Genomic DNA, 111,944 nt, shown 5'->3' on the forward strand with positions numbered 1-111,944 from the left:
TTCTACACGCTCTACCTGTATCTGAAGGGCTTCAAGAGCTACGACATGGGCTACGCGGCAGCCATGGCCTGGGTGCTGCTGCTCATCATCGCCGGACTGACCGGCGTCAACTTCCTCGCGTCGAAGTATTGGGTCTTCTATGGCGACACCAAGTAAGGCCGTCCCGCTGCTGTTCCGCCCGCTTCCGCGGGGCAGCCGCCTGCTCAAGCACATCCTGCTGATCGGGTTCGGCCTGGTCATGCTGTATCCGCTGCTGTGGATGGTGTCCAGCTCGCTGAAGCCGGAGGAGCTGATCTTCCGCGAGCCCGGCCTGTGGCCGAGCACCTTCACGCTGGAGAACTACAGCGACGGCTGGACCTCGCTCAAGCACACCTTCGGGTTCTACCTGTGGAACTCCGCGGTCATCACCGGCCTGTCGGTGGCGGCCAACCTGATCGCCTGCTCCCTGGCCGCGTACGCCTTCGCCCGGCTGAACTTCCCGCTGAAGAAGCTCTGGTTCGCGGTCATGCTCGGCTCGATCATGCTGCCGCACCACGTGACGGTCGTGCCGCAGTACATCGTGTTCTCCGAGCTCGACTGGATCAACACGATCTGGCCGCTGATCGTGCCCAAGTTCCTGGCCACGGACGCGTTCTTCATCTTCCTCATGGTCCAGTTCATCCGGACCCTGCCGAGGGAGCTGGACGAGGCCGCCTCCATCGACGGTGCGGGTTACTGGCGGGTCTTCCTCCAGGTGATCCTCCCGCTCTGCACCCCGGCGCTCGCCACGACCGGCATCTTCACCTTCATCTGGACGTGGAACGACTTCTTCAGCCAGAACCTGTACCTGACGAACTCCGACAACCTCACGGTCGCCGTCGCGCTGCGCCAGTTCCTGGACTCCAGCGGTGAGTCCTCGTGGGGGCCGATGTTCGCGATGTCGATCGTGTCGCTGGGGCCGATCTTCGGATTCTTCCTGGCCGGCCAGAAATACCTGATCCGTGGCATGGCGACCACCGGACTCAAGTAACACCCCCCGCAACTCTTCACCAGGAGGTAGAGCTGTGAATTTCAGCTCGCGCAAGAAGATTTGGACGGTCGCCCTGCTCGCGGCCACCGTGATGACGTCGGCCGGCGCCTGCGGCGGCGGCGACAAGGCGGACAGCGGCAAGGTCGAACTTCGCTTCTCCTACTGGGGCAGCGACTCCCGGCAGAAGCTCACCGAGCAGGTGATCAAGAAGTTCGAGGAGAAGAACCCGACCATCAACGTCGAGGGCGACTTCTCCGACTTCAACAACTACTACGAGAAACTCGCCACCAAGGTGGCGGCCAACGACGCCCCCGACGTCATGAGCATCGAGATCCGCGGTCTGGGCGAGTACGCCGGGCGCGGCGCCCTGGCCGACCTGGCGGGCAAGGTGGTCACGACCGACCTCGACCAGCAGGCGCTCGCCGCCGGGAACATCGACAGCAAGCAGTACGCCATTCCCTCCGGCGTCAACACCTTCTCCATGCTCGTCAACAAGGCGACGATCGAGAAGGCCAAGCAGAAGGTGCCCGACGACAAGTCCTGGACCTGGGACGACTGGATCAACCTGGCCAAGCAGATCAGCGCGAGCGGTGGCGGCATCACGGGAGCCGAGTACAACTACAACCCCGCCTGGCTGCAGATCTTCGCGGCCCAGCGGGGCGAGAAGCTGTACGACGGTAAGAAGCTGGGCGTCTCGCCTGAGACGCTGAAGGCCTGGTGGGGCATCCACCAGCAGCTCATCCAGACGAAGGGCTCACCCGACGCGGCGAAGAGCTCCGAGCTGATCGCGGGCGGGGTCGAACAGTCGCCGCTGGGCACCAACGCCGGTGCGACGGGCATGTGGTGGAGCAACCAGCTCGGCGGCCTGACCAAGGCGTCCGGTCAGGAGCTGACCCTGCTGCGCATGCCCAAGGTGAAGGAGGCGACCACCAGCGGTATGTTCCTGCAGCCGTCGATGTTCTACACGATCGCCGCCAAGTCCGAGCATCCCGCGGAAGCGGCCAAGTTCATCGACTTCATGGTCAACGACCCGGACGCGGCCTCGATCCTGCTGAGCGACCGTGGCCTGCCGATCAACGCCAAGGTGCTCGCGACCGTCAAGGACAAGCTGCCGGCCGTCGACCAGAAGACGCTGGGCTTCATCGACGAGGTCAGGAGCGAGCTGAGCCCGATCGCCGCTCCGCCGAAGGGCGCCCTCCAGGTGGATGACATCCTCAAGCGCGTCACCGAGGAGGTCGTCTTCGCCAAGACGACACCGGACGCCGCCGCGCAGAAGTTCCTGACCGAGGCCAACGCCGCTCTCGCCGGCTGAGCTCGGTACAGCAGGGCCGGGGCCGTCAGTGGCTCCGGCCCATCATTTTCGCTACTCGGGGAGAGAAGTTGAGCACCAGGTACGCCTTCGTCGGCCTTGGTCACCGCGTCCGGATGTACGTCGACGCCCTGCTGGGCGACTGGCGCGACACCGGTACGATCGCCGGCCTCTGCGACACCAACCGGACCCGCATGGACTACTACGCCGAGCGCATCGGCGCCGACGTGCCCCGCTTCCATCCGGACGAGTTCGGCAAGCTGCTGGAGCTGGCCGACGCCGTCGTGGTCACCACGGTGGACGCGACGCACGCCCGCTATGTCGTCGCCGCCCTCGACGCGGGGCTCGACGTCATCGTGGAGAAGCCGCTCACCATCGACGCCGAAGGCTGCGAGGCCATCGCCGCCGCCGCCGAGCGCAACCCGGGCAAACTGGTGGTCACCTTCAACTACCGCTACTCCCCGCGCAACTCGGCGGTCAAAAAGCTCATCAGCGAAGGCGCGATCGGCGAGATCACCTCGGTCCACTTCGACTGGGCGCTCGACACCATCCACGGCGCCGACTACTTCCGCCGCTGGCACCGCGACAAGGCCAACTCCGGCGGCCTGCTGGTGCACAAGTCCACCCACCACTTCGACCTGGTCAACTGGTGGCTCGCGGCCGCGCCCGAGCTCGTCTTCGCCCAGACCGACCTGCGCTTCTACGGCCAGGCCCTGCCCAGAGGCCCGCGTCCCGCCCGCGGCCAGGGCGCGCCCGGCCTCGGCACCGACCCGTTCATCCTGGACATCTCCGCCGACGAACACCTCAAGCGCCTGTACCTGGACGCCGAGCACGAGGACGGCTACATCCGCGACCAGGACGTCTTCGGACCGGGCGTGACGATCGACGACAACATGTCGGTCCTGGTCCGCTACGCCAACCGGGCCATGCTCACCTACTCGCTCACCGCGCACGCCCCGTACGAGGGCTACCGCGTCGTCTTCAACGGTACGGAGGGGCGCGTCGAGCTGGAGGTGTGCGAGCGATCTTGGACGCCGCCGCACGCCGCGATCGACCCGAGCGCCGCCACCAAGCAGCACGCGGCCGGCGCCTGGGAGCGGCTCACCCTGCACCGGCACTGGCAGGAGCGCGAGGAGATCGTGATCGAGCAGGGGGAGGGCGGCCATGGCGGTGGCGACCGGCTGCTACTGAACGACGTCTTCCGCGGTCCGAGCGAGGACCCGCTGGGCCGCCCCGCCGGGTACCGCGACGGGATCCGCAGCGTGCTGGTAGGAGCCGCGGCCACCCGCTCGGCCGCCACCGGCCGCGCCATCCGCCTGACCGACGACGGCACCCGCCTAGCCGACGCCTGACCGACGGCTGGTTATTGGCGTTGCGGTCATGCCGCTCGTCCGGCGCGGGCGGGTTCATGCGGGGTAGGCGTGGGTCTCGGTGGCCTTGGCCGAGGCCCAGATCTGCTGGCCCGGCGTCAGGTCGAGGTCGGCGACGGCGGCGGTGGTGATGTCGGCGAAGGCAGTGACGGGGCCGTCGAGGTGTACGCGTACGTTGTCGCCGTGGCGTTCGATGCCCTCGATGCGAGCCTGCCACAGGTTGCGCGGACTGCCGTCCGGGCGGGTCCGGTAGAGGGCGACGGCGGAGGGCGGGAAGGCGACGAACGCGGGCCCGTCGAGATGTTCGTAGGTGTGCAGCAACAGCTCGCCGACCTTGACCCGGGATCCGTCGGCCACGCCGCGATACAGGTTGAGCCCGACCAGGCGGGCCACGTAGTCGGTACGGGGGCGGCGGGCGACCTCGGCCGGACTGCCCTGCTGGACGATGGCGCCGTTCTCGATCACGATCAGCCGGTCGGCCAGCACCATCGCGTCGAGGGGGTCGTGGGTGACCAGTACGGTCGCGCCGTCGAAGTCGGCCAGGTGACGGCGTAGCTGGGAGCGGACCTCCAGCCGGGTGTGGGCGTCGAGCGCGGCCAGCGGCTCATCCAGCAGCAGCAGATCGGGCCGTACGGCCAGCGCCCGCGCCAGTGCGACCCGCTGAGCCTGTCCGCCGGACAGCTGCCGTGGCTTGGCGGTGGCGCGCTCGGCCAGGCCGACGCGCTCCAGCAGGGCGGCGGCGGTACGGCGGGCCTCGGCCTTGGGCACGCCGTGGCAGCGCGGCCCGAACGCGACGTTGTCCAGCGCCGTCAGGTGCGGGAAGAGCAGGTAGTCCTGGAAGACCATGCCGATCGGGCGTTCCTCGGCGGGAAGGGTGTGCAGTGTCCTGCCGCGCAGGATGATCTGCCCGTCGGACAGGCGAGTGAGCCCGGCCAGGGCGCGCAGGGCGGTGGTCTTGCCCGCGCCGTTGGGACCGAGCAGCGCCACGACCTCGCCCGGAGCGACCTCCAGGGTGAGGTCGAGGGTGAAGGCGGGCCGGGTGACCACCAGCCGGGCGTACAGGGTCATGGCGCGCTCACCCACCGGTCACGCAGGCTGCTCAGAATGATCACCGAGACGGCCAGCAGAACGAGGCTGAGCACGATGGCCGCCTCCGGCTCGGTCTCCAGCGCCAGATAGACCGCCAGCGGCATGGTGCGGGTCGTGCCGGGGAAGTTGCCCGCGAACGTGATCGTCGCGCCGAACTCGCCCAGCGCCCGCGCCCAGCACAACACCGCCCCGGCCACGACACCCGGCATGACCATCGGCAGCGTCACCCGCCGGAACACGATCCACCGCGAGGCGCCGAGCGTGGCCGCGGCCTCCTCGAAACGCCGGTCGGCACCGCGCAACGCCCCCTCGACGCTGATCACCAGGAAGGGCATCGCCACGAACGCCTCGGCGATGATCACCCCGGCGGTGGTGAACGGCAGCGTGATGCCGAACGTGGCCTCCAGCCACTGCCCGACCAACCCGCGCCGCCCCAGTACCAGCAGCAGCGCGACACCGCCGACCACCGGCGGCAGCACCAGCGGGACGGTGACCAGGGCCCGCACCAGCCGCCGCCCGGGAAACGACACCCGGGCCAGCAGCCAGGCCAGCGGCACCCCGAGCAGCAGGCACACGGCGGTGGCGATGGTGGCGCACACCAGCGACAGCCGCAACGCCTCCAGCACCTGCGGCTCGGCCAGCCGCCGCAGCAGCGTGGGCCATGGGGCGCGGATCAGCAGCCCGGCCAGCGGCAGCACGAGGAAGACCAAACCCAGGACAGCGGGTACGACCAGCATCCACGGCAGGCGCCCGGAGACCTCGCGCCCCGCGGCCGGCCGGCCGTCGGGCCCGCGTGGCGAGCTCGACAGGTCGGCCTGCTCCGGCATGGAAGGGTTCATGAGCGATCAGGGCGCCTCGAAGCCGGCCTTGGTCAGCACGTCCTTGCCCTGCTGCGAGAGCACCAGATCCACGAACTGCTCGGCCAGGTCACCGGCCGGAGCCTCGGCCAGTGTGGCGATCGGATAGTCGTTGATCGCCTTGTCCGCCTCAGGGAACTCGAGCCCCCGTACCTTGCCCGCCGAGGCGATCACATCGGTCTTGTACACCAGGGCCGCGTCCACCTCGCCCAACTCGACCTTGGTCAGCGTGGCCTTGACGTCCTGCTCCAGCGTCACGGGCTTGACCTTCAGCCCGGCCGCGTCCAGCGCCTTGACCGCCGCCGCCCCGCACGGCACCTGCTCGGCGCACAAGGCAACCTTCACCCTGCTGTCGGCCAGATCCTTCAGCTCATCCACCTTGGCCGGATTGTCCTTCGGCACGGCGATCTCCAGCTTGTTACGCACGAACGTGGTCGGCGCACTCGCCGACGACGCGTCGGTCACCGTCTTCATCGTGGCCGGGCTCGCCGCGGCGAACACATCCGCCGGCGCCCCCTGGACGACCTGCTGGGCCAGCGTCGCGCTGGAGCCGAAGTTGAACCTCACCGTCGTACCCGGGTGCGCGGCCTCGAAGGCCTTGCCGAGCTCGGTGAACGTACCGGTCAGCGAGGCCGCCGCGAACACCGTCACCTCCTTGGCCCCGCCACCGGCGGAAGCTCTCGAAGCCGACGCCGTGGAGGTGGCCGGTTGGCCGGAGCCGCAACCGGACGGGCCCGCCAGCGCGAGCGCGACCGGCAGGGCGATCGCCCATCGGGGAAGACGCCTGAACACCAAGGAGGGCTCCTCACAAATAACTGGCCACGCGCTCGTGAGCGGGAATCTCCACGACGACGTTGGTGGACTTGATCACGGCGACCGCCACCACCCCCACCTCCAGGCCCAACTCATCCGCGGCCTGGCGGCTCATCAGCGACACCACCCGAAACGGCCCGGCGGCGATCTCCACCTGCGCCATCACCGCATCGCGGATCACCTCGGTCACGATCCCGCGAAAGCGGTTACGCGCCGAGGAGCGGCTACCGCCGTCGCTCTCCTCGATCTGCGAGCGGGCGAAGGCGGCCAGGTCGGCGCCGTTGACCCGCCGGTGGCCGTGCTCATCCCGCTCGGCTCCCAGCCGGCCCGCGTCCACCCACCGGCGAACGGTGTCGGAGCTGACCCCGAGCAGCGCCGCGGCCTCGCTGATCCGAAACGTGGTCACAAGCATCACGATACCTTCCGCACATTCAAGCCTGAACACCCGTCTGCCACCGCAGCAGCGGTATGACTTACGGCTCTGCCATCGCATCCACGAGATCGGAGAACACCCCCGCCTGGTCGCCCCGGTACCGCCCGCCCCGGCCCGGCCTGGTGCAATGGCACCTATGACGATCGCCCGTTCGCTGCTGTTGTTCGTTCTGGCCGCGCTGTTCGAGATCGGCGGCGCCTGGTTGGTCTGGCAAGGCGTGCGCGAGCAACGCGGCCTGATCTGGGTAGGCGCGGGCGTGATCGCGCTCGGGCTGTACGGGTTCGTCGCCACCTTTCAACCCGACGCCCACTTCGGGCGCATCCTGGCCGCCTATGGTGGCGTGTTCGTGGCCGGCTCGCTGATCTGGGGCATGATCGCCGACGGCTTCCGTCCCGACCGCTGGGACGTCATCGGCGCGCTGATCTGCTTGGCGGGCGTCCTGGTGATCATGTACGCGCCCCGCGGCTGACCACCCGCACGCACAACGGGCCTCGCACCACAACCACAAGGGGCCTCGCACGGCACAACGGGCCTGCGCTTCGCTCCGGACGTTCTTCCAGGGGCGCCTGCGGCGCACAACGGGCTTCGCAGTCGGCGCTTCGCGCTTCCGGGAGCTCAGGCGAAGTTCCCAGTCGGGCCAACGGCCCGACCCCTGCAGGGCCCTCGCTACGCTCGGACGCCCTCCTCAGGCGCAGGCTTCGCCTGCGCGTTCTCCGCTGGCCTCACAGGCAGGAGATATCGCTTGCCATTGATGTGCAGGGAAGCAAGGAGTGGCCTCAGGGGTCTCCCGGCCTCGTCCTAGGCGAGGTTCAGGGAAGCCGTCGCTCCACCGACTCGCACCACCATCTGAGCAAGGCGAAATCCCGCTGACGAGGCGTCCGCCCTGGCCTACGAACCGGGTGGTCAGGTGTCGTATAGGCCGTCCCAGGGCTCGTAAAAGCCGATGCCGTTCGGGTAGAACTCGGCATGTTCTTCGCCTTCGAAGGTCTCGATGACGAGGCCGTACAGGATGTCGTTGTACGTGTGCTGGAAAGGCCGGATGGCGATGTCGTCGAACCGGAGCCCGGACAGGGCGCTGAGCCAGGCTTGCAATTGCTCTTGTGCGGTGTCAGCGGCCGTTCGGTGGTCGACGTCGGTGCCGGTTTGTTCGACGCGGGTGTCGAGGTGGTGGCCGGCGGCATCGAAGGTGTGCAGGACGGCGAACCAGCGTTTGTGCGCCGGCCAGTCGGCAGTGTGGGTGTAGCCCCGGGGGAAGGCGGCGACGACGGAGCCGAAGAACTGCCCGCCGTCCCAGTGGCCGATTGTGTCGGTGTGGTAGTCGGGCTCGTAGACGATGGGAATGACCTCGGGGACTGACATGTGCCGGAGAGTAGCCGTCGGGTACGACAAACAACCTGCGAGCAGGCGACATTAACCTCTTCCGCTTCGCTTCCACCGCACACCAGCCGAACGCGCCGAGATTGCTCAGTAGATGTGCGGCGTTCCGCCCGTGTAGAGCACACCGAGTCAGCGCGCCTGGCCGCTGAGGATCCTCAACCAAAGATCGTCTGCTGCGCGGGCGGACGCCCAGGTGCTTTCCACGATGCTGGCCGGCGCCCGGTCTGAGATTCGCCGGACGAACCATAGCCCGCCTGTCGTGCACAACTCGAAGGTTGGAAGCTGGCAGCTGCACGTGTACTGGCGCACCCGAATCCGATGCGCGCGTGGTCGGCTGGGCTCCCAGTCCACCGGCGCGGCCTGAGCGTGCGGAGCTGCCACGTGCAACCCGTGGCAATCGGAGAGGGGCGTCGAGGTGGCCACGTTCTCACTACCGGGCGTGCTGGTCGTGAAGGAGCGCCACGAACGTCGCCACGTCGTCAGCGCTCACCGTCTGCTGAAGACCCGCGTCGATCTCGGCGGTGCGGAGCTGGACGCCGCGTCTGGTCGGCGTCGGGGCTTTCGGCGCGCGATCAAGAGAACGCGATGCGATACGCCGGCTTGTCCTGAGATGCGGCGGTCCTGCTTTGCGGCGCCGGCCGCCACGCAGGCCGAACCCGATGACCTCGCCGCTGTGGGGGCACCGTACCGTCAGCGTGCTGGTGGGGTGGCGTCCGAGAGTCAGCCGGTCTGATCACCGGGTCGGACCAATCGGCGTTCCCAGGCCAGTGCCGCGACCACACCGATGGCATAGGCGACCAGGTCCCATGGGTCGGGGAACGCGCCGACCAGGACACCGCCGATGCCCGGCGGGGTCATGCCGACTATTTGGTAGAACTCGACGGCGGCGGCGATCCCGACCGTCGCCAGGGCGCGGCGTGCGGCGGTGGTGCGCCACAGCAGCCCCAAGCACGCGTAGACCAGCATGGTGGCGCTGACGTCGCTCATGTAACCGCGGATGAACGGTTGTCCCGGGCCCCGGTAGAAGAGGGTGAACGCGCCGACGGCGAGGGCGACGCCACCCAGAAGGACCATGGCGCGGCGCATGAGATTGACATCTTCTCCGAATCTCAACGATCAGGACGAACTGATCATAAGGTTCGTCTCTTATGGCGGCACGCTGATCGCGCCAGGTCAGCGACCGCAGCGGAGTGCTATGGCAACGACATGCCAGCACGCTTGACCCCATCGCCGATGTCCTCATCCCACATCCTCGCCGCCTCAAGAGCGAGCTGAGTATGCCCAGGTGGAGCGGCTACGTTCGCTCTTGGTACCCCTAGCTATACCCCCATTGGGGCGTACACGGGAGCGACCGGGAGGGTCCCTGACTGGTGTGCTGATCACTGTCAGTCAAGCGCACCTCTCAGGAGAAAATGAAATGTCAGTCGACAGTCGGCGGGATATCGAGCGTTATCCGAGTCAGACCGGGCTACGGGGTTTCATCCGTCGTCGTCCGCTGCTCAGTTTCTTCGTACTGGCGAATCTGATGAGCTGGGCCGCCTGGACGCCCTACATTCTCTCGGCGACCGGCCTGGGCATTCTGGATTTCACCATGCCTTCGGTGCTCGGTACCACGCAGTTCGTCGGTGTTCTCCCCGGTGCCTATCTCGGGCCCATCTTCGCCGCGTTCGTCGTGACCGCGGTCGCGGACGGTAAGGCGGGCCTTCGTCGGTGGGTCGGGCGGATGATGAAGTGGCGGGTCAGCTGGGTCTGGTATCTCGGGACCGCCGTCGGCGTTCCCGCCGCCATCATCGTCGCCGGTCTCGCGATGTCCAACAACGACATCCACGTGCCGCCCGTCGCCGTGCTGGTGGCCTATCTGCCGAGTCTGCTGCTCCAGATGGTCACCACCGGGCTGGCGGAAGAGCCGGGCTGGCGTGACTTCGCCCTGCCCCGTCTGCAGCGCAAGTTCGGCCCGCTGGGTGCCACCCTCATCCTCGGTCCGCTGTGGGGCTTCTGGCACGTGCCGCTGTTCCTCAGCGAGTGGGGCGGGTGGCCGAACCTCACCTGGCTGACGGTCGGCGAGTTCATCGCCTTCGCCTCCATCTTCAGCGTGATCGTCACCTGGGTGTTCAACCGGACCGGCGAGAGTCTGCCGGTGGTCATGGTGCTGCATGTCAGCGTCAACAACTTCATGTCGCTCGCCTACGCGAACATGTTCCCGTCGATCGCCACCGCGCAGCAGGCGTCCCATGTCACCCTGCTCGCGAGCAGTACGGTAGCGATCATTATTCTCGTCGCGACCCGCGGCCGCCTCGGCTATCGCAAGGTCGAGGAGCCCGCGCCGGAGGCCACCCATCAGAGCTGAACGACACACCGCGAAAGCGAGGGCGAGGGCGTGGGACCGGAAAGCGGTCCCACGCCCGCTGTGCGTCTCCGCCCCGGTTACGGCACGTCCCCCGCGTCGTCCACGATGCCGACGGCCACCTGAGCCACCGAGAAGGCCGCCGGAATTCCCGCCGAATCCTCTGCCAGGTGCTCCCCGCAAATGGTCGGATCTTCGCGGCTGACCGGGGGCCGCCATGTGGAGCATCATGCCTGTCATGGCCGGATCCTCATGTGGAATGGATGTCACAGCCGTACTTATCCGGATGCAGGAGCAAGGTTCCCATCCATCTCCCGGACACCGCTGTACGCGGCGACCGCACGCCCGCCCTCCGGCAGTCATCCGGGGCGTCGCTCGGGATCCGCGTCAGGGCCGGGTACGACCAGGACGGCACGAAGGGGAACGCCTCGCCGCCAGGGGCGATACCTATCCCTCGTGCGGGGGATCGCAGAGATCGCTCCCCTCGGCGATTACTTTCGGCGGGCGAAAATCCAGGATTAAGGGCGTAAGCACCCTTCGCTTAGGAGTTCCCGGATGAACCCCCGCATCGCCTTCGTCGCCGCCCCGCTGCTCACCTTCGCCTACGGTGTGATCCGCATTCTTGACGGACTCGACGGCAGTCGTGGCCCCGGGCTCGCCTGGACCACCGGACATCTGGCCTTCATCGCGGCGATGGGGCTGTTCGTGTACATCTTCTGGCAGATGCGCCGGATGGCGGGAGGGGACGCGCTGTCCACCGTGATCGCAGTGGTCGCCACCGTCGGCGCTCTCGCTCTGACCACGCAGTTCACCATCGATGTGGTGGCTGGACTGCTGTCCGCCGACAACTTGAGCATGAGCCTTCTCAGCCGTGAGATCCGCGACACTCCGGGGATCACCTTCGCCGCCTACGACGTCGGCCCGTACCTGTTCTACGTCGGCCAGTTCGCTCTGGTCGTCCGGCTCGCCGTCATGCGCCGGATCAAGGTGTGGACGCCCTTCCTGGTCCTGTGCGACCTCATCATGCCGAACATCGACAAGGACCTGATCCCGCTCGGCGCCATCCTCCTGCTCATCTCCTTCGCCTCCATCTCCCACCGAGCCCCCTCGACCGCCAAGCCCGCCCCAACCCTGGTGTGAGGAAGATCGTCGATCGGCTGTCGAGCGGCTGCGCGAGATCATCGGGGTGCTGCGGGAGGACGGCGAGGACGCGCCCGTGCTGCCGCAGGTGAACGACGGCGGGCGGCCGAGGGGCGCGCCCGCGGATCCGCGGGGCGCTGACGAGTGCCGCTTCTACCGGATCAGGGCGAACTCGCCGTCGCCGGCGTATCGGCTGTGTTTCACCGGCGGCCGGTTGTCGCACAAGGGCGAGGTGCCGACCGTACGGCGCTGACGGCTGGAATCAGCTCCTGGCCAGCGCGAAGACCGACAGCTTGAGCGGTGGGTAGAAGTCGGTCGGCAGGTCTCCGGCTTCTTGCCAGCCGAGTTTGCGGTAGAGGGCGGCCGCAGGAGTCTGGGCGTTGGTGATGAGCCAGGCGGTGGGCCAGGGGCCGGTCGTCTCGGTGAGCAGGTGTCGGCCGATTCCTTGACCTTGGTGGTCGGGATCGATGAAGAGCTCGGCGACCTCGAAGGCGTCACGGGTGAGCTCGGTGGCGGCGTCCAGGCCGAAGGCTTTGATCAGAGTGTCGTAGATGTGGCTGCCGGTCAGGTCGGCGGGGGTGGGCCAGCCGTAGCAGACACCGATGAGCCGGCCGGTGTCGTCGCCGGCGATCTGGGCGGTGAAGCCGGGCCGTTCCAGGGATGCGGCGAGTTTGGCGGGGTAACCGTTGAGTTGTTCGGGGGTTTCCGACCATGGCGGGGCGGCGTAGCAGCGCCGGTACAGGTCGATGATCTGCCCATGCATGGTGGATGTGATGTCGGGTTGGTAGTACCTATAGGTCATTGGCTGCCCTTACTGCTGGTGGGGGTGGTGGGATGTTCGCTGGCTAAATCCACGCATCACCAGGTGACAGTAAGGCAATAAAGTCGCTATTGCTAATCATTCGCAATAGTGGCCAAGGTCGCTCCGGTCGCAGCTGACAGCTCCACAGGGCCCTAGCCTGGCCCCCTCTGGTCGAGCTGGACGAGGGGGGACATCCTCGCGTATCCCTCGGTATGAGGTTCGCGGATCCGTGCACCCCCAGGGCGGGGCGCACGTTCGCGGGCTGCTCGGCTGACAGGATGTTCGGTGTGATCGCCACGGCGCTGCGCGTGCCACGGGCCATCGTCTTCGCGACGTGGCGCACGGGGGTCTCCGCGGCCGGCCACGTCCTGGCCGGGGGTGGGTGGGTCCCGCCGCAGGTGGGCGAGCTCGGTGTGGTGGTCGTCTTCTGCGTGGCGTACGCGCTCGGCCGGCGTGAGCGCGGGATGGGTGTCGTGCTCGCCGCGACCGCAACGGCTTTCCAGGTCGGCGGATCGATAGAGTGCGGTATGCCAGAGTTGATCGCGCCCACCACACGTCTGCACATCGCCTGGCTCGAGGCGCATGCCGAGTGGGGGCCCGGCTTCCATGAGGACGGTTTCGGGCTGTTGCCGTCCGATGCGGTCGATTCGCCGACCGGGTTCGCGGCCTGGGTGGCGCGGCTGCTCGACGAGGCGGACCAGGCGAAGGCGGCGGACGCCGACGGGGTGCGGTGCGCGTACCGGTGGATCGTCGAGGGCGACCGGGTGCTCGGTGGGATCGCGCTGAGGTACGGGTTCAGCGAGTTCGTGGAGTGGGCCGGCCACATCGGCTACGGCATCCGGCCGTCCGAGCGCCGGCGCGGGCTGGCCGGCTGGGCGCTCGGCCGGATGCTCGACGAGGCGCGAGAGCTGGGCATGGACCAGGTGCTGGTCGTCTGCGCGGCCGACAACGTCGCCTCGGTGAAGACGATCGAGAGCCATGGCGGTGTTCTTGAGGGCATTCGCGGTACACGGTTCGGACCGGCGCGGCGTTACTGGATCAAGATCGGCGTACCGGGCGGGTGATTCTTCCGTACACCGCTACTGACCAGAGAGCAGCTCGTCCATGTTCGTCACCAGCGGCCCGCGTTCGATCGTGCGGCCTCGGGGGGTGTGGAAGGGGATGAAGCTGTCCTCCCAATAGTCGGGAGTGCGCCTGGCGCCGGAGTGCTGGTGGAACGCGATGTCCTCCACGGAGGCCGATGCCCGCGGCGCCAGCTCGTGGTCGGCGGCCACGGCGAGTACGCGGCGGTCCTTGAACAGGATGGGGCCCACACTGAGGTCGGGCTCTTCGACGGGCAGCCAGGTGACCAGGATGTCGATCTCGCCGGACCGTAAGCCGGCGAAGGGGTCGACGAAGGACGCGTGGCGGAGATGTCGCGAAGCTCCATGATCCCTCTGGATCGTTAAGTCGAGGTTGATGCTCCGTTGTCGGATCTGGCGTTGTTCCAGATGGAGAGCGTATTCGATGCTGGAGGTCTGTCCGAGTGGGAGTCCGGCGCCCCATCGGCCACGACGATCAACCCCACTTGACCGTGATGCTAGCGCCGCTAGCGCATCTGTCGCTGTTATGTTAGCGTCACTCCTGCAACTAGCGGCGCTAGAAATTGGAGTGGATCGTGCTCGCCTCCATCGCTTACGGATTCGCTGTCCTGCTCGACCTGTTCGTCCTCTTCATCGGTCTGCGGTTCCTGCTGGCGCCGCAGGCCGCCGCCGCCGGCTACGGCGTGCCCGCCAAGAAGGACGGGGACGTCGCCTACCTGACCATCAAGGGGCTGCGCGACTCCGTCTACGGCATCGTCGGCCTGGCCCTGCTCTTCTTCGTGGGAGTACGCGCCGAGGCCTGGTTCATGCTGGTCGTCGCCCTCCTTCCTCTCTTCGACACTGTCATCGTCCTGCGTAATGGCGGCACCAAGGCGGTGGCGTTCGGCATCCACTTCGCCACCGCCGTGGTCGTCCTCATCTGCGCCGTCCTGCTGTTCCTCGCCTGAGCCTGAAGGAGCCACCGAAATGTCGCTCATCCTGCCCAACTCCGGCAAGAACGAGAACAAGTCCGTCATCGTGCGCTCCGGGGACGCCGAGGTGATCGGCCAGGCCCCCACCACCATCCGGCTGCTGGCCGACAGCAGCTCAACCGGTGGTGCGCTGTCGACCCAGCGGGTCACGCTCGCGAACGGCGCGGACGGCGCCAAACCGCACCGCCACGACGCCTCCGCCGAGCTGTTCTACATGCTCGACGGCACCGCGCAGCTGTTGTCCGGCGAGCAGGTCGTCACCGCCGAGCGTGGGGACCTCGTGATCGTGCCGGCCGGTCTTGCCCATGCCTTCGCCGCGGCGCCGGGAGAGGACGCCGACATCCTCATCGTCATCACTCCGGGCGTCGAGCGGTTCGAGTATTTCCGCCACCTGGAGCGCATCGCGTACGGCAAGGTGCCGCCGGAAAGCCTCCTTGACGTGCAGGAGCTCTACGACACCTACTTCCTCACCAGCACGACCTGGAACGACGCCAGGCCCTGAAGCTGATCAACCTCTCGCAAATCGCCTATAAAGGTAGTAATCGTGAAAAAGCTCTATTATGCGGCGCACACCTACATGATCCTCGGCGTGATCAGTGGCCTGTACTATCGCGAGATCACCAAGTTGTCCGACTTCACGGGCGACACCCAGCTCGGCGTGGTGCACACACACCTGCTCGCGCTAGGCATGCTCTTCTACCTCGTCGTGCTGGCGTTGGAGAAGCTGTTCACCTTGTCGGCCAGCAGGCTCTTCAACTGGTCCTTCTGGGTCTACAACGCCGGTCTCGCGTTAACCGTCCTGATAATGATCATTCACGGCACCCAGACGGTCCTGGGCGCCCAGACCAGTGCGATGATCTCCGGCCTCGCCGGGCTGGGGCACATCGTACTGACCGTGGGCTTGGTCCTTTTCTTCATCAACCTGGGCAAGCGCATCCCCGCCAAGGGCTCATCCTGATCGTGGGGTCGCCGGGTCCTGGTCGGCGTGCGGCCCTACCCTCGGCAGGTGCGGAGCATGTTGAGCAGGGCCACCTTCTCCCTTCGGGTCACGATGAGCCGGTAGTGATGCTTCACGGTGATCCACGAGGTCGCGTAGCGGCACCAATAGGCGCGGCGCGGCGGACGCCAGCTCTGCGGTCCTTGGCCGCCCTTGGCGATGTTGGCGGAGTGGCTGGTCACCAGCAACTCGGGGCGGGTGAGGTCGTTGGCGAAGGCGCGGCGCCGCGCTTGGCTCCATTTGCCGGCACCAGAACGCCAGGCGTACGCCAACGGCACGACATGGTCGACGTCGACCAGTCTTTCGCTTTTCAGCCGCTTACCGTCGTACGGGCTGTACCAGACGCCCTTGACCGGATGGCAGGCGGCGTTTCTGCGTACGTGTCGCCCGTCGCGGGCCAGGACCACCTCTCGCGCGTCGCACCTGCCCTTGTGGTGCGCCCACCGGGGCATGAACCGCCGATGGCTGTAACCACGGAGGGATAATGGCCTGGCGACTTTCAGCTGGGCCAGCATGCGGCGGCCCGCCGTCCCGCCCTCGGCCTGTGACCGTTTGCGCACGTCGGCTGCCGCCGGGGGCGTGGCCGTGGCAGCGGTGATCGGGATGGCCAGAAGGGTGAGTACGGCGACTCCCACCGCCCGCCTCAAAAAGATCATGCTTCTACCCTTACCAGCTACTCCCGCTGACCGCGATATTCACGGCAGGGACGCTGTGGGTACGTGCGGCGGCATTTCCGTGCCGCCGTCGCCGATCACGACGGCGAGGTGGGGCCTCCCACAGGTCCGTGGTGCTGACGGACCGTGTGGGAGGAGCCGCCGGTGCGGTCGGGCCAGCGCTCGCTATGGCGCCCGGTCTAGTAGATGCGGTACTTGCGGCCGCAGTTGTCGAGCTTGCCCGCCCAGCAGGTGAACGTGTACACCTTCTTGATCCCTCGCCCGCTCCAGCGGCCGACGACCTTGCCGTCCCACGACTGGTTGAACTTGTGCCAGCTGCCGTTCTTGTAGTACTCGAACCACACCCAGCCCTTCTTGCCGCCGACCTTGTCCACCCCGTGCCACGTCGTGAAGACGGTGCCATCGCTCTTCCACGTCCTGCCGAACGTGTACGCCTTGTGGTCGCTGGAGAAGAACTTGCCCCAGTTCACCGTGAAGGTGCTCACGCTCGCGGTGGTGGTCGCGCTCGCGGTGGTGGCCGTGGTCTGGGTGGTCGCCTGGGCGGCCGGGCTGAGAGCGATACCGGTGAAGGCCATCGAGCCGGCCAGAGCCGCGATCGCAAAGGTTTTACGCATTGGGTTCCTCCCCCTGATTCGGTGCTGCCGGGTTCGTCCGGCAGGACAGACATTAGGGAGACCGCCAGCGATCAACTGTGGAGAAATCCACACATCTAAGGTGATCAGCACCACACGCGTGGGGGACATCCAACCAGGGCTTTCGCGCGAACGCCCGCCGCGAACGCCTGCGAACGCCCGCCGCGAACGCCCGCCGCGAGCGCCTGCGGACGCCCGCCGTGCAGGCCCGCGCGCGAAACGCCTGCGGCGGGCCTGCGCAATGCCTGTCAGGGGTCCGGCGTGCTGTTCTTTTCGGCTGACGTCGGCGCGGGCCGGCAACCCTGGGAGCACCCCTCGAATCGCGCGGTGTCGATGGGGGAGAACGAGGTCGGGGGCACACCCGCCAACGCCCCGATCATCGTGTCCTTCCAGATCGGCCCGGGAAGGGTGGCACCCGCCACCGCCCCGTAGTACCGCCCGCCGATGGTCACGCCGGTCAGCTTGTGTTCCTGGGAGCCGCGCGGGTCCCCGATGCTCACCGCCGCCGCCAGGTCCGGGGTGAACCCGGCGAACCACGCCGAAGCGTAGTCGTCGGTGGTGCCGGTCTTGCCGGCCGCGTCGCGCCCGATGCCCCCGACGTCGCGCATCGTGCCCTTGGTGAGCACGCCGGACAGCACGTCGGCCGTCGCGTCGGCGATCGCGGGGTCGAGCGCCTGACGGCACTTCGGCCGGTACCGGGTGGCCTTGCCATCGCGGTCGGTGACCCGGGTGATCGCCGCCGGTGCGCAGTACTTGCCGCGTGCCGCGATCGCCGCGTACGCGGTGGCCACGGTCACCGGGTCCATCTCGTTGATGCCGAGCGTGAACGTCTCGTACTCCTGCAGCTTCCGCCCGTCCGAGCGGCGGATGCCCAGTGACTTGGCCGTGGTGACCGTCTCGCAGAGCCCGGCCCGCCGCTCGAGTTCCATGAAGAAGGTGTTCACCGAGGCCCAGGTGCCGGTCCGCAGCGTCTTCCAGCCTGGAGAGCCTTCGTCGTTGGTGACCGTGTGCGTCGGGTCGCCGATGTTCTCGCCCTTACAGTTCTTGAACGTCGAATAGGCCGGCGCCCGGTATCCGGCGCCCGCGCTCAGGCCGTCGTCGAGCTTCATGCCGTTCTTCAGCGCGCTGATCAGGGTGAAGGTCTTGAACGTGGAACCGGCCTGGAACCCGGCGCCGCCGCCGTGCACGGCGTCCGCGACGAGGTTGTAGGAGATCTCGTTCCTGGCGCGGTCGCTGCCGTACGGCCTGCTCGCGGCCATGGCCCTGATCGCTCCGGTGCCCGGCTGGACCAGTGCCTCGGCGGCGACGGGATCGTCGGAGGCGGACACGTGCTTCCTGATCGCCCGATCCGCGGCCCGCTGCATGACGGGGTCGATCGTGGTCCTGATCGTCAGGCCGCCGCGGTTGAGCATCGCCAGGCGCGCCGCGGCGGTCTTGCCGAAGTCGGGGTTGTTGAGGATCTCCTGCCGGACGTACAGGCAGAAGTACGGATATTTGCTGGATTCGCAGCCGCCGGGGAGCTTGGTGCCCTTGTAGCCGAGTTTGGTGGCCTTCGCCGCGGCCGCCTCGGCTGGGGTGATCTTGCCCAGCTCGGCCATCCGGTTCAGCACGACGTTACGGCGGTTCAGCAGCCTGTCGCGGTGCTTCCTGTCGATGTTCGGGTCGGTGGCGTTCGGGTCCTGTACGGCTCCCGCCAGCGTCGCCGCCTGTGGCAGGGTGAGCCGGTCGGCCTTGACGCCGAAGAACCGCTTGGCCGCCGCCTCGACACCATAGGCGCCGGCCCCGAAGTAGGCGATGTTCAGATATTTCTCGAGGATCTGGTCTTTGGTGTACTTCTCCTCGACGCCCATGGCGTACCGCAGCTCGTTCAGCTTGCGCGCGTAGCTGGCCTCCAGGGCAGCGTTCCGCTCCGCGTCGGTGCCGGCGGAGTTGAGCAGCACCTGCTTGACGTACTGCTGGGTGATGCTGGACCCGCCCTGGCTCACCTTGCCCGCCCGCAGGTTTTTGGCCAGCGCTCGTACGGTGCCCTCGATGTCGATCGCGCCGTGCTCGTAGAAGCGGTAGTCCTCGATCGCGACGATCGCCGTCTTCATGACCTCGGCGATCTGGTCGAGGCCGACGACCTCCCGATACTCCTCGTAGAAGCGCGCGATCTCGCTCCCCTTGGCGTCCTGCACGATCGTGACCTCGGCCGGCGGCGGCTCGACGAGGGCGACCGGCTTGAGCTCCGCCTCGCCCACCGCCGACGCGAACCCGAGCGCCGCACCCCCCACGGCCGGCACCGCGATCCCCGCCACGAGCAACCCCGCGGCCACCCCGGCCGCAGTGAGCCGTACGATCTTCGTCCCCCGACGCGCCATCAGAGCCCCTCTTGTTCAGCAGAGGGCAGGAGCAAATCAGAACTGATCGGATGATGTCTAATAGCGCTATACGGCCGCGATCGATATCCAATTCTGTATGATCCCTGGTCAAGGGGCAGGCTGACGGGCTGAGAGGCCGTGACCGGATTCGAACCGGCGTCCACCGCTTTGCAGGCGGTTCCCTGAACCACTCGGGCACACGGCCAAGCAGACGAACGGTCAGGAGCCGGCGCGCCGGGCCAGACGCTCGTCGAGGTGCTCCAGGCTGGACAGGAACCAGACGTGGTCACCCTGGTTCGTCTCATGAACGAAGTCGCGCAACGCCGAGCTCGCCGCCGTGTGCCGGGAGATGTCACCCATGATCACCAGAAGCAGCCGGTACATCGTGAACTTCTGCATGATGTCACCCGCGATTCGGGTGCGGAGTTGGAAGAAGGCGTCGTCGAGCCGTTCCGCCGGAATGACGATCACCTCGGCGCGCTGCCCCCACGCCTCGCCCACCAGATCGGTGGCGGCGCGTTCGTCCTTGATCGGTTCGCCATCAGGGGCGCACGAGAGAACACGGAATCCCTGAATAAGGGAAAGCGTTTCAGGCATGAGGATATTCACTCTCTCGAAAAGGGGAGAAAACTAAAGATGCGCGCGCGACGTCATTTGACCGCGCGGCGGGAAACCGCCTGTAGAGCGGTGGGCAGAGAGGGGTTGCGCGTCAGGCGCGACAACAACGACAACAGGACGAAGCGGCCGGATCGCAGGCGGGGCAGGCCATCATGGCTGCTACCTTCCTGTCCATCGTCCGGCTCCTGACCTTCGTCTGCAGGCGGTCGGTGAATTCACGCCTGATCGTCATTTTCCAAAACAACAATAGCGACGGATATCGGCGACGTCAATCGCCGGGACTCGTGAGAAGGATCAGCGCCGGCTTTCGAGGACCGACTCCGCATTCGCCATGTCGTCGGTGGCGATGACGATCCGTACACCGCCGAAAGTCGTGTAGGCGAGGTCGATGTTGACGTTGGCGTCGGCCAGCTGCCGGGTCAGGTCGCCAAGGGCGCCCGGACGGTCGTCCATGTCCGCCACGAGTACGGAGCGCTCGTCGGCGATCCCCATCCCGGCGCCTTCGAACGCCTGCCGGCATCTGGTGGCGGCCTCGTCATCGACAAGCACGTGTACGACGCCCTTGCCCTCTCCGGTGAAAGCCGCGAGACCCTGGATGTTCACGCCCGCCTCACCGGTGATCCTGCCGAGTCGGGCCAGCTCACCCGGCTGATCATTGAGGATCACAACAATATCTGTTGGCATCGTCCGCCGATCCTCTCACTAGACCTCAAAAGCGACAAAGCGCATGTGAGGCGACATTAATGAGGAAATTTCCCACCAAACGGCAACGTATTGAGCCTTTGGGCAAAGCTTGTCCGGCGCATATCCCACCCGCGACCATAGGCACGTGAACCCACAGGCGTTCTACCGCGACCCGTACCCCGTCTACACCGAGGCTCGCCGGACGCAAGGGCTTACCTTCGTACCCGAGCTGGACGCCTGGCTGGTGAGCAGGCGCGAAGACGTACGCGAGGTGCTGGGCAATCCTGAGCAGTTCTCGTCGGCCGGCGCGCTGCGGCCCGACTACCTGCCGAGCAAGGCCGCGCTCTCGGTGCTGAGCCAGGGGTTGGGTGGCGTGCGGACGGTGCTCGGCGCCGATGGCGACGCGCACCGGCGCCTGCGCCGGCCCCTCGTCAGAGGGCTGTCGCACGCCAAGGTAGCCGCCGCGCTCCCGTTCGTCACCGAGCGGGCCGAGGTGCTCATCGGCTCCTTCGCCGGTGATGGTCAAATCGAGTGGATGGCCGCGTACGCCAGGCCGCTGCCCGCCGCCGTGATCGGCCACCTGGTCGGCCTGGACCCCGCCGACGCGCCTGGCGCGATTCGCGGGGCGCAGGGAGCGGAGAGGCTGGTGTTCACCGAGCTGACGGAGGCCGAGCAGGTCGAGGTCGCGGAAGAGATCGTGGACATGCAGCGGCTGCTCGACGGCTACGCTCGCGCGCGGAGGAGGGCTCCGTGTGACGACCTGTTCACAGAGATGGTCCGCGACCTGGCCCCCGGCTCTGAGGACCTCACGCTCGACCAGCGCAAGGAGATCGTGTCCAACGTCCAGAACCTGCTGCTGGCCGGCCACCTGACGACGACCGCGCTGCTCGGCACCGTGGTGCTGAACCTGCTGCGCGATCGCCGCCAGTGGGAACTGCTCTGCGAGCAGCCGCGGCTCATCGCCGCGGCCATCGAGGAGGCACTCCGGTTCGAGGCGCCGGTCCAGGGCTTCCGGCGTACGGTCACCACCACAGTGACGCTGAGCGGCACCGAGTTGCACGAGGGCGACGTGGTCTTCGTGTCCTTCGCCTCAGCCGGCCGAGACGCCGACGCCGATGCCGACGCGCGGGCGGACACCGCCGCGCGGGCGGACGGCGACGTGCGGGCGGGCGGCGACGTGCGGGCGGGCGGCGACGTGCGGGCGGACGAGTTCGACATCGGCCGGGACGCCTTCCGTCACCTGTCCTTCGGACATGGTCCGCACGGGTGCCCAGGCTCGCAACTCGCCAAGGAGCAGGTCCGGATATCCCTGGAAATCCTGATCCGCGAACTCCCCGGCCTACGCCTGGCCAGCCCCGACATCACGATGGCCCCCACCCTCATCCACCGCTCTCCCGAGACGCTCTTCCTCACCTGGTAGGCGTCTGGACAGCTCCACCCAGATCTGTCACCATTTCCACCATGATCGTAGGAAAGGACGACGCCACCTTCATCTGGTGAGCGCTCTCGTGCAGCGGGAAGCTGCCGAAATCCGCGAAGAATGGCTGGACTCGACGCTGTCGACCATGCCCGCCGACCGTCCGGCCAAAGAGGCCGCCATCTCCGAGCTGTACCACCTGATCGGGCTCGCCCCGCCGCGTTTCCACTGGGTCTCGTCACCGCTCGCGGCTCTGGAGACCGTCCCGCCGGGTCTACGGCCTTCGGAGGCCGGCCGGCACATGTCCCAATGGCCGCTGCCGCCTCGACTCTCCGCACTGATGAGAGAGCTGTGCCTCGCACTCGACACGCGGGTCAGAGCGGAGCCGATGGACCGGCTGGTTCGCCGGGAGGTGGTCGGCCCGCTCGCGCGATCCACCCAAGATTCGCTCCTCGTGCCGGTCCGGGCGGCGCATGACCCGCGGGAACGCCGGATGAACGGCTGGTACGGCGTGCAGTGCGTCTCCTGGATCGCCCACTTCGACGCCCTCCGTCGAACGGCCGGCGTGGTCTTCGCGACCGAGCGGGCCAGGCAGCTCGATCTGTGGGCGACAGCGGCCCGCTCGGGCGGCTGGTGGTGGCCTCGGGAAGGCGTGTGCGTCATCTCCGAACGGCCCGTCGCCCTGCGCACGGAGGTGTGGAGCGACGACGGCGAGGTCCGGCTGCACTGTGCCGACGGCCCCGCGGTGCGTTACGCGGACGGGTGGGACGTGTACGCCTGGCACGGCACACAGGTGCCCCCCTGGGTGATCACGGGTCCGGACGTCCACCGGATCGCCCAGGAGGCCAACGTCGAGGTCAGGCGGTGCGCGATCGAGCGCATCGGCTGGGCCTCGTACATCGAACAGGCCGGCCTGCGGCTCATCGCCGCCGCGCCGGACCCCGGCAACCCCGGGTCGGAACTGCGGCTGTACGACATGCGCAAGGAGACCAAGGTGCTCCTCGCGGTCAATGGGTCCGTCGAACGCGACGGGCACCGCCGCCGGTACGGGCTGACCGTGCCGGGGTTCCTCGCCGACCCGCTCGAAGCCGCCGGCTGGACCTACGGGTTGTCCGCCGAGTAGTACTCCCTTCTCGTACGCCGAACCTGAGGTGATCTCCATGACTGTGACTCTTGCTTCCCTCTCCCTGCAGACCGGACTCGCCGTGCTCGACCACCTCGAGCAGTCGGTGAGTATCCCCGTCGTCGACGGGCTCCAAGCCCAGGGCGACCTCATCGTCATCCCGCTCTCCGTCGTCGCGTCGTCCGTACGGCCATGGAGCCCGGCCACCTGGACGGACGTACCGCCTGAAGGGGTCGAACTCCTGCGTGGTGCGGCCGGCGGCAACCCGCACACGCTCGTCGCCGACCCGGGCACCTGCCGCTGGACGGTTGACGTGTCGGACTCCGACTGGCTGGCGATCGGCATCTTCGAGACCTCCGCCGTCGCCTACCTGCTGCATCCGGAACACGGGGCCACGGGGTGTACGCCGGGCACGTACGTCATCCGGCGGCAGCGCGAGCACGAGGGCCGGAGGAGCCGCCTCGTGGCGGACTGATCTCCCAGACTCCCCTTGACCGGTCGGAGCGCGCCCGCGTGATCTCGCGAAACCAACCCACCGCGGGCGGTTCCGACCATGATGGATCTATGGGTTCAGCCGACGAGGAGACATTGCGTGCACGAGCCGAAGCCGGCGACCCGGAGGCGATGGTCGCCCTGTGGCTGGCGTTGCGGCATGGGCCGCGGGCCGGTGAGGGTGACGCCTGGGTGCGGCGGGCGGTGGAGGCGGGTTCCACCGAGGCCATGCGCAGGCTCGGCGCGTGGTGTGGCCGCCACGATCCCGCCGAGCAGGAGCGACTGTACCTCCGTGCCGCCGAGGCGGGGGATCGTACGGCCTTCTCGCTGCTCGCGCACTTCTACGACAAGCAGGGGCGGCGGCCTGAGGAGGAGATCTGGCTGCGTCGCGCCACCGAACGCGGGTTTGACTGGTCGCTGAGTTCGAAGCTCGCCCTGCTCCTGGCGATACGCGGTGCCGACGACGAAGCGTGGGAGGTCTGCCTGCGGTCCGACGACCCGGGCGGCGAGGTCCACCAGCTCGCCGTGTCGCTCTCGGAGGAGGGGCTGCAGGAGGCGGCCGACCGGTGGATGCGGGACGCGTACGATCTCGGCTCTGGATCGGCGGCGGTGTATTACGCCGAGCGGCAGGAACGCGACGGCGACCTGGCGGGCGCGGAGCGGCTCTACCGTGAAGCCGGATCCGCCTGGTCGCTGGTCGAGTTCCTTGAGCGGCGGGGTCGCGTGGCTGAAGCCCGGTCGCTGCAGGAGCGGCGGGGCGACAGCGAGTGGTTCGCGGCGTTCCTTGATCGCCATGGTGATTCCGGCGAGGCCACCGCGATGCGGGACAGGATCCGGCGGGACAGCTCTGACGCCCTCGAAGCGGCGGATTGGGTGACGGTCGTCGCCACTGTCGTGACGGCGTCCGCGCTGGTGCCGTTCGTTGAGGCGCTGATCGGCCGCGTGGCCGAGGACAGCTATGACGGAGTACGCAACAAGCTACGCAAGCTCGCGCGCAAGCTCGCCAAGGGCAACGAACCCGCCGAGAGCACGTTGATCGTGGTCAGCGATCCCGACTCCCGCCTGCGGCTGCACATGCGTACCGACGCGACGGACGAGGCGCTGGCCGCGCTTCGCGACGTCGATCTCAGCGGCCCGCGCGGTGCGCTTCGATGGAATCCGGAGACACGCAAGTGGGAGCACCGACATGGCCAAGACATAGGAAAGGCCAAATAGGACCTCCTGAGAGGCGCCGGATGTCGCGCCGGGAGAAGGATCCATGGTGCCCCGATGATGGAGGGGCATGTGTGGACAGCGCGGGAGGTTTCGTGGAACTCGGGTTGAGGGACAAGGTCGCCGTCATCACCGGTGGCAGCTCCGGGATCGGTTTGGCCGTGGCGCAGGGGCTCGCCGCCGAGGGCGCGCATCTCGTGCTCGCCGCCCGCGTCGGCGACCGCCTGGAGGAGGCGGCGCGCGGCATCCGCGAAGCCCACGGTGTGCGGGTGGTGCCCGTCCCGTGCGACGTGGCGACCGCGGACGGCACAGCGATGCTGATCGAGGCGGCCGAAGAGGGCTTCGGGGGCGCGGACATCCTGGTCAACAACGCCGGAGCCGGGTCCAACGAGACCATACTCGAGGCCCCGGACGACAAGTGGCAGGCGTACTGGGACCTGCACGTCATGGCGGCGGTACGGCTGGCCCGCGGACTCGTGCCCGGCATGCGGCGGCGCGGTGGCGGGGTGATCCTGCACAACGCGTCGATCTGCGCCGTGCAGCCGCTGTGGTACGAACCCATCTACAACGTGACCAAGGCCGCGTTGATGATGTTCTCCAAGACACTGTCGACGGAGGTCATCGACCACAACATCCGGGTGAACTGCGTCAACCCCGGCCTGGTCCTCACCCCCGACTGGGTGAAGACCGCCAAGCAGCTGACCGCCGACAGCGGCGGGGACTGGCAGGCGCACCTCGACGAGGTCGCCCGGGAGCACGCGCCGATCAAGCGGTTCGCCACCCCGGAGGAGGTGGCGGACTTCATGGTCTTCCTGTGTTCGGAGCGGGCGGGCTATTCGGTGGGTTCCACCTACTTCGTCGACGGCGGGATGCTCAAGACGGTGTGAGCCGGGGGTCAGGTGAAGTGCGCCTCGGCTCGCAGCCTGCCGGATGCGTCCTGGACGCTCAGCTGCCCCGACTCCGGTGAGCCGGTGACGACGAACGGCTCGCCCTCGAAGACGGGACGGCGCAGGCGGTAGGTCAGCCCGGTGATCCGCCGCCCCAGGGTATGCCGTCGGGGCAGCTCGGCCATGAGGACGGCGAGCAGCGGGCCGTGCACGACGAGGCCGGGGTAGCGCTCGACGTCCGTGCAGTAGCGCTGGTCGTAGTGGATGCGGTGGGCGTTGGCGGTGAGCGCGCTGAAACGGAACAGCAGCGGCGGAGTGGCGGTAACCGCAAGCCGCCACGCAGCATCACCCGAAGCCGAAGCCGAAGCCGAAGCCGGAGCCGAAGCCGAAGCCGGAGCCGGAGCCGGAGCAGAAGCTGGGGCCGGGGCCGGGGCAGAAGCGGAGGCTGGCTCTTCGGGCTGTGGAAGCGTCTCGCCGGGAGTCGCCCCCTCGGTCGGCGGGTCCGAGCGGTAGACCAGGTCCTGCTCGTCGACCAGTCGCAGCTCCCCACTCTGCCGGTACTCGTACCGCACCGTCACGAACAACAACTCTCCCGTCCGCCCCTCCTTCGGCGTGACGGCCGCCAGCTCAGCGGTCCGTACGGCGGGCCGCCCCATCTCCAGCCCCCGCCGCGCCCGCATCCGCCCACCCGCGATCATCCGTCGCCGATGGGGGATGGGCGGCAGGAAGTGACCCTCGGCCGGATGGCCGTCGAGGCCGAGGGCGGCCTGCGGCGGCCACTCCAGGAAGTACAGCCACTGCCACGGCAACGGCAGCGCCTCACCGGCGGTCGGCGGCGCGTCGAGGACCGCCGCCAGGGCCGCCGCGGGCTGGGGTGAGATGACGTCTTCACTGGTCACGGGCTTGGGCTGCCAGTCGCGTAGGTAATCCAAGAGCGTCATTCGCCTACCACCTCTTGAGCGCGTTACCGAGCCGCCACGGCCGCGGACCTCGGCAGCGGTACGCCCGGCACCCCATCCGTACGAGGCTATCGGCGATGTCGGCGGCGAGCGGCAGGTGGTGACCCCAACTGGCGGAAGAGCCGTCCAGGCCGCCCCTGGGACGGTTAGTGTCACTCCGGACACGAGGAGTGATGATGACCATGCTGGCGCGGGCCGTTGAGCTCAAGGCCGAGCTGATCCACTTTGCCACCTCCGGCAGGTTCGAGCGCGAGCTGGGCGGGGTGCTCGACCGCTTCTACGCCGATGACCCGCCCGCCGACGAGGCCGCGGCCTTCCTGCCCATCGACTACTTCACCCACCAGCACCTGCTGGCCAGCGGCGACACGGTCATCGACCGGTTCGTGCGCGAGCGGCCCGACCTGACCAGGGCCGAGGTCGAGCTGCTGTCGAGCTGGAAGCAGGTGGTCGAGGGGGTGTACGAGGTGCGGGTGGTCGACGGGGCGGCCGTGCGGCTGTTCAACCTCGTGGACGAGCTGGTCTACCGGGCGTACTCCAACCTGGGTGAGGCGGCGTTCGAGCAGCTGCGGCCAGGGATGTACGTGGTGGGCAGGCTGGTGCCGCTCGGGCTCGACTGGCTGATCAGCGGCACGCCCGCGGTGCACGCCGCCGCCGCGCGCGACACGCTCCTGTCGGTGGCCGCGCACATCGCGCTGGAGCATCCCGACTGGGTGTTCCGCAACCCGGTGCTGCTGACGCGGGCCAGGGAGCTGCAGAGCGAGCAGCGCCGGTGCTTCATCGGCCACTTCGGGGCCGACCTGGTGGTGCTGCGGCCCGCCGAGCTGGCCGACCGTATGCGCGGCTACCTGGCCTACCAGTCCGGGCGCCTCGGCGGCGCGGCGCCGGCCACGGAGGAGCTGCCCGTACGGATGGACGGGGCCGAGACGGTGGCCCTGATCTTCGACGAGGTGGCGGGGCTCGGCTACTACGCCGACTTCGGCAAGCTGGAGGAGGTCTTCCTGGACCCCGCTCTGGTCGCCCGGCGGCCCTATCGCGAGCTGGTCAGCGCCTACCTCCGGGGCGACGCCGTCTCGCCGGTGCCGATCCGGCGGCTGGCCGAACGCGATCCTGAGAAGGCCGGCGCGGTCTTCGCGAAACTGCTGAACAAGCGCGGCTTCGTATGGGAACGCAGCGGCGAGCTGCTGCTGCGCACCCACAAGCCAGCACATTTCACGGCCCGGCCCCTGCCCACGGTCATACCGGTCACCGGGGCCATCGCCGAACATGTGGGAGCCGCCTGACTGCCCCCGAAGGTCAGGAGGCCTTCTCCTCCGGGAGCGGGATCCACTTGTGCGCCCAGACGACCAGCTCGTCTATGACCGGGCGCAGCTCCTGGCCCATCTCCGTCAGGTGGTATTCGACCCTGACCGGCGAGGTGGCGAGCACTCGCCGCTCGATGAGCCCGGCCGCCTCCAGCTCCCGCAGGCGCCGGGCGAGCATCGTGTCGTTGACGCCGGGGATGGCCGCTTTGAGCGCGGCGTAGCGGTGCGCGCCTTTGAAGATCACTTGCAGCACGGCGCCCGACCACCGGGCGCCGATCAGTTCGAGGGCGGTGTGGAACCGGACGCACACCGAATCAATGCTCACGCCGTAGATCCTACCCAACCGCGACCTCATTTGCTAAGGAATATGTAGTTACTCAATAATGTTGAGCAGCTAGCTGTCTGAGACTGAGGAGCGTCACATGTCCAAGCCCGTACTGCAGGTAGTCATCGCCAGCACCCGCCCCGGCCGTGTGGGCAGGGTGATCGGGGAGTGGTTCTACGAGCGGGCCGTGGCCGGCGGCGATTTCGACGTCGAGCTGATCGACCTGGCCGAGATCGGCCTGCCCTTCCTGGACGAGCCGAACCATCCCCGGCTCAAGCAGTACGAGCACGCGCACACCAAGGAGTGGAGCGCCATCGTCGAGCGCGGCGACGCCTACGTCTTCGTGACGCCCGAGTACAACCACAGCTTCAACGCCGTGCTCAAGAACGCCCTCGACTTCCTGCACCAGGAGTGGCAGCACAAGGCGGCCGGCTTCGTGAGCTACGGCGGCGTCTCCGGCGGCACCCGCGCGGTCAACAGCCTGCGCCAGGTGGTCAGCACCCTGAAGATGATCCCGGTGGTCGAGGCCGTCAACCTGCCGTTTTATCCGCAGCTCGTCGAGGACGGCACGGTCAAGCCCAACGACGTGATGACCGCCGCCGCCGATGCCATGCTCGCCGAACTCGCCAAGCTCACGGGCGCCCTGCGTCCCATGCGCCTCTCGGCCGCCTGACTCGCCCGACCGCCGGCCTGACCCGCCCGACGCGAGAGACGCAAGAGACGCGCGAGAAGCGCAAGGGACGCGAGAGGCGCGAGAGGCGCAAGAGACGCGAGAGGCCAAGCATCCGGTACGGCCTGCCGGGCCGATACGGCAGGCCGGGTTATGTCAGGTTATTTCAGGACTCGTCGTCGTTGTCGATCAGGTTGTCGAGCACGCGGGTCACGGCGTCACCCAGTGGGCGGAACGCCTGGCTGAGCGCGTTCGCGAGCGGGCCGAAGATCTCCGTCACCTCATGGATCAGGCCTTCGGTCTTGCTCTCGGGAGGCGCCCAGCGCATCGCGTCGGCGCTCAACGTCTCCCATTCGTCGACGACACCGTCGATGGCGTCGAGAACATGGTCGGGATCGCTCGGCATGGCCCTCCTCCAAAAGCGCGGGAGTGGGATAAGGCCACGGTACATCTAGTGCGAAATGTGACGCCAGGACGTCAGACGGGGATGGAGACGCCCACACCGCCGCGCGTCTGGCCGCCGTACCTCTCCTTGTCGGCCGCGAGGTCGAGCGGCCGGATGCCGCTGCGCGCGGTCAGTACCTCCTTGGTGAGGAGCGAGGCGGGCACCAGCCAGGAGACCTCGAACTCCAGGCCGTCGGGGTCGTGCGCGTACAGGGCCTTCGTGGTGGAGTGGTCGGAGGCCCCGGCCAGCGCGCCGAGCTCGCTCAGCTTGGCCGCGACGCGCTCCAGCTCGTCGAGCGTGTCCACCTCCCAGGCCAGGTGGTAGAGGCCCACGGTGGACCGGCCGGCGGTGGACTGGCCCGCCCGCTCGCCGATCTGGAACAGGCCGAGGTCATGGTCGTTGGTCGAGCCGGCCGCCTGCAGGAAGGCGGCGCCGGGCATGGACATGACCACCTCGAAGCCGAGGGCCTCCCGGTAGAAGGCGACGCTGCGCTCGACGTCGCGTACGTACAGGACCGCGTGGTTGAGCCGCTGGACCGGCATGGTGAACCCCTTTCGGCGGAAGCTACCTCTAGTATATGAGAGTTCAACTAAAATGGGCGCATGACCCGATGGCTGGACGATGACGAGCAGCGCACCTGGCGTGACTTCCTGACCGCGACCCAGTTGGTGAACGAGGCGCTCGACCGCCAGCTCCAGCGCGAGGCGGGCATGCCGCACACCTATTACATGATCTTGGTGGCCCTGTCGGAGGCGCCGGAGCGGTCGATGCGGATGAGCGAGCTGGCCAACAGGGCGCAGAGCTCGCAGAGCCGGCTCTCCCACGCGGTCGCCCGACTGGAGGAGCGCGGCTGGGTGCGGCGCCGGCCCTGTGAGGCCGACCGGCGGGGCAGCTTCGCCGCGCTCACCGATGAGGGGTTCGCCGCGCTGGCCGCCGCCGCGCCCGGCCACGTGGCAGAGGTACGGCGGAGCCTGTTCGACATCCTCACCCCCGAGCAGCTGGGACAGCTCGCCGAGATCTGCGCGGCGGTGCGGAACACGCTGGAGCCGTAGCGCGAAACTGTCCCCGCGACGCCGTACGGTTCTCCCGGAAGTCGAACGAGGAGAGCGGATGCACGACACGGATGAGGCGCTGTTCAGGGCAGTCCACGGGATCGCCGGCCGCTTGGCCGGGCAGCCGGTGCCCGTGGTGATGGACGCCTTGCTACGCCACCTGCCCAAGGCCCCCGGCCTGGACATGGCCGAACTCCGCCGAATCGCCGAGGAGATCAGCGTCGGCAGAGACCCTTCGGGCTTGTAACCACCCCGGAGCTCGGCGGGTCCCGAGGGAGAACCCGAGAGAGCCCGAGAGAGCCCGACGGACTCCGGCGGACCCCGACGGGTGCGGACGGAGCTGGACGGACCCTGACGAAGGGTGCTGGACCCCCCACTCCCGAGCGGCGAGAAGCGATGGACCGTGCCCGGCCAAGAAGACGCACGTCACGGCGCTCAGCCGGTGAGGCGGAGGAGCGTGCCCCTGGAAGGCCGCCGACCCTGGTCGGCGGATGGGCCCTCCCGTGCCTGCCGTAAAAGAAAAGACCCTTAAAAAACCCCGACATCACCTCCGGGTCGGGTCAGGGGCGGCGCCGGATGTGGGAGTGGGCCGTGGACCGGGAAAGTAGGGCCATGACCGCAAAGAGGCTCTATCCCATCATCGCCTGCGGGTCGATCGTGTTCGCGGTGGTCGGGATCGTGGTCGGGCAGCTGGTGCCCGACTCCGGCCTGGACCCCCTCAACGTGACCGTCAGCGAATACGCCGTGTCCGACCGCGGGGGCGTCACGGAAGCGGCGATGATGGTGCTGGGCCTCGGTTCGCTCATCCTGTTGAAGGCGCTGAAAGCGGCGAACGCACCGGTGCGGGGGCTACCGGAGCGGTTGCTGTGGGTGTGGTCGGGGGCGCTGATCGTCGCCGCGCTCATCCCGACCTCGCCGATCGGCGCCGACCTGACCCTGACGGCGGAGATCCACCGTTACGTGTCCGTGGCGGCGTTCGTCAGCCTGCCCGCGGCGGCGGCCCTGCTGGTGCCCCGGCTGGCGGCCGACGAGGCGTGGAAGCCGGTCGCGCGGACCGTGGAGTGGGTGGCCCTGGCGGGCGGGCTCGGGGTGCTGGCGATCACCTACGTGGCGCTGCCCGGCGAGCGGGTGATGATCGGGTTGGTGGAGCGGTTGCTGCTGGGCGCGGAGGTGGCGTTGCTGGCGGTGCTCGCCGCGTGGTTGGTACGGCTGGCATGGGGACGGGCCATCGAACGACCTGCGGAATTCCCGACATATCATAGATTCGTCGCGAGTCGATCTTAAGAACCGCCTCATTTGGTGCTATTCTCTCCCGCGATCTTCTATCCGGGAGCGGGCGTCATGGCATCTGGCAGATCCATCAGATTCAAGATCTCGACGCTGCTGGTTCTCCCACTGGTTTCTCTGGTCGGACTCTGGGGTTTCGCCGCGAGCACCACCACCGGTGAGGCCATGGGCCTGCTGAAGGTCGACACGATCTGGTCCGGAGTCATCAGCCACGCCGACTTCCTGGTCTACACACTCGAGCAGGAGCGTCTCGCCTCCGCCGAGGTGATCTCCGGCGGCGTCACCGACCCCGCCCAGCTGGCCGCCACGCGTGGCAAGGTCGACGAGGTCAAGAAGCGGCTCTCCGACGGGGGCCTGTCGGAGACGACGCAGGCCGCCCTCACCCCTGAGATGCGGGGGCGGCTGAAGGACGTCTTCACGGCCGTCGACCGCCTGCCTGAGATCAGGAAGAAGGTCGACAGCCGCCAGCTGGCCCCCGGCGCCCTGATCACCGAATACTCGGCGGTCAGCGACGCGGTCCATCACCTGTACCCGTCGCTGACTCTCGGCACGGACGTCGAGCTGGCCCAGCAGGCGCAGGGTCTGATAGCCGCCAGCGAGGTCCGCGAGCTGCTGAGCCGCGAGCACGCGCTGATCATCGCGGCCAACGGCAAGCCGTCCATGGGCGACATGCACATGCTCGCGAAGCTCGACGGCACGCGGACGTACATGTTCCCCAAGGCCATGGCCAACCTCGACGCCGAGCTGCGGACCCCCTTCGAACAGGTCACCGAGTCCGCGCGCTGGGCCGCGATGGAGCGTGCGCTGGACGGCTACGTCGCGGGCCGGATGCTCGACCCGGCGGTCTGGCGCGGCATGGCCGACCCCGAGCTGAAGGACTACACCCAGGTCATCTGGGACAACGGGGACCGGCTGCTGGCCCGGATGACGCCGGCCGGCATCGCCATCCTCGTACGGGCCGGCGTGGCGGGCATCCTCGGCCTCATCGCGGTCGCCCTGTCCATCTTCATCTCCATCCGGGTGGGCCGGCGCGTCAGCCGTGAGCTGGCGGCGCTCCGCCGCAACGCGCTCGACCTGGCCGAGATCCGGCTGCCCAGCGTCGTGACGAAGCTGCGGCAGGGCAAGAACGTCGACATCGCGGCCGAGGTGCCGCCCATCAAGATGTGCGACGGCGCGACCAGCGAGATCGACGACCTGGCGAAGGCGTTCGACAGCGTCCAGTACACCGCCGTGGACGCGGCCGTCGAGCAGGCCAAGCTGCGCCAGGGCGTCTCCGAGGCGCTGCGCAACCTGGCTCGGCGCAGCCAGTCGCTGCTGCAGCGCCAGCTCAAGCTGCTGGATGAGATGCAGCGCGAGACCGAGGACCCGGAGGCGCTGTCGCGGCTGTTCAGGATCGACCACCTGACGACCCGCATGCGCCGCCACGCCGAGGGCCTCGTGCTGCTCTCCGGCGGCTCCGCCGGGCGCAGGTGGCGCGGCATCATCCCGGTCGAGGACGTGCTGAGCGGCGCCGCCGCGCAGGTCGAGGAGTACACCCGGGTCCGCGTCTACCCGATGCCGGAGTGCGGGGTCTCCGGCGCGGCCGTGGCCGACCTCATGCACCTGTTCGCGGAGCTGATCGAGAACGCCGCCGCCTTCTCCTCGCCGGGCAACGAGGTGTCGGTCCGCGGCGAGCTGGTCGGCCGGGGCTTCGCCGTCGAGGTCGAGGACCGCGGGCTGGGCATGACCCCCGAGGCCCGGCAGGCCGTCAACGAGAAGCTGGAGAGCCCGCCCGAGTTCGAGGCGTCGCAGACCGAGCGGCTCGGCTTCTCGGTGGTCGGCATGCTGGCCGCCAGGCACGGCATCACGGTCACGCTCAAGCCGTCCCCGTACGGCGGCACCACCGCCATCGTGCTGGTACCCACGGCGCTGATCCAGGCCCTCCCGACGCCGGTGCGGATGCCTGAGCTGGAGTCGGTGTCCGTCTCGGTGGTCAGGACGCCTCAGGACGCCAGGACGCCTCAGGACGCCAGGACGCCTCACGACACGACGGCCCCCGGCCAGTTGCCACGCCGCCAGCGCACGGCCAAGCACGGCCCTGAGCGGACCCAGGAGTCGGCGTTGCCCCGCCGGGTGCGGCAAGCCAACCTGCCGGAGCAGCTCAAGCAGTCGCCACCCCCCGAGCAGACTGAGGCTTTCTCGTCCGAGAGCCGCTCACCGGAGGAGGCCAGGGCCCTGCTGTCCTCGCTCCAGTCGGGCTGGCAGCGCGGGCGGCAGGACAGCGATCAGGATGGGGGATCCCAATAGTGACCCATGGGCCAGACGAGTGGGTTGACGAGGAGGCCGGCCCGGTTGTGCGGCCGTACGCGGTGGCCAGGGGGCGCACCAAGTCCTCGGGGCCCGAACTCGACCTGCTGGCGACCGTGTCGCCGACCGGCCTGCCGGTGCCCGCCAAGGCGGAGCTGAGCGGCCAGCACCGCCGGATGATGGACTGCGTCACCGCTCAGACCAGGCCGGTCGTCGAGATCGCCGCCGAGCTGAACCTGCCCGTTGGGGTGGCCAGGGTACTGCTCGGAGATCTGCTCGACTACGGCCTGGTGGCGGCCCGGCCGCCGCTCGCCAAAGCGACGACCCCCACGGAGAGTCTGCTCAGAGAGGTCATCAACGGTCTTCGGGCCCTCTAGTTCGCCGAGGCTAGTTCGCTGAGGTCATGGTCCTCAGCGAATGCTCGACCAGCGTGACCATGACCTCCTTGGCCGAGGTACGCCGCCGCACGTCACAGAGCAGCACGGGCACGTCGTCGTCCAGGTCGAGCGCGATCCGCACGTCGTCCACGCTGTGCCGGTCGGCGCCGTCGAAGCAGTTGACGGCCACCACGAACGGCGTGCCGCGCTGCTCGAAGTAGTCGACGGACGGGAAGCAGTCGGTCAGCCGCCGGGTGTCGGCGATCACGACGGCCCCGAGCGCGCCGTAGGACAGCTCGTCCCACATGAACCAGAACCGTTCCTGCCCCGGGGTGCCGAACAGGTAGACGACCAGGCCTTCGCGGATCGTGATACGGCCGAAGTCCATCGCGACGGTGGTGGTGGTCTTGGCCTCCACACCGTCGAGATCGTCGACGCCGACGCCGCGATCGGAGAGCACCTCCTCCGTGCGTAGCGGCCTGATCTCACTGATCGCGCCGACCAGCGTGGTCTTGCCCACGCCGAACCCCCCGGCGATCAGAATCTTCAGCGCGACGGGGTCCTCAGAGAGCACGGAGTCCATTGATCACTTCCTTGAGAATGCGCTCATTCGGACGCGGCCCCTTTTCCGAGGGGGACGTCACCGAGATGAGGCCGTGGTCACGCAGGTCGCCGAGCAGCACCCGGACGACGCCGACGGGCAGATCGAGCTCGACGGCCACGTCGGCCACCGTGATCGGGTTACGCGCTGCCCGCAGGATGAGCAATTGCTCGGGTTCGAGATCATACGACTCCGGGTCACCGACGACGGAGACGATCGCCATGAGGTCGAACGCCTCCCCGGAGGTTCTGGTGCGCCCGCGAATGAGGGCGTAGGGCCGGACGACCGGCCCCGCGTCCTCGTCAAGCCACCGCGGGGGTTCGTTCATGACGATGTCGCCCTGGGGTTAGTGGATATGTGCTGCCCCACCCGCTTGACGAGCATCGCCATCTCGTAGGCGATGTGTCCGACGTCAACGTTGGCGTCGGCCAGCACGGCCAGGCAGGTGCCCTTCCCCGCCGCCGTCACGAAGAGGAACGCCGACTCCATCTCGACGATGGTCTGGCGTACGTCGCCGCCGCCGAAGTGTCGTCCCGTGCCGCGGGCCAGGCTCTGGAACCCGGCGGCCACGGCCGACAGGTGCTCGGCGTCCTCGCGGGACAGTCCCTTGGAGTAGCCGACCGCCAGGCCGTCGGTCGACAGGATGACGGCCTGGCGTACTGCTGCGACCCTGGTCGTCAGGTCGTCGAGGAGCCAGTTCAGCTCACCGGTGTTGGTCGTCGGCACACTCATGCCTCCCCCTCCTCATTCGCTTCTTCTCGGGCGCGTTGCGTTCCCCGCTGGTAGGCGGAGAACAGGTCCCGTACCTCATCGGGAGAGCGCTCTGTCTTCTCTTCCGGTTCCGGCTCAGACGGCTCGTCCGTCTTGAGCTGGGGTGCCAGATTTGCCTGTTTCACTCGCCTCGGCAGCCCGGCATGCGTGCCGTTCACCACCGCGAGCGTCTTCTTCTTGGTACGGCTGGGCAGCGCCGGCGCCTCGCCGTCGCCGCCCGCCTCGAGTGCGGCCTGGTCGTGGACCAGCCCACGCGGCACCAGCACGATCGCGGTGGTGCCGCCGAAGGGCGAACGGCGCGTCAGCACCTGGATGCCGTGCCGTTCGGCCAGCCTGGCCACCACGAACAGGCCGAGCCGGTCGCTGTCGGCCAGGTCGAACTCCGGCGGGTTGGCCAGCAGGGCGTTGAACGCCGCGTACTCGCCGGGCGCCAGCCCCAGTCCTCTGTCCTCCACCTCGATCGCGTAGCCGTTGCTCACCAGGTCGCCGCGGACGACCACGGTGGTGCTCGGCGGCGAGTAGATGGTGGCGTTCTCGACCAGCTCGGCGACCAGGTGGGTGAGGTCGGCGGCGGCGGCTCCGTCGAGCGCGCTGCCGGGCATGGCCTCGACGGTGACCCTGGTGTAGTCCTCGACCTCGGCGATCGCCGCCCGGACGATGTCGACCACGGGCACCGGCTTGCGCCAGGCCCGGCCGGGGGCGGCGCCGGACAGGATGATCAGGCTCTCCGCGTGGCGCCGCATGCGCGTCGTCAGGTGGTCGAGGCGGAAGAGCTCCTCCAGCCGGTCCGGGTCGTGCGTGCGGCGCTGCATGCCGTCGAGCAGCGCGAGCTGGCGGTGCAGCAGGCCCTGCTTGCGCCGGGCGAGGTTGAGGAACACCTGGCCGATGCCGCGCCGCATCGCGGCCTGGCTAACGGCGGCCTGTACGGCGGTGCGCTGCACGGAGCCGAACGCCTTGGCCACGTCGACGATCTCGGCGGCGCCGCTGACCTTGAGCGGCTTGGCCTCCTTCTTGACGTTGACCTCCTCGCCCCGGCTCAGCCGGTCGACGAGGCTGGGCAGCCGGTTGTCGGACAGCTCCACGGCCGCGGACCTGAGCGCGGCCAGTTCGCCGGCGAGGCGGCGGCCGAAGCGTACGGAGATGATGATCGAGGCGAGCACGGCGATCAGCCCGAGACCGCCCGCGGTGCCGATCTTCACCATGGTGGTGGTGGCGGCGTCGAGCGCGCGCTCGCTCAGCACCTCGCCGGACGACGCGCCGAGCTTGTCGAGCTGCGCCGTGAGCCGGTCCACGGTCGCGTTCCACGTCGCGCCGTCGGCGGGTGGGGCGCCGCTCGCGATGATGCGCGCCTCCATGGCGGTGAAGTCCCTGAAGGGCTCGCCGGCGAAGATCTGCTCGTACGGCCTGCGGAGCGCCGTGTCGAGTCCGGCCTGGCCACGGGCGCTGAGGAAGGTGCGGGTCGCGACGTACTCGGTGAACGCCGTGAGCTCCGGCTCGGTGAGCCGGTGGTCGATGAGCGCGCCGCTGAGGAGCGCGTGCTCGCGGGCGATGATCTCCCGGGCGTTGCCCATGGCCTGCAGCGACGACGCCTGCTGGAAGAGCGGCAGGTCGGGCACCGAGACGAGGTGGTCGTAGAGCCGGAAGATGGCGTCGAGGACCCGGTTGTACTCGTTGAGGCTCGTCAGCCGGGAGCTGATGCCGCCGTCGATGTCGGCACGGATGGAGCCGAGCCGGTTCAGCTCTCCGGTGAGGGTGTCGAGGGAGGCGCGCAGGTTGTCCTTGATCGCGTCACCGGCCGTCACGGCGGACTTCTGGAACTCGGCGACGGACTTGTCGGTGCGGGCGCGCTGTGTCCCGAGCTCTTGGGTGAGTTGACGGGTGGTGACCGCCACGGCCGATTGGGCCCGCTCGGCTTGGAGCTGTAAGCCCAGGTCGGTGGAGGTGAGGCCGATCGTCTGATAAAGCGTGTTGGCTCTTAACAGGGCCTGGCCGTCACCCACGGTGAGATTGAGGGCAAAGCCCCAGAGCGCACTCAGAGACAGGAGGGGTAGCAGCAGCAATAAGAAGATCTTGAACCGAATTGACCGGTTATGCGAGCCCATGTCCCAACCTCGGAGTCGAGGGGTATTTGCACACTCTGTGTAAACACACCTCCGGAAGATCGCACAGGAGACTAGCACCGATTATGCTTCCGGCGCAGTGGGAGGAACGCGTTGATTAGCGTGATTACTGGGGCCAGTGCTGGCATCGGTGCCGCTGCGGCGGCCGAGCTGTCACGACGGGGGCACCGGGTGGTGCTCGTCGGTCGTGACGAGGCTCGGCTCAAAGCCGTGGCCGATGGGTTGAGCGGGCCGGACGCCGATGTTTTGACCTGCGACTACACATCGCTTGACGACGTTCGTAGGCTCGCGGCGGTGTTGCGTGAGCGTTATGACCGAATTGCCGTATTGGCCAACAACGCGGGCATCATGAGTCCGGGGCGCCAGATTACGGTGGACGGTCACGAGCTGATGGTTCAGGTCAACCATCTCGCCCCCTTTCTGCTGACCGATTCTCTAACAGATCGGGTCGACAGGGTAGTCACCACTTCTTCACGGGCGGGCAGAAGCGGCCGGCTCGACCCGGACGACCTGTCGCGTGAGCGGCGACGATGGAACGGCTGGCTCCAGTACGGCGACACCAAACAGGCGAACGCCCTGTTCACGGTCGCGCTGGCGGCCCGCGGGGTGGCGGCCACCTGTTTCCATCCCGGCGTGATCCGCACCGGGTTCGCGGCGCAGACATGGATCATGCGGATGTTCCTGGCCGTGCCCGGCTACGCCAAACCGCCCGAGTACGGTGCGCGCACGCTGGTGCACCTGGCCACGCACGCCGACGGTGAGCAGCGCGCAGGAGCCTACTTCGCGAAGCGGGCCCCGGAGCCGGTCCCGTCCGCGATGTCCGACCCCGCCCTGGCCGAACGTCTCTGGCAAGCCAGCCTCACCGCCCTGAAGGGCTGACGCCGTCAGGCCCCAGCGTCCTGAACTGCTGAACGTCAGCAGGCCGGTCCCAGCGCGCTGAACCGGCATCAGTGCCCTGAACCGGCATCAGTGCCCTGAACCGGCATCAGTGCCCTGAGCGTCACGTCGGCAGTTCGCTGATGGCCCGGTGGGCGGCGGTGATGGCCGCGTCGGCCCGGGAGGCCGGCACCGAGTCGCAGTTGGCGATCGCGATCCTGCCGAACCGCCGGCGCGCCAGGTCGGCGGGGAACGGGCCGTCCGGGTAGAAGGCGTTCCACGGGCGGCAGTACTCCGGGGCGTACCCATGGCCCCAGCGGTTGACCGTGATCGCCTCTATGTCGGCGGCCGGGTCGAAGCCGCCGGGGCCGAGCAGGCGGGCGAGCTGGTCGCGGATGGTGTACTCCAGGCGGCTGTAGGGCGTGTTGAGCAGCTCGTTCCGGCCCGTGGCGGCGCCCGCGGCCGGGCCCAGCTCCGAGCGGCACGTTGCGGCCAGCATGCGTACGTTGATCGGGCTGCCCGGCTTCTTCGGGCAGTCGTAGCCGGGCATGGTGACCGGGTGGTCGAGCTCCGACAGGCACCAGTAGGCGCCCGTCCAGCGGGTGCGGTCGATGCCGAGACGCTGCCACGCCTCCCAGTCGCGCAGTTGCACCATGGCGTCAACCACCGGCATCTTGACCGCGTCGCGCAGCGCCTGCTTCTGGTCCTCGGGTAGGTCGGGGACGAGGTAGGGAATGACCATGTTCCAGCAGGCCAGGACGACCGCTCCGGCGCGGACCGTACGCACCCGGTGGCCGTCGAAGTAGCCGACGGTCGCGGTGCCCGCGGTGTCGGGCGGGCCGTCGTTGCGCGCGCTGACGGCCGTGCTCGACAGCCGGAAACGGACCCGGTTCGCGGGCAGGTCGAGCCGGCCGTAGTCGAAGGAGGCGGTGGTGATGCCGTCCATGGAGGTGGAATCGGTGAAGCCGGGGATCATCCGGCCGACCATCATGCGGACCAGCGCCTGGTTGCCCTCGGGGAAGTGGTAGATGTTCGGGTCGGCCGCCTTCCACTCCTTCTTCATGCTGGGCGAGCTGAATCGCGAGGGCTTGCCGGCCTCCAGCCCCAAGCCCCCGAAACCGGGATAGTCGCTGCCCCAGGCGTCGATCGCGCCGAACGTCTGCGTGCCGTACCCCCACATGACGCTCGGCATGGTCCGGCAGAACAGCTCGACGTCGGGGTGCACCTGGCAGACCTTCAGCAGGAAGTCCGAGTAGGTCAGCGCGGCCAGCCGCTCTTCCTTCCGCTCCTGCGACAGGCCGGGGAACCAGTCGCGCGGCTTCTCGAACAGCATGACGAGGTCCTTCTTGGCCTGCTCGGCGATCGGCATCGGCCTGACCCACTCTTCGGTCCGCGTCGTCGGGGTGATGCGGACGAGAGCGTCCCTCCGGAACGTCTCCCGATCGCACATCACACTGCGATGCATCCCGAGTTCGCCGTACAGGCGTTGGTCGAAGTACCGGTCGAACCTCTTCAGCTCGACGCCGAGCTGGTGGAGCAGGTCCTTGCCCTCGGGCGTCCACACCGAGGGCGTCCTGATCGACCGCGAGCCGCCGCAGCCGACCAGCGGCCCGCTGCGGCCCGCGGGGTGGAACTCGTTGCGCCGCGCGTGCCCGCCGATCTCGTCGTGGTTGTCCAGGATGAGGATGCGGGCCCCGGGGTTGCGCCGGTGCCACTCGAAGGCCGCGCTCACCCCGCTGATGCCGCCGCCGACCACCACCAGGTCGTAGTGCTCGCCGGTGGGTACGGGGGTGCCCGCGTGCTGCCAGAAGCGGCCGTCGCGGAGCGCGTGGGCGACGCTGAGCGACTCCGGGGTGCCGCCCCGCAGTCCGGTCAGGCTCGGCGGAGAGACCTCGGCCCGGGGAATGCCCGGCGGAAAGGTCTCGACGGCGTCCGGCGGGCCCGGTCGCGACGTACAGCCCGCCGACGCTCCCAGAGCCAGCGTGCCCACCGCCATGGCGACGCCGTCCAAGAAGTCGCGGCGCGAAATAGGCCGGTCCATCCCGAGGTCGCGCGCCGAGCGCGCGTTCATGTCGCTCATGCGCCGATCCTCAGGACTCCGGGTAAAAGCCGCTTCCTGCCGCGCAGTGCTTCGAGAAACATTTTGCGTGACCTATTACCGCGAATGCCTGTTTGGAGTAGCGTCCGAAATATCACGACGGGGGGAGTCCGGGTGGTCGGCAAGCAGGGCAGGGTCACTGGCAAGATCGGCCCTGGCCTCGTCGGCGAGGTCATGGTCCCGGTCAGAGGTGGCGTGGAGGCTTTCTACGCCCATCCGACCGTGCCTGACGAGGAGTTCTCCGTCGGAACGATCGTGATCGTGGTGGACTACTTCCCGCCGCGAACGGTCTATGTGGCCCGAGCACTCGTCTAGGGAGGCCCCCGATGTCCCCCGAGCTCTACCTTCTCGGCGGCGGCATCCTCGTCGCCGTCATCGTGCTGATCCTGCTCTTCAAGGCCGTATGGCGGGTCGCCGAGCCCAACGAGGCCTTGATCATCTCGGGTCTCGGCGCGCGCCGGCGCGGCGAGGGTCCGGACAGCCTCGGCTTCAAGATAATCACCGGCAAGGGTACGGCGGTGCTGCCCGGCTTCCAGACGTCCAGGAGGCTGCGCCTGGACACCCGGGCCGCCAATCTCCAGGTCTCCTGCGTCACCCAGCAGGGCATCCCCGTGCACATCCGCGGCGTGGTGATCTACAAGGTGGGCGACGACCTGTCCTCGATCGCCAACGCCGCCCGGCGCTTCCTCGACCAGCAGGACTTCATGACCGGCGCGATCCACGAGCTGTTCACCGGCCATCTGCGCTCGATCATCGGCAACCTCACGGTCGAGGACCTGATCCTCAACCGGGAGCGGCTGACCAGCGAGACCAGGGCGTCGGCCGCCGACGAGATGAGCAAGCTGGGCCTGATCGTCGACTCGCTGCAGATCCAGGAGATCGACGACGAGACCGGCTACATCGTCAACCTCGGCAAGCCGCACGCCGCCAAGGTCGCCTCCGTCGCCCGCATCGCCGAGGCCCTTCGCGACCAGGAGGCCACCGAGGCCGAGCAGGCCGCCGCCGCCCGCAAGGCGGCCGCCGTACGCGAATCCAAGATCAAGCAGGCCGGTTACCAGGCGGAGATGGACCAGGCGGCGGCCAGGGCCAGGCAGGCGGGGCCGCTGTCGGAGGCGACGGCCAGGCAGGAGGTCGTCGTCCAGGAGACGAGAGCCGCCGAGCTGGAGGCGCAGTTGTCCGAGCAGCGGCTGCAGTCGCAGGTCCGCAAGCCCGCCGACGCCAAGGCGTACGAAACCGTCACGCTCTCCCAGGCCGAGCGGGACGCCCGCATCGCCCAGGCCGAGGCGGAGGCACGGGAGACCGAGCTGCGCGCCGTCGCGCAGGCATCCCAGGTCAAGCAGGCCGCCGCGGCCGAAGCCGAGTCCGTGCGGCTGCGCGGCGAGGCGGCGGGCGCGGCCACCAAGGTGGCGGGAGAGGCCGAGGCCGAGGCCGCCAAGGCGCGCGGACTGGCCCACGCCGAGGCGGCGAAGGCGCTCGGGCTCGCCGAGGCGGCGGCCGCGCAGGCCAAGGGCCTGGCAGAGGCGCAGGCGATCAGCGCGCGGGCGCAGGCGCTGAAGGAGAACCAGGAGGCGGTCATCGCCCAGCAGCTGGCCGAGCGCTGGCCCGAGGTCGTCGAGGCGGGCGCCAAGGCGTTCGGCAACATCGACCACATGGTGGTGCTCAACGGCGCCCAGGGCGTGGAGGAGATGCTGGCCAAGGCACTCACCCTCGGCGGCACCGGCCTCGGCCTGGCCAGGGCGCTGCTCAACGGCGCGACCCCGAACGGCGCGACCCCGAACGGCTCCGAACCGGAGTCCTCCGGCAAAGCGCAATGAACCGGCTCGCCGTCACGAACAGCTGAGCCGGGAAGTCCCTCGGCCTGATCGTCGACTCGCTGCAGATCCAGGAGATCGAGGACGCCACCGGCTACATCGCCAACCTCGGCCGCCCGCACGCCGCCGCCGTGTCGGCGCTGGCCAGGACCGCCGAGGCGCAGCGCGACCAGGAGGCCAACACCGCCGAGCAGGAGGCCCAGATCAAGAAGTCCGCCGCGATCCGCGAGGCCCGCATCCAGCAGGCCGGCTACCAGGCGGAGATGGACCGGGCCGCGGCCCAGGCGAAGCAGGCCGGGCCGCTCGCCGAGGCCACCGCTCGCCAGCAGGTCGTGGTCCAGCAGACGACGGCCGCCGAGCTGGAGGCCGTGCTGGCCGAGAAGCGGCTGGAAGGCGAGGTACGCAGACCGGCCGACGCGCGGGCCTACGAGCAGGTCACCATCGCCGAGGCGGATCGGCGGGCCGCCGTGGCCCGGGCTCAGGCCGAGGCGGAGGGTATCCGGCTGCGCGGGGAGGCCGAGGCCGAGGCGACCAGGCTGCGCGGCATGGCCGAGGCCGACGCGGCGCGGGCCAAGGGCCTGGCGCAGGCCGACGCCATCAAGGCCCGCGCCGACGCGCTGGCGCCAACCAGGAGGCGGTCGTCGCCCAGCAGCTGGCCGAGCGCTGGCCCGAGGTGGTCGAGGCGGGCGCCAAGGCGTTCGGCAACGTCGAGCACATGGTGGTGCTCAACGGCGCCCAGGGCGTGGAGGAGATGCTGGCCAAGGCGCTCACGCTTGGCGGCGCCGGTCTGGGCCTGGCCAGGACGCTGCTCAACCGGCCCGCGTCGGAGGCGCCCGTAGTCGCCGCACCCTCACCCGCACCCAACGGAGCAAACTCCGAGGTTGTTCGCGAGTCACCTGAATTACGCGAATAGCGCCGTTGCTCGGATCGTTACTCCGCGATTCCTCTAGCGTTTTATCGTCAGTCGCTTGAGGGGAGTGGAGAATTCATGCTTAAGGCTCTTTCTCTCATTTGTCTGAGCATGATGGCCATATCGGGATGCGCCGCCGATGAGGTCGTGGGAGCGCCCCTGCCGGAGGTGTCGCCGGCCGCCGATCCGTCCGGCACCACGCCCGTCGACCCGTCCGCCACCCCGTCCCCGTCCCGATCCACGCCCGGAGCGGCCAGGCTCCGGGCCGGCCTGCTGCCCACTCCCAAGGGCATGAGCCTGGCCTACGGGCCGGAGGCCGGGGCGTTCGGCTCGCTCAAGTCCACCAGGCAGGGCCTTTCCGCCGTGCGCCAGGCCAAGCTTGACCGGCCCGAGTGCGGCGGGGCCGGTCAGCTGGACCTGAGCAAGCCCGAGGTCGCGGAGGCGCCCGCCGCGGTGGTCGCGTTCTCTTCCGGCAGCGACTCGATCACCCAGGCGCTGGTGTCGATGCCCGCCTCCGCCTTCCCCGCGCCGCTGCCCGCGCAGTGCGCCGCCTACGGGGCCGAGGTGCACGGCACGCGGGTGACCTACCGTACGCGCGAGCTGGACATGCCCACGCGGGGCGAGGAGTCCCGGGCCTACCTGACCACGGCGTCGGGCGGCCATAGCGCCGCGGAGGTCGGCTCGGTCGTCATCCGGCGCGGCAAGGTCATCATGAGCATGCTCGTCGTCGGCCGGAAGGTGGCGCCCGCCGACCTGTTCGAGCTCGCCGGCCTGGCCGACCAGAATCTGGCCCGCATCACCAGATGACCTGGCTCACCGGGCCGGCCGTAAGAGAAAACTAGACAAGCACGTGATCGTCCGGCCGGCCCACAAAAGAGAATTGGGCGTTCCGGGTGAGTTTGATGTGGTCGGCCTGCCAGGTGTGCATGGAGGCGTCGGCGCTGCGCCAATAGACGAAGTTGAATCGGTCCGCGGAATAGATCTTGACGCTGTCCTCCTTCAGCCTGCGCACCAGATGCGTGTCCTCGCCCCGGGTGATGTCCGCGAAGCCGTACGACCGGAACATGTCCGCCTTGCCGAGGAACGTCCCGCCCTGCACGAGGAAGGAGTAGCGGTGCTCCAGCCCCGGCAGCCGCAGCATGGTGGTGTTGAGGCCCTCGAAGTAGGAGTAGTGGGCGCCCTTGCCGACCAGCTCCGCGTCGGTGTAGTCGAAGGCCCTGACCAGGTCCGACAGGTAGTGCTCGCCGTACAGGTTGTCGTCGTCCATCTTGGCGATCAGGTCGCCTTCGGCGGCGGCGATGCCCAGGTTCATGCAGGCGCCGAGTGACAGCTCGGCCGAGGCGGGCAGGACGACGACATCGGAGATGCCCGCCATGCGGGCCTTGTCGGCCACCACCACCGGGTCGATGTCCAGGCCGTGCAGGACCATGACGAGCTGCAGCGGCCGGTGGATCTGCTTGGCCACCGAGGAGATCGCGTGCTCGATCTGCGCGGCCCGGTTGGTCGGCAGGACCACGGAGATCGACCGGGCGCCGGTGGAGACGGGCCGCCCCAGGAAGCGGAGAATCTGGTCCACCCGGTGCGTGAACAGGTGCTTGTCGAACACCTCGCGCATCGCCAGGTGCCCCATGCGGGCCCGCAGCTCCGGGCTGTTGATCAGGTGTAGCACCTGGTTGTACGACTCGACCGGCTCGCGGGCGATCGGCAGCAGCTCGCCGAACGTCTCCTCGATCGCCCTGGACCACCCGGAGACGACCGGCGTGGAGCAGGCCGACAGCTCGAACACGCGGCGCGCGCACATCGTGGGCGAGTCGAGCACCGAGTTGACGTTGAGGAAGACCTTGTACATCCGGTAGGCCGCGAGCATCTGGTCGTAGGGGAGCTCGCCCACGATGTGCGGGCGATACTTCTCCGGCCAGGCGTACTTCTCGTCGACCTCGCCGTTGCGGGCGAAGATGTGCAGGCCCAGCTCGCGGATCGGGTCGATGACCGTCTCCATCTGCTCGCGGCGCTCGGGATGCTTGTCGCGGAAGTACATGCCGGCGAAGACGACGTCGTGCAGCCGGCCCTGCTTCTGCTGGATCGGGTTGTGCACGCGGGGCTGGGCGGCGAACTGGAGCACGTCCACCCGATCGTGTCCCAAAGTTTCACGATATTTCGGCACCATGTCACCGTCGCAGGTGAACACGTAGTCGAACAGTTTGGCCGTGTCGATGAAGAACTCGAAGTTCGGCGGGTCCTCCTTGTTCCAGAAGACCGTCGGAATCCCCTCGGCGCGGCACCACGCCACGAGATCGCGCAGCGGGTCCTTGGGGGCGTTCGTCCCGGTCATCTGGTAGCGCCAGCGGCCCTGGTTCCCGTGCCAGGCCGACTCGCAGAACAGCAGGTCAGGCCGCTTCTCGGCGAAGATCTCCGGCCAGTCCTTGAGCCCGAACTCGATCTGGTCCCACTCGTACCTGAACGCCAGCCGCGAGAAGTCGTCCAGGATGACGGCGACCTTGAGGTCCGGCCGGTTCACCGGCCCGAGCGGCCACTTCACGGTCGGCACCTCGACCTGCGGCGGCCGGTGGTTGGCCGCCGCGACGGCCAAGCTCACCGGGACCGGGGCCTTGGGCGCCCGGTCCTTGGACCGGACCGCCTCCAGCACCTTGCCCGGACTTTTCGACCCCAGCGCCTCGCCCAGCTTGAAGGTCCGCTTGGCCTGGGTGGCCTCCAGCTTCCAGTTGGCATAGGCGGCCTTGGCCTCGGCTATCTCCAGCCGCCGGCGCAGCTCCCTGATGTCCGCCTCATAGCGCTCGACGAGCTTGCGCTCCTCGGGCAGCCAGTTCACGGGGCCGAGTCGCTGGTACGTGGGCTCTTCAGGGGTTTCGGCCATGGGGATGCACGCCTTATCGCTTAGCGGAGGTATGTCATGGTACGGCGGGGACCGTACGGAATGAGGGGGTTATTCGGAACGCGCACCCTGTGCGGCAGGCGAGAGATTGTCCCCCTTGAGCCAGGCCGAGATGACCCGGGCGATCCGCGGCCCGGCGGCGCCGTCCCACAGCGGCGGCAGCTCACCCGACGGCGTCGCGGCCCCGTCGGCCAGCGCCTTCCCGGCCGCGGCCGGCAGCAGGGCCGGGGTGACCAGGCGGTTGGTCCCATGCGTGATCGTGATCGGCCGCTCGGTGTTGGGCCGGACCGTCAGGCACGGCACGCCCAGCATCGTCGTCTCCTCCTGCACGCCGCCCGAGTCGGTGACCACCAGCGCGGCGCCCCGGACGAGTGAGAGGAAGTCCACATAGCCCAGCGGCTCGATCACCTTGACCGAGGGGCCGTCGACCAGGCCCGCCTCGGCCAGCCGGGTACGCCCCCTGGGGTGGATCGGCACCACGATCGGGATCTGGCGAGCGACGTCCAGCACGGCCGAGACCAGTTCCTTGGCCGCCTCGGGGGTGTCGACGTTCGCCGGGCGGTGCAGGGTCGCCACGGCATAACGAGCCGGTATGTCCAGCCTGGCCACCACGGGCCCCGGGTCCAGCGAGGGCAGCGCGGAGAACAGACTGTCGATCATGGGGTTGCCCACCAGGTGCACCTTGGCGGCGGGCACGCCCTCGGCCGCCAGATGCGAGAGCGCGTCGGGCGAAGTGGCGAAGAGCAGGTCCGACAGGGAGTCGGTGACGATCCTGTTGACCTCCTCCGGCATGCCCCGGTCGAAGGAGCGCAGGCCCGCCTCGACGTGCGCGGTGCGTACGCCCAGCTTGGCGCAGACCAGGATCGCGGCCAGCGTCGAGTTCACGTCGCCGTAGACCACCACCAGGTCGGGGTCGTGCTGGAGGACGACCTCCTCCAGGCCGACGAGCAGCGCCGCGGTCTGCTTCGCGTGACTGCCCGAGCCGACACCCAGATTGGCCACCGGCTCCGGCAGCCCGAGGTCGGCGAAGAACACGTCGGACATGAGCGCGTCATAGTGCTGACCGGTGTGGATGATGCCCTGCCGCACGCCGAGTTCACCGAGTGCCCGCACCACCGGGGCCGCTTTCACGAAGTTGGGACGAGCGCCCAGAACGTGCAGGACCAGGGGGTTCTCCCTCATTGACCTCGCCTTTCATAGCGGAAGGGAAAAAACGCTGCCTATGGTACGGTCACCGCGTGGCATCCGACGCCAGTCGTGAAGACTCCCCAAGACCAAACGGCAAGGTTTCCGCCAAGTCCGCTAGAGCCGGTGTCGGCGGCCTTATCAGGGGCTTCGTGCAACACCCGATCATCGTCTCCCGCGTCGTCATGACGAAGGTGAAGGCCGATCCGGTGCGCGTGGCACAGGCGGCGGCCGAGTCGCTCCCGCCGGCGCTCCGCCCCGTCGTGGGCAAGGTCGCCTGGCCGGCCGCCCGCCGGGCCAGGCGCGCGGTCCGCAAGTTCAGCATGCGGGTGCTCAAGGGGCCGTGGAACGAGGCCAAGGAGCACTGGGACCAGGGCCGGGTCAGCGAGGCCGCGGCCGTGCTCGAAGCGCACACCAAATACCCCTTCGTCAAGCGCAGGGCCGCCTACTACCGGGGTGAGCTGGCCGCGATCAGCCCCGACCCGATCCCGCCGCAGCCCAAGGTGGCCGTCGCGGACCGGGTGGCCGGGCGGGTCCTGCACTGTGTGACCAACGCCCTGCCGTACACACAGGCCGGCTACACGGTCCGTACGCACCGCATCGTCATGGCGCAGCAGGCCAAGGGCCTGGATCCGCACGTGGTGACCAGCTGGGGCTGGCCGATGCTGCAGGGGCACGCCGACGCGCCGCCGTTCGAGGAGCTAGACGGGATCCCCTACTACCGGCTGCTGCCCGACGGGCACGGCGAGATGCCGTTCGAGACCCGCGGGCGGATCATCAAGGGCGCCGAAGGGGTCACCAAGCTCGTCGCCGAGCTCCGGCCCCAGGTGCTGCACGCCGCCACCGACCACCGCAACGGCTCCATCGCGCACGCCGTACGCGAAAGGACCGGCACGCCGTTCGTCTACGAGGTCCGCGGCTTCCTGGAGGAGACCTGGGCCTCCCGCGACCCCGGCCGGATCGGCAGCCAGCGGCACGTGCTCCAGCGCGAGCGCGAGGCGTTCCTGATGCGCGAGGCCGATGCGGTCGTCACGCTGGCCGAGACGATGGCCACGGAGATCGTCGAGCGGGGCGTGCCCCGAGAGCGGATCTTCCTGGCGCCCAACGCGGTCGACGACTCGCTGCTCACGGCCTCCTACGACGGCGAGGCGTTCAGAGCGGGCATGGGCATCGCGAAGGACGAGATCGTCGTCGGGTCGGTGTCCAGCATCGTGGGCTACGAGGGATTCGCGACGCTGCTGCGGGCCGCGGCGCTGCTGCGCGACGGGGGCACGCCGGTGCGGGTGCTCATCGTGGGCGACGGCACCGAGCGCGAGAACCTGCTGGAGCTGGTCGGCCAGCTGGGGCTGACGAGCGCGCTCCTGCCGGGCCGGGTGGGCCCGGACGAGGCGCTGCAGGCTCAGGCGGCCATCGACATCTTCTCCTGCCCGCGCGAGGACCTGCGGGTGACCCGGCTCGTCACGCCGCTGAAGCCCGTCGAGGCGATGGCGCTCGGCAAGCCGGTCGTGCTCAGCGACCTGCCCGCGCTGTCGGAGCTGGTCGGATCCGACGGCGCCGGGCTGCTGGTGCCGCCGGGCGATCCCGAGGCGCTGGCCAAGGCGCTCGGCGCGCTCAGGGAGGATCCTGCCAGGCGCGCGGCCATGGGTGAGGCAGGCCGTGCCGAGGTGGCCGCCAAGCGTACTTGGGGCCGAGTTGCCGAAACTTACCGGTCCCTCTACCGCTCCATTACCGAACGATGACCTTCAGATTGGCTGTCTGTTGTGACGGGTTCGGCAGCATTAGGCGTGAGCTAGGTGGACTTGAGATAGCCTTTGCGACCATGAAGTGTTGTTTCCGGCTCTCTAAGGCACTGCTGTGACAGAAATCGACTTGGCTGTCATCGGTCTGGGCTACGTCGGCATGCCGCTCGCCAAGGAGGCGGTCGCGGCCGGTATGCGGGTCGTCGGCGTGGACGTCGACTCCCGCAAGGTCGACGCGCTCAACGCCGGACAGTCCTACATCGATGACCTGACCGATGCCGATCTCGAGCACATGCTGGCCAACGGGTTCAGCGCCACGCTCGACGAGTCCGTGCTGGCCAAGAGCAACACGATCGTCATCTGCGTGCCCACCCCGCTGGACGAGGACCACCGACCGGACCTCTCCGCCGTCGAGGGCGCCACGGGGTCGGTCGGGCGCAATCTGAGCAAGGGCACGCTGGTCGTCCTCGAGTCCACGACGTGGCCGGGCACCACCGACGAGGTGGCCCGCCCGATTCTCGAGACCTCGGGGCTGGTCGCGGGGGAAGACTTCTACCTGGCCTTCTCGCCGGAGCGGATCGACCCGGGCAACCCCAAGTTCGGGCTGCGCAACACGCCCAAGGTGGTCGGGGGCTACACGAGCACCTGCCGCGACCGCGCGACGGCGTTCTACGGCCAGTTCATCGAGCAGGTCGTGCCGGTCAGCGGCACGCGCGAGGCCGAGATGGCCAAGCTGCTCGAGAACACCTACCGGCACGTCAACATCGCCCTCGTCAACGAGATGGCGATCTTCTGCGACGAGCTGGGGATCGACCTGTGGGAGTCGATCGAGGCCGCGGCCACCAAGCCGTTCGGCTTCCAGAAGTTCCTGCCCGGTCCCGGCGTCGGGGGTCACTGCATCCCCGTCGACCCGTCGTACCTGTCGTACACGGTGCGCAAGCTCGGCTACCCCTTCAGGTTCGTCGAGCTGGCCCAGGAGATCAACGAGCGGATGCCGTCCTATGTGGTGGCACGGGTACAGCGTCTGCTCAACAGGCATAAAAAGGCCGTAAATGGCGCCAAAGTGGTTATGCTCGGCGTGACCTACAAGCCGGACATCGCCGATGAACGGGAGACCCCGGCCCTGCCGGTGGCGCGTGCGCTGCTGGAACTGGGGGCCGAGCTCACGTTCGCGGACCCGCATGTCAAGGAGTGGTCGGTCGACGGCACCCCGGTGCCCCGTGAAGAGGACCTGGCCGAGGCCGTGGTCGGCGCCGACGTGACGCTGCTGATGCAGCAGCACGCCGCGTTCGACCTCGACATGGTCGAGGCTAAGGCCAGGCTCGTGCTCGACACCCGCGGTGTTCTCACCGAGGGTGAACGCGTCGAGCGGCTGTAGCGACGGAGGGCTGCGCGCAGTGCACGTGCTCGTCATGACGGTGGTGCATAACCCCGAGGACGCGAGGATCCTGCATAGGCAGATCCGTGCCCTCGTGGATGCAGGTCATGAGGTCACGTATGCCGCCTCGTTCACCGCCCACGGGGTCGTGCCTCGCCCTTGGGTCAACGGCGTCGATCTGCCCAGGGCCGCGCAGCGTAAGCGCATGGCCGGGGTCTGGGCCGCCCGCAGGCTGTTCAAGCGCATGCGGCGCAAGGTCGACATCGTGCTGATCCACGATCCGGAGTTGCTGTTCGCGATCTGGGGCGTGCGTAACCGTCCGCCCGTGGTCTGGGACGTCCATGAGGACACCCCGGCGACGCTCTCCCTCAAGCCGTGGCTGCCGTCGCTGCTGCGGCCCCCGGTACGCTTCCTCGCCCGCCTGCTGGAGGGCACGGCCGAGCGCCACCTGCACCTGCTGCTGGCCGAGACGGCCTACGCGGGCCGCTTCAAGCACGCCCACCTGATCGTGCCGAACGAGACCTGGGTCCCCGACTCGGTCACGCCGCCCGGCGACGACCGGGTGGTGTACCTGGGCTGGCTGTCCAGGGCGCGCGGTGTGACCGAGGCCGTCGAGGTGGCCCGGTTGCTCCAGCCGTACCGGGTGGCGGTGGAGCTGATCGGCTACGCCGACCCCTACAGCCGGCCGATGCTCAACCAGGCCGTCACCGAGGGCCTGCTGGAGTGGCGCGACTTCATGCCCAACGACGAGGCGCTGAAGCGGCTCGACGGCGCGCTGGCCGGACTCTCGCTGCTGCACGACGAGCCGAACTACCGCCACTCGATGCCCACGAAGATCGTCGAGTACATGGCCCACGGCATCCCGGTCATCACGACGCCGTCCCCCCGCGCGGTCGAGCTGGTCGAGCGGTACGACAGCGGCGTGGTCGTCCCGTGGGAGGACCCGAAGGCCGTGGCCCAGGCCGTACTGACGCTGAGGGACGACGTACGGGAGCGGCGGGCGCAGGGCGCGCGCGGCTACGCGGCGGCCCGCGCGAACCACCACTGGCCCAACTCGGCCAAGAGGTTCGTGGCCCAGCTCGAATCGTGGGCCGGCGTCAAGAACTAAGGCGTCATGAACTAAGGCGCCATGAACTAAGGCGTCATGAACTAGCGGCTTATCCTCGGCAGACCACTAGGGCGGTAGGTTCCTCAACGTGCGCTGGCTCCTCGTGCTCCTCGGCGCCGCGATCCTGGCCGCGGTCGCGGCCGTGATCGTCGTGCTGCCCAAGAGCGATCCTCCCAAGAAGGCGAGCCAGCAGGTCAAGGCGACGCCGACCCGCGTCGAGCCCACCCCGAAGGTGAGCGAGATCACCGACCAGTGTGGAACGTTCGAGACCAAGGAGAAGGCCCCCTACGCCGTCACCGGATACTGGATCACCCCCAAGTCCAACCGCTGCACCTGGCGCCATCAGCTGGAGGACATCCACAACCTCGGCGGCGACACGGTCATCAGGATCGGCTACGGCCTGCAGTTCCGTACCACCGACGACGAGGGCCGCGTCCTGACCAAGGACGGCCAGCTCGACCCGCTCTACAAGGACTGCGAGGAAGACGGCCTGAGCTGCCGCGACGCGGCCGAGCGTGATCTGCGGGAGGCCAATCCGAAGAATCGCGTCTCCCGCTTGTACGCCTACCGCACCGACGAGTCGTTCGGGCCCGGCCTGTTCCGCTGCTCCCAGATGGAACGCAAGATCACCGTGGGCAAGCGGGTGTACTTCCGCGTCCTCACCCCGATGGACGGCGGCTCCGACGACTCCACCTGCGACTTCACCAAGGCCAAGCCGTACGACATGATCCTCATCGCCGGCTCGGACACCGACAGCCTGACGCAACTCCTCGACCTCGGCGAGCAGTTCGGTGTGCAGGTCTTCCCGGCGCTCCCGCTCGCGCCGCGCGACCCCAAGACCCCGACCCGGGCCAACAACAAGCACATCGACACGCTCAGGACGCTGACCCGCCGCATCCTGCAGGACTACGGCGCGCGCTTCGCCGACCGCGCCTCGCTCGGCGGCGTCTACCAGCCGTTCGAGGTGCAGATGGCCGACACACTCGCCGGCAACCCCACCCTCGAGGTGTACGCCGAGCAGCACCAGATCGTGGAGCAGGAGCTGCACAAGCCCATCCTCATCAGCCCCTACCTCGACGCCCGCAAGCGCGTCCCCTTCGGGCAGACGCCCAAGCAGGTGGCGGCGGCTTTCGTGGCGCTGGCCAAGACCGGGGTGGGCATCATCGCGCCGCAGGACAGCCGCGGCACCGGCAAGGTCGGCCTGTTCTGGCCCGACCAGCGCGACACCGAGGTCGACGCGCGGCTGCGCCCGGTCGTCGGCGAGACCACGTACGGCACGGCCTACCACGGCTCGACGCGCGACTACTACCGAGAGATGTCCCTGGCCCGCGACCAGATGCTCCAGGCAGGTCTCGACGTGCAGCTCTGGGCGAACGTCGAGGCGTTCGAACCCTCGGGCGACCGTCCGTGCGCCGCGCAGGGCACCCGCGGCAAGACCGACAAGCAACGCCTGGACCAGGCCGTCACGATGGCCGGCAGGTATGTTCAGAAAATCGTCTCCTACATGTGGAGCGACTTCATGACCTGCGGCTCCCCGTCGCTGGAGACGGAGATCACGCAGGACTGGCAGCGGCCGATCGCCGTGGACGCCATCCGCCGCTCCCGTGACATCCAGGACGGCCTGGAGGTGCGCGGATACCACCTCAAGGACGGCACGATCACCCTCCAGTACGGGGACGAGCTGAAGGAGCTGGTGGTCTCCGCGGTGGGCTGGCTCGACGAGGACCCGCTGGAGGATCTGCCGGAGGGTATGCAGACGGCGTGGGTGCCGTTCGACTGGGCCCAGGTGCCGCCGGACGAATGGGTCAAGGTCGGCGTGAAACTTCCCTCGGGCAAGGCCACCACGGAGCCGCTCCACGTCCGCATCGCGGCGTGAGCGCGCCCGCCGCTGAGGGCGCCTTGGGCCGGTCGGCGTGTAACGTGCCTGCCATGGTCCCGAGCATCCCGGTCAGCGTCGACCTGGTCGTGCTCACCGTACGCTGCCAGGCCCTGTGCGCCCTCGTGTGGCGCCGGGACAACCCGCCGTTCCTGCGGCGCTGGTCGCTGCCCGGCGGCTTCATCCAGCTCGACGAGGACCTCCCGGCGGCGGCCCAGCGCATCCTGGCCGAACGCGCCGGCCTCCCCGGCGCCCCGGTGCACCTGGAGCAGCTCCAGACCTACGGCTACCCGGACCGCGACCCCCGCCAGCGCGTGGTCAGTGTCGCCTACCTCGGCCTGGCTCCGGACCTGCCGGCCTCGGAGAAGGCCCACATGAGCTGGCAGCCCGTCGACACCCTGTCGGTGATGGCCTTCGACCACCGGCGCATCATGCAGGACGGCATCGAGCGGGCGCGGGCGAAGCTCGAATACACCTCGCTGGGCGCCGCGTTCTGCCCACCGGAGTTCACGGTGGCGGACCTGCGGCGGGTGTACGAGATCGTCTGGGGCCGTCCCCTGGACCCGCGCAACTTCCACCGCAAGGTCACCAAGGCGGAAGGCTTCCTGGTCGAGACGGGCGCCACCACCACCCGCGACGGCGGCCGCCCGGCCAAACTCCACCGCCGCGGCCCCGCCGAGCTCCTCCACCCCCCGATGCTGCGCGGCCGCCCTTAGAAGAGGGTCGATTCGCGCCCGGCGAGGCGCAGCGGCGGCGGGTAGCCCCTCCTCGGAGAGGGGGACAACCAGGGCTCGTGCACGTACGCGTCGGGGACTTCGGCCAGCTCTGGCACGTGGGCGCGGACATACAACGCGCGCCACGGCCCTGCCTGGACATGGGAGCGGCTCCAGGAGCGGCGGGCTCGGCCGGTTCGCGCTGGTCCGCCCTCGGTCGCAGGCGCAGCGAGGCCCGCGCCGCCTCCGCCGGTGCGACACCCTCCCGGATCAACCTGTTCATCTCCTCCAGGCGGAGAAGATCCGTGGCGTCGTAGCGGCGGTGCCCACCCCGGCTGCGGCCGCTCGGGCCGATGCCGTACCGCAGGTTCCAGGTGCGCAACGTGGGCGCGGGCACGCCGAGCCGCCGGGACACGGCACCGATGCCATATCCCGTTTCCACCGAATCCTGATACTCAGCCATGGCTCCGCCCATTCTTTCGAACGATCGGCCTTCACGGTTGCAGCGAACCGCCTCACGCCGGAGACGACGCCCCCAGCCTGGCCGCCGCGGCCTGCGGATGCGGATTGCGCCAGATTTGTTCAGCGGGCTGAGGATTCGCAATAATGTTCAGCATGCTGAACAAATGGCGGTCGGGTCACGCCCTCGTGCTGGGCGTTCTGGCCTGCGCCGTCCTGACCGGGGTGGTGTGGCTGCTCGGGCAGCGCCTGAACGGCATCGCGCACCTGCCGGACCAGGGCGCGTCCTGGTACTACTGGAAACTGCCGGAGCCGACCCCCTGGACCCGGCTGTCGGCCTGGATTCCGTACGCCGCCCACCAGCTCGCGCTGTGGGGCCTGATCTACTACGCCCAGACCAGGGTGCGGACACCCACCAGCGGACTACATCGGGTCAACCTGGTCGCCCTGGCGGTCAATGCGTCCTTCATCGTCGTGCACCTGGTGCAGACGCAGCTGTTCTACGACGGCCTCGCCCAGGACGTGTCGATCTTCAGCTCCCAGGGGTCGGTGATCCTCCTCCTGGTCTTCGTTCTCATCATGGAGAACCGGCGTCGCGGCCTGTTCTTCGGCAAGCCCGCGCCGATCAGCGAGCAGGTGGTCGACTTCGCCCGCCGCTACCACGGCTACCTGTTCAGCTGGGCCGCCGTCTACACCTTCTGGTATCACCCCATGGAAGCCACCAGCGGCCACCTGATCGGGTTCTTCTACATGTTCCTGCTGCTCCTCCAGGGCAGCCTCTTCCTCACCCGCGCACACACCAACCGCTGGTGGACTGTGACGATGGAACTGGCGGTGGCCGTCCACGGCACACTCGTGGCCGTGATGACCAGCGGTCCCGACGGCTTCTGGCCGATGTTCCTGTTCGGCTTCCTCGGTGTCTTCATCATCACGCAGATGCACGGGCTCGGCCTTCCGCGCGTGCTGCGGTGGACACTCGCCTTGGCCTACACCTTGAGCGCGATCACGGTGTACGCCGCACGCCATGACGTCGCAGGGGTCCTGGCGGCCGGACGCATCCCGGCCATCGAGTACGTGCTGGTGACCGTGTGCGCCGGGTTGATCTGGCTGGGCCTCGCCACCGCACGATTCCTGCGCTCGCGTCCGGCCGTCCGCGCCAGTGGGCGCCCAAGGTCTTGATGCTCGCGGCGGCGCGAGGCTTTGCGACAATGAGCCGGTGGCCGACATCGACTCCTGGCCCACCGGCCGGTTGCTGTCGGTGGCCGCGCGACTGGTTGAAGGGCGCTTCTACGAGTTCCTCGCCTCTCATGGGCTGACCCACGCCGGGCTCATCACCCTGCATCACCTGGCCGAGGGCCCGCTGGCGCAACGCCGTCTGGCGGTGCTGTGCCGGGTCACCGACCAGACGATGAGCCGCACCATCGAGCGCCTGCGACGGGCAGGGTACGTCGACAAGCAGGTCGACGGCCAGGACCGCCGGCGCGTGCTGGTGACGATCACGCCTGCGGGGTCCCAGGTCCTGGCCCTGGCCTACGAAGCGGAGCGAGAGTCGGAGCACCTGATGGGCGCGGTCGACGACTATGAGCAGTTCAGGCAGCAACTGGTCAAGCTCATCAAGACCGTCTGACCGTACGGTGCTCACCGCATGTCGGTGACGGATGCCTCCCGATGCTGCCCTGCTGGTCGGCTTCTTTTAGGGTGAAGCCATGCCTCGTTTCCGCACGATTCTGGACACCATGCCGGCGTACAAGGCCGGCAAGGCGGTGACGTCTCCTGACGGCCGCTCGTACAAGCTCTCCTCCAACGAGTCGCCCTATGACCCGCTGCCGTCCGTGGTCGAGGCGATCGCCGAGGGGGCGCGGCAGATCCACCGCTACCCCGACCCGGGGGCGATCAAGCTGACGGAGGCCATCGCGGAGCGGTTCGGGGTGCCGGTCGAGCACATCGCGCTCGGGGCGGGGTCCGTCACCGTGGCGCAGCAGCTGTTCGAGGCCGTGAGTGAGCCCGGCGCCGAGGTGATCTACGCGTGGCGGTCGTTCGAGGCCTATCCGCTGCTGGCCGACCTGGCCGGGGCGGTGTCCGTCAGGGTGCCGCTGGTGGGGGAGGACCACGACCTGGACGCCATGGCCGAGGCGATCACCGACCGGACACGCATGATCTTCGTCTGCAATCCCAACAACCCCACCGGCACCGTGATCCGCCGGGCCGAGCTGGTGGCCTTCCTCGACCGGGTGCCGGACGACGTGCTGGTGGTCCTGGACGAGGCCTACCGCGAGTACGTGCGCGACGAGGACGTGCCCGACGGTCTCACCCTCTACCGCGACCGGCCGAACGTCTGCGTCCTGCGTACCTTCTCCAAGGCCTACGGTCTGGCCGGGCTGCGCGTCGGCTACCTCGTGGGACATGAGGCGGTGGCGGCGACCATCCGGAAGACGATCATCCCGTTCGCCGTCAACCACCTCGCGCAGATCGCGGCGATAGCCTCCCTGCGCGCGGAGGAGGAGCTGATGGAGCGGGTCGACACGGTGGTCAAGGAGCGGACCCGGGTGCGTGAGTCGCTCATCGCCCAGGGCTGGACGGTCCCCCTGACCGAGGCCAATTTCGTCTGGCTGCGGCTCGGCGACCGCACGCTCGACTTCGCGGCGGCGTGCGCGGCCGAGGGCGTGGCGGTGCGGCCGTTCGCGGGGGAGGGCGCCCGCGTCTCGATCGGCGACCCGGAGGCGAACGACACGTTCCTCGCGGCGGCGGCGGCCTTCAAGGCGAGTTGACAGCTTACGAGTTTTGGGTCTGTAATGGCCCTCTTGTCGCGTGTCGCCGGCCGGAGGACGTCGGCGGCATGGAGGCACCGGTTGTAGGGGATGATGTCGTGACTTCTCACTTCACAGGCAGCGCCTGATCTGATCGCGCGCCCGCGCGTCGTCCCCACGCCCGGTGGTGTCCCGCACCACCGTCGCACGCGAATCATTGTGCTGCCCAACGGTCCGGCGATCGCCTGACCGTCCTTTCCCCTCGCGTGCTCATCGAGGCTCTCCGCCCGAGGCCGGTACGGCGTGCCGCTGCGCATCCACCCGTCCTGACCCTTTTCCCATCTGGAGAGCAAGCAGAGCATGCCCCAAGACTTCAACCAGCAGATCATCGACGAGTTCCGCGCCAACCAGGGACAGGTCGCCATGTTCGACGGCGCCCGGTTGCTCCTTCTGACGACCACCGGCGCCAGGACCGGCGCCGAACACACCACTCCGGTCGGCTACCTGCCGGACGGCGAGCGCATGCTGATCATCGCCTCCGCCGGAGGGGCGCCCAAGCACCCGGCCTGGTATCACAACCTCCTGGCCACGCCGCGGGTGACGGTGGAGGACGGCATCTTCACCTACCCGGCTGACGCGGTCGTCCTCGAAGGCGAGGAACGCGACGGCGCCTTCGCGCGGGCGGTCGAGATGGACCCCGGCTGGGCGGCCTACCAGGCGAAGACGAGCCGGGTCATCCCGGTGGTCGCGCTGACCCCGCGCGGCGGCGGTCCGGACGGCACGCGAGGGGGTGACTTCCTGGTGCGGGTGCACGACGCGTTCCGCCGGGAGCTGCGGCTGATCCGCAAGGAGGTCGCCGCGTCCGGAACCGGCGGCCTGGGCGTGCAGTTGCGGGTCAACTGCCTGACCCTGTGCCAGGGGCTCCATCAGCATCACACGTTCGAGGACGCCGGGATGTTCCCTTGGGTCGAAGGGCGGCATCCCGAGCTCACCCTGGTGGTGGACCGGTTGCGCGAAGAGCACGAGACGGTCTCCCGGCTCCTCGACGAGCTTCGGCGACTGCTCGCGGACGGCGAGCCGGCCGCGCCCGCCGCGAAGGTGCTCGCGGAGGTGGATCGGCTCATGAGCGAGCTCGAAGCGCACCTCGATTACGAGGAGCAGGAGCTCGTCCCGATCCTTAACGCCATGACCCCCTAGCGGGAACTCGTCCCGATCCTGAAGGCCATGATCCCCTAGCGGGAGTTCGTCCTGATCCTGAAGGCCATGACCCCTAAGCCCTGACCTCTTCGGGGGTGAGCCGTTTCACCTTGGGCCGTCGCTCCGTGGACACCACGAGGGCGACGCCCAGCAGGATCACCAACCCGCCCAGCATGATCTGCCAGGTCACCTGCTCGCTCAACACGAGCGCGCCGAGAAGCACCGCCACCGCCGGGTTGACGTACGCGTAGGTCGACACCAGCGAGATCGGCGCGTTGCTGAGCAGCCAGCTGTAGGCGGTGAAACCGACCAGCGACCCGACCAGGATCAGGTAGACCAGCCCGGCCCACGACCGGCCGGAGACGGCCGAGACGTCCAGCCGTTCACCCACCGACAGGCCCGTGACGGCCAGCCCGGCCCCGCCCACCAGCATCTCGATCGTGCTGGCCGCGAACGAGTTGGCCGGCATCGGGATCCGGGCCGACAGGAACGACCCGACCGACCACGACAGCGAGGCCACCAGGACCACCACGATCCCGCTGGTGCTCGCCGGCCCGCCACCGCCGCTCAGCGACAGTGCCGCCACACCGCCGAACCCGACCAGCACGCCGGCCAGCGTCAGCACCTTCGGCCGATCCCTGGCCATGATCCTGAACACCACCAGCCACAGCGGCACGGACGCGACGAGCAGCGCCGCCAGCCCGCTGGACACGCTCCGCTCCGCCACGGCCAGCAGGCCGTTGCCGCTGGTCAGCAGGAGCAGCCCCACCAGCGCGGCCCCGCCGAACTGGGCCCGGGTCATCCGGAACGGCTCCCAGCCCCTGCGCGCGATCAGGAACCCGCCGAGGATCACCGCCGCCGTCACGAACCGCAGCGCCCCGCTGAGCATCGGCGGGATGGTCTCGACGGCGATCTTGATGCCAAGGTACGTCGAACCCCAGACCACATAGACGATGACCAGTGCGCCCCAGACGAGCAGGGGAGGGCGGTCAGGGGTGTCCGATGCCATAGCCCATGACAATAGCGGGCGTTCCCGACAGAACGCTGGCGGGTCCCGGACTACCAAGTCGGCGGGGGAGGGAGGCTTTGGTGCCCCCGTCCGAATCCCGTCGATCGGGGGCGACGCAATACATACCCTCTTCGGACGCGGCCAATCACTAGTTCACCTGACCAAAAACACCAGGGGGCCGCCGCCCCAGCAAAGGGAAGGGGGACGGCGGACCCGTACCTGGGGGCGATCAGCGTGGCCCGAGCTTCTCCACGATGAGGCGGTAGAGCTGGCGAGGCCGGCCCGGTTGAGGCGTACGGTTGGGCGGCAGCGGCCACGCGAGTCCCTCGTCGACCAACGTGCGCAGCAACCGCCGAGCCGTACGCGGCGTCACCCCGAGCATCTTCCCCGCGCCCTCCGCGTCCACCACGGTGTCGCCGCCCTCCAGCTTGGCGGCGAGCCGGGCCAGCACCTCCACGCCCTTGGGCTTGAGCGCGGTGGAGCCCTGAGGGGGCATCCGCGGCGCCGGGATGAGCGCTCGGCCCTCGCGGTCCACGGCGAAGCCCTGGGCCTGTTTACCGGCCTGTGTACGCGCCAGAGCCGCCCGCGCGTGCGACTCCGCGTCGTGGGTGGTGCGTCCCATGCCCACGCCGACCTCGACCGCCAGCCCCAGCTCGTCGCGGATCCTGGCGGCGAACGGCAGCACCCTGAACCCGTCGGTCGCGGCGGCGATCGAGCCCCTGGTCGCGGTGACCAGATAGCTGTGATCGTCGATCGGCCAGACGGTGGCGTTGATGCGGTTCGCCTCCTGGACGAGCAGCCGGTGCAGCGACAGCCGGAGCTCGTCGCGCCAGTAACGCGGCGCGGCGCGGCGTACCGGCTCGCGTAGCGTCGGCACCTCGACCAGCACCACGGTCAGCTGTGACTCCTCCAGCCGGTGGTGCGCACCGAGCAGCGCTGCGGTGTGCAGCGCGGTGCGCACGGCCGCGGAGGTCGGCCTGATCCTGATGACCGGGACACCGGACGCCTGGAGGCGTTCGGAGACCGCCGGCAGGCACGTGAGCGCGCCCGTGGTGGATCCCTGGCGGGCCAGGCGCTCGTGGTAAGCCGCGATCGTGCCGGTGGCGCCCGGCTCGTCGCGGCTGTGGACATCCGTAGCGGCAATCCCGAGGTCTGTGTACGCCTCCTCGACGTCCGCCCTGGCCACCACGTCGATGCTCACCCGCTGCGGGTCGATGCGCGAGTCCAACGCCGCCTTGGCCAGCGCGGCGACCAACGCCGCCCCGCCGAGCTGCACGTAGGTCGCGGGCATCGTCAGCACACCCGAGCGCCTGGCCAGGTCGTAGGGGACCGGGCTGGCGAACAGGCATGCGTCCACGCCGGGACCGAGCCGCGTCACTTTGTCGGGCGCCTCCTGCTCATCGCGGTAGGCGGCCGCCACCAAACGGCACGGAAGTGGCGCGGCGGCGTGCCCCATCAGCATGACCCGCTCGACCAGATCGTGGGGTCCGACCACACCAATGGTGAGGTCCGGTGTCATGGCTCCCGGGCGTGACACTCGGGGAGTTTCTTCGGCCCTCTCGACCAATGTTCGTCCCATCCTGCTGTCTGTTGCAGTGCTCTCTTTTGGAACGATCGCTCGCGGGGACCATAATGTCACGCCCGACTTTTCCGGAAAGTCGTTCTGCTTGACAGGCTGAGAAGGTATATCAGCAGCTCAACGAGGTATTCCCAACGCTTTTTAGCGGTCGGAAATCTCTTGTGTAATGTCCGCCCCGAGTGCCCGCATTCGCTCGGCGAGATGTGCGTGCCCGCGGTCGATGAGGTATCCGGACTCGATGACGGTCTCGCCTTCGGCGGCCAGTCCGGCCAGCACCAGCGCGATTCCGGAACGCAGGTCGTGCGCCGTCACCCGGGTGCCCTTCAGCGGGGTGGCGCCCCTGACGATGGCCCTGCTGCCCTCGACCTCCACGTCGGCGCCCATCTTGTTCAGCTCGCCGGCCAGCGCGAAGCGGCCGTCGAAGATGCGCTCGTGAATGTAGCTGGTGCCGTCGGCCAGGGCGGCGACCGTCATCATCGGCGACTGGAGGTCGGTGGCGAAGCCCGGGTAGGTGTCGGTGATGATGTTGATCGGCCGCAGCGGCCGCTCGCACCGAACGTGCAGGACCGCGCCTGGCCGGGCGAAGTCGACGCCCATCTGCTCCAGCTTGTAGCGGACGACGCCCAGGTCGAGGCCGGTGCCCACGAGGCTGAGGTCGCCGCCGGTGATCGCCGCGCCCATCGCGAACACGCCGGCGTCGAGCCGGTCCGGCATCACGGTGTGCTCCACGGCCTGCAGCTCGTCGACGCCCTCGACGGTGATGAAGCCGGTGCCGCCGCCGCTGATCCGCGCGCCCATCTTGGTGAGCATGTCGATGACGTCGAGCACCTCGGGCTCCAGCGCCGCGTTCTCGATCACGGTGATGCCCTTGGCCAGGGCGGCGGCCATGATGAGGTTCTCGGTGCCGGTGTGCGAGGGGGTGTCGAGGTAGAGGGTCGCGCCCGTCAGGCCGGACGCCTTGACGTGGATGACCGTCTCGCCCTCGTCGACGATCGCGCCCAGCCGCTTGTAGCCGAGGTAGTGGAAGTCGAGGTTGCGACTGCCGAGATTGCAGCCGCCGACCCCCTCCACGATCGCCTCGCCCAGCCGGTGCAGCAGGGCGGGCGTGAACAGGACCGAGCCGCGGAAGCGCCTGGCGATGTCGGCGGGCAGCACCGCACTGGACAGCCGGGAGGCGTCGATCACCAGCGTGCGCTCGGCCTCGTGCAGCTCGACGTACGCGCCGATGGCCTCGGCCAGCTCCACCGCCCGCCGCACGTCCTCGATGATCGGTACGTTGCGCAGAACGGTGCGGCCTTTGGGGGCAAGCAGGGCCGCACCGATCATGGGCAGCACGGCGTTCTTCGCGCCCTGGATGAAGGCGGTTCCACGCAGTGGGTTGCCACCGCGCACGCGGTAACGGACCATTCGTGCGGCTCCTCGGAGGTGTCGGTCTGAGCTGGACCGGGCCAAGAGTAGCCGCTAACCACTGCTGCCCCTGCCGAATCATCCCCTAAAGGGAGCCCCGGTGATGCGCTCGTAGGCTTCCAGATAACGCTGTCTGGTCTGTTCCACAACCTTGTCAGGAAGGCGAGGTGGGGGAGTTCCGGAGCTTTTGTCCCATCCCGATTCGGGCGACAACAACCAATCCCTTACATATTGCTTATCAAATGACGGTTGGGAGCGTCCCGGCTGCCACTGGTCAAGCGGCCAGAATCGTGACGAGTCGGGCGTCAGGACCTCGTCCCCCAACGTGAGCACGCCGTCGGCGTCGCGACCCAGCTCGATCTTGGTGTCGGCCAGGATGATGCCCCGCTCGCGGGCGATCTCGGCGCCGCGCGTGTAGACGGCGAGCGTGATCCGGCGCAGCTCCTCGGCGGTCTCCGCGCCCACGTCGCCGACGACCCGCTCGAAGGAGATCGGCTCGTCGTGCTCCCCGACCGGGGCCTTCGTCGAGGGCGTGAAGATCGGCTCGGGCAGCCGGGATCCGTCTTCGAGGCCCGCCGGCAGCCCTATCCCCGAGACCGCCCCTTCGCGCCGGTAGTCGACCAGGCCAGAGCCGGTCAGGTAGCCGCGTGCCACGCACTCGACGGGCACCATCGTCAGCGGCCGGCACAGCACGCTGCGGGAGTCGGGCCCCGGCCCGATGAGGTGATGGGGCACCAGGTCGGCGAGCTGCTCGAACCACCACAGCGACATCTGCGTGAGGATGGCCCCCTTGTCGGGGATCTCGCTCTCGAGCACGTAGTCGAAGGCCGAGATCCGGTCGGAGGCGACCATCAGCAGCTGTCCGTCGTCGGTCAGGTAGAGGTCGCGGATCTTGCCGGAGTGCAGGTGCTTCATCGGGCGATGTCCGTCCTGTGGTGCGAGCCGCGCAACCGTATGCGAGAGACCAGCTCATAGGCGTTGCGGCGGGCCGTTTCCTGGTCGGGGCCGGTGCCGACCACGTTGAGCACCCGCCCGCCGTCGGACAGCACCTGGCCGTCGACCCGCTTGGTGCCGGCGTGCAGGACGTAGGCGCCGCCGATGGGGTCGAGCCCCTCGATGACGTCGCCCTTGACCGGGGCGTCCGGGTAGTTCTCGGCCGCGACGACCACGGCGACCGCCGACCCGGCGCGGAACACCGGAGCCGGATGCTCGCTCAGCCGTCCGGTGGCGCAGGCCGCCAGCAGCCCGGCCAGCGGGGTCTCCAGGCGGTCGAGCACCACCTGGGTCTCCGGATCGCCGAAGCGCGCGTTGAACTCGATCACCTTCGGCCCCTTGGCGGTCAGGGCCAGGCCCACGTACAGCACGCCCTGGAACGGGCGGCCGCGCCGGGCCAGCTCGTCGATCGTCGGCTGGACGACCTCGCGCATGACCTGCTCGGTGAGCCCTTCGGGAGCCCAGGTGAGCGGCGTGTAGGAGCCCATGCCGCCGGTGTTGGGGCCTTCGTCGCCGTCGTAGGCGCGCTTGAAGTCCTGGGCGGGCTGCAGCGGCACGGCCGTCTTGCCGTCGCAGAGCGCGAACAGCGAGACCTCGGGCCCGTCGAGGAACTCCTCGATCACCACCCGCTCGCACGCCGCCGCGTGCGCGAGCGCCTGCTCCCGGTCGTCGGTGACGACCACGCCCTTGCCCGCGGCCAGCCCGTCGTCCTTGACCACGTACGGGGCGCCGAACTCGTCGAGGGCCCGAGCGGCCTCCTCAGCCGTGACGCAGGCCCGCGCCCTGGCGGTGGGGACGTCGGCGGCCGTCATGATCTCCTTGGCGAACGCCTTGGAGCCCTCGATCATCGCCGCCTGACTCGACGGGCCGAAGCAGGCGATGCCCGCGGCGCGCACCGCGTCGGCCACGCCCGCCACCAAGGGCGCCTCGGGGCCCACCACCACCAGGTCGGCGCCGAGCCGTAGGGCCAGCTCGGTCACCTGGGCGGGATCGGTGGCCGTGACCGGATGCGGGGCCGAGATCTCCTCCATGCCCGCGTTGCCGGGGGCGCTGTGGAGCTCGGTGACCTGGGGATCGAGCATGAGTGAGCGGCACAGGGCGTGTTCACGCCCACCGGAGCCGATGACTAGAACGCGCACCGCCCCATTGTGGCAGGGACGACCGGACAGCTGCCCGGCGCACCCGCGACAGGACGCCCTGAGCACTCCAAATGTGGGAATAGGCGGGAATCTTTGTGGAGTTCTACCTGCTGTGGGGAGCCCTCGGAGAGTATCGTCAGTCGGGTCCATCCGCCTGTGGTAACTTAAGGCGGCTTTATGGCATCTCTTGTGATTGGAGGTGGTCCGGGATGAAACCTGGTGATCCCAGCAGTACGTGCTCACTCACGTACACCCTGTATGCCCCCGACCACTCCAATCCGGCAGCCTGATCGTGCCTCCACGTACTTTCGTTGATTGAGGTGACTTTTCGTCGCGCGTGGAGCGTGCCAGGTCGGGCGGAAAGGGACTGCCATGCGCACGTCTACGCTTTTCCGTCGCACCACCCGTCACCCCGTACAGCAGCATGTCTCGCGTCAGCTCACCAAGCCGGTACGTGAGATCTGCGTGCCTCCCGTTGACTCCCTCGTCGAGTTCGGCGCCTACATCAAGGGCCAGAAGGTCGTGGCCCCGGGCATCGAGGAGTCGCTCGACCTGGTCCGCGAGCACAACAGCCGCTCCGACGGCGCCAAGGCGTTCGTCTGGGTCGGCCTGCACGAGCCCGCCGCCCCCGAGGTCGAGTGGCTGGCCGGCGTGTTCGGCCTGCACCCGCTGTCCGTGGAGGACGCGGTCAAAGCCCACCAGCGCCCCAAGGTCGAGCGCTACGGCGACTCCCTGTTCATGGTGCTCAAGTCCATCGCCTACCTGGACCACGACGAGCTGACCGCCACCAGCGAGATCATCGCCACGGGCGAGATCATGGTGTTCCTCGGTGTCGACTTCGTGGTGACCGTACGCCACGGCCGGCACTGTCCCCTCACCGAGGTGCGCGAGCGGCTCGAGGACAAGCCCGAGCTGATGAACCGCGGACCGGCGGGCGTGCTGCACGCCATCGCCGACCACGTCGTCGACCGCTATCTACAGGTCGCCGACCTCATGCAGCTCGAACTCGAAGAGGTCGAGGCGACCGTCTTCGCCGACGTCAGCTCCCGCGACATCAACCGCATCTACCAGCTCAAGCGGGAGATGCTGGAGCTGAAGCGGGCCGTCACGCCGCTCCAGGCCCCGCTGGCCGCGCTGCCGCAGCGCCGGGTGATCCAGTCGGAGATGCGCGAATACTTCCGCGACGTCGGCGACCACCTCTCCCGCGTGTGCGAGCAGGTCGAGTCGTCGAACGAGCTGTGCAGCTCGATCCTGCAGGCGGCGCTGGCCCGCTCGAACGCCCTGGCCAACGAGGACATGCGCAAGATCTCGTCCTGGGTGGCCATCCTGGCCGTGCCCACGATGATCGCCGGGATCTACGGCATGAACTTCGACTTCATGCCCGAGACCAACCAGGTGTGGGGCTATCCGGCGGTCCTCGGTGTGATGATCACGGCCTGCGTCCTGCTGCACCGCGGCTTCCGTCGCAACGGCTGGCTCTAGGGTCTGACGCCGCGCGGGCGTCAGACCCCGACGGGCCGCTTGAGTGGTCCGACGGGGTCGGGCAGTCCCAGCCCGCGCTCGCGCCACAGCTCACGCATCCGATCGGGATAGTCGGTGACGATCCCCGCCACCCCCAGGTCCAGCATCCGGGCCGCCAGCGCCTTGTCGTTGACGGTCCAGACCGCCACGTCCAGCCCCGCCGCGGCCACCTGGGCCATCAGGTCCTCATCGACCATCACGTGCTCGGGCGACAGCGTCGTGGCCCCCGCCTCGCGGGCGGCGGCCGGGATGTCGTCGCCCAGCGGGCCGTTCCAGTGCAGGGTGTCGAGCTCGATCAGCGCGAAGCGCCGCGTGCCCGGCGCCAGCCGGGCGGCGTGGCCGATGATCCGCCAGTCGAAGCTGAGTATCGCCGCGTTGTCCAGCCTCCCGTGCCGGTCGAACTCCTCGAGCACCATCTCGGTGAACAGCTGGGGATCGGCCGTCAGCTCCGGCCTGGTCGGGTCGGACTTGAGCTCGACGTGCAGCCGTACGTCCTCGGCCTCGTAGGCGTTGACCAGCCCGAGCACCGCGCCCAGCGTGGGCATCCGGGTCTCCGGCATCGGCCGCTGCGTCAGCGCGAAGGGATCGTCGGCGTGCCGGGGCAACCGCACACCCACGTCGAGCATGCGCAGCTGCGCCAGCCCGAGCGAGTTGATCGGCTTGCCGACATAGGGGAAGTGGGGGTCGTCCTTCGCGAGCGGCCGCGTGTCGGCACTGGTCACGGCCGAGACCGTGAGGTCGTGGGTCAACACGAGGCGCCGATCGGCGGTGAGCGCGACGTCGAACTCGAGCGCGTGCACCCCGAGCTCCATCGTGCGGCTCAGCCCCGGAAGAGTGTTCTCGGGCCAGAGGCCCCTCGCTCCCCGATGACCGTGAATCTCAACGCGCACACCGGGGACACTACCTGCCGCGCGCCACGAGCACGACGTGCCACGCCGCGCCCTTTTTGTGGTGAGTATGGCTATTGCTGGCTGAACGTCCACGCATAGAGCACCTGGTCCTTCTCCAGTACCCCGCCCGCGCCGCTGTACGTGGCCTGGGCCGCCTCGTTGCCCTCATCCGTGGCAGTCCACATGCCGTAGCAGCCGCGTTCGCGAGCGAGCCCTTCCAGGGCCGCGACCAGCGACCTGGCGATGCCCCGGCCGCGGAAGGATTCGTCCACGCCGAGCTCGTAGAGGAACATCTCGGTCCCCTTGTCGGGGTGGGTGATCTCGACCCCGGTGATCATCCCGGCCGGTGTCTCGTCCACATAGGCGATGAGCAGGTGGTGACGCTCCTCGGCCAGGAACCGCGCGGTGGCCTCCGGCAGGGGAGCGGAGTCGAAGAGGTGACCGGCCGCCTCGACGGTCTCGGGGCAGGTGGCTCGTCGGATGTCCATGCCGGGAGAGTAAGCGCAGGTCGCCGCGCCACGCACGGCATTTATTAGGTCGATAAATGCGACTCTGTGGCAATAAGCTGGCGGTCATGATGGAGGCACTCGAAACGGTCCGGCCGGAAATCGTCCAGGCTTGGGTCGACGGCTGGGTGGTCTCGCGCAGCGCCCCGCGGCCCGTACGGGAGCCATGGGGCCTGCGAGTGGACGTCGGCCGGCCCGGCCACGTCACCCGCCACGTGCTGCCCGCGCCCACCCCCGGCGACCTGCGGCTACTGGCTGAGACGATCAGCACGCCGGGCACCTGGCTCAAGCTCTGCGCCCCCGCGGAGGCGGTCGTCCCGTGGCTCACACCGGCGTGGTCGATCGACGAGCCGGAGTTCATGATGACGGCCCCGCTGCGGCGGGGCGGGGCCACGGCTCCCGACGGCTACACGCTGGCCGTCACCACCCGCTCGGACGTGACCGTGGCCCGCCTGCTGACGGCGGCGGGCGAGATCGCGGCCCGGGGGCAGATCGCGGTCACCGGGCCTACCGCGGTCGTGGACCAGGTCGAGACCGCCCCTGACCACCGCCGTCGCGGCCTGGGCCGGGTGATCATGAGGGCCCTGGCCGATACCGCCGCCTCCCGTGGCGCCAGGACGGGCATCCTGGTGGCCACTCCGGCCGGTCAGGCCCTCTACCGGAGCATCGGCTGGACGACCCGCACCCCGATGACCGCCGCCGTCCTGGCTGCCTCCTGACGGCTTTCACGGGTCGCTCGGGTACGGCCGGCGACGCGGTGCCGACCGTACCCGTGAACCGGGCGGGTCAGACGAGCGGGCGGATCACCAGCGTCTGGTCGCGGCCGGGGCCGACGCCGATCGCGGAGATCGGCGCGCCGCTCATCTCCTCCAGCGCCCGCACGTACGACTGCGCGTTGGGCGGCAGATCGTCGAAGGTCTTGGCGCCGGTGATGTCCTCCTGCCAGCCGGGGAACTCCTCGTACACCGGCTTGGCGTGGTGGAAGTCCGTCTGCGTCATCGGGATCTCGTCGTGCCGCGTACCGTCGACGTCATAGGCGACGCACACCGGGATCCGCTCCAGCCCGGACAGCACGTCCAGCTTGGTGAGGAAGAAGTCGGTGACCCCGTTGATCCTGGTCGCGTAGCGGGCGATGACCGCGTCGAACCAGCCGCAGCGCCGGTTGCGGCCGGTGGTAACGCCGTACTCGCCGCCGGTCTGGCGCAGCCACTCGCCCATCTCGTCCTCGAGCTCCGTGGGGAACGGGCCGGAACCGACGCGGGTGGTGTACGCCTTGAGGATGCCGATCACCTTCGTGAGCCGCATCGGCGGGATGCCGGACCCGGCGCAGGCGCCACCGGCCGTCGGCGAGGAGGAGGTGACGAACGGGTAGGTGCCGTGGTCGATGTCGAGCAGCGTGCCCTGACCACCCTCCAGCAGCACGAACTTGTCCTCGTCCAGCGCCCGGTTCAGCACCAGTGAGGTGTCGGCGATGTGTGGCTTGAGGCGTTCGGCGTAGCCCAGGTACTCCTCTACGACGGCCTCGGCCTCGATGCCGCGCCGGTTGTAGACCTTGGTGAGCACCTGGTTCTTCTCGGTCAGCGCGACCTCGATCTTCTTGGCCAGGATGCCGGGGTCGAGCAGGTCCTGGACGCGTACGCCCATCCGGTAGATCTTGTCGCCGTAGGCGGGGCCGATGCCCCGGCCCGTCGTACCGATCTTGGCCTTGCCCAGGTAGCGCTCGGTCACCTTGTCGAGCGCTTTGTGGTGGGGCATGATCAGGTGCGCGTCGGCGGAGATCAGCAGGCGCTCGGCGGAGATGCCGCGCGCGGCCAGCCCGTCTATCTCGCTGAGCAGGACCCCGGGGTCGATGACGACCCCGTTGCCGATCACCGGCACGACGTGCGGCGACAAGATTCCGGTGGGCAGAAGGTGCAGTGCGTATTTCTGGTCACCGATGACCACGGTGTGACCCGCGTTGTTGCCACCCTGGTAGCGGACGACGTAATCGACGTCGCCACCGAGGAGGTCGGTGGCCTTGCCCTTGCCCTCATCGCCCCATTGGGCACCAACGAGAACGGCAGCCGGCATGGTTCAGTCTCCCGAGCACAAAACGAAACCCCTGGCGCAAGTGCGACAGGGGCTCTTGCGTAGAGAGACTACCCGAGTCGGCCTATTCGTCCCAAGTGCTAGTTCTTGGACAGCGCGTCGTAGGCGTCCTCACTGCTGTCCTTGAGGAACTGCAGGCATCGTTCGGCCTCGTCCTTCTCGCCGATCGCCTGGGCGGCCCTGGAGAGGGAGTAGAGGCAGCGCAGGAAGCCGCGGTTCGGCTCATGCTCCCAGGGGATGGGACCGTGCCCCTTCCAGCCGCTCCGGCGGAGCTGGTCCAGGCCGCGGTGGTAGCCGGTGCGCGCGAAAGCGTAGGAGGTGACGGCGTGGCCCTGCGCGAAGTATTCCTCCGCGAGCGTGGCCCAGGCCGCCGGGTAGGCGGGGAAACGGGCCGCCACGTCGGCGGCCTTGGCGCCGGCTTCCAGCGCCTCCCTGGCCTCGGGCAGGTCCGGCAGTTGAGTCGGGGGCGGCCCGGCGAGAAGGTTATCCATAGGACAAGTCATACCCGCCGAGCCGCCGAAGTGGCTAGGAGATCTTCGTCCCAGCGGATTTGAGGTGCTCACACGCCTCGACGACGCGCGCCGCCATCCCGGCCTCGGCCGCCTTGCCGTAGGCGCGCGGGTCGTAGGCCTTCTTGCTGCCGACGTCGCCGTCGACCTTGAGGACGCCGTCGTAGTTGCGGAACATGTGGTCGGCGATCGGCCTGGTGAAGGCGTACTGGGTGTCGGTGTCGACGTTCATCTTGACCACGCCGTAGGAGATAGCCTCGTGGATCTCCTCCATCGCCGACCCGGAACCGCCGTGGAAGACCAGATCGAACGGTTTGTCCTTGCCGTACTTGGCGCCGACGGCGTCCTGGATCTCCTTCAGCACGCTGGGCCGCAGCTTGACGTGCCCCGGCTTGTAGACGCCGTGCACGTTGCCGAACGTGGCGGCCAGCAGGTAGCGGCCCTTCTCACCGAGACCCACGGCCTCGGCCGTGGCCAGCGCGTCCTCGGAGGTGGTGTAGAGCTTCTCGTTCATCTCGCCGACGACGCCGTCCTCCTCGCCGCCGACGACGCCGATCTCCATCTCCATGATGATGTTGGCGCGGTGGCACTTGTCGATGAGTTCCTTGGCGATCTCCAGGTTCTCCTCCAGAGGTACGGCCGAGCCGTCCCACATGTGCGACTGGAAGAGCGGGTCGAGACCCTTGGAGACCCGCTCCAGCGAGATGTCGATCAACGGCCGCATGAAGCCGTCGAGCTTGTCCTTGGGGCAGTGGTCGGTGTGCAGCGCGACCGTCACCGGGTATTTGGCGGCGATCACCCTGGCGTACTCGGCCAGCGCCGTCGCGCCCGTCACCATGTCCTTGACCGTGGCGCCGGACAGGAACTCCGCGCCGCCCGTCGACACCTGGACGATGCCGTCGCTCCCGGCCTCGGCGAAGCCGCGGAGCGCGGCGTTGAGCGTCTGGGAAGAGGTCACGTTGATCGCTGGGTAGGCGAATCCGCCCGCCTTCGCGCGGTCGAGCATCTCGGCATAGACCTCTGGGGTTGCTATAGGCATGCTTCATCTCCCTGAGAAGTACGGCTTCGCGCAGCCCAGTATCCCGGTCCGCTACCCCGCGTGGTAGAGACAACGCGCGGCGGCCGAGGCCGTTCGCGCCAAGGTAGGCTCACCCCGTGGACTGGCTTTCCAACCTCCTGGACCCGACGTGGTGGCTGACGATGCTCGGCGCCTTCGCGACCGTCGGCGTCCTGGCGATCATCTTCGCCGAGACGGGCCTGCTCATCGGGTTCTTCCTGCCCGGTGACTCGCTGCTCGTCGCCGCGGGCATTTTCAGCTCCGCCGCCGCGGCGAAGGGGATTGGCATCGAGCCGCTGTCCTTCCCTGTGCTGCTGATCGCCACGCCGCTGTGCGCGGTGGCGGGCGCTCAGCTCGGCCACCTCATAGGGGCCAAGATCGGCAGGAGACTCTTCGACCGTCCGGACTCACGGGTGTTCAAGAGGGAATATGTGGAGAAGGCCGAGCACTTCTTCGTGAAGTTCGGCCCGGCCAGAGCGGTGATCATCGCCCGTTTCGTGCCGATCGTCCGCACGTTCCTCAACCCGGTGGCCGGTGTCCTGGAGATGCCGGCCCGCACGTTCTTCTTGTGGAACGTGGTCGGCGGCGTGCTGTGGGTCGAGAGCATGCTGCTGATCGGCCATTTCCTCGGCAACCAGGTCGATCCCACCAAGATCGACAAGTACATCCTGCCCGGTGTCTTCCTCATCGTGCTCATCTCGTTGATCCCGATCATCGTCGAGGTCGTCAAGACCCGCAGGGCCGGCAAGCAACTGCCGGAGCCCAACGGCAAGCACCACCGCGTGCGCTGACCCACACTCTCAGTGATCGCGCCTTTAGCGGTCCTTTAGTGATCGAGATCGACCGCGCCTACGAGTACGCTCCCCCTTGTGGGACGCCACAGGTCAGATCCGATGGGCCTCGCCCGCCTCGCGCTCGCCGTTCTGGCGGCGCTGGCCGTGGTGACGCTCCTGGTCGTCGGCGGTCGTGCGCTGCTCACCTCGCTCGACACGAGCCGGCAGCAGCCTGAACGCGGGAAGGTCGCGGCTCAGCCGCAGGCCAGCGCCCAGGTGCCGACCGTCCGCATCGAGTGCGTGGCCGACACCTGCCCCCTCGTCACGGTCCGCGTGCCGGGCGGCGATGTGCTGCAATATCGTGACATGAGCAGGGGCGAAGAGGTCAGCTACTTCGAACCCGAGCTCGACGTGGTGCTCAGCGACGCCGCCACGGTCATCGTGACCGAGAACGGCAAGCCCCGCGCGCAGGGCAAGGCCGGCGCGCGGGAGGCGTTCACAGTCCGAGGTCCTAAAGCGTGAACGCGGAGTGGGAGGCGTTCACAGCCCGAGGTCCTGGAGCGTGAAAGCGGAGCGGTAGTCGAGCCCCTCCTCGGCCATCCGGGGCGCCGCGCCCCGCTCGACGATCGTCGCCACGGCGACCACTTCCGCGCCCGCCTCGCGCAGCGCCTCGACGGCCGTCAGCGGGGAGGCGCCGGTCGTGGAGGTGTCCTCGACGGCGAGCACGCGACGGCCCTTGACCTCCGGGCCCTCGATCCTGCGCTGCATGCCGTGCGCCTTCTGCGCCTTGCGCACCACGAACGCGTCGAGCGGGCGCCCCTGCGCCGCGGCGGCGTGCATCATCGCGGTCGCGACGGGATCGGCGCCCAACGTCAGCCCGCCCACGGCGTCGTACTCCAGATCCTTGGTCAGGTCGAGCATCACCCTGCCGACCAGGGGCGCGGCCACCCCGTCGAGCGTGATCCGGCGCAGGTCCAGGTAGAAGTCGGCCTCCTGACCCGAGGAGAGCACGACCTTGCCGTGTACGACGGCCTTCTTCTTGATCTCGGCGAGCAGGTTGTCGCGGTCTGTCATGCGTCCCAGCTTAGGGTCCTCGCGCACGTCCAGGCGGCCCGCGTACGGCTGGCCAGGAGCGCCGCCGGAAGGTCCAGAAGCGCTGTCGGAAGGTCCGGGAGCGCTGTCGGAAAGGTCGGGAGCACTGACGGAAGGTAAACACGGCCCTTCGGTTTAGCCGGGACGGTGGCTGCGGAATGTTCGGGGGTAAACCCTGGGTAATTGTGAGGTCACTATGAGTGCAGAATCGCCGCAGAGCGATGCGGATCTTCTTCACGCGGTCAGAGCCGGCGACGCCACCGCCTATCGCGAGCTCCACGACCGCCACGTGGCCGCCGCGCGCTCCCTCGCCCGCCAGCTCGTCAGGGGGGAGGCCGAGGCCGATGACGTGGTCGTCGAGTCGTTCACCAAGATCCTCGACCTCGTCGGCCGTGGCGGCGGTCCTTCGGCGGGCTTCAGGACGTACCTGCTGACGGTCGTGCGACGCACTGTCTGTGACCGAACGCGGGTGGCCGACGGCCAGATACCCATGGGCGGGACCTCGCTCGATCCCGGTGTGCCCTTCATCGACCCGGCCCTCATCGGCCTCGAACGGTCGCTGATCGCCGAGGCGTTCCTGTCGCTGCCCGAGCGGTGGCGGGCGGTGCTCTGGCACACCGAGGTCGAGCACTCTCCACCCGCCGACGTGGCACCGCTGCTGGGCCTGTCAGCCAACGGCGTCACCGATCTCGCCCGCCGGGCTCTCGCGGGCCTACGGCAGGCGTACCTGCAGACGCACCTGGCCGCACCGCCGCCCCACACGTGCCGGCTGGCGCTGGGCAGTATGAGCCGTTACGTCCGGGGTGTGCTGGCCAGGCGGGACTCCAAGGCGGTGGACGAGCACGTGAGCGGCTGTCCCGAATGCCGCGCGGTCCTGCTGGAACTGACGGACGTGAGCCGGGGGCTGCGCGTCATCATCGGACCACTGATCGCCGGGCCGGTCTTCGCCGGGTACGCGGCGGCACTGGCCAAGGAGAGGACCCCGAGCGACCGCCCAGAGGGCTTTCCGCGCGCCCTGGGCCGGTTGGGGCGGGCGCCTGGGCGGTTGCTCGGCAGAGTGCGGCGGCCGTCCGGGCAGATCTCCGGGCGACCGGCCGGACAGATGCTCGGCCGGATGGGCGGGGTGCCCGGGTCCGTGCTCGGCCAGTTCTGGCGCGTGCCCGGGTCCGTGCTCGGCCAGTTCTGGCGCGTGCCCGGGTCCGTGGTCGGCTGGGTTCGGGGCGTGCCCACATACGCACAGGCTGCGGTGGCGGGCGGTACCGCCGCAGCTGTCGCGGCCGCCGCCGCGTTCACGCTGGTCTCGGCCGAGGAGCCGATGCCAAGGCCGGTCGCCAAGCCGGCCGCGTCAGCCGGGCCGCCGCCCGTATGGCCGGCCGACAAGCCCAGGCGGGTTCCTCCCGCTCGACCGGCCGCCCCGTCGGCGACGAGGGGGCACCGGGCGCGCCTGCACGCCACGATCGGCGTGCTCGGCGCGCTGGTCCGCGACCAGCCCGGCATCATCGGCCTACGACTCCGCAACTCGGGCAACGCCCCGACCGCCGAACTCACGGCCACCGTGGACCTGCCCGCAGGCGTCACGCTGATCCCATCGGGCGATTACCGTCATGGCGCCGCAGCGGGCGTAACCCTGACCCGGCCACGCGGCTCCGACCACGCCGCCGCACCGATCCAGCGGGGTGGCTATGAGCACGGTGCCGTGACCGGCGGGATGTCGATTCACCACAGTGCTGTGACGGACGGGATGCCGAGCCGGCCCGGTGGCAACGGCCACGGTGTCGCGGCGGGTGGGACGCCGATTCGGCCCGGTGTCTATGGTCACGGTGCCGAGGTGGTTACGCCCGTTGGGACCGTGGATGGCTGGACGTGTCGCCCGGCCGGGAAGGGCGCCGTGTGCGCCAGGGGGCCGCTTGAGGCGCGCCGCCGTACCGCTGTGTTCCTGCGTGTTCAGGTGGCCGCCCAGGCGCCCCAGGGTGACGGGCCCGCCGTACGGATCACGTCCGGCTCGCTGCGGGTCGGGGCGCGGTCCGCGGCCGGCGTACGGCGGGAGGGCATGCCCGCCAGGTTCGCCACCGACGGCAAGGTGACGGTCAGAGCGGTCGGCAACTCGCTCCTGAGCTGCCCGCTGGAGGACGACGGTTGCGCGGAGGCCCGGCTGCGGGAGGGCGACAGGCGTGACGACGAGCTGTGGCCCATGGCGGTCGTGGACGAGGACAAGGCACTGGAAACGTACGCCTCCAGCGGTGCCACGCTGCGATTGCCTCCGGGTGGTCGGGTCGTGTGGGCGGGACTCTACTGGTCGGCCAGTGGAGAGAACGCGGGGCCGATCAGGCTGCGGCCGCCGGGTCGGCGGCGTTACCTGTTCATCAAGCCCGAGCAGGTGACGGTCCGTGAGCTGCCCTCTGGGCCCGCCTACCAGGCGTTCGCCGACGTGACCGGGCTGGTCGGGAGCGTGAGACAGGAAGGCAGGTGGTGGGCGGCCGACCCGCCGATGGGGGAGGGGGTCGCGCAGCACGCCGGATGGAGCCTGGTGGTGATCGCGACCGACCCGACCGAGCCGTACAGCCACGCCGTAGTGCTCGACACACCGACCGTCGTCGGCGGCGAGGCAGGTCAGGCCCGGATCCCGCTGGACGGCCTGGTCCCCGCCCCCGCACCCGACCGAGGCCCGCGACGCCCGCGAGCGAGCGTGGCTCCTGCGGCCGAGCGTGCGCGAGGTTCGCGGGACGGCATGGCGGCCCCTGCGACCGTGCCTACGCTGACCCTGCGGAAGGGCCCTGCTCCTGCGGCCGAGCGTGCGCGGATCCCGGGTGGGGGTCCGGCCTCTGGAGGCTCGCCCAGGCGGGTCCCGTCGGGCGGGCTGGTGCCTGCTCGGATCGAGATGGTGGCCTGGGGAGGCGATGCCGATCTTGACGGTGACCGGCTCTCTCTGGGTTCGGGGCCGCTCACTCCCGAGGGAGGGGACCGTGACGCGGACAACGTCTTCGACGGCTCGTCCAACGGCACCAAAGGGATGACATTCGGTGTCGACGTCGACACGTTCGGCACCGAACTCGGCCATGACCCGGCGCTGGCCATCGATACGCGGAAGGATGTGGTGTTGTTCGCGATCGCCGCCGTCAGCGTGCGTGCACGGTCGTGACGTACGTGCACGATAGTGACCAAAGTCCGACATATTGGTACGGTCACCCCGAATGCACCGGCGTACGGTCAGGGCAGGGGCGAATCGTCGGGATTAACCTCGCGCGATCACCCGCTTTCATTACCCTGAGAGAGGGCCGCCCGCGAGTCCGGCTCTGACGGTGCACAGTCTGCTAGGTCGGACCACCAGGAAAGGGGCCGTGTCAGTGGATCGCTGCGCGCTGTTCGTGGACGCTGGCTATCTGCTGGCCGACGGCGCGATGGCCGTGCATGGCACCCGCCATCGTGAAGCCGTGGCCTGGGACTACCCAGGGCTCTTGCAGCTCCTGTCAAACCTCTCGCGCGAGCGCACCGGCCTGCCGATGCTCCGGTGCTACTGGTACGAGGCGACCGTCGAAGGACGCCGCACGCCGGAGCACGACGTGCTCGCCGACATCCCCGGCCTCAAGCTCCGTCTCTCGCGCATCCGCCCCGGTCGGCGCGAAGGCGTGGACGCCCAGGTGCACCGCGACCTGATGACGCTCGCCCGCAACAGCGCCATCTGCGACGCCGTCGTGGTCAGCGGTGACGAGGACCTCGCCCAGGTCGTCAGTGACGCTCAGGACCTCGGCGTCAGGGTGACCGTGGTGCACATCGCGGTAGACGGCAGCTGGGCGGTCTCCCGCACGCTCATGCAGGAGAGCGACGACCTCATCGAGCTGGGCGGCGTCCACCTGCGCCCTTACGTCAACATGGTGACCGGCGCCATCGAGGCGTCCAACGGCCACCACCAGCCGGTCAGCAACGGTCACGCCGGCCACGCGCAGCGGGAGCTGCCGCCCGCCCAGCCGAGCAGCGGCAGTCACGCCGCCGACAGGGCGAGCCAGGCCGGTACCAACGGCATGATGCCGTCGGCGGGGCGTGGCCAGCAGCCGCCGCCCAGCTACTCCAGCTACCAGCCAGATCCGACGCCGTCGGCCGCCCCGGTGACCGGACCCATCCCGCAGCAGCCGCAGGCGCCGACGACCGGACAGTTCGCGTCGCAGTCCAACGGGACCTACCAGCCCCCGCCGCCGCAGTCCAACGGGACCTACCAGCCCTCGCAGCTCGGTGCCTACACCGGCCCGCAGCCCGCGCCGGTCTCCCAGCAGCCCTCGGCCGCCACGGCCGGGGCGACCACGCTGTCCGACGCCGTCAAGGCCGCCCATCGGGAGGGGCACGACTTCGGCGAGTCCGTGGCCCGCGACGCGCCGGCCCTCTGGCTGGAGGCCGTGCTCGCGCGCAAGCCGCGGATGCCCTCCGACCTGGAGGCCCGCCTGCTGCAGGGATCGTCCCTGCCGATCGACTTCCTGCTGCACGACGAGGTACGCCACGCGCTGCGCCGCGGGTTCTGGGACGCCTTGGAGCGCGCCAGACACTAGTCTGACGCGCCCTGAGGCCGTTCCTCTCGACCTCTGACGTCGAGACCTACCTCTGCGTCCAGACGTCAGCGCGCCGCTGAGAACGGTCTCAGCGCCTCGGGGATTGATCTAGAGACGCCTCGGGGGATGAGACCAGAGACAGCGCCTCTCGTACGGACAAGGCACAGCGCCTCTCGTACGAGACGGCGCCCCTCATACCGGCAAGGGGCGGTGTCTCTCGTACCGGTGAAGGGACGGCGCGGCGGCTTACGACAGGGCGTCGAAGCCGGAGCGCAGGTGGGCGAGTCGTTCGGCGAGGTCGGTGAGCGGGACGGACAGCGTCGGGTCGTGCGACTTGTTGGCCAGCTCCCGCACCCTGCTCAGCTCGTCCTCCGCCGCCGTCAACCGCCGCGACAGCTCGGGCAGGATCGCCGCCTGGTCACCCGCGCCCGGCGGCAGTTCGCCGCTCAGCCGCTCGCGCAGCATCGACGCCTGCTCGGCCAGTCGCTTGTTCATGTTGTACAGCTCGGTGAACACCGACACCTTGGCCCGCAGCACCCACGGGTCGAACGGCTTGGTCAGGTAGTCGACCGCGCCCGCCGCGTAGCCGCGGAAGGCGTAGTCGGGCGCGCTGTCGACCACCGTGAGAAAGATGATCGGGATGTTGCGGGTCCGCTCCCGCCGCTTGATGTGGGCGGCCGTCTCGAACCCGTCCATGCCCGGCATCCGCACGTCGAGCAGGATGAGCGCGAACTCGGTGTTGAGCAGCGCCTTGAGCGCCTCCTCGCCGGACCTGGCGCGTACGGGCACCAGGTCGAGCGAGCTGAGGATCGCCTCAAGGGCGATGAGATTCTCCTCGCGGTCGTCGACCAGGAGGATCTTGGCACGATCCGGCATGGATCACGCCCCTTCGGCGGTGGATTCGCCGGTGGACCGCCCTCGGCCGAGCCAGCCGCGCAGCCGTTCGAGCAGCCGGTCGACGTCGACGGGCTTGGGTACGTAGTCGGACGCGCCCGAGGCGATGCTCTTCTCGCGATCGCCCCGCATGACCTTGGCGGTCAACGCGATGATCGGGAGATCGGCGAACTGCGGCATGCGCCTGATGGCCGAGGTCGTGGCCCAGCCGTCCATCTCCGGCATCATGATGTCCATCAGCACGAGAGCGACGTCCTCGTTCCGTTCGAGCTGTTCGATTCCTTCCCGACCGTTTTCAGCGTAGACGACCGTGGAGCCATGCCGTTCGAGGACGCTGGTGAGGGCGAACACGTTGCGGATGTCGTCGTCGACGATGAGGATCTTCGCGCCGTTGAGCGGGTCGTCGCCGTGCCACTGGCTGGTCTCCGCGAGCGGCTCGAGCAGCTCGGGCAGCGGCAGGTCGAGCGGCAGCGGCGGCTCGTGCAGCGAGGCCGCCGTCTCCTCGACCGGCGCGGCGAGCAGCTGCCTGCGCTCGACCACGGCGTCGCTGTCGGTCTCGGCCAGCGGGCCGGTGTAGGACGCCGGCAGGTAAAGGGTGAACGTGCTCCCCTTGCCCAGCTCGCTGTCGACGTGGATCTCACCGCCGAGCAGACTGGCGATCTTGCGGCAGATCGACAGGCCCAGCCCGGTGCCGCCGTACTTGCGGCTGGTGGTGCCGTCGGCCTGCCTGAAGGCCTCGAAGATGACCTCGCGCTTGTCGGGCGCGATGCCGATGCCGGTGTCGATCACCTGGAAGGCCAGCAGGTCGTGGGCGCCGTGCAGGGTGTCGTCGTCGAACTGGACCCCCGCGGGCACCGGCGTGACCCGCAGCTTCACCTCGCCCTTCGGGGTGAACTTCACCGCGTTGGACAGCAGGTTGCGCAGCACCTGTTGCAGGCGCTGCTCGTCGGCGCGCAGCTCCTGCGGCACGTCGCCGTCCACCTCGACGGCGAACGCCAGCCCCTTGTCCTGGGCCAGCGGCGCGAACGCCGCCTCCAGGAGGTCGACCATCTTCGGCAGCGACACCTGGATCGGATGGATGTCCATCCGGCCGGCCTCGACCTTGGACAGGTCGAGCATGTCGTTGATCAGCTGGAGCAGCGCGGAGCCCGCGCCGTGGATCGTCCTGGCGAACTCGACCTGCTGCGAGGTCAGGTTGCCCTCAGCGTTCTCGGTCAGCAGCTTGGCCAGCACGAGCAGGCTGTTGAGCGGCGTGCGCAGCTCGTGGGACATGTTCGCGAGGAACTCGGACTTGTAGCGCGAGGACACGGCCAGCTGCTCGGCGCGCTCCTCCAGCGTGCGGCGGGCCTGCTCGATCTGGAAGTTCTGGATCTCGATGGCGCGGTTCTGCTTGGCCAGCAGCGCCGCCTTGTCCTCGAGCTCGGCGTTGGACCTGCGCAGCTCCTCCTGCTGGCGCTGCAGCTCGTCAGAGCGTTCCTGCAGCTCGCGGGTGAGGCGCTGCGACTCCGTCAGCAGGTCTTCGGTGCGCGAGTTGGCGATGATGGTGTTCATCGTGACGCCGATGGTCTCGACGAGCTGGGTCAGGAAGTCGAGGTGCACCTCGCCGAAGGGGGTGAAGGAGGCCAGCTCCAGCACGCCCAGGACGCGGCTCTCGAACAGGATCGGGAGTACGACGATCTGCGCGGGCGTCGACTGGCTGAGGCCGCTGTCGATGGTGATGAACCGCGGTGGCACGTCGTCGAGGACGATGTGCCTGCCCTGGGCCGCGGCCTGGCCGACGATGCCTTCGCCGACCGCGAAGCGCTGGCGCGGGCCGCGGTCGGGGCGTACGCCGTAGCCGCCGATCAGCAGCAGCTCGTGCTCGCCCTCGGGGTCGACGCCGTAGAAGGCGCCGTAGCGGGCCGACACCAGCGGCGTCAGCTCGCTCATCGTCAGCTTGGCCACCTCGAACAGGTCGCGGTGGCCCTGCATGAGCCGGGAGATGCGGGCCAGGTTGGACTTGAGCCAGTCCTGTTCCTGGTTGGCCTGGGTGGTCTCGCGGAGGTTGGCCACCATCGAGTTGATGTTGTCCTTGAGCTCCGCCAGCTCGCCCTGCGCCTCGACGGCGATCGAGCGGGTCAGGTCGCCTCTGGCCACGGCGCTGGTCACGGTGGCGATCGCGCGTACCTGGGTGGTGAGGTTGCCGGCCAGCTCGTTGACGCTCTCGGTGAGCCGCTTCCAGGTGCCCTCCACGCCCTCGACCCGCGCCTGACCGCCGAGCTGGCCCTCCGAGCCCACCTCGCGGGCGACCCGGGTCACCTCGGAGGCGAACGAGGACAGCTGGTCGACCATCCGGTTGATGGTGGTCTTGAGCGCCAGGATCTCGCCCTGGGCGTCCACGTCGATCTTGCGGGTGAGGTCGCCGTTGGCGACCGCGGTGGTCACCTCGGCGATGTTGCGCACCTGGTAGGTCAGGTTGTTGGCCATGAAGTTGACGTTGTCGGTGAGGTCCTTCCAGACGCCCGACACGCCCTGCACCCGGGCCTGGCCGCCGAGCTGGCCCTGTGTGCCGACCTCGCGGGCGACTCGGGTCACCTCGTCGGCGAAGGACGAGAGCTGGTCGACCATCGTGTTGAGGGTGTCCTTGAGCTGGAGGATCTCGCCCTGCGCGTCGACGGTGATCTTCTTCGACAGGTTGCCCTGGGCCACCGCGGACGAGACCGCCGCGATCTGGCGCACCTGGGAGGTCAGGTTGTTGGCCATCGAGTTGACGTTCTCGGTGAGGTCCTTCCAGACTCCAGAGACGCCGCGTACCTGTGCCTGGCCGCCCAGTTGCCCCTCGGTGCCCACTTCGCGGGCGACTCGGGTCACCTCGGAGGCGAACGAGGACAGTTGCTCGACCATCGTGTTCATGGTCGACTTGAGCTCCAGGATCTCGCCCTGGGCGTCCACGTCGATCTTGCGGGTGAGGTCGCCGTTGGCCACGGCCGTCGTCACCTGGGCGATGTTGCGTACCTGGTAGGTCAGGTTGTAGGCCATCGAGTTGACGTTGTCGGTGAGGTCCTTCCAGACGCCCGACACGCCCTTCACCTCGGCGCGTCCGCCCAGCTTGCCCTCGGTGCCGACCTCGCGCGCCACGCGGGTCACCTCGTCGGCGAAGGACGACAGCTGGTCGACCATCGTGTTGAGGGTGTCCTTGAGCTGGAGGATCTCGCCCTCGGCGTCGACCGTGATCTTCTTGGACAGGTTGCCCTGGGCCACCGCCGTGGCCACGGTCGCGATGCTGCGTACTTGGCTGGTGAGGTTGTTGGCCATGAAGTTGACGTTGTCGGTGAGGTCCTTCCAGACGCCCGACACACCCGACACCCGGGCCTGGCCGCCGAGCTGGCCCTGTGTGCCGACCTCGCGGGCGACTCGGGTGACCTCCTCGGCGAAGCCGGAGAGCTGGTCGACCATCGTGTTGACGGTGTTCTTGAGCTCGAACATCTCGCCCACGGCGTCGACCGTCACCTTGCGGCTCAGGTCGCCCTTGGCCACGGCGGTGGTCACGACCGCGATGTCACGCACCTGCGCGGCCACCCGGGAGGACATCGTGTTGACGGCCTCGGTGAGGTCGCGCCAGCTGCCGGACATGCCGCGCAGGTTGGCGCCGCCACCCAGCCGCCCTTCGGTGCCGGCCTCCCTGGCCACCCGCGTGACCTCGGAGTTGAACAGCGCGAGCTGGTCGACCATGCCGTTGATCGCCTTGCCCAGACGGCGCACCTCGCCGCGGGCCGAGCGGTCGAGGTCGATCCGCCGCGACAGGTCGCCCTTGGCCACCGCGTCGATCACGTCGGCGGCACCGCTCACCGGGCTCACCAGGGCGTCGATCAGCATGTTGACCGACTCGACGCTCTCCGCCCAGGCGCCGACTCCCGGCCCCGGCGTCAGCCGCTCGCCGAAACGGCCCTCCTTGACAACTTCCTTGCGTACGCGCACCAATTCGTTGGCGAGATGTTCGCGACGGTCGGCCACTTCGTTGAGCAGCAGCCGCACCTCGCTGAGGATGCCGGCCGGGGCGTGCGGGACCCGGCGGCGGAAGTCGCCGTCCCGCCAGGAGAAGAGGGTCTCCAGGATCGGGACGAGGTCCGACTCCGTGTAAGTCCTCTCCTCAGAGCTCAGCGCGGCCTTGGCCGTTGTCATGGGTCCTCCTTCACTCCCGGGGTGCCACCGCGAGTGATTCAAGTCTGTCACGATGAGTAGCTCATAGTCCCGTCCTTGGATTTACCCCAAGTCAGCAGGAAGTGTGGTAGGCACGATGCGATGACTGGTACTCCCCATGCGGTGTTGGCCGCTACGTTCGCGCCCGGCGACACCGCTGTGACGGCTGCGATGAGGTTCACCCGTGAGGTGATGACCGCGTGGGCCGTCGGCAGCGTGCTGCACCTGGCCGAGCAGGTCGCGGGTGACCTGGCACAACAGGTGGTGGACGAGCCGTTCGAAGTCATCTGGAAGCATTTTGGCCACGCCGTGCAAGTCGAGTTGAGACAGCGGAGCATCTCGCAGGGTGACCCGAAGGCTCCGTCTGTGGGGGTGGAGGAGTGGGGGATCACCTTCTCTGGTGATTCTCGTGTCCATTGGGCAAGACTCACGCTACCCGGCTCGACGGAGACAGTGGCATCCGAATGGCTGGAGGAGAGCGCCAGGGGGCCGCATTGGCTGGGGTTCCTGGCTGACGCGAGCGACCTGCTCGCGGGCACTCTCGACCCCGACATGGTGCCGGCCATCATCGCCCAGATCGTGGTGCCGCGGCTGGCGAGCTGGTGCGCCGTCTACACCTCTGACTCCGCTGTCGGACCGCTGCGGCTGGTCTACCTCTGGCATGCCGACGAGGCCAGGATCGACGGGCTGCGCGAGCAGCTGGGCGACATGGACGCGATGATCGCCGACGCCCACGTCACCTCCACCGTCCACCTGGCCGACTCGCAGGTGCTCGCGGTCCCGCTGACCGCGCGCGGCCGGGGTCTGGGCATGATGTGCCTGGGCCGGCCCGACCGCTTCCCCGACGAGGTCATCCAGTTCGCCGAGGACATCGCCAGGCGGGCCGCGCTGGCCACCGACAACGCCCGCGTCTACGCCCAGCAGGCCGCGGCCAACCGGGCGCTCCAGCGCAGCCTGCTCCCGCCGAACGAGCCCGAGGTGCCCGGCCTCGACTACGGCGTCGTCTACGAGCCCGCGGGCGAGGCCAACGAAGTCGGGGGCGACTTCTACGACCTGTTCAAGGCCAGTGACGACACTTGGCGGTTCGCGATCGGCGACGTGTGCGGCACCGGCCCGGAGGCCGCCGCCGTGACGGGTCTGGCCCGCCACACCCTGCGCCTGCTCGCCCGCGAGGGCTACGGGGTGGCGGCGGTGCTCGGCCGGCTCAACCAGGCGATCTTGGAGGAGGGCGAGCGGGCCAGGTTCCTCACGCTGCTGCACGGCGACATCACGCCGGTGCCGAGCGGTCTGGAGGTACGCCTGGTGTCAGCCGGTCATCCCGAGGCGCTGCGCCTCAAGCCGAGCGGCGTGGTGGAGACGGTGACGACCCCGCAGTCGCTGCTCGGAGTCTTCCACGAGGTGGTGTTCGAGGCCGACACGCTGCATCTCGACCATGGTGACGTGCTGCTGGCGGTGACCGACGGGGTGACCGAGCGGCGTTCGGGCGGGCGGCTGCTCGACGACGACAGCGGGCTGGCCAAGCTGCTCGCCGAGTGCGCCGGGCTGTCGGCCCGCGCGGTGGCCGAGCGGATCCGCAGAGGGGCGGCCGACTTCGCCACGGAGCCGAGCGCGGACGACCTCGCGATCGTGGTCCTTCGCGCCCGCTGACCCCCGATGTCCTTCACGCCCGCTGACCCTGATGGGCGCGCCCGCTGAAATGGGCGCGCCCGCCGACCCTGATGGGTCATTTCAGTTGACTAACGGGTTTGACTAATTGTCGATTATCAGTGTGGATTTACATGCTTGCGGGCGAATTCAAGCTGTAGTGCGATTTGCGCGATCCGTTCGGACATGACCAGAGAGCCGCGGATGGCGTCATAGGCATACACCTCGTGCTCCCGGCCGTGCTCGGCCAGTTTCGCCACATACTTCTCGATCTGCCGCAGTGGGCAGCGGCTGTCGTTCTCGCCGGCCAGGATCAGCACCGGGCTCTCCACCCGGTCCACATACGTGATCGGGGAGCTGGCCGCGTAGCGCTCGGGCTGCTCGTCGGGCGATCCGCCCAGCAGCGCGCGATGGTAGGCGCGCAGGCTCTCCGCCTCGTCCTCGTAGGAGGTCTGGTGGCAGGCGATCGGCACCGCCGCGATGCCGGCCGTCCACAGCTCGGGCTGGATGCCGAGGCCGAGCAGCGTGAGGTAGCCGCCCCAGGCGGTGCCCGTCAGCAGCATCCTGGCGGGGTCGGCGATGCCGCGTTCGACGACGTGCTCGCGTACGGCGGCGACGTCGGCCAATTCGATGTGGCCGATGTCGCTGTGGAGCGCGTCGCGCCAGGCCGAGCCGTAGCCGGTAGAACCGCGATAGTTGACCCGCACCACCGCGAAGCCGGCGTCCACCCAGGCCGCGACCTCGGGGGAGAAGGCGTCGCGGTCGTGCGTGGTCGGGCCGCCGTGCAGCAGGAAGACGGTGGGGAACGGCGCGGCGCCGGACTCCGGCCGGGAGACCAGCGCGTGGATCCTGCCGCCGGGGCCGGGCACGTCGAGGTCCTCGACGGGGACGCTCGGCGGCGCCGAGGGGCCGCTGGAGTTGAGCACGACCTGGCCGTTGCTGGAGCGGATCACCGGTGGCCGGGAGGCGCTGGACCAGGAGTATTCGACGTTGCCGCCGGGGCGCGGGGCCGCGGCGTCGATCACGCCGTGGGGCGTCTCGAGCAGGGTCAGCCCGCCGCCCGCGAGGTCGTAGCGGTGCAGGTAGCTGCGGGCGCGGTTGTCGCGGAGGATCAGCAGGCCGCGGCCGTCGTCGTACCAGCTGGCGGTCAGCTCGCCGGAGTCCTTCATCCAGATCTCGCGCTGCTCGTCGGTCACCGGGTCCCAGACCAGGGGCGCCTGACGCTGACGGCGCTCGTGCAGGGCGAGCAGGCGGCGGTCGCCCGGCACCGGGGCGAACTTGAGGCCGATCACGCCCTTGTCGGGGCCGTCGTAGAGCTCGCCGACGACGTCGCCGTTCTGGCGTACGACACGGAGCGCCGGATGACGGAAGTCGCCATACTCGGCATGATTTATCGCAATAAGTGTGCCGTCGAGGGACATGTCGGCTACCCAGGCCGCCTCGGCATGCTCGTACAGCAGGCGAGACGGTTCGCCGGGCTTTACCAGATGGATTCTGAACGAACCCTCGCTGGCCAGGCTGATCGCCGCGTGGCCCGCCATGGACAGGGCGATGCCGCCCGGCTGGCCGGGCTCGAGGTCGGGAGCGACCTGCTCGTCGGGGCCGCCGTTGAACGGCTGGCGCCACCACAGGCCGAACTCGTCGCCCTCGGTGTCGGCGAACCAGTAGATCCACTGGCCGGTGGGGTCGATCGCGGCGTGGGCCGTGCCCCTGGGCCGGTCGGTCACCTGGCGGTTGGCGCCGCTGGCGCGGTCCCAGGCGTAGACCTCCCAGGTGCCGGTGGCGTTGGAGCGATAGATCGAGCGGTTCGGGGCCAGCCGTGCCCAGGAGGGCAACGTCATGCGCGACGCTCGGAACCTGGCCTGCCAGCGTTCCTCGGCCTTCATCCGGCGCGCCCCCCTCCCTCTCTCACCCCGCCTCTGGGCGTGGGTTGCCGTCCAGTATTGCGCTTGTCTCGCGGAAATACTCTGGGAATGTGGGGGAATTTCGGACTAAATGCCCCATCATTAACACGAGTCGCAGATGTCCGTCAAGGAACAGCCCTTGATCGCGGCGGGGCCTCGAAGATAGACAGGTGGAACGCGGCCTTGGCCGACACTTTTTCCCGCTTTTTCACAGCATCCCGTGACAGAAAGCTGGAAATTCGCTCCGCCAGCTCGGTCGCCTCAGTGTGCCACGCGCTCGGTCCCATCCCCACCACGCCGGCGACCTCGTCAGGGCTCAGCTCCAGGTCGAACTCGACCGTCCGCCGCTCGGTCTCATCGAAGCCTTCCAGGCTCCTGGCCAGCCGCCGCTCCTTCTCCTCGTCGACGGAGAGCAGCCCCAGCTCCTCGACGAGCGGGCTCAGATGCGCCTGAGCGGGTGTCACGACCATCACCACACCGCCAGGCCGCAGAATGCGCCGGAACTCTGGACCGTTCCGCGGCGCGAACACGTCGATCACCACGTCGGCCACCCCGTCCCTGATGGGCAACGGCCGCCACACGTCGGCCACGAAGGCCCCCGCCCTCGGATGCGCCCGGGCAGCACGCCGCACGGCGTGCTTGGAAACGTCGAATGCCATCCCGATGCCACGGTCCACCGCTCCCAGCACCGTCGCCAGGTAGTAACCGGTCCCGGCTCCGGCGTCAACGATCACCGGATCCGGCACGTGACCGGCGTCCTGCCGCGCCGTCCCTGCTCCACGAGCCACTGCGGCACTACGGTACGCCTTCTCTGCCCCCGCGTCCGGCAGTGCCGAGAACCTATCCCTACGGAAAGCATCGTCTTCCCGGCCATTGGCGCCGACCATCCTCAACCGCACACTCTCGGCGAGCGCGTCGGCGAGCGGAGCGTAGTGTCCGGTTCCCAGGAACTCGGCCCGCGCCGCCACCATCGCCGCGCTGTCAGCCGTTCCCGGCGTCCGCGAGCCGACCAGCAGGCTCACATAGCCCTGCTTGGCCACGTCGTACGCATGGCCCTCGGCGCAGCGGAGCGTGTCACCCGCCAACCACATCTCACGGGCACAGACCGGGCAGGCCAGGTATTTGATGATGTCAGCAAGCATGCGCCCATTGTCATGGCCCGGGGGGACCTGACGCGCCAGGGGGTCAGGCGCCGGCCTCGAGCAGGAAGGCCGCGTTGGAGGGTGTCTCGCGGAGCTTGCCGACCAGCAGCTCCAGCCCCTGCTGCCGATCCAGCGCGCCGAGCATCCGGCGGAGCTTCCAGACCACCTGCCGCTCGCCGGCCGGCAGCAGGATCTCTTCGCGGCGGGTGCCGGAGATGCCCAGATCGACCGCGGGGAAGAGGCGTCGTTCGGCCAGGTCACGGGCCAGGTGCACCTCCATGTTCCCGGTGCCCTTGAACTCCTCGTACAGGCTGTTGTCCATGCGCGACCCGGTGTCCACCAGCACGGTGGCCAGGATCGTCAGGGAGCCGCCGCCCTCCACGTTGCGCGCGGAGCCGAAGAAGCGCTTCGGCGGGTAGAGCGCGGTGGCGTCGATGCCGCCGGTGAGCACGCGGCCGCCGCCGGGGGCCAGGTTGTTGTACGCGCGCCCGAGCCGCGTCAGCGAGTCGAGCAGGACCACGACGTCCTCGCCGTTCTCCACGAGGCGCTTGGCGCGTTCGATGGCCAGCTCGGCGACGGCGGTGTGGTCGCGATCGGGGTGGTCGAAGGTCGAGTAGAAGACCTCGCCGTGGATGGAGGCGCGCATCTCCGTGACCTCTTCGGGCCGCTCCCCGACGAGCAGCACCATGAGGTGCGTCTCCGGGTGGTTGCGCGCGATGGCCGCCGCGAGCGCCTGAAGGACCATGGTCTTGCCGGCCTTGGGCGGGGCCACGATGAGCCCGCGCTGGCCCTTGCCGATGGGCGCGAACAGGTCGATGACGCGGGTGCTGAGCGAGTCGGTCTCGATGCGCAGGCGTTCGGTGGGATGGATCGGGGTCAGGTCCGCGAAGTGCGGACGGTGCCGCCAGTCGGCGGTGCCGTTGACGGACTCCACCTGGACCGGTTTGCCGCCCGTGACGGTGGCGACGACATGGTCGCCGGGGCGCAGGCCGAGCTGCTTGACCCGCTCGGGCGGCACGCGGACGTCATCGGGGCCGGGCAGATGTCCCGCGCGGATGAAGGCGCCCTTCTCCCGTACGTCGAGCAGGCCGCTGACCTGCCGAATGGGAGCACCGGAGCGCGGTTTGGGAATGGTTTGAACAGACATGATGAACCCTCCTCGAGGGCATCGCCGAAGAAAGCCGGCGAGTGTGAAGAATGAGCCGGGCCCGGGAACCCCGGGGCGGGCTATGAGGGAAGTGGCGGAGCGAGAAGCTCAACGCCGCTGGCAACGTATCACACGTTCCGGCCCATACAACACCTAGCCCGCTTGGGCTATTCCCGGGGGGTTCTCGTCCCTTCCGCCTCGCCGCCGGGGGTGCGGCGTAACAATGTTCCTCTCACAAAGTTCTTCTCGGTGCCGGAGTGCTGCGCATTACCCGCAGCAGGTGTGCACGACGACACAGATCGCCCATCAATGCACCGGCAACCTGTCAAGTGAGATGCAGGGCCGCTGCAATCCGATGAGGCTTTCATAGAACCACGAACTCCTTGGGGGGATCACCATGAAGACCAGCACCCGCTGCCCACGGTGTCACAACGAGCTCGACGAGGGCCCGATCATTTACCGGTGCGCCCACTGCAGCCGCGCCGTCTACGCCGCCGACGTCGAGAACGAGTACGTTCCGCGCCAGCGCGTGGCCGCCTAATCTGGGCGAATGCCACACAAACCGCGCACGATCTCCGGCGTCGAAGTGACGCCTCTCTGCGACGCCGTGGGTCCCATGGGCCCGACGATCCGCCGCCCGCTCACCGAGATGTTCCCGGGGGCAGGGCTCGCGGACGAGCCGTGGATCCTGCACTTCCACTGCTACCTGCTACGTGACCGGGCGGGCCGGGTCACCCTCGTCGACACCGGCATCGGTGCCGCGGACTCACCGGCGTCGAGCTGGGCGCCGGTGCCGGGGACGCTGCCCGGTGAGCTGGCCGCCGCCGGCGTCGAGCCGGCCGACGTCGACACCGTGATCCTCACGCACCTGCACAGCGACCACGCCAGTGGCGCGGTCGCGGACGGCCAGCCGCTGTTCGAGAACGCCAGGTACGTTCTCCAGCAGGCCGAGGTCGACGCGGCCCACGGCGCGATGCTCGACCAGATCGTCACCCCGATCAAGGGCCAGTTGCAGGTGGTCGACGGCGACTCCCAGGTCGCGCCGGGCGTGCGCGTCCAGCTCACCCCCGGGCACACCCCCGGCCACCAGATCGTCCGGCTGGGCGAGCTGGCCATGACCGGCGACCTGGTGTTGCACCCGGCGCAGCTGGCCGATCCGAGCGTGCGTTACGTCTACGACGACGACCAGGCGGCGGCGGCCGCCACCCGTGCCGAGGTGCTCGGCGCGCTGCGGGCCGAGCACGCGATCCTGGCCACCGCCCACTTCAGCGAGCCGTTCCTGGACCTTGGATCCCCGTAGGAGAATCCTCAGGCGGGCACCGGCTGGTCAGCCAGCAGGTCGGCGGGGAGGCTGACGAGCGCGGTGAGCCCCCCGTACGGCGAGACGTCGAGCGTGACCTTGATCCCGTTCCTGGCCGCCAGCCTGGCCACCACGAACAGCCCCAGCTGGTCACTCTGCGCCAGGTCGAACTCCGGCATCTCGGCCAGCCGCGTGTTGAGCTCGTCGAGCTCGACCCTGGTCAGGCCGAGACCGCGGTCCTCGACCTCGACGGTCACCCCGTGCGGGGTGATCGTGGTCCGCAGGTCCACCCGGGTCTGGGGCGGCGAGAAGAGGGTGGCGTTCTCGATCAGCTCGGCCATCAGGTGGGCGACGTCGGTGACCGCCGCGCCGACCAGGGAGACGGGCGGCGGCTGCAGCACCTCGACCCGCGGATACTCCTCGACCTCGGCAACGGCCGCGCGCAGCACGTCGTGGATCGGCACCGGGTTGCGCCAGCCCCGCCCGGGCGCCTGGTCGGACAGGATGATGAGGCTCTCCGCGTGCCTGCGCATGCGGGTCGTGAGGTGGTCGAGCTTGAACAGGTCGCCGAGCGTCTCGGGCTCCTCGGCACCGCGTTCCATGCTGTCGAGCTGCAGCAGCTGGCGGTGGAGCAGTGTCTGGTTGCGCCGGGCCAGGTTGACGAAGACCTGGCTGACGCCGTGACGCAGCCTGGCCTGGCTCAGCGCCGCCGTCACGGCCGTGGCCTGCACGTTGTTGAACGCCTGCACGATGTCGAGCACCTCGCTGGTGTCCGTCTTCACCTCCAGCGGTGGCAGCTCGTCGGGCGTCGGCGCGCCGACGTTCGTACGCAGCCGCTTGACCAGCGCCACCAGCCGTACCTCCGCCAGTTCGGTGGCCGCGTCGCGGAGCCCGGCGAGCTCACGTACCAGGCGGCCGCGGAAGCGGAGGGAGAGCAGGATGGAGGCGATGACCGCGAGCAGGCCGACACCGCCCGCCACGCCGATCTTGATCAGCACGTTGACGGCCGTGGGCGTGACGCGCTGCGTGATCCCCCGTACGGCCTGGCGCTGGTTGCGATCGACGACCGTCCACAGGTTGTTCGCGTCGACGGGCCAGGTGGCCGCCGCGGCGGGCAGGCCGTTCGTGGTGGCCTGGCCCATGATGGCGTCCTCCGCGCGCATGAACTCGCGGTAGGCGGGCGAGGAGACCAACTGCTCGTACGGCCCGCGCAGCTCGGAGTCGAGGTGGGACAGCGCCTGGGTGTAGAGCAGGCGCCTGGTGGCGACCATGCCGGTGAACTCCCGGCGCTCAAGGGTGGTCGCCTTGCCCCGGTCCAGGACTACGGCGATGATCGCCCGCTCTCTCGACAGCAGGTCCTTGGCCTCGCCCAGCATGGTGACGGCGCGTGCCTGCCGGTAGAGCGTCATGTCCGGCATGAGGATCATCGCGTCGTACATGCGGAAGGAGGCGTCGGCGATCTGGCTGTAGCCGTCGATCACGTCGAGCGGGGCGGGGTTCCCACCGTCGACCTGGCGCCGGATCGCGGGTAGCGCGTCGAGCCGGTCGTACAGGGCTCTGAGCTGCACGGCCATCCCGGACGAGATGGCCTGCTGGTCGCCGGCCAGCTTGCGGAAGTCCGTGACGGCCTTGTCCGTCCGGGCACGTTGCCTGGCCAGTTGGGCGGCGCCGCGCTTGGTCGTCAGGAACTCGACGGAGGCCAGCCGCTCGTTCTGGAGCTCGACGTTGATCTGCTCGGACGGGTCGGCCAGGTTCGTGACCAGCTCGTTGATCTCCAGCAGGCGCAGACCGTCGCCGCCGGTCAGGGTCGCCGCGAAGGCCCACAGGCCGACCAATGACGTGAGCGGGACGATCAGCAGGATGAGGAGCTTGATGGCGATGGGACGGCCACGCGTGGGGGGCATGCGACCTCCGGAGGCATGATGAGATCGCCTCGCAGAGTACACCCCCTTTTGGCGGGATTTCTGGCGACGGCTCGGCGCGAGGGCCCTGACGCCCCCGCGCCTGCCGCGCTTAGGGCTACCGCCGCCTGGGGTTCTCGACGCCACCGGCCACGAGCCGGTCGGTCGACTCGGACTCGTGCCCAGGCTCGGGCTGGCGTGCGTGCTCGGACTGGCGTGCGTGCTCAGGCGCGCGCACCTGCTCGGGCACGCGCAGGTTCTGCGTCTCGCGCATGTTCTCCGGCTCGCGCACGTGATCAGGCTCGCGCACGTGCTCAGGCTCGTGCGCGGCGGCGTGCTCGTGTTGCAGCTTCCGCTCCAGCTCGCGCTTCTCCTCTTCGAGCCGGGCCACCCGGCTGGAGGCCTCGGCGCGCGCCACGCGCTTCTGGCGGCGACGCTTGGCCGACCGGCGGGAACCGGAGCTGATCATCGCGATGCCCAGCAGCAGCACGGCGGTGGTCACGGCACCGGCGATGAACATGCCGAACGAATTGAATTCGAACGTATAGCCGAACAGAATGTACCTGGAGGTCTCCTCGGCGGCGACCAAGGCGATGGCGCCACCGGCGAGCAGGACCAGGAGTAGACCCAGCAAGATCATTTCAGCTCACTCCCTGTCGTCAGAGCGAGTTCCTACTGCCCCGGCTCGGGCGGACTATGCCGCGCATTCGCCGATCTGGCCGGGGTTCCAGGTCATCATGGAGATCATGAGACCTGAGCCCGGCCAAGTGCTGCACTTCTCCGAAGACCCGACGATCGAGCTGTTCGTGCCGCACGTGGCGCCGACCTCCGCCCTGCGCGAGCCGTACGTCTGGGCGGTCGGCTTCGAGCGCTGTCCCGACTACTGGTTCCCGCGGGCCTGCCCGCGGGCGATGGCCTGGAAAACGGCCGGCACCACCGCGGCCGACGCCGACCGGATCATCGGCGCGGGCTGCGGCGACCGGGTGCACGCCATCGAGTACGGCTGGCTCAAGGCGCTCATGGACGTCGGTCTTTACGCCTACCGGCTGCCCGCCGGCCCCTTCCGCGCCGTCGGCGACGACGGACACGCGCTCGTGGCCGAGGTGCCGGTGAAGCCGCTCGGCCCGGCGGAGCCGGTGCCGGATCTCTTGGACCTGCACGAGGAGGCCGGGATCCAGCTGCGCGTGCTGGACAACCTCTGGCCGTTCTGGAACGAGGTGACGGCCAGCACGCTGGGCTTCAGCGGGATACGGCTGCGGAACGCTCGTCGATGAGCGCGGTCAGTTCGGCGGCCGACATCGAGCCGGGCGGCAGCTTCTCGCGCGCGTGGCGGTTGGCCTCGCGCTGGAGCACCTCGTTGGCCGGGGTCGGGATCCCATACTCGCGGCCGAGCAGCACGATCTCGCCGTTGAGGTAGTCGGCCTCGATCGAGCCGCTGGACCTGGCCAGGCTCTGCCAGGAGGATCCGCCGCCGCGTTCGATGCCGTCGATCGGCCGGACGTCCACCTTGTCGCCGCGGACCTCCGCCTGCTCGCTCGGCGTGGCGTAGGGGATGCCCGCCTCCTCCAGCACGGCCATGCCCTCGGCCCTGGCCTGCTCGGTCAGCGCCTCGCCGCCGGTGCCGCTCCGGCAGACCGCGTCGACGGCGTTGTTCAGGTTGCCCAGCAGCTTGGCGTACTTCCAGCGCATGACGTCGGGCGCGTCGAGCCCGTACATCCCGCTCTTGTTGAGGTCGGTGACGAGTTGTCGGGAGATTTCATCCACACCCTGTGGATAACGCCCGACATGCAGCATGCCCGAGTACGGGTGGCCGAAGGCCGCGACCGTTCCGGGCTCCAAGTGTGAGGCGGGCAGCCACACGCACATGCCGTAAACCTTCTCGAACCTCCGCAGGACGGCCCGCTCGTTGTCGACGCCGTTCTGGGCGCACACCACCGGCAGGTGCCTGGGCCACGGGTCGAGCGCGCTGATCGTGTCCTGCGACTTGGTCGCCACGATCAGCACGTCGTCGTCGCGCGTCGGCACAGAGCCGTCGGCCACGGGCACGTCCAGGGTCTCGGTGGAGTCGGGCGTGATCAGGCGCAGCCCGCCACTCTTCAGCGCCTCATAGTGGGCACCGCGCGCGACCAGCACGACCTCGTGCCCGCCCTGGAACAATCGTGCTCCGATAGTGCCGCCAACTGCTCCTGCTCCGATGACTATGTAGCGCATGATCCGAGAATGTCACCGTTCACTCGGCGAGCGCCACCTGGGCCTGCGGAGACATGGCCCCCCTGGTGCGCTCCCGGAGGATCGTCTTCAGTACGCGCCAGCCGTCGCGTACGGCGTGCAGGTTGCTCTCGCCGTGGATGCGGGAGTGCTCGTGGCTCGGCACCTCGCTGATGCGGAGTCCGGCCTGGGCGGCGCGGACGTTCATCAGCGTCTCGATCTCGAAACCGTCGCAGTCCAGCGCCATGGCGTCCAGGTGGCGGGCCCAGAACGCGTTGTAGCCGTAGCACAGGTCGGTGTAGCGCGTGCCGTACAGCAGGTTCGTCAGGCCCGTGAGGACCTTGTTGCCGAGCGAGCGCAGCAGGCTGATGTCGTCGGAGCCGCCGCCGGGGGCGTACCTGGAGCCCTTGGCGAAATCGGCGCCTTGAACCAGCGTGCTGACGAAGGAGAAAATCTCTCTGCCGTCGGTCGACCCATCGGCGTCGATCATGACGATGATGTCGCCGCGCGCCGCCGCGAATCCCTCGATGAGGGCGTTGCCCTTGCCGCGTCCCGACTGCGTCACCACGCGCAGGTCGGGCCGGAGCCGCCGGGCCACGGCTACCGTGTTGTCGGTCGAGTTGCCGTCGACGAGGACCACCTCGTCGATCCAGGTAGGCAGCGTCGCGAAGACGTGAGGGAGATTGCCGGCCTCGTTCATCGCAGGAACGACGACAGTGACGCTCACGGCGAAGGGCTTGTTCATGCCCCGAAGGTGCGCTGACCCGCATGCAAGCCGCTTGACAGCTTCTTGCATTGATCGCGGATATATGTATATGTCCGCTTATATAGTCCCTGGGTTTTACCGCAACTGAGGCACCCGGATATTTAGCGAAGCAAAGGAAGTCGCCCGGTGTGGCGCTCCACCAGGGCGGGCTGAGCAGGGTATGGACTGTCATCGGCATTCGCTATGCGAGCCGATGGTTACCGTGAGAACTGTGTTGGATTTCTCTGACACGATCGGTTGCGACGGTTGGTAATCGTGCGGTAATTTTCTGTCACAGCCGGGTGCCTGACTGGCGCTCGGTCCCCGCCTCCGTTGATGTCCGCATCAACGGGACAGCGTCCGGCGGGGCGGTGGCCCAAGAGGCGCACTCCCGCCAGGAGCGCGCAGTCAGGCCCCGACAACGCGGTTCTCAACCACGGTCTGCCCGGCTTGCCGGACGGACGCGGCTTCGGCTTCCACCGGATCGCTGCCCGGCCCGGTCGGGTGCGACGAGACTACGCCGATGTCCGCTTTACCTAGGTAAACACAGGGAACCGAAGACGCTGACCGCGTAGTAGGCGGGTCCTTGGTGCGAGCGAGTTCGGTCAGATACTCGTCGTAGACGTTCGTCCGCTGGGCGATGGCCGTCATGTCGGTGACGATCAGGTCGGGCTCGGCGGCGGCGTCGGCCCGCATTCGGCTGACGACTGCGGCGGGCGCGGCCAGCACCGTGCAGCCGATCCACGGCAGCCGGCATGCGCGTGGCCGTCGGCGTCGGTGCCGCTCGATCCGAGGATCGCGGGCACCGTACGGCCCATGGACGCGGCGAGGCAGGCGGCGGCGTTCGCCTGGTGGTGTCGGGCGGCGACGACTTCATCATCCAGGTGGAGGTGCGCGACACGGGCCACCTGCGCGACTTCGTGCTCGACCACGACTGACGGCACCGCAACATCGCGGACGTGCGTACGTCGCTCGTCTACGACCACATCCGCAAGACCTCGGTCGAGGTCCTGCCACCCGAACGCCCCAGCCCACCCCGCACCGGCCGCAAGTGACCGTCAGGCGGTGGGGTCCACGTGGACGACGGACTCCGCGGCCCTGGCGAGGATCTCGTCGACCGTCTCGGCGGGCGTCTGGGACGAGGTGTCGAGCCAGAGGCCGAGGCGCGGGGTGTCACGCCGGAGCGCCTCGTCGAGCTGGGCCACCGTCCAGACGCCGTAGCCCGTCTTGGCGCGCTCGGCCTCCCGCCGCTCGACCACGGCGGCGTCAGGGGCCAGCACGACCACATGTAGCGGACGGCTCCGGATCAGCCCGGCGAACAGCTCCAGGTCCGCGCCCAGCACCACATCCTGGACGACGGGCGTGAAACCCTCCTGGAAGTAGATGTCGGTCGCGGCGGCGGCGAGGCGGTAGCGCAGGCGGAGCTGGCGGCGCGCCTCCTCGTCGAGATCCGGTGTCATGCCGACGCCCCCGCTGACCACCATGCGGCGGAACAGGTCGCCCCGGACATGCGCCGACCGGGGCAGCCGCTCGGCCAGCTCCTGCGCGACCGTCGACTTGCCCGCGGCCGAGATGCCGGTGATGAGGAAGACCGCGCTCAAGCGCCGACCAGCTTCCGGACCTGGTCGGCGCCTACGGCCAGGAGGAGCGTAGGGAGGCGCGGGCCGGTGTCGCGGCTGATCAGGAGCCGGTACAGCAGGGCGAAGAAGGCCCGCTGCGCCGCCTTCAGCTCGGGCGTGGCCTTGGCGTCGGGCGCCAGCCCGGCTCGTACCTTCGGCACGCCGTAGACCAGCGTGGTCAGCCCGTCGAGCGACCAGTGCTCGTCGAGCCCGTCGACCAGCAGCCGGAGCGAGTCGTGCTCGTCCTCGTCGAGCGCGGCGAGCAGCTCGCCGTCGGGTGACTCGCGCACGCGGGTGCGCTGGTCGGCGGCCACCTGGGTGTCGACCCAGCGCTGCGCGCGGTCGAGCCGGGGCCGGGCCTCGTCGAGTGAGGTGAGCTCGCCGTCGAGGTCGCGCAGGATCCGTAGCGTCTGGTCGACGTCGCCCGTGGTGATGTCGACGACGGAGGCCAGCGTCCGGTACGCCACCGGGCGCGGCGTGGGGGCCAGCGGGCCCTCGGCCGTGCGTACGGCCCGTTCGTAGGCGGCCAGCTCGGCGGGCTGGGCGGTCTCGGTGGCGACCTTGCGGCCCAGGCTGTCCCACTCGTCGTAGAGCCGCTGGATCTCCTGGTCGAAGGCGATCTTGAAGGACTGGGACGGCTTGCGCCGCGCGTACAGCCAGCGCAGCACCGGCGCCTCCATGATCTCCAGCGCGTCGGCCGGAGTCGGCACGCCACCCTTGGAGCTGCTCATCTTGGCCATGCCGGTGATGCCGACGAAGGCGTACATCGGGCCGATCGGCCGCTCGCCGCCGAACACCTCGCCCACGATCTGCCCGCCGACGACCCAGGCCGAGCCGGGGGAGTGATGGTCGACGCCAGAGGGCTCGAACACCACGCCCTCGTACGCCCACCGCATCGGCCAGTCGACCTTCCACACCAGCTTGCCCCGGTCGTGCTCGGCCAGGCGCACGGTCTCCCCGAACCCGCACTCGCACACGTAGGCCAGCTCGGTGCTGTCGTCGTCATAGGCGGTGACCGTCGTGAGATCCCGCTCGCACAGCTCGCAATAGGGCTTGTAGGGGTAATAGTCGACCGCCTCGGTGCGGGCCGTCTCCTTGGTGCGGTAGCGGGCCAGGACCGCGTTGATCCGTTCCCGCTCGCGCATGGCGAGCAGGATCTGCTCACGGTAGGTGCCGGCGGAGTAGTGCTCGGTCTGGCTGATGCCGGTATAGGTGACGCCGAGCTCGGCCAGCGCCTCGATCATCGGCGCCTTGAAGTGCTCGGCCCAGCTCGCGTACGGGCTGCCCGGCGGGGCGGGCACCGAGGTCAGGGGCTTGCCGATGTGCTCGGCCCAGGACGGGTCGATGCCCGCGGGCGCCCTGCGGAAGCGGTCGTAGTCGTCCCACGACAGCAGGTGCACGCAGTCGAGGCCGCGGCGGCGGATCTCGTCGGCGACCAGGTGCGGAGTCATGACCTCCCGCAGGTTGCCCAGGTGGATCGGCCCGGACGGGCTCAATCCCGAGGCGCAGACGATCGGTTTCCCCGGGGCACGACGCTCCGCCTCGGAGATCACCTCATCCGCGAACCTGGAGACCCAGTCGGTCTCCGTAGTGTCAGCCATCGCGCCATTCTTGCGGCTCGCCCGCGATCAAGCCAACGAAATGCGCGGTTCAGCGTGGTCTGCCGTGGAGCCCAGGGGCACCGCGACGGCATGTGGTTCCTGATCGCCACCTGCGATCTGCCGGACCGGCCCGTGCGCGTCCCGGACGGATTCGTGGGTGTGGACCTGGGAATCGCCAACATCGCCACGACCAGCGACGGCATTCGCCGCTCGGGCAAGGCCCTGAACGCGGTCCGGCACCGCCACCGGGAGTTGCGCCGCCGGTTGCAGGCCAAGAAGACCAAGTCCGCCAAGCGGCTGTTGAAGACACACCGTCGTAAAGAGGCGCGGTTCGCCGCGAACACCAACCACACCATTGCCAAGCAGATCGTGACCGAGGCGACACGCACCGGACAAGGCATCGCGCTCGAAGACCTGACCGGGATCCGCGACCGGGTACGGCGACGGCGGCCCAACGAACGCCGCCTCTCCGCAGCCCGGCCACGCGGACCTCGGCCCGCTCCGTAAGCCCCAGCGGGTCACGCTGCACTCGTGGAGTTTTCACCAGCTCGGCGGGTTCATCGCCCACAAGGCGGCCCGCGCCGGGATCGCGCTCATTCATGTGGATCCGGCCTATACCTCACAGACATGCTCGCTCTGCGGGCATGTGGACAAGAAGAACCGGACCAACCAGCAAACCTTCCTCTGCACGTCGTGCGGCTTCGCTGAGCACGCCGACGTCAACGCAGCCCGCAACATCGCCTCACGCGGTGCTGCGGACTGGGCAGTGAGTCACGCTGCCGACGACGCGGCCTGAACCGTCGAATCCATCGACGGCGAGGAGCTGCAAGCTCGGTTGTTACGACCGAGAAGCTGACGTCAGGGTCACCTGGCGCAAGGGAGTGTCGAGCACCGCCCGCAACGCGATCTCCGGCCCTTCGGCGATGTCCAGCTCGACGCCCAGCGCGGTCAGGTCGCGGCGGAGCGCGGCGGGCTCCGGGTGTACGGCGCTGAAGGCGGCCAGGCCCAGCCGGGGCAGTCCCGACGCCGCTGGGTGGGTGGTGCCGCCCCAGTCGATGAGGAACGGCACGGGGCTGACCGGTGCGGAATCGTCGCGATTGGTGAGCCGCCACGCCAGCAGCGAGCCGTTGGGGGTGTGCCGGGACAGCGGCTCGATGACGCCGGGGTCGTAGCCCCGCTCGCGGGCCTGCCGTACGGACGTGTCGAGGTCGGCGGGGTGCACGGCCCAGGTGACGAGCCGCGGTTCGCGGAGCGTGTCCAGGCCGAAGCGGATGGGCCCGGTGTCCGCCTCCGGGTCGGGGCCGATGATCTCCAGGTAGGAGGTCTCGCCGAAGGCGACCAGGTAGTTGGCGGTGCCGCCGGGGTGACGGCCGCCGGCCGCCGGGGTGACCCCGGTGCGCTCGGCGAAGTCGGCGACGCCGAGCAGGAGGTCGGGCACGGCGTAGACGAGGTGGTCGAGGTGCGGATCGATCATGTACTGCTCGATTCCGTTGAGTGCACTTGAAGGACCAGGTCGGTGACCCATCCCTTGGCGCCGCGCGAACGTGACGTTGACCCTGGCCTGAGCAGACGCTGTGGGAGCCATTCCTAAGCTTGCCCCATGCGCCTGCCCTGGATGATGAGCATGCTCGGTGCGACAACCTTGGCCGCTGTCTCTTGCGGCGCGTCGCCTGTGACGGTCGCCGGCCAGATCAAGGTCGGCCGGGGACCTCACGGGCTGTGCGTGTACCCGCAGCCCGGACGCTACTCGCTCGGCCACACAGGAGTGTTCCGGTGATCGGCCGCCGCGGGTTTCTGGCGGTCGGCGGGGCGATGGCACTTTCGGCCTGCGCCGCGGACAACCCTCAACCGGCGGACGGCTCAGGGCCGAAAGCCTCCGAGAAGCTGAGAGCCTCCGGGAGACCAAGAGTCTCCGGGACGCCGGGAGCCTCCGGGACGCCGGGAGCCTCCGGGACGCTGGAACCGGCCGCGTCCTTGCTGCGGCTGCCCGGCGAAGTGCTGCACGGCCCGCGTGACCGCCCGCTGGTCGCGCTCACCTTCCACGGTGCCGGCAGCCCCGCGCTCGCCGAGAAGGTGCTCGCGGCGATCGAGCGGGAGCACGCCCGCGCCACCATCCTGGCCGTCGGTACCTGGCTGGACCGGGCGATCGCCGACCGGATCACCGGCGCGGGCCACGATCTCGGCAACCACACCATGCACCACCTCGACATCTCCGCGCTTTCCGCGGATGAGGCCCGTAGGGAGATCGAGGAATGCGCCGCCAGGCTGCACGCCCTGACCGGCTCCACCGGCTTGTGGTTCCGCCAGTCCGCCGCACGGCGCGCCACCCCGCTGGTCCGGCGGCTGGCCCGCGGGGCCGGCTACCCGACGTGTCTGTCCTACGACGTGGATTCGCGCGACTACCTGGACCCGGGCCGGCGGGCGATCACGGGCAACGTCCTGCGCGCGGTGCGGCCGGGCAGCGTCGTCAGCATGCATCTGGGACACCCGGAGACGCCGGCCGCGATCCCCGCCATCCTGAACGGCCTGAACCGCCGCGGCCTGCGCGCCGTCACCGTCACCGAACTGCTCACCCGCCATCGATGACCGTCGGTGGCCGCGTTCAACGCGGCGCGCGAGTGGTCACTGGTCCGCCTTCCGGTCGCTGGTGGGCTCTCCTAGCGAGAGCATGAGCCGGTTCGCCCAGTTGAAGAAGGCCGCCGCGTGAATCGTGTCGCTGATGGCCAGATCGTCCAGCCCGGCGGCGCGCAGCGCCTCGATGTGCTCGGCGCCGAACTCGGACGGCGTGGCCGCGAGCGCCACCGAGGCGTCGATGACGGCCCGCCACCGCCCGTCCTGCGGCGCCGCCACGCCCTCGTCGAGCAGTCGTCGCACGTCGTCGGGCCGTTTGGAGTAGTGCGCCGCGAACCGCGCGTGCACGGAGGCGCAGAACACGCACCCGTTGCGGCGAGAGGTGGCGGTGGCGGCCAGCTCGCGCTCCGGGCGCGGCAGGCCGCCCTTGGTGTTGTAGAAGATGTCGTTGTCGGTCTTGGTCCGCGCGTGCAGGATCTCCGGGTCGCGGGCGAGCAGCCTGAAGTACGGCGAGGCGGCGCGGGACTCGTCGACCAGGGCCTCCCGGTGGGCCTCGGTCAGCTCGTGTTCGGCCAGCGGCGCCAGCCACGGCGTCCAGCCCAATTGGTCGGTGGTGAAGCCCAGTTGGTCGGTGGTGGGGCCCAGTCGGTCGGTGGTGGAGCCGGTCATGAGGTGGTCTCCTTCTGGGCGGCGCCGAGCAGCCGCAGGCCCGCGACCACCCGGATCTGGAAGCTGAGGAAGGCCACGAGCTGCGAGAGCGTCACGATGGCCGGGTCACTCCACCCCGCGTCCGCGAGCGCCCGCAGGTCCTTGGGGCCGGCCTCGCGCGGGCGGAACACCAGCAGGTGCGCATGCTCGAAGGCGGCGGCGAGCCGGGTGCCGAGCGCCTCCGGCTGCCGGGTCCGGTAGCGCAGCCCCTCGTCGCTCTCGGCGGCGAGCGGTCCGTCGGCGGGGTAGGTGCCGTAGGGGCCGGTCGTACTCCCGGCCTCGATCTCCAGCCGGACCGCGTCGAGCAGCTCGGGGGCCAGCTCGGCGAGCCGGTCGGCGTAGAAGCGGGCGGTGCGGGGATCGCTGTGCAGGCCGGTCACGAAGGTCGCCACCGCGTCCCGCTCGACCAGCGAGACCGCGCCGGGCACGTCAGGGGTGAGCAGCGCGTCGAAGCCGCGCTGGGCGTGCTCGCGGGCGTCCGGCCGCCGGTCACGCAGGCGATCGAGCGGGGAGTCCGGCTCGATCCCCACAAGGTGGTCGATCACGTCGATCATGTGGTGCTCGTTTCGGTGGAGGTCCGGTGGTGCTCGGCTGGCGTGGAGGTCATGTGGTGCTCAATTCCGTGGTGTTCGGGACCCAGCCGAGCGCGGGCGCGACCTCGGTCGCCAGGAGCTCGATGGAGCGGAGGATCAGCGGGTGCGGCGGGTCGACCGAGTGCACCTGCAGGACCAGGTCGGTGACCCGGTCGAGCGTGGGATCGGCCTTGAGGCTGTCGATGACGTCCTGAGGGGTGCCCACGTGCACGTCGAAGGCGGTGATGCGGTCGCGGGAGGTCTCGAAGGGCAGCCGGGCGCGGCTCAGCCCGCGTTCGGCGTAACGCAGCGCCTCGGCCCGGCTGTCGGCCACGAACGCGGTCCGCGACGCCACGATCCGCGGCGCGGCGCCCGTGGGCAGGTTCTCGTAGTAGGCGTCCACGATCGGCCGCTGGATCTCCGCCAGCGTCGCTTCGGGATGTTCTTCGGGGCGTGGCTGGGTGCGCGACAGCATCAGCCCGTTGCCCGCCCGGCCCGCTCTGGCCCCGCCGCTCACCGAGAACGTCGCCTCCCAGACGGCGTCGAGCAGGCGCGGAGCCGCGGGATAGAGCCGGTTGCCGCCGCCGAGGTCGCGGCCCGACCAGGCGTTGACGAGCATCGCGAGATGCTCGGCGTAGACGGCCGCGCGCCGCGCGCTCTCCTTCCCGAACGCGGTGAACGACGACGGCGTGCCGCCGCTGCCGACGCCCACTTCGAGCCGGCCGCCGGTCAGCAGGTCGAGTACGGCGGTGTCCTCGGCCACGCGTACCGGATGTTCGAGCGGCAGCGTGATGATGCCGGTGCCGAGCCTGATCCGGCTGGTACGCGCCGCGACGTGGGCGAGGAAGACCAGCGGCGCGGGCAGCCCGCCCTCCGCGCCGTCGAAGTGGTGCTGCGCCACCCACGCCGTGTCGAACCCGAAGGACTCCGCGTGCCCGATCTGCTCGGCGGCCAGCCGGTAGCGCTCGGCCGCGGGCACCTCGTCGAGCAGCCGGCTGAAGAATCCCAGCCTCATCGCACCCGCTCCGGGATCGCGGCCAGGAGTTCGCGGGTGTAGTCATGCCGTGGGTCGGTGAAGACCCGTTGTGTGGTTCCGAATTCCACTATGCGTCCTTTGTTCATGACGGAAACGGTGTGTGAGATCTGGCGCACCACCGCGAGGTCGTGCGAGATGAACAGATAAGTCAGCCCCAGGTCGCGTTGGAGCTCTTCGAGCAGGTCCAGGATCTGCGTCTGTACGGTCACGTCGAGCGCGGAGACCGCCTCGTCGAGCACCACGACCCCCGGCTCGACGGCCAGCGCGCGGGCGATGGCCACCCGCTGCCGCTGGCCGCCGGACAGCTCACGTGGTCTGCGGTCGAGCAGGCTCTCGGGGAGCGCCACACGTTCCATCAGATCACGCACCCTGCGGCGGCGGGCGGCGCGGTCTCCGAGCCGGAAGTTGCGCAGCGGCTCCTCCACGATCGCGGCGATGGACTGCCGGGGGTCGAGCGAGCCGTAGGGGTTCTGGTAGACGAGCTGCACATGGCGCCGGAAGTCGCGCCCCGCCCTCGCCCCGGCAACCGCCCTCGCCCCGGCAACGGTCCCCGGTGCGGCAGCTGTCTCAGCTCCGGAGATCGTCACGGTGCCGGAGGTGGGCTCGGCGAAGCGTGCGACCATGCGGGCCGTGGTGGTCTTGCCCGATCCGGACTCGCCCACGAGGGCGTGCGTGGTGCCGGGGCGTACCTCGAAAGACACCCCGTCGACGGCGCGGAAGGGGCGTCTCCCGACGCGGAACTCCTTGACCAGGTCGCGGACCACGATCGCGGGCTCCTCCTCCGTAGGCTCCGCGACCGCCCGGAACTCGCGCATCGACAGCGCCGGCGCGTCGAGCAGCAACTGCCCGGTGTAGGCGGCTTGCGGAGCCGACAGGACCTGGCCCGATGAGCCCTGCTCCTCGATCCGGCCGTCCTTCATGACGATCAGGCGGTCCGAGCGGTTCGCGGCGATGCCCAGGTCGTGGGTGACCAGCAGCACCGCCGTGCCGAACTCGGCGCGCAGGTCGTCGATGAGGTCCAGGATGCGCCGTTGCACGGTGACGTCCAGCGCGCTCGTCGGCTCGTCGGCGATGACGAGCCGCGGTTCCAGGGCGATCGCGATGGCGATGAGGACCCGCTGGCGCATCCCGCCGGACAGCTCGTGCGGGTACTGGCGGGCGCGCGTCTCCGGGTCCGGCAGGCCGACGCGGGTGAGCAGGTCCACGACGCGGCGGGAGATCGTACGACGGTCGCCGCGTTTGTGGATGCGCAGGACCTCACCGATCTGGGCGCCGACGGTCTTGACGGGGTTCAGTGAATGGGACGGGTCCTGCGGGATCAGGCCGATCTGGGCGCCTCTGATCGATTCCATCCGGCGGGTGGACCAGGTGGACAGATCGGAGTCGCCGAGCAGGATCCGGCCGCCGTCGAGGGTGGCGTTCGGGGGCAGCAGGCCGATGATCGAGTGGGCGGTGGTCGTCTTGCCGGAGCCGGACTCGCCGACCACCGCGACCACCTCGCCGGGCTCCACCGTGAAGGAGATCCCCTGGACCGCCGGCCGGGCATCGTAGGAGACCGAGAGGTCACGTACGTCCAGGAGACTCATCGCTTGGGCCCTCCGATCGATCGGCTCATGTCGTGTTCCTTCCGATCGACCGGCTCATGTCCTGTCCCTTCCGATCGACCGGCTCACGTCCTGTCCCTTCCGATCGACCGGCTGATGCGGCTCGCGGCCAGCACCACCGCCACCACCACCACGCCGGGCAGCGTCGTCAGCCACCAGGAGGTGGCCAGGTAGTTGCGGCCCTCTGAGATGAGCAGTCCCCACTCGGGCGTCGGCGGCTCGGCGCCGTAGCCGAGGAAGCCGAGTGTCGAGATGGCCAGGATCGCCACCCCGAACTGCAGGGCGGCCAGCGCGATGACCGGGCCGAGCGAGTTGGGCAGGACGTGCCGCCAGAGCACGGCCGGAAACCGGCCGCCGCTGCCGAACGCGGCCTCCACGTAGTCGGACCGGCGCACCCGTACGACCTCCGAGCGCGACAGGCGGGCGAAGGCGGCGACCGACCCGATACCCACCGCGATCGCCACGTTCACCGTGCCGGGACCGAGCAGGATGATCACTGTCAGCGCCAGGAGCAGGCCGGGCACGGACAGCAGGACGTCGGCCACCCGCATGACGGCGTCGTCGAGCAGGCCGCCGGTCGAGCCGGCCAGCAGACCGAGCAGCGTGCCCGCGAGCAGGCCCACCGCGACGGCGACGAACGCGCCCGACAGGGAGTGCACGGAGCCGTGCACCACACGGGCGAACAGGTCGCGGCCCACGGCGTCGGTGCCGAACAGGTGCTCAGGGCTCGGCGGGCGCAGCTTCTCGGCCGGCACCCCGGCCAGCGGGTCGTACCCGGTGAACAGGGCGGGCACGACGGCCCAGAGCACGACGAGAGCGATCGTCAACCAGGACAGGACCTTCACGCCGCCGCCTCCAGCGCGCGACAAGGGACAAGACCTTCACGCCGCCGCCTCCAGCGCACGGCAAGGGACAGGATCTTCACGCCGCCGCCTTCAGCCGGGGGTCGAGTACCGGGAACAGCAGGTCCACGCCCAGGTTGACCAGGACGAACACGGTGCTCGCGAGCACCACCACGGCCAGCATCACCGGCGTGTCCTGTGCGTTGACCGCCTGCTCGGTCAGCCGCCCGATGCCATTACGGCCGAAGACCGTCTCGGTGACGACCGACCCGGCGATGAGCTCGCCGAACGTCATCCCGGCGACGGTCAGTGCGGGCAGCACCGCGTTGCGGGCCACGTGCCGCCACAGGATCCACCACCGCGACGCGCCCTTGGCGGCCACGACGGGTACGAACGGCTGCGTGTAGACCTGGTCGATGCCGCGCGCCAGCACCTGTGCGATCGGCGCCGAGATCGGCACGGCCAGCGTCAGCACCGGCAGGACGAGCTGCTGCGCCGGACTGCCGCCGATCACCGGCACCAGCCCGAGCCGGAAGGAGAACACCTGGATCAGCAGGATCCCCAGCCAGAAGGCGGGCACCGAGACGAACAGCGACGGCATCGCCAGCAGCGCCCCGCGCAGCCAGGACGTCCGGCTGTACCCGGCGGCGAAGGCGAGCACCACGGCGATCAGCACGGCCAGCGCGAACCCCGCCGTGGCCAGCTTGGCCGTCTCCGGCAGCGCCTCGGTCAGCCGCTCGACCACCGGTGTTCCGGTGTCGATCGAGTAGCCGAAGCCGCCGCGCAAAAAGCCGAGCAGGGTGTGGAGGTAGCCGATGATCGGCGGGTCGCCGCCGCCGTAGTAGGCGCGGATCTCGGCGATCTGCTGGGGTGACAGCCCGAGCTCCGGGTTCTGGAACTTGATCAGGATCGAGTCGCCGGGCAGGAGCTGGAGGAGTACGTAGCCCGCCGTGAAGGCGGCCCACAGCACCAGCGCCGCCTGCCCGACGCGCAGCAGGACGTATCGGGTCACCGCTTCGACAGCCAGACCGAGTAGAACGTGGGCCGGGCCACCGCCTCGAAGGCGACACCCTGGACATAGGGGGCGGCGCCGTAGACCTGCGGCTCCTCGAACAGCGGGATCGCGTAGCCCTGGTCCACCACGTAGCGCTGGATCTCGCCGACCTTGGCGTCACGGGCGGCCTTGTCCGCCAGGGCCGACTCCTCCTCCAGGAGCTTGTCGAGCTTGGCGTCCTTGGACAGGATGACGTCGCGGTTCTGGCTGTGGAAGTGGCTCTTGATCACGTCCTCGTCGGCGCGGCCGACCATCGAGTGGGCGATGGCGGTCTTCTCCGCGTCCTTGATGTCGACGGCCTGGGTGCCGGCGTCGGCGGGGCGGATCTCCAGCTTCACGCCGATCTTGGTCCACTGCTGGGCGATGAGTTCGAGGGTCTGCTTGGACAGCGGTTGCGGGCCCGAGACGAAGACGCCCAGCTGGAGCGGCTTGCCGTCCTTGGCGCGGATGCCGTCGGCGCCGCGCGCCCAGCCGGCCTTGTCGAGCAGGGCGTTGGCCTTGGCGGGGTCGTAGGCGAGCTCCTTGGACAGGTCGACGTAGCCGTGGGCGAGGTGGCTGAGGACCGAGGTGGCGACCGGGTAGCTCGGGGTGAACAGGGTGTCGACCACCTCCTTGGCGTTGGTTCCTGCCTGGAGCGCCTTGCGTACGTCGAGGTCGCTGAGGATGCTGTTCCCGGGCCGCAGGTAGAGGCCGTTGTTCACGCCTCTGGTCGGCTCCGCATAAATCTTGAAATTCGCGTCCTTGACGGTTTTTTCGTCATAAGCCTGGACGTAGCGGACGTAGTCGGCCTGGCCGGAGGTGAGCGCGCCCACCCGCACGTTGTCCTCGGGCGTCACGATGATCTTGATCGTGTCGAGGTACGCGCGGCCCTGGTGCTTCGACGACGCCGGCGCCCAGTTGTAGTCCTTGCGGGCGGTCAGGTCGATCTCCTTGTCCACGACCTGTTTCGCCACGGTGAACGGGCCGGATCCGACGACGTTCTTGAGCTGGCACTGCTGTTCGTACGGCAGCGAGATCGTCTTCTTCGACACCAGGCCCGCGCCGATGACCGAGGTTCCTTGCAGAAAACCGGGTGACGGCTTCTTGAAATGGAAGCGCACGGTTCTGTTGTCGATGACCTCACTACGTTCGTAGTTGTTGACGAACTCGGCCGGGGGCAGCTTGAGGTCGGTGTCGCCCAGGCCGTACACGTCGAAGTTGGCGGCCACGGTCGCGGCGTCGAGCGGGCTGCCGTCGCTGAAGGTCACGCCGTCGCGCAGGTGGAAGGTGTACTCGGTGGCGTCCTTGTTCACCTCCCACTTGGTGGCGATCCACGGCTCGATTCGCAGCGTCTTCGGGTCCTGCCAGGTCAGCTTGTCGGTGAGCTGGTTCAGCACGCCGCCGTTCGGATAGAAGCCGGCGGCGGGCAGGTAGAGGCAGGTGGGCGGCTGATGCTCCAGGTAGGTCAGCGTGCCCCCGTAGACGGGTGCCCCTCCGGCGGCCTGCGCCTGGACGGCGGGACCGCCGCTGCCGCAGGCGGCGAGGAGCCCCGAGACGGCCAGCCCCGACAGGGTGAGTCCCGAGCGAGAGAGCCCTGAGCGAGAGAGCCCCGAGCGAGAGAGCCCCGAGCGAGAGAGCCCCGAGCGAGAGAGCATGGTGAGCGCGGCGAAACGCATGGGACATCCTTCACGGTGGTCGCTGGAACTAAAACCACCATATTCTACCTAGATAGTAGGTTTATAGCCCGCCCCTGCCCTCTCAGCGGCCTGGCTGAGCGCCGCGTGCTCAGTGGCTTGATCGAGCGCCGCGTGCCAGGCGGGGGACGTCAGCGGGAGACGCTACTCGCCCGTCACACCGTCGATCTGCTCGCGCAGGAGGTCGGCGTGGCCGTTGTGGCGGGCGTACTCCTCGATCATGTGGACGAGGATCCACCGGTGGGAGCAGTCCTGTCCGTGGCGCTGCTGCTTGCCCAGGGCGTCGAGCGGCACCGCGGCCGACACTTCGCGGGCGTGCTCGATCTCGGCCTGCCAGGTTTTGAACGCCTCATCGGCCGAGGCGGTGTCGACGTCGTCGAAGTCCGCGTCCTGGTTGGCGTCCTTGCCCCACAGCTTCGGGACGTCCTCGCCGTTCAGCACCCCTCGGTACCAGGACCGCTCCACGTGGGCCATGTGGCGGACCAGACCGAGCAGCGACAAGGCCGACGGCGGGGCAGAACGCTGCCGCAGCTGCTCCTCCGACAGGCCGTCGCACTTGACGGCCAGCGTCTCGCGATGCCAGTCGAGCCAGTTGGTGAGCATGGCCCGCTCGTCGGCGATGAAGGGGGGCGGGATGCGATTGTCACTCATGCTGGGCAAACGTAGCTGACCGGCCGAGTTACCGTCGAAGTAGACCATCCACGATGGTCTGTTTGGCGAACCAATAGCTGGAAGCGGGAGTCGAACAGGTCAGGGGCGGAAACGGCGGGGGGTCGTGAACATGAGGCGTCTGGTGGCCGCACTGGCGGTGGTGACGTTGACATCGACATCGTGCGGGGGGATCGGGCAGGCGTCCGCGGTGTGGCAGGCCTCCGTCCGGTCGGAGGACCCGGTCGCGACGGTCGCGCCGACGTGGATCCGCGGGCTGCGGGTGGTTCGCGACAACGGCAAGGAGGAATCCTGCGCCTGGTCGACCACGTACCCGCAAATTCCGGGCGCGCAGCCGCTGACGGACGCGCTGCGCCGGCTGGTCGAGGCGCGGCGGGCCGCGTTCCTGAAGTGGGCGCGGGAGATCGGGTGCGGCGAGCAGGCCGGTAAGGCGCCCGAGCTGAACGTCGGGTTCGGCTTCGTGGCGGCCTCGGGCGACGTGATCGGGGTCCGGTTCACCGTCTACCAGCTCGGGGGCGCGGGCGACGGCAAGTCGACGACGTCGCTCTGGTACGACGGGGTCAAGGGCCAGGTGGTGCCCGCCACGTCGCTCATCGACGCGGCGTCCATGAGCGGTTTCGAGGCGCTGACTGAGAAGGCGCTGGCTGACAAGGCGCTGGCGGGCATCGACCGGCAGGCGCGGCTCGCGGACCGGAGTGCCCAGACGCTCGACGACCTGGCCTTCACCAAGGACGGCGACCTGGTCGTGACCTTCGACGAAGGGGAGGTGGCGGCGGGGGCCGTCGGCCAGGCGCAGGCCGTGTTGCCGCGCGCCGAGGTGGAGCCGCTGCTGTCGGACTTCGGCCGGCGGGCGCAGGCCCAGGTCATGCGCCCGGCCGGCCGGATGGCGCTGCCCGGATATACCGCGGACGGCTCGGTCGACTGCCGCCGGGTCAAGTGCGTGGCGCTCACCTTCGACGACGGCCCGAGTCCGTACACCCCCAGGTTGCTCCAGTACCTGGCCAGGTACCGGGCGCGGGCCACGTTCTTCGTCGTCGGGCAGAACGTGGTCGCGCGCCCCGGCGTGGTGCGCGGCGTCGTGCGGGCCGGGCACGAGGTCGGGAACCACAGCTGGTCGCACCGCGACCTGACCAGGCTGTCCGCCCGCGAGGTTCGAGCGGACCTGGCCAGGACCGACCAGGCGATCCGTAAGGCGACCGGGGTGACGCCCACGCTGGTCCGCCCGCCGTACGGTGCCTTCGACCGCGTCGTGCGCAGGCAGTCGCCGCACCCGCTGGTGCTGTGGAACGTGGACACGCTGGACTGGTTGTACCGCAACAGCGGCCATGTGACCCGTGCCGCGGTCGGCCCGGCGCGACCCGGATCAATCATCCTTTTTCATGACATCAGGCCGACCACCGTGGCGGCGATCCCCGGAGTGCTGAAGAGGCTGGCCAAGCGCGGCTTCCACTTCGTGACGGTCAGCGAGCTGTACGGCGGCAAACCCCCCGCGCTCGCCATCCACGGGCCGAGCCCGAAACATCCATGACCCCTCAGAGGTGAACGTACTCGTAGTCGAGCGGCCGGCCGTTGATGCCGTTGCGCGGCGGGGCCAGCCAGGCGGCGATCTTGCCGGGTTCGTAGACCGGCCGCATCAGAGTGTGGACGTACGCCTTGTCGGCGGGGGTGGGCAGCCAGCGGTCCCGGTCGTGCTCCCAGCTCGCCCGGTCGACGAGGCGGCCGTCCGGAGTGAGGTGGTGACCGGCGAACGCGCCGACCTGGCGGTTGAAGCCGACATGCGGCAGATACAGGGTGGCGACGCCGTCCAGGATGCGGTTCCACCGGGTCAGGCCGGTGGCGCAGTCGGCGATGTACTCCCCACGTAGGTCGGCGTTGAGCGCGGTCAGCGCGGGCAGGTGCACGTCGGCCAGACGGCCGTCCACGACCTGCTGGACGGTGGTGGCCGCCTCGGTGAGCAGGTGGTCGTCCTTGCGGCGTTCCTCCTGCCAGCGACCCTTGAGCCCGGCCGTGTAGTAGTTGGCCACGTTCGTGGAGGTCTCGCCGCCGAACAGGTCGAGGCTGACGCTGTAGTGGAAGTTGATGTACTTCTGGATGACATCAAGCGGGATGCCGCCATATTTCTGGATGTCGTCGGTGTCGTGCTCGCGCATCAGCGTCGCGGTGCGCTCCACCACCCGGTCCACGCCGGTGGTGCCGACGAACATGTGGTGGGCCTCCTCCTTCAGCATGAACTCACACGTACGGCTGAGCGGATCGAACGCGCTCTCCTTCAGCGTGCCCAGCTGATACTTGCCGTCGCGGTCGGTGAAGTAGGTGAACATGAAGAACGACAGCCAGTCCGGCGTCTCCTCGTTGAAGGCGCCCAGGATGCGCGGGGAGTCCTCGCTGCCTGAGTTGCGCAGCAGCAGCGCGTCGGCCTCGTCGCGACCGGCGCGGCCGAAGTAGGCGTGCAGCAGGTAGACCATGGCCCACAGGTGCCGGCCCTCCTCGACGTTGACCTGGAACAGGTTGCGCAGGTCGTACAGGCTGGGCGCGGTCAGCCCGAGACGGCGCTGCTGCTCCACGCTGGCCGGTTCGGTGTCGCCCTGCACCACGATGAGCCGCTGCAGCTCGGCGCGGAACTCGCCGGGCACCTGCTGCCAGACCGGCTGTCCTCGGTGCTGGCCGAAGGCGATGCGCCGGTCGGGGTCGCGCTCGGCCAGGAAGATGCCCCACCGGTATTCGGGCAGCGCCACGTGGCCGAAGTGCGCCCAGCCCTCCCGGCCCACCGCCACCGCCGTGCGCAGGTAGACGTCCTGGGTCGGTAGCGCCGGTCCCATCTCGCCCCACCAGCGCAGGAAGCCGGGCTGCCACGACTCCAGCGCCCGTCGCAGCCGCCGGTCCTCGGCCAGGTTGACGTTGTTCGGGATGCGCTCGCCGTAGTCGATGGACATCTCACACTCGCTTCCGGTCGA

The 111,944-nt window shown here is 69.1% G+C and carries 107 protein-coding genes, 1 tRNA gene and 4 pseudogenes (1 of these 112 running past the window's edge); 52 read left to right on the forward strand and 60 right to left on the reverse strand.

Annotation, left to right across the window (positions count from 1 at the left end; genetic code table 11):
• The 4 genes and pseudogenes from AB0H88_RS38510 to AB0H88_RS38525 form a co-directional block, all read left to right on the forward strand.
• Positions 1-156 (forward strand): annotated as a pseudogene (locus AB0H88_RS38510) (ABC transporter permease); the annotation flags it as partial.
• On the forward strand, positions 140-1,009 hold the full coding sequence (locus tag AB0H88_RS38515) for a carbohydrate ABC transporter permease (RefSeq protein WP_357653430.1): 870 nt from the start codon (positions 140-142) through the stop codon (positions 1,007-1,009). The pseudogene AB0H88_RS38510 and the gene AB0H88_RS38515, both read left to right, overlap by 17 nt.
• Positions 1,010-1,043: 34 nt before the next feature.
• Positions 1,044-2,321 (forward strand): extracellular solute-binding protein, encoded by a 1,278-nt coding sequence (locus AB0H88_RS38520; RefSeq protein WP_357653432.1) that lies wholly within the window; start codon positions 1,044-1,046, stop codon positions 2,319-2,321.
• Between the two features lie 68 nt (positions 2,322-2,389).
• The gene (locus AB0H88_RS38525) at positions 2,390-3,670 is read left to right on the forward strand and encodes a Gfo/Idh/MocA family oxidoreductase (protein ID WP_357653434.1); all 1,281 of its coding nucleotides are present in this window, start codon (positions 2,390-2,392) and stop codon (positions 3,668-3,670) included.
• A 54-nt stretch (positions 3,671-3,724) separates the two neighbouring features.
• Here the strand turns inward: AB0H88_RS38525 and AB0H88_RS38530 are convergent, their stop codons facing one another.
• The 4 genes from AB0H88_RS38530 to AB0H88_RS38545 all read right to left on the reverse strand — a co-directional run bounded on the left by AB0H88_RS38530 (position 3,725) and on the right by AB0H88_RS38545 (position 6,853).
• On the reverse strand, positions 3,725-4,756 hold the full coding sequence (locus AB0H88_RS38530; RefSeq protein ID WP_357653436.1) for an ABC transporter ATP-binding protein: 1,032 nt from the start codon (positions 4,754-4,756) through the stop codon (positions 3,725-3,727).
• On the reverse strand, positions 4,753-5,514 hold the full coding sequence (locus tag AB0H88_RS38535; RefSeq protein WP_357653671.1) for an ABC transporter permease: 762 nt from the start codon (positions 5,512-5,514) through the stop codon (positions 4,753-4,755). Before AB0H88_RS38535 ends, AB0H88_RS38530 begins: the two co-directional genes overlap by 4 nt.
• 108 nt (positions 5,515-5,622) lie before the next feature.
• The gene (gene modA / locus AB0H88_RS38540) at positions 5,623-6,429 is read right to left on the reverse strand and encodes a molybdate ABC transporter substrate-binding protein (protein ID WP_357653438.1); all 807 of its coding nucleotides are present in this window, start codon (positions 6,427-6,429) and stop codon (positions 5,623-5,625) included.
• 10 nt (positions 6,430-6,439) lie between these two features.
• Positions 6,440-6,853, reverse strand: coding sequence for a helix-turn-helix transcriptional regulator (locus AB0H88_RS38545; RefSeq protein WP_357653440.1), 414 nt, complete (start codon positions 6,851-6,853; stop codon positions 6,440-6,442).
• 163 nt (positions 6,854-7,016) lie between these two features.
• Between AB0H88_RS38545 and AB0H88_RS38550 the strand changes: the two genes are divergently transcribed.
• Entirely contained in the window at positions 7,017-7,349 is a 333-nt protein-coding gene (locus AB0H88_RS38550) for a YnfA family protein (RefSeq protein ID WP_357653442.1), read from the forward strand.
• Positions 7,350-7,783: 434 nt separating this feature from the next.
• Here the strand turns inward: AB0H88_RS38550 and AB0H88_RS38555 are convergent, their stop codons facing one another.
• The gene (locus AB0H88_RS38555) at positions 7,784-8,239 is read right to left on the reverse strand and encodes a hypothetical protein (protein WP_357653444.1); all 456 of its coding nucleotides are present in this window, start codon (positions 8,237-8,239) and stop codon (positions 7,784-7,786) included.
• Between the two features lie 738 nt (positions 8,240-8,977).
• Positions 8,978-9,343 carry a DUF2809 domain-containing protein gene (locus tag AB0H88_RS38560; protein ID WP_357653446.1) on the reverse strand — a complete coding sequence of 122 codons (366 nt, stop codon included), beginning with the start codon at positions 9,341-9,343 and terminating at the stop codon, positions 8,978-8,980.
• Positions 9,344-9,629: 286 nt separating this feature from the next.
• On the opposite strand from AB0H88_RS38560, the gene AB0H88_RS38565 reads away from it, so the two are divergent.
• From AB0H88_RS38565 to AB0H88_RS38575, 3 genes are all read left to right on the forward strand, one after another.
• A complete protein-coding gene (locus AB0H88_RS38565) occupies positions 9,630-10,604 on the forward strand; it encodes a type II CAAX endopeptidase family protein (RefSeq protein WP_357653448.1) in 975 nt (324 codons plus the stop codon).
• Between the two features lie 552 nt (positions 10,605-11,156).
• Positions 11,157-11,741, forward strand: a complete 585-nt coding sequence (locus AB0H88_RS38570; RefSeq protein ID WP_357653450.1) for a hypothetical protein — start codon at positions 11,157-11,159, stop codon at positions 11,739-11,741.
• A gap of 46 nt (positions 11,742-11,787) precedes the next feature.
• Entirely contained in the window at positions 11,788-11,994 is a 207-nt protein-coding gene (locus AB0H88_RS38575; RefSeq protein WP_357653452.1) for a hypothetical protein, read from the forward strand.
• A gap of 9 nt (positions 11,995-12,003) precedes the next feature.
• On the opposite strand, the gene AB0H88_RS38580 is transcribed toward AB0H88_RS38575, so the two are convergent.
• The gene (locus tag AB0H88_RS38580; RefSeq protein WP_357653454.1) at positions 12,004-12,504 is read right to left on the reverse strand and encodes a GNAT family N-acetyltransferase; all 501 of its coding nucleotides are present in this window, start codon (positions 12,502-12,504) and stop codon (positions 12,004-12,006) included.
• Between the two features lie 317 nt (positions 12,505-12,821).
• Between AB0H88_RS38580 and AB0H88_RS38585 the strand changes: the two genes are divergently transcribed.
• Positions 12,822-13,607, forward strand: a complete 786-nt coding sequence (locus tag AB0H88_RS38585) for a GNAT family N-acetyltransferase (RefSeq protein WP_357653456.1) — start codon at positions 12,822-12,824, stop codon at positions 13,605-13,607.
• Positions 13,608-13,622: 15 nt separating this feature from the next.
• Here the strand turns inward: AB0H88_RS38585 and AB0H88_RS38590 are convergent, their stop codons facing one another.
• Positions 13,623-14,225 carry a LysR substrate-binding domain-containing protein gene (locus tag AB0H88_RS38590; protein WP_357653672.1) on the reverse strand — a complete coding sequence of 201 codons (603 nt, stop codon included), beginning with the start codon at positions 14,223-14,225 and terminating at the stop codon, positions 13,623-13,625.
• Between AB0H88_RS38590 and AB0H88_RS38595 the strand changes: the two genes are divergently transcribed.
• Genes AB0H88_RS38595 through AB0H88_RS38605 form a run of 3 tightly spaced genes read left to right on the forward strand, consistent with a single transcriptional unit; the run spans position 14,201 to position 15,554 of the window.
• Positions 14,201-14,572, forward strand: a complete 372-nt coding sequence (locus AB0H88_RS38595; RefSeq protein ID WP_357653458.1) for a DUF4267 domain-containing protein — start codon at positions 14,201-14,203, stop codon at positions 14,570-14,572. The two genes, AB0H88_RS38590 and AB0H88_RS38595, sit on opposite strands and share 25 nt — an antisense overlap.
• 19 nt (positions 14,573-14,591) lie before the next feature.
• Positions 14,592-15,098: a cupin domain-containing protein gene (locus AB0H88_RS38600; protein WP_357653460.1), complete on the forward strand. Its 507-nt coding sequence runs from the start codon at positions 14,592-14,594 to the stop codon at positions 15,096-15,098.
• A 42-nt stretch (positions 15,099-15,140) separates the two neighbouring features.
• Positions 15,141-15,554 carry a DUF2871 domain-containing protein gene (locus AB0H88_RS38605; RefSeq protein ID WP_357653462.1) on the forward strand — a complete coding sequence of 138 codons (414 nt, stop codon included), beginning with the start codon at positions 15,141-15,143 and terminating at the stop codon, positions 15,552-15,554.
• Positions 15,555-15,589: 35 nt separating this feature from the next.
• Here AB0H88_RS38605 and AB0H88_RS38610 read toward each other — a convergent pair whose 3' ends face one another.
• From AB0H88_RS38610 to AB0H88_RS38635, 6 genes are all read right to left on the reverse strand, one after another.
• Complete coding sequence (locus tag AB0H88_RS38610) at positions 15,590-16,249, reverse strand: HNH endonuclease family protein (protein ID WP_357653464.1); 660 nt, start codon at positions 16,247-16,249, stop codon at positions 15,590-15,592.
• Between the two features lie 197 nt (positions 16,250-16,446).
• Complete coding sequence (locus AB0H88_RS38615) at positions 16,447-16,881, reverse strand: hypothetical protein (protein ID WP_357653466.1); 435 nt, start codon at positions 16,879-16,881, stop codon at positions 16,447-16,449.
• Positions 16,882-17,147: 266 nt separating this feature from the next.
• Positions 17,148-19,259, reverse strand: coding sequence for a transglycosylase domain-containing protein (locus tag AB0H88_RS38620; protein WP_357653468.1), 2,112 nt, complete (start codon positions 19,257-19,259; stop codon positions 17,148-17,150).
• Between the two features lie 133 nt (positions 19,260-19,392).
• Positions 19,393-19,464, reverse strand: a tRNA-Cys gene (locus tag AB0H88_RS38625).
• 14 nt (positions 19,465-19,478) lie between these two features.
• Complete coding sequence (locus AB0H88_RS38630) at positions 19,479-19,856, reverse strand: DUF4180 domain-containing protein (protein WP_357653470.1); 378 nt, start codon at positions 19,854-19,856, stop codon at positions 19,479-19,481.
• A 315-nt stretch (positions 19,857-20,171) separates the two neighbouring features.
• Entirely contained in the window at positions 20,172-20,543 is a 372-nt protein-coding gene (locus tag AB0H88_RS38635) for a hypothetical protein (protein WP_357653472.1), read from the reverse strand.
• Positions 20,544-20,706: 163 nt separating this feature from the next.
• Between AB0H88_RS38635 and AB0H88_RS38640 the strand changes: the two genes are divergently transcribed.
• The 5 genes from AB0H88_RS38640 (at position 20,707) to AB0H88_RS38660 (ending at position 25,692) form a co-directional block, all read left to right on the forward strand.
• Positions 20,707-21,981, forward strand: coding sequence for a cytochrome P450 (locus tag AB0H88_RS38640; protein WP_357653474.1), 1,275 nt, complete (start codon positions 20,707-20,709; stop codon positions 21,979-21,981).
• A 76-nt stretch (positions 21,982-22,057) separates the two neighbouring features.
• Positions 22,058-23,101 (forward strand): DUF6745 domain-containing protein, encoded by a 1,044-nt coding sequence (locus AB0H88_RS38645; protein ID WP_357653476.1) that lies wholly within the window; start codon positions 22,058-22,060, stop codon positions 23,099-23,101.
• A 37-nt stretch (positions 23,102-23,138) separates the two neighbouring features.
• A complete protein-coding gene (locus AB0H88_RS38650) occupies positions 23,139-23,576 on the forward strand; it encodes a hypothetical protein (RefSeq protein ID WP_357653478.1) in 438 nt (145 codons plus the stop codon).
• An 89-nt stretch (positions 23,577-23,665) separates the two neighbouring features.
• Complete coding sequence (locus tag AB0H88_RS38655) at positions 23,666-24,808, forward strand: hypothetical protein (protein WP_357653480.1); 1,143 nt, start codon at positions 23,666-23,668, stop codon at positions 24,806-24,808.
• A 92-nt stretch (positions 24,809-24,900) separates the two neighbouring features.
• The gene (locus AB0H88_RS38660) at positions 24,901-25,692 is read left to right on the forward strand and encodes an SDR family oxidoreductase (protein WP_357653482.1); all 792 of its coding nucleotides are present in this window, start codon (positions 24,901-24,903) and stop codon (positions 25,690-25,692) included.
• An 8-nt stretch (positions 25,693-25,700) separates the two neighbouring features.
• Here the strand turns inward: AB0H88_RS38660 and AB0H88_RS38665 are convergent, their stop codons facing one another.
• Positions 25,701-26,633, reverse strand: a complete 933-nt coding sequence (locus AB0H88_RS38665) for a hypothetical protein (RefSeq protein ID WP_357653484.1) — start codon at positions 26,631-26,633, stop codon at positions 25,701-25,703.
• 191 nt (positions 26,634-26,824) lie between these two features.
• Between AB0H88_RS38665 and AB0H88_RS38670 the strand changes: the two genes are divergently transcribed.
• On the forward strand, positions 26,825-27,931 hold the full coding sequence (locus AB0H88_RS38670; RefSeq protein ID WP_357653486.1) for a hypothetical protein: 1,107 nt from the start codon (positions 26,825-26,827) through the stop codon (positions 27,929-27,931).
• Positions 27,932-27,944: 13 nt separating this feature from the next.
• On the opposite strand, the gene AB0H88_RS38675 is transcribed toward AB0H88_RS38670, so the two are convergent.
• A complete protein-coding gene (locus AB0H88_RS38675; RefSeq protein WP_357653488.1) occupies positions 27,945-28,277 on the reverse strand; it encodes a helix-turn-helix domain-containing protein in 333 nt (110 codons plus the stop codon).
• A gap of 97 nt (positions 28,278-28,374) precedes the next feature.
• Here AB0H88_RS38675 and AB0H88_RS38680 point away from each other — a divergent pair, with 97 nt between their 5' ends.
• Positions 28,375-28,950 carry an NAD(P)H-dependent oxidoreductase gene (locus AB0H88_RS38680; protein ID WP_357653490.1) on the forward strand — a complete coding sequence of 192 codons (576 nt, stop codon included), beginning with the start codon at positions 28,375-28,377 and terminating at the stop codon, positions 28,948-28,950.
• A gap of 163 nt (positions 28,951-29,113) precedes the next feature.
• Here the strand turns inward: AB0H88_RS38680 and AB0H88_RS38685 are convergent, their stop codons facing one another.
• A complete protein-coding gene (locus AB0H88_RS38685) occupies positions 29,114-29,353 on the reverse strand; it encodes a hypothetical protein (protein WP_357653492.1) in 240 nt (79 codons plus the stop codon).
• Positions 29,354-29,424: 71 nt separating this feature from the next.
• Positions 29,425-29,934, reverse strand: a complete 510-nt coding sequence (locus tag AB0H88_RS38690) for a VOC family protein (protein WP_357653494.1) — start codon at positions 29,932-29,934, stop codon at positions 29,425-29,427.
• A gap of 60 nt (positions 29,935-29,994) precedes the next feature.
• Here AB0H88_RS38690 and AB0H88_RS38695 point away from each other — a divergent pair, with 60 nt between their 5' ends.
• The 5 genes from AB0H88_RS38695 to AB0H88_RS38715 all read left to right on the forward strand — a co-directional run bounded on the left by AB0H88_RS38695 (position 29,995) and on the right by AB0H88_RS38715 (position 34,394).
• Positions 29,995-30,444 (forward strand): MarR family transcriptional regulator, encoded by a 450-nt coding sequence (locus AB0H88_RS38695; RefSeq protein ID WP_357653496.1) that lies wholly within the window; start codon positions 29,995-29,997, stop codon positions 30,442-30,444.
• A 58-nt stretch (positions 30,445-30,502) separates the two neighbouring features.
• Positions 30,503-30,691, forward strand: a complete 189-nt coding sequence (locus AB0H88_RS38700) for a hypothetical protein (protein ID WP_357653498.1) — start codon at positions 30,503-30,505, stop codon at positions 30,689-30,691.
• A 365-nt stretch (positions 30,692-31,056) separates the two neighbouring features.
• Positions 31,057-31,728: a DUF998 domain-containing protein gene (locus AB0H88_RS38705; RefSeq protein WP_357653500.1), complete on the forward strand. Its 672-nt coding sequence runs from the start codon at positions 31,057-31,059 to the stop codon at positions 31,726-31,728.
• Between the two features lie 57 nt (positions 31,729-31,785).
• A complete protein-coding gene (locus AB0H88_RS38710; protein WP_357653502.1) occupies positions 31,786-34,017 on the forward strand; it encodes a nitrate- and nitrite sensing domain-containing protein in 2,232 nt (743 codons plus the stop codon).
• On the forward strand, positions 34,017-34,394 hold the full coding sequence (locus AB0H88_RS38715) for a DUF742 domain-containing protein (protein WP_357653504.1): 378 nt from the start codon (positions 34,017-34,019) through the stop codon (positions 34,392-34,394). The genes AB0H88_RS38710 and AB0H88_RS38715 overlap by 1 nt, the downstream gene beginning before the upstream one ends.
• Positions 34,395-34,404: 10 nt before the next feature.
• Here AB0H88_RS38715 and AB0H88_RS38720 read toward each other — a convergent pair whose 3' ends face one another.
• From AB0H88_RS38720 to AB0H88_RS38735, 4 genes are read right to left on the reverse strand one after another with little or no spacing between them, the layout of a single operon-like run.
• Entirely contained in the window at positions 34,405-34,977 is a 573-nt protein-coding gene (locus AB0H88_RS38720) for an ATP/GTP-binding protein (protein ID WP_225300026.1), read from the reverse strand.
• The gene (locus AB0H88_RS38725) at positions 34,958-35,323 is read right to left on the reverse strand and encodes a DUF742 domain-containing protein (RefSeq protein WP_357653506.1); all 366 of its coding nucleotides are present in this window, start codon (positions 35,321-35,323) and stop codon (positions 34,958-34,960) included. Before AB0H88_RS38725 ends, AB0H88_RS38720 begins: the two co-directional genes overlap by 20 nt.
• Positions 35,320-35,727, reverse strand: coding sequence for a roadblock/LC7 domain-containing protein (locus tag AB0H88_RS38730; RefSeq protein ID WP_357653508.1), 408 nt, complete (start codon positions 35,725-35,727; stop codon positions 35,320-35,322). The genes AB0H88_RS38725 and AB0H88_RS38730 overlap by 4 nt, the downstream gene beginning before the upstream one ends.
• On the reverse strand, positions 35,724-37,766 hold the full coding sequence (locus AB0H88_RS38735; RefSeq protein WP_357653510.1) for an ATP-binding protein: 2,043 nt from the start codon (positions 37,764-37,766) through the stop codon (positions 35,724-35,726). The genes AB0H88_RS38730 and AB0H88_RS38735 overlap by 4 nt, the downstream gene beginning before the upstream one ends.
• A 222-nt stretch (positions 37,767-37,988) precedes the next feature.
• Between AB0H88_RS38735 and AB0H88_RS38740 the strand changes: the two genes are divergently transcribed.
• Positions 37,989-38,765, forward strand: a complete 777-nt coding sequence (locus AB0H88_RS38740) for an SDR family NAD(P)-dependent oxidoreductase (RefSeq protein WP_357653673.1) — start codon at positions 37,989-37,991, stop codon at positions 38,763-38,765.
• A gap of 121 nt (positions 38,766-38,886) precedes the next feature.
• Here AB0H88_RS38740 and AB0H88_RS38745 read toward each other — a convergent pair whose 3' ends face one another.
• The gene (locus AB0H88_RS38745; protein ID WP_357653512.1) at positions 38,887-40,842 is read right to left on the reverse strand and encodes an NAD(P)-binding protein; all 1,956 of its coding nucleotides are present in this window, start codon (positions 40,840-40,842) and stop codon (positions 38,887-38,889) included.
• Positions 40,843-40,974: 132 nt separating this feature from the next.
• Between AB0H88_RS38745 and AB0H88_RS38750 the strand changes: the two genes are divergently transcribed.
• From AB0H88_RS38750 to AB0H88_RS38765, 4 genes are all read left to right on the forward strand, one after another.
• Complete coding sequence (locus tag AB0H88_RS38750; RefSeq protein WP_225300038.1) at positions 40,975-41,175, forward strand: hypothetical protein; 201 nt, start codon at positions 40,975-40,977, stop codon at positions 41,173-41,175.
• A gap of 11 nt (positions 41,176-41,186) precedes the next feature.
• Positions 41,187-42,674: an SPFH domain-containing protein gene (locus tag AB0H88_RS38755; RefSeq protein WP_357653514.1), complete on the forward strand. Its 1,488-nt coding sequence runs from the start codon at positions 41,187-41,189 to the stop codon at positions 42,672-42,674.
• A gap of 128 nt (positions 42,675-42,802) precedes the next feature.
• Positions 42,803-43,510, forward strand: a complete 708-nt coding sequence (locus AB0H88_RS38760; protein ID WP_357653516.1) for a hypothetical protein — start codon at positions 42,803-42,805, stop codon at positions 43,508-43,510.
• A gap of 182 nt (positions 43,511-43,692) precedes the next feature.
• A complete protein-coding gene (locus AB0H88_RS38765) occupies positions 43,693-44,388 on the forward strand; it encodes a hypothetical protein (RefSeq protein WP_357653518.1) in 696 nt (231 codons plus the stop codon).
• 31 nt (positions 44,389-44,419) lie between these two features.
• Here AB0H88_RS38765 and AB0H88_RS38770 read toward each other — a convergent pair whose 3' ends face one another.
• Together AB0H88_RS38770 and wecB are read right to left on the reverse strand one after the other, a co-directional pair.
• Positions 44,420-46,456, reverse strand: a complete 2,037-nt coding sequence (locus tag AB0H88_RS38770) for a glycosyltransferase (RefSeq protein WP_357653520.1) — start codon at positions 46,454-46,456, stop codon at positions 44,420-44,422.
• Between the two features lie 69 nt (positions 46,457-46,525).
• Positions 46,526-47,656, reverse strand: a complete 1,131-nt coding sequence (gene wecB / locus AB0H88_RS38775; RefSeq protein ID WP_357653522.1) for a UDP-N-acetylglucosamine 2-epimerase (non-hydrolyzing) — start codon at positions 47,654-47,656, stop codon at positions 46,526-46,528.
• A 155-nt stretch (positions 47,657-47,811) separates the two neighbouring features.
• On the opposite strand from wecB, the gene AB0H88_RS38780 reads away from it, so the two are divergent.
• From AB0H88_RS38780 to AB0H88_RS38800, 5 genes are all read left to right on the forward strand, one after another.
• Entirely contained in the window at positions 47,812-49,398 is a 1,587-nt protein-coding gene (locus tag AB0H88_RS38780) for a glycosyltransferase family 4 protein (protein ID WP_357653524.1), read from the forward strand.
• A gap of 115 nt (positions 49,399-49,513) precedes the next feature.
• Positions 49,514-50,776, forward strand: coding sequence for a nucleotide sugar dehydrogenase (locus tag AB0H88_RS38785; RefSeq protein WP_357653526.1), 1,263 nt, complete (start codon positions 49,514-49,516; stop codon positions 50,774-50,776).
• 19 nt (positions 50,777-50,795) lie between these two features.
• Positions 50,796-51,884: a glycosyltransferase gene (locus tag AB0H88_RS38790; protein ID WP_357653528.1), complete on the forward strand. Its 1,089-nt coding sequence runs from the start codon at positions 50,796-50,798 to the stop codon at positions 51,882-51,884.
• Positions 51,885-51,972: 88 nt separating this feature from the next.
• Positions 51,973-53,760 carry a DUF4434 domain-containing protein gene (locus tag AB0H88_RS38795; RefSeq protein WP_357653530.1) on the forward strand — a complete coding sequence of 596 codons (1,788 nt, stop codon included), beginning with the start codon at positions 51,973-51,975 and terminating at the stop codon, positions 53,758-53,760.
• Positions 53,761-53,813: 53 nt separating this feature from the next.
• Entirely contained in the window at positions 53,814-54,476 is a 663-nt protein-coding gene (locus tag AB0H88_RS38800; RefSeq protein WP_357653531.1) for an NUDIX domain-containing protein, read from the forward strand.
• Between the two features lie 244 nt (positions 54,477-54,720).
• On the opposite strand, the pseudogene AB0H88_RS38805 reads toward AB0H88_RS38800, so the two are convergent.
• Positions 54,721-54,948, reverse strand: a pseudogene (locus AB0H88_RS38805) (MerR family transcriptional regulator); the annotation flags it as partial.
• 140 nt (positions 54,949-55,088) lie between these two features.
• Here AB0H88_RS38805 and AB0H88_RS38810 point away from each other — a divergent pair.
• The 4 genes from AB0H88_RS38810 to AB0H88_RS38825 all read left to right on the forward strand — a co-directional run bounded on the left by AB0H88_RS38810 (position 55,089) and on the right by AB0H88_RS38825 (position 58,876).
• Positions 55,089-56,111: a hypothetical protein gene (locus AB0H88_RS38810; RefSeq protein ID WP_357653533.1), complete on the forward strand. Its 1,023-nt coding sequence runs from the start codon at positions 55,089-55,091 to the stop codon at positions 56,109-56,111.
• 37 nt (positions 56,112-56,148) lie between these two features.
• Positions 56,149-56,559: a MarR family transcriptional regulator gene (locus tag AB0H88_RS38815; protein ID WP_357653535.1), complete on the forward strand. Its 411-nt coding sequence runs from the start codon at positions 56,149-56,151 to the stop codon at positions 56,557-56,559.
• 79 nt (positions 56,560-56,638) lie between these two features.
• A complete protein-coding gene (gene hisC, locus AB0H88_RS38820) occupies positions 56,639-57,700 on the forward strand; it encodes a histidinol-phosphate transaminase (protein ID WP_357653536.1) in 1,062 nt (353 codons plus the stop codon).
• Between the two features lie 339 nt (positions 57,701-58,039).
• Positions 58,040-58,876 carry a nitroreductase/quinone reductase family protein gene (locus tag AB0H88_RS38825; RefSeq protein ID WP_357653538.1) on the forward strand — a complete coding sequence of 279 codons (837 nt, stop codon included), beginning with the start codon at positions 58,040-58,042 and terminating at the stop codon, positions 58,874-58,876.
• A gap of 73 nt (positions 58,877-58,949) precedes the next feature.
• Here the strand turns inward: AB0H88_RS38825 and AB0H88_RS38830 are convergent, their stop codons facing one another.
• The 5 genes from AB0H88_RS38830 to purD all read right to left on the reverse strand — a co-directional run bounded on the left by AB0H88_RS38830 (position 58,950) and on the right by purD (position 65,003).
• A complete protein-coding gene (locus tag AB0H88_RS38830; protein WP_357653540.1) occupies positions 58,950-59,885 on the reverse strand; it encodes an EamA family transporter in 936 nt (311 codons plus the stop codon).
• Positions 59,886-60,114: 229 nt separating this feature from the next.
• Positions 60,115-61,404 carry a GTP cyclohydrolase IIa gene (locus AB0H88_RS38835; RefSeq protein ID WP_357653542.1) on the reverse strand — a complete coding sequence of 430 codons (1,290 nt, stop codon included), beginning with the start codon at positions 61,402-61,404 and terminating at the stop codon, positions 60,115-60,117.
• A gap of 201 nt (positions 61,405-61,605) precedes the next feature.
• Positions 61,606-62,871, reverse strand: a complete 1,266-nt coding sequence (murA, locus tag AB0H88_RS38840; protein WP_357653544.1) for a UDP-N-acetylglucosamine 1-carboxyvinyltransferase — start codon at positions 62,869-62,871, stop codon at positions 61,606-61,608.
• Between the two features lie 78 nt (positions 62,872-62,949).
• Positions 62,950-63,786, reverse strand: coding sequence for a phosphoribosylaminoimidazolesuccinocarboxamide synthase (locus AB0H88_RS38845; RefSeq protein WP_357653546.1), 837 nt, complete (start codon positions 63,784-63,786; stop codon positions 62,950-62,952).
• Positions 63,783-65,003: a phosphoribosylamine--glycine ligase gene (gene purD, locus AB0H88_RS38850; RefSeq protein ID WP_357653548.1), complete on the reverse strand. Its 1,221-nt coding sequence runs from the start codon at positions 65,001-65,003 to the stop codon at positions 63,783-63,785. The genes AB0H88_RS38845 and purD overlap by 4 nt, the downstream gene beginning before the upstream one ends.
• 372 nt (positions 65,004-65,375) lie before the next feature.
• Between purD and corA the strand changes: the two genes are divergently transcribed.
• Positions 65,376-66,485, forward strand: a complete 1,110-nt coding sequence (gene corA, locus AB0H88_RS38855; protein WP_357653550.1) for a magnesium/cobalt transporter CorA — start codon at positions 65,376-65,378, stop codon at positions 66,483-66,485.
• A 20-nt stretch (positions 66,486-66,505) separates the two neighbouring features.
• Here the strand turns inward: corA and AB0H88_RS38860 are convergent, their stop codons facing one another.
• Together AB0H88_RS38860 and AB0H88_RS38865 are read right to left on the reverse strand one after the other, a co-directional pair.
• The gene (locus tag AB0H88_RS38860) at positions 66,506-67,414 is read right to left on the reverse strand and encodes a glycerophosphodiester phosphodiesterase family protein (protein ID WP_357653553.1); all 909 of its coding nucleotides are present in this window, start codon (positions 67,412-67,414) and stop codon (positions 66,506-66,508) included.
• A gap of 71 nt (positions 67,415-67,485) precedes the next feature.
• On the reverse strand, positions 67,486-67,902 hold the full coding sequence (locus AB0H88_RS38865; protein ID WP_357653555.1) for a GNAT family N-acetyltransferase: 417 nt from the start codon (positions 67,900-67,902) through the stop codon (positions 67,486-67,488).
• 86 nt (positions 67,903-67,988) lie between these two features.
• Here AB0H88_RS38865 and AB0H88_RS38870 point away from each other — a divergent pair, with 86 nt between their 5' ends.
• Positions 67,989-68,639 carry a GNAT family N-acetyltransferase gene (locus AB0H88_RS38870; protein WP_357653557.1) on the forward strand — a complete coding sequence of 217 codons (651 nt, stop codon included), beginning with the start codon at positions 67,989-67,991 and terminating at the stop codon, positions 68,637-68,639.
• Positions 68,640-68,706: 67 nt separating this feature from the next.
• On the opposite strand, the gene AB0H88_RS38875 is transcribed toward AB0H88_RS38870, so the two are convergent.
• The 3 genes from AB0H88_RS38875 to fbaA all read right to left on the reverse strand — a co-directional run bounded on the left by AB0H88_RS38875 (position 68,707) and on the right by fbaA (position 71,556).
• Positions 68,707-69,990 (reverse strand): adenylosuccinate synthase, encoded by a 1,284-nt coding sequence (locus AB0H88_RS38875; RefSeq protein WP_357653559.1) that lies wholly within the window; start codon positions 69,988-69,990, stop codon positions 68,707-68,709.
• Positions 69,991-70,088: 98 nt separating this feature from the next.
• Positions 70,089-70,499, reverse strand: a complete 411-nt coding sequence (locus AB0H88_RS38880) for a DUF3151 domain-containing protein (RefSeq protein WP_357653561.1) — start codon at positions 70,497-70,499, stop codon at positions 70,089-70,091.
• A gap of 34 nt (positions 70,500-70,533) precedes the next feature.
• Entirely contained in the window at positions 70,534-71,556 is a 1,023-nt protein-coding gene (gene fbaA / locus AB0H88_RS38885) for a class II fructose-bisphosphate aldolase (protein ID WP_357653563.1), read from the reverse strand.
• A gap of 116 nt (positions 71,557-71,672) precedes the next feature.
• On the opposite strand from fbaA, the gene AB0H88_RS38890 reads away from it, so the two are divergent.
• A complete protein-coding gene (locus tag AB0H88_RS38890) occupies positions 71,673-72,365 on the forward strand; it encodes a DedA family protein (protein WP_357653565.1) in 693 nt (230 codons plus the stop codon).
• Between the two features lie 78 nt (positions 72,366-72,443).
• A complete protein-coding gene (locus AB0H88_RS38895) occupies positions 72,444-72,869 on the forward strand; it encodes a hypothetical protein (RefSeq protein ID WP_357653566.1) in 426 nt (141 codons plus the stop codon).
• Between the two features lie 18 nt (positions 72,870-72,887).
• Here the strand turns inward: AB0H88_RS38895 and pyrE are convergent, their stop codons facing one another.
• Positions 72,888-73,421, reverse strand: coding sequence for an orotate phosphoribosyltransferase (pyrE, locus tag AB0H88_RS38900; protein WP_357653568.1), 534 nt, complete (start codon positions 73,419-73,421; stop codon positions 72,888-72,890).
• Between the two features lie 214 nt (positions 73,422-73,635).
• Here pyrE and AB0H88_RS38905 point away from each other — a divergent pair, with 214 nt between their 5' ends.
• Both AB0H88_RS38905 and AB0H88_RS38910 read left to right on the forward strand, forming a co-directional pair.
• Positions 73,636-76,578: a sigma-70 family RNA polymerase sigma factor gene (locus AB0H88_RS38905; protein WP_357653570.1), complete on the forward strand. Its 2,943-nt coding sequence runs from the start codon at positions 73,636-73,638 to the stop codon at positions 76,576-76,578.
• A 205-nt stretch (positions 76,579-76,783) separates the two neighbouring features.
• On the forward strand, positions 76,784-77,977 hold the full coding sequence (locus AB0H88_RS38910) for an NYN domain-containing protein (RefSeq protein ID WP_357653674.1): 1,194 nt from the start codon (positions 76,784-76,786) through the stop codon (positions 77,975-77,977).
• A 246-nt stretch (positions 77,978-78,223) separates the two neighbouring features.
• On the opposite strand, the gene AB0H88_RS38915 is transcribed toward AB0H88_RS38910, so the two are convergent.
• Both AB0H88_RS38915 and AB0H88_RS38920 read right to left on the reverse strand, forming a co-directional pair.
• Positions 78,224-78,853, reverse strand: a complete 630-nt coding sequence (locus AB0H88_RS38915) for a response regulator (protein WP_357653572.1) — start codon at positions 78,851-78,853, stop codon at positions 78,224-78,226.
• A 3-nt stretch (positions 78,854-78,856) separates the two neighbouring features.
• Entirely contained in the window at positions 78,857-83,032 is a 4,176-nt protein-coding gene (locus AB0H88_RS38920) for a HAMP domain-containing protein (RefSeq protein WP_357653574.1), read from the reverse strand.
• 120 nt (positions 83,033-83,152) lie between these two features.
• Here AB0H88_RS38920 and AB0H88_RS38925 point away from each other — a divergent pair, with 120 nt between their 5' ends.
• Positions 83,153-84,697, forward strand: coding sequence for a GAF domain-containing SpoIIE family protein phosphatase (locus AB0H88_RS38925; RefSeq protein ID WP_357653576.1), 1,545 nt, complete (start codon positions 83,153-83,155; stop codon positions 84,695-84,697).
• A gap of 116 nt (positions 84,698-84,813) precedes the next feature.
• On the opposite strand, the gene AB0H88_RS38930 is transcribed toward AB0H88_RS38925, so the two are convergent.
• The 3 genes from AB0H88_RS38930 to rho all read right to left on the reverse strand — a co-directional run bounded on the left by AB0H88_RS38930 (position 84,814) and on the right by rho (position 88,887).
• Positions 84,814-86,580: a prolyl oligopeptidase family serine peptidase gene (locus tag AB0H88_RS38930; protein WP_357653578.1), complete on the reverse strand. Its 1,767-nt coding sequence runs from the start codon at positions 86,578-86,580 to the stop codon at positions 84,814-84,816.
• A 143-nt stretch (positions 86,581-86,723) separates the two neighbouring features.
• Entirely contained in the window at positions 86,724-87,740 is a 1,017-nt protein-coding gene (locus AB0H88_RS38935) for a putative RNA methyltransferase (protein ID WP_357653580.1), read from the reverse strand.
• 43 nt (positions 87,741-87,783) lie between these two features.
• On the reverse strand, positions 87,784-88,887 hold the full coding sequence (gene rho / locus AB0H88_RS38940) for a transcription termination factor Rho (protein ID WP_357653582.1): 1,104 nt from the start codon (positions 88,885-88,887) through the stop codon (positions 87,784-87,786).
• 397 nt (positions 88,888-89,284) lie between these two features.
• On the opposite strand from rho, the gene AB0H88_RS38945 reads away from it, so the two are divergent.
• Both AB0H88_RS38945 and AB0H88_RS38950 read left to right on the forward strand, forming a co-directional pair.
• Positions 89,285-89,428 carry a hypothetical protein gene (locus AB0H88_RS38945; RefSeq protein ID WP_357653584.1) on the forward strand — a complete coding sequence of 48 codons (144 nt, stop codon included), beginning with the start codon at positions 89,285-89,287 and terminating at the stop codon, positions 89,426-89,428.
• 9 nt (positions 89,429-89,437) lie between these two features.
• A complete protein-coding gene (locus tag AB0H88_RS38950; RefSeq protein WP_357653586.1) occupies positions 89,438-90,187 on the forward strand; it encodes an MBL fold metallo-hydrolase in 750 nt (249 codons plus the stop codon).
• Positions 90,188-90,195: 8 nt separating this feature from the next.
• Here AB0H88_RS38950 and AB0H88_RS38955 read toward each other — a convergent pair whose 3' ends face one another.
• Together AB0H88_RS38955 and AB0H88_RS38960 are read right to left on the reverse strand one after the other, a co-directional pair.
• Entirely contained in the window at positions 90,196-92,091 is a 1,896-nt protein-coding gene (locus AB0H88_RS38955; RefSeq protein WP_357653587.1) for a nitrate- and nitrite sensing domain-containing protein, read from the reverse strand.
• Positions 92,092-92,206: 115 nt separating this feature from the next.
• Complete coding sequence (locus tag AB0H88_RS38960) at positions 92,207-92,728, reverse strand: hypothetical protein (RefSeq protein WP_357653589.1); 522 nt, start codon at positions 92,726-92,728, stop codon at positions 92,207-92,209.
• A 106-nt stretch (positions 92,729-92,834) separates the two neighbouring features.
• On the opposite strand from AB0H88_RS38960, the gene AB0H88_RS38965 reads away from it, so the two are divergent.
• On the forward strand, positions 92,835-93,362 hold the full coding sequence (locus AB0H88_RS38965) for a DUF6886 family protein (RefSeq protein ID WP_357653591.1): 528 nt from the start codon (positions 92,835-92,837) through the stop codon (positions 93,360-93,362).
• Here AB0H88_RS38965 and AB0H88_RS38970 read toward each other — a convergent pair.
• The 3 genes and pseudogenes from AB0H88_RS38970 to AB0H88_RS38980 form a co-directional block, all read right to left on the reverse strand.
• Entirely contained in the window at positions 93,328-94,299 is a 972-nt protein-coding gene (locus AB0H88_RS38970; RefSeq protein WP_357653592.1) for a 2-dehydropantoate 2-reductase N-terminal domain-containing protein, read from the reverse strand. The two genes, AB0H88_RS38965 and AB0H88_RS38970, sit on opposite strands and share 35 nt — an antisense overlap.
• 19 nt (positions 94,300-94,318) lie before the next feature.
• Positions 94,319-95,041 carry a glycosyltransferase family 2 protein gene (locus AB0H88_RS38975; protein WP_357653593.1) on the reverse strand — a complete coding sequence of 241 codons (723 nt, stop codon included), beginning with the start codon at positions 95,039-95,041 and terminating at the stop codon, positions 94,319-94,321.
• Between the two features lie 408 nt (positions 95,042-95,449).
• Positions 95,450-95,859: pseudogene (locus AB0H88_RS38980) on the reverse strand (DUF2000 family protein).
• On the opposite strand from AB0H88_RS38980, the gene AB0H88_RS38985 reads away from it, so the two are divergent.
• Complete coding sequence (locus AB0H88_RS38985; protein WP_357653676.1) at positions 95,797-95,979, forward strand: hypothetical protein; 183 nt, start codon at positions 95,797-95,799, stop codon at positions 95,977-95,979. The pseudogene AB0H88_RS38980 and the gene AB0H88_RS38985 sit on opposite strands and share 63 nt — an antisense overlap.
• A gap of 120 nt (positions 95,980-96,099) precedes the next feature.
• Here the strand turns inward: AB0H88_RS38985 and AB0H88_RS38990 are convergent, their stop codons facing one another.
• Together AB0H88_RS38990 and lysS are read right to left on the reverse strand one after the other, a co-directional pair.
• Positions 96,100-96,642 (reverse strand): AAA family ATPase, encoded by a 543-nt coding sequence (locus tag AB0H88_RS38990; protein ID WP_357653594.1) that lies wholly within the window; start codon positions 96,640-96,642, stop codon positions 96,100-96,102.
• A complete protein-coding gene (gene lysS / locus AB0H88_RS38995) occupies positions 96,639-98,261 on the reverse strand; it encodes a lysine--tRNA ligase (RefSeq protein ID WP_357653595.1) in 1,623 nt (540 codons plus the stop codon). Before lysS ends, AB0H88_RS38990 begins: the two co-directional genes overlap by 4 nt.
• A gap of 81 nt (positions 98,262-98,342) precedes the next feature.
• Here lysS and AB0H88_RS39000 point away from each other — a divergent pair.
• Positions 98,343-99,057 (forward strand): annotated as a pseudogene (locus AB0H88_RS39000) (transposase); the annotation flags it as partial.
• 42 nt (positions 99,058-99,099) lie between these two features.
• Here AB0H88_RS39000 and AB0H88_RS39005 read toward each other — a convergent pair.
• Entirely contained in the window at positions 99,100-99,735 is a 636-nt protein-coding gene (locus AB0H88_RS39005) for a VOC family protein (RefSeq protein ID WP_357653596.1), read from the reverse strand.
• Positions 99,736-100,034: 299 nt separating this feature from the next.
• Here AB0H88_RS39005 and AB0H88_RS39010 point away from each other — a divergent pair, with 299 nt between their 5' ends.
• A complete protein-coding gene (locus tag AB0H88_RS39010) occupies positions 100,035-100,847 on the forward strand; it encodes a polysaccharide deacetylase family protein (RefSeq protein WP_357653597.1) in 813 nt (270 codons plus the stop codon).
• Between the two features lie 36 nt (positions 100,848-100,883).
• Here AB0H88_RS39010 and AB0H88_RS39015 read toward each other — a convergent pair whose 3' ends face one another.
• The 8 genes from AB0H88_RS39015 to AB0H88_RS39050 form a co-directional block, all read right to left on the reverse strand.
• Positions 100,884-101,501, reverse strand: a complete 618-nt coding sequence (locus AB0H88_RS39015) for an alkylhydroperoxidase domain protein (RefSeq protein ID WP_357653598.1) — start codon at positions 101,499-101,501, stop codon at positions 100,884-100,886.
• A complete protein-coding gene (locus AB0H88_RS39020) occupies positions 101,498-102,094 on the reverse strand; it encodes a CMD domain protein (RefSeq protein WP_357653599.1) in 597 nt (198 codons plus the stop codon). Before AB0H88_RS39020 ends, AB0H88_RS39015 begins: the two co-directional genes overlap by 4 nt.
• Before the next feature lie 49 nt (positions 102,095-102,143).
• A complete protein-coding gene (locus tag AB0H88_RS39025) occupies positions 102,144-103,127 on the reverse strand; it encodes a putative FMN-dependent luciferase-like monooxygenase (RefSeq protein WP_357653600.1) in 984 nt (327 codons plus the stop codon).
• A complete protein-coding gene (locus AB0H88_RS39030) occupies positions 103,124-104,734 on the reverse strand; it encodes an ABC transporter ATP-binding protein (RefSeq protein WP_357653601.1) in 1,611 nt (536 codons plus the stop codon). Before AB0H88_RS39030 ends, AB0H88_RS39025 begins: the two co-directional genes overlap by 4 nt.
• Positions 104,735-104,817: 83 nt before the next feature.
• Complete coding sequence (locus tag AB0H88_RS39035) at positions 104,818-105,621, reverse strand: ABC transporter permease (protein WP_357653602.1); 804 nt, start codon at positions 105,619-105,621, stop codon at positions 104,818-104,820.
• Positions 105,622-105,673: 52 nt separating this feature from the next.
• The gene (locus AB0H88_RS39040) at positions 105,674-106,606 is read right to left on the reverse strand and encodes an ABC transporter permease (protein WP_357653603.1); all 933 of its coding nucleotides are present in this window, start codon (positions 106,604-106,606) and stop codon (positions 105,674-105,676) included.
• Complete coding sequence (locus AB0H88_RS39045; RefSeq protein WP_357653604.1) at positions 106,603-108,303, reverse strand: TIGR04028 family ABC transporter substrate-binding protein; 1,701 nt, start codon at positions 108,301-108,303, stop codon at positions 106,603-106,605. Before AB0H88_RS39045 ends, AB0H88_RS39040 begins: the two co-directional genes overlap by 4 nt.
• Positions 108,304-108,465: 162 nt before the next feature.
• Positions 108,466-108,972 (reverse strand): DinB family protein, encoded by a 507-nt coding sequence (locus AB0H88_RS39050; protein ID WP_357653605.1) that lies wholly within the window; start codon positions 108,970-108,972, stop codon positions 108,466-108,468.
• A 130-nt stretch (positions 108,973-109,102) separates the two neighbouring features.
• Between AB0H88_RS39050 and AB0H88_RS39055 the strand changes: the two genes are divergently transcribed.
• Entirely contained in the window at positions 109,103-110,518 is a 1,416-nt protein-coding gene (locus tag AB0H88_RS39055) for a polysaccharide deacetylase family protein (RefSeq protein WP_357653606.1), read from the forward strand.
• Positions 110,519-110,522: 4 nt separating this feature from the next.
• Here AB0H88_RS39055 and boxB read toward each other — a convergent pair whose 3' ends face one another.
• Both boxB and boxC read right to left on the reverse strand, forming a co-directional pair.
• Positions 110,523-111,923, reverse strand: a complete 1,401-nt coding sequence (gene boxB, locus AB0H88_RS39060; RefSeq protein ID WP_357653607.1) for a benzoyl-CoA 2,3-epoxidase subunit BoxB — start codon at positions 111,921-111,923, stop codon at positions 110,523-110,525.
• A 1-nt stretch (position 111,924) separates the two neighbouring features.
• A protein-coding gene (gene boxC / locus AB0H88_RS39065; protein ID WP_357653608.1) for a 2,3-epoxybenzoyl-CoA dihydrolase crosses the window boundary here: on the reverse strand, positions 111,925-111,944 show its 3' portion. 1,600 nt of this gene lie beyond the right edge of the window; 20 of the gene's 1,620 nt are visible here — the last part of the coding sequence; the start codon falls outside the window, past its right edge — the gene reads right to left on this strand; its stop codon occupies positions 111,925-111,927.

This window comes from Nonomuraea sp. NPDC050680, from assembly GCF_040654555.1.
Classification (GTDB): Bacteria; Actinomycetota; Actinomycetes; order Streptosporangiales; family Streptosporangiaceae; genus Nonomuraea.

Coding starts and splice junctions, on each gene's coding strand:
- AB0H88_RS38580 (WP_357653454.1), bottom strand. CDS start 12,504: ATGCATGGGCAGATCATCGACCTGTACCGGCGCTGCTACGCCGCCCCG.
- AB0H88_RS38620 (WP_357653468.1), bottom strand. CDS start 19,259: ATGGCGCGTCGGGGGACGAAGATCGTACGGCTCACTGCGGCCGGGGTG.
- AB0H88_RS38970 (WP_357653592.1), bottom strand. CDS start 94,299: ATGCGCTACATAGTCATCGGAGCAGGAGCAGTTGGCGGCACTATCGGA.
- AB0H88_RS38825 (WP_357653538.1), top strand. CDS start 58,040: ATGCCCCAAGACTTCAACCAGCAGATCATCGACGAGTTCCGCGCCAAC.
- AB0H88_RS38705 (WP_357653500.1), top strand. CDS start 31,057: ATGACCGCAAAGAGGCTCTATCCCATCATCGCCTGCGGGTCGATCGTG.
- AB0H88_RS39045 (WP_357653604.1), bottom strand. CDS start 108,303: ATGCGTTTCGCCGCGCTCACCATGCTCTCTCGCTCGGGGCTCTCTCGC.
- AB0H88_RS38830 (WP_357653540.1), bottom strand. CDS start 59,885: ATGGCATCGGACACCCCTGACCGCCCTCCCCTGCTCGTCTGGGGCGCA.
- AB0H88_RS38630 (WP_357653470.1), bottom strand. CDS start 19,856: ATGCCTGAAACGCTTTCCCTTATTCAGGGATTCCGTGTTCTCTCGTGC.
- AB0H88_RS38550 (WP_357653442.1), top strand. CDS start 7,017: ATGACGATCGCCCGTTCGCTGCTGTTGTTCGTTCTGGCCGCGCTGTTC.
- AB0H88_RS38920 (WP_357653574.1), bottom strand. CDS start 83,032: ATGACAACGGCCAAGGCCGCGCTGAGCTCTGAGGAGAGGACTTACACG.
- AB0H88_RS38955 (WP_357653587.1), bottom strand. CDS start 92,091: ATGCCCCCCACGCGTGGCCGTCCCATCGCCATCAAGCTCCTCATCCTG.
- AB0H88_RS39020 (WP_357653599.1), bottom strand. CDS start 102,094: ATGATCGACGTGATCGACCACCTTGTGGGGATCGAGCCGGACTCCCCG.
- AB0H88_RS38600 (WP_357653460.1), top strand. CDS start 14,592: ATGTCGCTCATCCTGCCCAACTCCGGCAAGAACGAGAACAAGTCCGTC.
- AB0H88_RS38720 (WP_225300026.1), bottom strand. CDS start 34,977: ATGGACTCCGTGCTCTCTGAGGACCCCGTCGCGCTGAAGATTCTGATC.
- murA (WP_357653544.1), bottom strand. CDS start 62,871: ATGGTCCGTTACCGCGTGCGCGGTGGCAACCCACTGCGTGGAACCGCC.
- AB0H88_RS39015 (WP_357653598.1), bottom strand. CDS start 101,501: ATGACCGGCTCCACCACCGACCGACTGGGCCCCACCACCGACCAACTG.
- corA (WP_357653550.1), top strand. CDS start 65,376: ATGCGCACGTCTACGCTTTTCCGTCGCACCACCCGTCACCCCGTACAG.
- AB0H88_RS38755 (WP_357653514.1), top strand. CDS start 41,187: ATGTCCCCCGAGCTCTACCTTCTCGGCGGCGGCATCCTCGTCGCCGTC.
- AB0H88_RS38650 (WP_357653478.1), top strand. CDS start 23,139: ATGACTGTGACTCTTGCTTCCCTCTCCCTGCAGACCGGACTCGCCGTG.
- AB0H88_RS38930 (WP_357653578.1), bottom strand. CDS start 86,580: ATGAAGGCCGAGGAACGCTGGCAGGCCAGGTTCCGAGCGTCGCGCATG.
- AB0H88_RS38560 (WP_357653446.1), bottom strand. CDS start 9,343: ATGCGCCGCGCCATGGTCCTTCTGGGTGGCGTCGCCCTCGCCGTCGGC.
- AB0H88_RS38875 (WP_357653559.1), bottom strand. CDS start 69,990: ATGCCGGCTGCCGTTCTCGTTGGTGCCCAATGGGGCGATGAGGGCAAG.
- AB0H88_RS38985 (WP_357653676.1), top strand. CDS start 95,797: ATGCGCGTGGCCGTCGGCGTCGGTGCCGCTCGATCCGAGGATCGCGGG.
- AB0H88_RS38745 (WP_357653512.1), bottom strand. CDS start 40,842: ATGAGCGACATGAACGCGCGCTCGGCGCGCGACCTCGGGATGGACCGG.
- AB0H88_RS38530 (WP_357653436.1), bottom strand. CDS start 4,756: ATGACCCTGTACGCCCGGCTGGTGGTCACCCGGCCCGCCTTCACCCTC.
- AB0H88_RS38535 (WP_357653671.1), bottom strand. CDS start 5,514: ATGCTGGTCGTACCCGCTGTCCTGGGTTTGGTCTTCCTCGTGCTGCCG.
- AB0H88_RS38685 (WP_357653492.1), bottom strand. CDS start 29,353: ATGCCGAGCGATCCCGACCATGTTCTCGACGCCATCGACGGTGTCGTC.
- AB0H88_RS38880 (WP_357653561.1), bottom strand. CDS start 70,499: ATGGATAACCTTCTCGCCGGGCCGCCCCCGACTCAACTGCCGGACCTG.
- AB0H88_RS38915 (WP_357653572.1), bottom strand. CDS start 78,853: ATGCCGGATCGTGCCAAGATCCTCCTGGTCGACGACCGCGAGGAGAAT.
- AB0H88_RS38615 (WP_357653466.1), bottom strand. CDS start 16,881: ATGCGTAAAACCTTTGCGATCGCGGCTCTGGCCGGCTCGATGGCCTTC.
- AB0H88_RS38670 (WP_357653486.1), top strand. CDS start 26,825: ATGATGACCATGCTGGCGCGGGCCGTTGAGCTCAAGGCCGAGCTGATC.
- AB0H88_RS38655 (WP_357653480.1), top strand. CDS start 23,666: ATGGGTTCAGCCGACGAGGAGACATTGCGTGCACGAGCCGAAGCCGGC.
- AB0H88_RS39055 (WP_357653606.1), top strand. CDS start 109,103: ATGAGGCGTCTGGTGGCCGCACTGGCGGTGGTGACGTTGACATCGACA.
- AB0H88_RS38810 (WP_357653533.1), top strand. CDS start 55,089: ATGCTGAACAAATGGCGGTCGGGTCACGCCCTCGTGCTGGGCGTTCTG.
- AB0H88_RS38865 (WP_357653555.1), bottom strand. CDS start 67,902: ATGGACATCCGACGAGCCACCTGCCCCGAGACCGTCGAGGCGGCCGGT.
- AB0H88_RS38665 (WP_357653484.1), bottom strand. CDS start 26,633: ATGACGCTCTTGGATTACCTACGCGACTGGCAGCCCAAGCCCGTGACC.
- AB0H88_RS38730 (WP_357653508.1), bottom strand. CDS start 35,727: ATGAGTGTGCCGACGACCAACACCGGTGAGCTGAACTGGCTCCTCGAC.
- fbaA (WP_357653563.1), bottom strand. CDS start 71,556: ATGCCTATAGCAACCCCAGAGGTCTATGCCGAGATGCTCGACCGCGCG.
- AB0H88_RS38975 (WP_357653593.1), bottom strand. CDS start 95,041: ATGAACAAGCCCTTCGCCGTGAGCGTCACTGTCGTCGTTCCTGCGATG.
- AB0H88_RS38800 (WP_357653531.1), top strand. CDS start 53,814: ATGGTCCCGAGCATCCCGGTCAGCGTCGACCTGGTCGTGCTCACCGTA.
- AB0H88_RS38960 (WP_357653589.1), bottom strand. CDS start 92,728: ATGATCTTGCTGGGTCTACTCCTGGTCCTGCTCGCCGGTGGCGCCATC.
- AB0H88_RS38845 (WP_357653546.1), bottom strand. CDS start 63,786: ATGAAGCACCTGCACTCCGGCAAGATCCGCGACCTCTACCTGACCGAC.
- boxB (WP_357653607.1), bottom strand. CDS start 111,923: ATGTCCATCGACTACGGCGAGCGCATCCCGAACAACGTCAACCTGGCC.
- lysS (WP_357653595.1), bottom strand. CDS start 98,261: ATGGCTGACACTACGGAGACCGACTGGGTCTCCAGGTTCGCGGATGAG.
- AB0H88_RS38935 (WP_357653580.1), bottom strand. CDS start 87,740: ATGCTTGCTGACATCATCAAATACCTGGCCTGCCCGGTCTGTGCCCGT.
- AB0H88_RS38965 (WP_357653591.1), top strand. CDS start 92,835: ATGAGACCTGAGCCCGGCCAAGTGCTGCACTTCTCCGAAGACCCGACG.
- AB0H88_RS39005 (WP_357653596.1), bottom strand. CDS start 99,735: ATGATCGATCCGCACCTCGACCACCTCGTCTACGCCGTGCCCGACCTC.
- hisC (WP_357653536.1), top strand. CDS start 56,639: ATGCCTCGTTTCCGCACGATTCTGGACACCATGCCGGCGTACAAGGCC.
- AB0H88_RS39025 (WP_357653600.1), bottom strand. CDS start 103,127: ATGAGGCTGGGATTCTTCAGCCGGCTGCTCGACGAGGTGCCCGCGGCC.
- AB0H88_RS38835 (WP_357653542.1), bottom strand. CDS start 61,404: ATGACACCGGACCTCACCATTGGTGTGGTCGGACCCCACGATCTGGTC.
- AB0H88_RS38690 (WP_357653494.1), bottom strand. CDS start 29,934: ATGCCGGTCCAGCGGCTCAACCACGCGGTCCTGTACGTACGCGACGTC.
- AB0H88_RS38725 (WP_357653506.1), bottom strand. CDS start 35,323: ATGAACGAACCCCCGCGGTGGCTTGACGAGGACGCGGGGCCGGTCGTC.
- rho (WP_357653582.1), bottom strand. CDS start 88,887: ATGTCTGTTCAAACCATTCCCAAACCGCGCTCCGGTGCTCCCATTCGG.
- AB0H88_RS38870 (WP_357653557.1), top strand. CDS start 67,989: ATGATGGAGGCACTCGAAACGGTCCGGCCGGAAATCGTCCAGGCTTGG.
- AB0H88_RS38945 (WP_357653584.1), top strand. CDS start 89,285: ATGAAGACCAGCACCCGCTGCCCACGGTGTCACAACGAGCTCGACGAG.
- AB0H88_RS38925 (WP_357653576.1), top strand. CDS start 83,153: ATGACTGGTACTCCCCATGCGGTGTTGGCCGCTACGTTCGCGCCCGGC.
- AB0H88_RS38515 (WP_357653430.1), top strand. CDS start 140: ATGGCGACACCAAGTAAGGCCGTCCCGCTGCTGTTCCGCCCGCTTCCG.
- AB0H88_RS38950 (WP_357653586.1), top strand. CDS start 89,438: ATGCCACACAAACCGCGCACGATCTCCGGCGTCGAAGTGACGCCTCTC.
- AB0H88_RS38905 (WP_357653570.1), top strand. CDS start 73,636: ATGAGTGCAGAATCGCCGCAGAGCGATGCGGATCTTCTTCACGCGGTC.
- AB0H88_RS38765 (WP_357653518.1), top strand. CDS start 43,693: ATGATGGCCATATCGGGATGCGCCGCCGATGAGGTCGTGGGAGCGCCC.
- AB0H88_RS38710 (WP_357653502.1), top strand. CDS start 31,786: ATGGCATCTGGCAGATCCATCAGATTCAAGATCTCGACGCTGCTGGTT.
- AB0H88_RS39050 (WP_357653605.1), bottom strand. CDS start 108,972: ATGAGTGACAATCGCATCCCGCCCCCCTTCATCGCCGACGAGCGGGCC.
- AB0H88_RS38555 (WP_357653444.1), bottom strand. CDS start 8,239: ATGTCAGTCCCCGAGGTCATTCCCATCGTCTACGAGCCCGACTACCAC.
- AB0H88_RS38610 (WP_357653464.1), bottom strand. CDS start 16,249: ATGATCTTTTTGAGGCGGGCGGTGGGAGTCGCCGTACTCACCCTTCTG.
- AB0H88_RS38770 (WP_357653520.1), bottom strand. CDS start 46,456: ATGGCCGAAACCCCTGAAGAGCCCACGTACCAGCGACTCGGCCCCGTG.
- wecB (WP_357653522.1), bottom strand. CDS start 47,656: ATGAGGGAGAACCCCCTGGTCCTGCACGTTCTGGGCGCTCGTCCCAAC.
- AB0H88_RS39030 (WP_357653601.1), bottom strand. CDS start 104,734: ATGAGTCTCCTGGACGTACGTGACCTCTCGGTCTCCTACGATGCCCGG.
- AB0H88_RS38570 (WP_357653450.1), top strand. CDS start 11,157: ATGAACCCCCGCATCGCCTTCGTCGCCGCCCCGCTGCTCACCTTCGCC.
- AB0H88_RS38585 (WP_357653456.1), top strand. CDS start 12,822: ATGTTCGGTGTGATCGCCACGGCGCTGCGCGTGCCACGGGCCATCGTC.
- AB0H88_RS38700 (WP_357653498.1), top strand. CDS start 30,503: ATGCACGACACGGATGAGGCGCTGTTCAGGGCAGTCCACGGGATCGCC.
- AB0H88_RS38680 (WP_357653490.1), top strand. CDS start 28,375: ATGTCCAAGCCCGTACTGCAGGTAGTCATCGCCAGCACCCGCCCCGGC.
- pyrE (WP_357653568.1), bottom strand. CDS start 73,421: ATGACAGACCGCGACAACCTGCTCGCCGAGATCAAGAAGAAGGCCGTC.
- AB0H88_RS38695 (WP_357653496.1), top strand. CDS start 29,995: ATGACCCGATGGCTGGACGATGACGAGCAGCGCACCTGGCGTGACTTC.